The 115,343-nt window shown below is 44.4% G+C and carries 111 protein-coding genes, 1 other RNA gene and 7 pseudogenes (2 of these 119 running past the window's edge); 73 read left to right on the top strand and 46 right to left on the bottom strand.

The annotated features are described in order from the left end of the window. Nucleotides 1-40, bottom strand: the 5' portion of a protein-coding gene (locus tag ACT6PV_RS08835) for a M16 family metallopeptidase (RefSeq protein WP_445117077.1). The gene continues 1,298 nt to the left of window position 1, outside the view; the window shows 40 of its 1,338 coding nt (coding positions 1-40); its start codon is at nucleotides 38-40; the stop codon falls past the left edge of the window. A 246-nt stretch (nucleotides 41-286) separates the two neighbouring features. On the opposite strand from ACT6PV_RS08835, the gene ftsY reads away from it, so the two are divergent. The 3 genes from ftsY to ACT6PV_RS08820 all read left to right on the top strand — a co-directional run bounded on the left by ftsY (nucleotide 287) and on the right by ACT6PV_RS08820 (nucleotide 3,109). Next, nucleotides 287-1,384 carry a signal recognition particle-docking protein FtsY gene (gene ftsY, locus ACT6PV_RS08830; protein WP_445116015.1) on the top strand — a complete coding sequence of 366 codons (1,098 nt, stop codon included), beginning with the start codon at nucleotides 287-289 and terminating at the stop codon, nucleotides 1,382-1,384. Nucleotides 1,385-1,676: 292 nt separating this feature from the next. Next, nucleotides 1,677-2,270 (top strand): nitroreductase family protein, encoded by a 594-nt coding sequence (locus tag ACT6PV_RS08825; RefSeq protein ID WP_445116014.1) that lies wholly within the window; start codon nucleotides 1,677-1,679, stop codon nucleotides 2,268-2,270. A 152-nt stretch (nucleotides 2,271-2,422) separates the two neighbouring features. After that, a complete protein-coding gene (locus ACT6PV_RS08820) occupies nucleotides 2,423-3,109 on the top strand; it encodes a YccT family protein (protein ID WP_445116013.1) in 687 nt (228 codons plus the stop codon). A gap of 100 nt (nucleotides 3,110-3,209) precedes the next feature. On the opposite strand, the gene ACT6PV_RS08815 is transcribed toward ACT6PV_RS08820, so the two are convergent. From ACT6PV_RS08815 to ACT6PV_RS08805, 3 genes are read right to left on the bottom strand one after another with little or no spacing between them, the layout of a single operon-like run. Then, complete coding sequence (locus ACT6PV_RS08815; protein ID WP_445116012.1) at nucleotides 3,210-3,818, bottom strand: OB-fold-containig protein; 609 nt, start codon at nucleotides 3,816-3,818, stop codon at nucleotides 3,210-3,212. A 21-nt stretch (nucleotides 3,819-3,839) separates the two neighbouring features. Continuing rightward, nucleotides 3,840-4,148: a Rieske (2Fe-2S) protein gene (locus tag ACT6PV_RS08810; protein ID WP_445117076.1), complete on the bottom strand. Its 309-nt coding sequence runs from the start codon at nucleotides 4,146-4,148 to the stop codon at nucleotides 3,840-3,842. Nucleotides 4,149-4,163: 15 nt separating this feature from the next. Continuing rightward, the gene (locus ACT6PV_RS08805; protein WP_445116011.1) at nucleotides 4,164-5,168 is read right to left on the bottom strand and encodes an adenosine kinase; all 1,005 of its coding nucleotides are present in this window, start codon (nucleotides 5,166-5,168) and stop codon (nucleotides 4,164-4,166) included. A 267-nt stretch (nucleotides 5,169-5,435) separates the two neighbouring features. Here ACT6PV_RS08805 and ACT6PV_RS08800 point away from each other — a divergent pair, with 267 nt between their 5' ends. Together ACT6PV_RS08800 and ACT6PV_RS08795 are read left to right on the top strand one after the other, a co-directional pair. Then, complete coding sequence (locus tag ACT6PV_RS08800; RefSeq protein ID WP_445116010.1) at nucleotides 5,436-8,375, top strand: insulinase family protein; 2,940 nt, start codon at nucleotides 5,436-5,438, stop codon at nucleotides 8,373-8,375. A 23-nt stretch (nucleotides 8,376-8,398) separates the two neighbouring features. After that, nucleotides 8,399-9,538, top strand: coding sequence for a phospholipase A (locus ACT6PV_RS08795; RefSeq protein WP_445116009.1), 1,140 nt, complete (start codon nucleotides 8,399-8,401; stop codon nucleotides 9,536-9,538). 87 nt (nucleotides 9,539-9,625) lie between these two features. On the opposite strand, the gene ACT6PV_RS08790 is transcribed toward ACT6PV_RS08795, so the two are convergent. Together ACT6PV_RS08790 and ACT6PV_RS08785 are read right to left on the bottom strand one after the other, a co-directional pair. Beyond that, on the bottom strand, nucleotides 9,626-10,978 hold the full coding sequence (locus tag ACT6PV_RS08790) for a TrkH family potassium uptake protein (RefSeq protein ID WP_445116008.1): 1,353 nt from the start codon (nucleotides 10,976-10,978) through the stop codon (nucleotides 9,626-9,628). A 13-nt stretch (nucleotides 10,979-10,991) separates the two neighbouring features. After that, nucleotides 10,992-11,642, bottom strand: a complete 651-nt coding sequence (locus ACT6PV_RS08785; RefSeq protein WP_445116007.1) for a potassium channel family protein — start codon at nucleotides 11,640-11,642, stop codon at nucleotides 10,992-10,994. A 414-nt stretch (nucleotides 11,643-12,056) separates the two neighbouring features. On the opposite strand from ACT6PV_RS08785, the gene ACT6PV_RS08780 reads away from it, so the two are divergent. Next, on the top strand, nucleotides 12,057-12,602 hold the full coding sequence (locus ACT6PV_RS08780) for a hypothetical protein (RefSeq protein WP_445116006.1): 546 nt from the start codon (nucleotides 12,057-12,059) through the stop codon (nucleotides 12,600-12,602). A gap of 173 nt (nucleotides 12,603-12,775) precedes the next feature. Here ACT6PV_RS08780 and ilvA read toward each other — a convergent pair whose 3' ends face one another. Beyond that, the gene (ilvA, locus tag ACT6PV_RS08775; protein WP_445116005.1) at nucleotides 12,776-14,314 is read right to left on the bottom strand and encodes a threonine ammonia-lyase, biosynthetic; all 1,539 of its coding nucleotides are present in this window, start codon (nucleotides 14,312-14,314) and stop codon (nucleotides 12,776-12,778) included. Nucleotides 14,315-14,419: 105 nt separating this feature from the next. Here ilvA and rpiA point away from each other — a divergent pair, with 105 nt between their 5' ends. The 8 genes from rpiA to ACT6PV_RS08735 all read left to right on the top strand — a co-directional run bounded on the left by rpiA (nucleotide 14,420) and on the right by ACT6PV_RS08735 (nucleotide 21,230). Continuing rightward, on the top strand, nucleotides 14,420-15,091 hold the full coding sequence (rpiA, locus tag ACT6PV_RS08770) for a ribose-5-phosphate isomerase RpiA (protein WP_445116004.1): 672 nt from the start codon (nucleotides 14,420-14,422) through the stop codon (nucleotides 15,089-15,091). Nucleotides 15,092-15,112: 21 nt separating this feature from the next. Next, nucleotides 15,113-15,799, top strand: coding sequence for a M48 family metallopeptidase (locus ACT6PV_RS08765; protein ID WP_445116003.1), 687 nt, complete (start codon nucleotides 15,113-15,115; stop codon nucleotides 15,797-15,799). A gap of 34 nt (nucleotides 15,800-15,833) precedes the next feature. After that, complete coding sequence (locus ACT6PV_RS08760; RefSeq protein WP_445116002.1) at nucleotides 15,834-16,151, top strand: hypothetical protein; 318 nt, start codon at nucleotides 15,834-15,836, stop codon at nucleotides 16,149-16,151. Between the two features lie 24 nt (nucleotides 16,152-16,175). Further along, a complete protein-coding gene (gene argC / locus ACT6PV_RS08755; protein WP_445116001.1) occupies nucleotides 16,176-17,231 on the top strand; it encodes an N-acetyl-gamma-glutamyl-phosphate reductase in 1,056 nt (351 codons plus the stop codon). Between the two features lie 79 nt (nucleotides 17,232-17,310). After that, the gene (locus ACT6PV_RS08750; RefSeq protein ID WP_445116000.1) at nucleotides 17,311-18,060 is read left to right on the top strand and encodes a DUF6776 family protein; all 750 of its coding nucleotides are present in this window, start codon (nucleotides 17,311-17,313) and stop codon (nucleotides 18,058-18,060) included. Nucleotides 18,061-18,081: 21 nt separating this feature from the next. Then, a complete protein-coding gene (gene clpS / locus ACT6PV_RS08745; RefSeq protein ID WP_445115999.1) occupies nucleotides 18,082-18,507 on the top strand; it encodes an ATP-dependent Clp protease adapter ClpS in 426 nt (141 codons plus the stop codon). Nucleotides 18,508-18,516: 9 nt separating this feature from the next. Further along, a complete protein-coding gene (clpA, locus tag ACT6PV_RS08740; protein WP_445115998.1) occupies nucleotides 18,517-20,793 on the top strand; it encodes an ATP-dependent Clp protease ATP-binding subunit ClpA in 2,277 nt (758 codons plus the stop codon). Between the two features lie 83 nt (nucleotides 20,794-20,876). Then, nucleotides 20,877-21,230 (top strand): YnfA family protein, encoded by a 354-nt coding sequence (locus ACT6PV_RS08735; protein WP_445115997.1) that lies wholly within the window; start codon nucleotides 20,877-20,879, stop codon nucleotides 21,228-21,230. Between the two features lie 60 nt (nucleotides 21,231-21,290). On the opposite strand, the gene argF is transcribed toward ACT6PV_RS08735, so the two are convergent. Together argF and ACT6PV_RS08725 are read right to left on the bottom strand one after the other, a co-directional pair. Further along, nucleotides 21,291-22,211, bottom strand: a complete 921-nt coding sequence (argF, locus tag ACT6PV_RS08730) for an ornithine carbamoyltransferase (RefSeq protein ID WP_445115996.1) — start codon at nucleotides 22,209-22,211, stop codon at nucleotides 21,291-21,293. A gap of 117 nt (nucleotides 22,212-22,328) precedes the next feature. After that, nucleotides 22,329-22,982, bottom strand: coding sequence for a TetR/AcrR family transcriptional regulator (locus tag ACT6PV_RS08725; protein ID WP_445115995.1), 654 nt, complete (start codon nucleotides 22,980-22,982; stop codon nucleotides 22,329-22,331). A 309-nt stretch (nucleotides 22,983-23,291) separates the two neighbouring features. On the opposite strand from ACT6PV_RS08725, the gene prpB reads away from it, so the two are divergent. Both prpB and prpC read left to right on the top strand, forming a co-directional pair. Next, nucleotides 23,292-24,176: a methylisocitrate lyase gene (gene prpB / locus ACT6PV_RS08720; protein ID WP_445115994.1), complete on the top strand. Its 885-nt coding sequence runs from the start codon at nucleotides 23,292-23,294 to the stop codon at nucleotides 24,174-24,176. A gap of 2 nt (nucleotides 24,177-24,178) precedes the next feature. Next, the gene (gene prpC, locus ACT6PV_RS08715; RefSeq protein ID WP_445115993.1) at nucleotides 24,179-25,324 is read left to right on the top strand and encodes a bifunctional 2-methylcitrate synthase/citrate synthase; all 1,146 of its coding nucleotides are present in this window, start codon (nucleotides 24,179-24,181) and stop codon (nucleotides 25,322-25,324) included. A gap of 128 nt (nucleotides 25,325-25,452) precedes the next feature. Here prpC and glnG read toward each other — a convergent pair whose 3' ends face one another. Continuing rightward, on the bottom strand, nucleotides 25,453-26,940 hold the full coding sequence (gene glnG / locus ACT6PV_RS08710; protein ID WP_445115992.1) for a nitrogen regulation protein NR(I): 1,488 nt from the start codon (nucleotides 26,938-26,940) through the stop codon (nucleotides 25,453-25,455). Next, nucleotides 26,927-28,039, bottom strand: a complete 1,113-nt coding sequence (gene glnL, locus ACT6PV_RS08705; protein WP_445115991.1) for a nitrogen regulation protein NR(II) — start codon at nucleotides 28,037-28,039, stop codon at nucleotides 26,927-26,929. Before glnL ends, glnG begins: the two co-directional genes overlap by 14 nt. Nucleotides 28,040-28,400: 361 nt before the next feature. Between glnL and rimO the strand changes: the two genes are divergently transcribed. The 12 genes from rimO to lpxA all read left to right on the top strand — a co-directional run bounded on the left by rimO (nucleotide 28,401) and on the right by lpxA (nucleotide 40,727). Then, complete coding sequence (gene rimO / locus ACT6PV_RS08700; protein ID WP_445115990.1) at nucleotides 28,401-29,744, top strand: 30S ribosomal protein S12 methylthiotransferase RimO; 1,344 nt, start codon at nucleotides 28,401-28,403, stop codon at nucleotides 29,742-29,744. A 60-nt stretch (nucleotides 29,745-29,804) separates the two neighbouring features. Next, on the top strand, nucleotides 29,805-30,533 hold the full coding sequence (gene pyrH, locus ACT6PV_RS08695) for a UMP kinase (protein WP_445115989.1): 729 nt from the start codon (nucleotides 29,805-29,807) through the stop codon (nucleotides 30,531-30,533). Between the two features lie 77 nt (nucleotides 30,534-30,610). Beyond that, nucleotides 30,611-31,165: a ribosome recycling factor gene (gene frr / locus ACT6PV_RS08690; RefSeq protein WP_445115988.1), complete on the top strand. Its 555-nt coding sequence runs from the start codon at nucleotides 30,611-30,613 to the stop codon at nucleotides 31,163-31,165. A 6-nt stretch (nucleotides 31,166-31,171) separates the two neighbouring features. Next, nucleotides 31,172-31,924, top strand: coding sequence for a polyprenyl diphosphate synthase (uppS, locus tag ACT6PV_RS08685; protein ID WP_445115987.1), 753 nt, complete (start codon nucleotides 31,172-31,174; stop codon nucleotides 31,922-31,924). Then, entirely contained in the window at nucleotides 31,925-32,749 is an 825-nt protein-coding gene (locus tag ACT6PV_RS08680; RefSeq protein ID WP_445115986.1) for a phosphatidate cytidylyltransferase, read from the top strand. It abuts the gene before it with no gap. Beyond that, nucleotides 32,750-33,946: a 1-deoxy-D-xylulose-5-phosphate reductoisomerase gene (ispC, locus tag ACT6PV_RS08675; protein WP_445115985.1), complete on the top strand. Its 1,197-nt coding sequence runs from the start codon at nucleotides 32,750-32,752 to the stop codon at nucleotides 33,944-33,946. 1 nt (nucleotide 33,947) lies between these two features. Then, nucleotides 33,948-35,303 (top strand): RIP metalloprotease RseP, encoded by a 1,356-nt coding sequence (gene rseP / locus ACT6PV_RS08670; protein WP_445115984.1) that lies wholly within the window; start codon nucleotides 33,948-33,950, stop codon nucleotides 35,301-35,303. Nucleotides 35,304-35,343: 40 nt separating this feature from the next. Further along, nucleotides 35,344-37,848: an outer membrane protein assembly factor BamA gene (gene bamA / locus ACT6PV_RS08665; RefSeq protein WP_445115983.1), complete on the top strand. Its 2,505-nt coding sequence runs from the start codon at nucleotides 35,344-35,346 to the stop codon at nucleotides 37,846-37,848. A gap of 51 nt (nucleotides 37,849-37,899) precedes the next feature. Continuing rightward, on the top strand, nucleotides 37,900-38,379 hold the full coding sequence (locus ACT6PV_RS08660; protein WP_445115982.1) for an OmpH family outer membrane protein: 480 nt from the start codon (nucleotides 37,900-37,902) through the stop codon (nucleotides 38,377-38,379). Nucleotides 38,380-38,382: 3 nt separating this feature from the next. Continuing rightward, complete coding sequence (gene lpxD, locus ACT6PV_RS08655) at nucleotides 38,383-39,453, top strand: UDP-3-O-(3-hydroxymyristoyl)glucosamine N-acyltransferase (RefSeq protein WP_445115981.1); 1,071 nt, start codon at nucleotides 38,383-38,385, stop codon at nucleotides 39,451-39,453. Nucleotides 39,454-39,456: 3 nt separating this feature from the next. Further along, entirely contained in the window at nucleotides 39,457-39,942 is a 486-nt protein-coding gene (gene fabZ, locus ACT6PV_RS08650) for a 3-hydroxyacyl-ACP dehydratase FabZ (protein WP_445115980.1), read from the top strand. Next, complete coding sequence (lpxA, locus tag ACT6PV_RS08645; protein WP_445115979.1) at nucleotides 39,939-40,727, top strand: acyl-ACP--UDP-N-acetylglucosamine O-acyltransferase; 789 nt, start codon at nucleotides 39,939-39,941, stop codon at nucleotides 40,725-40,727. The genes fabZ and lpxA overlap by 4 nt, the downstream gene beginning before the upstream one ends. Before the next feature lie 115 nt (nucleotides 40,728-40,842). Here lpxA and ACT6PV_RS08640 read toward each other — a convergent pair whose 3' ends face one another. Next, complete coding sequence (locus ACT6PV_RS08640) at nucleotides 40,843-41,712, bottom strand: YbgF trimerization domain-containing protein (protein ID WP_445115978.1); 870 nt, start codon at nucleotides 41,710-41,712, stop codon at nucleotides 40,843-40,845. Between ACT6PV_RS08640 and ACT6PV_RS08635 the strand changes: the two genes are divergently transcribed. Together ACT6PV_RS08635 and ffs are read left to right on the top strand one after the other, a co-directional pair. Beyond that, nucleotides 41,682-41,951, top strand: coding sequence for a hypothetical protein (locus ACT6PV_RS08635; protein WP_445115977.1), 270 nt, complete (start codon nucleotides 41,682-41,684; stop codon nucleotides 41,949-41,951). The two genes, ACT6PV_RS08640 and ACT6PV_RS08635, sit on opposite strands and share 31 nt — an antisense overlap. An 81-nt stretch (nucleotides 41,952-42,032) precedes the next feature. After that, nucleotides 42,033-42,129, top strand: an RNA gene (ffs, locus tag ACT6PV_RS08630) — signal recognition particle sRNA small type. A gap of 78 nt (nucleotides 42,130-42,207) precedes the next feature. Here the strand turns inward: ffs and ACT6PV_RS08625 are convergent. From ACT6PV_RS08625 to ACT6PV_RS08610, 4 genes are all read right to left on the bottom strand, one after another. After that, nucleotides 42,208-42,834, bottom strand: a complete 627-nt coding sequence (locus tag ACT6PV_RS08625; RefSeq protein WP_445115976.1) for a regulatory protein RecX — start codon at nucleotides 42,832-42,834, stop codon at nucleotides 42,208-42,210. 203 nt (nucleotides 42,835-43,037) lie between these two features. Beyond that, nucleotides 43,038-44,087: a recombinase RecA gene (recA, locus tag ACT6PV_RS08620; protein ID WP_445115975.1), complete on the bottom strand. Its 1,050-nt coding sequence runs from the start codon at nucleotides 44,085-44,087 to the stop codon at nucleotides 43,038-43,040. 150 nt (nucleotides 44,088-44,237) lie between these two features. Further along, nucleotides 44,238-44,678 (bottom strand): RNA-binding S4 domain-containing protein, encoded by a 441-nt coding sequence (locus tag ACT6PV_RS08615; protein WP_445115974.1) that lies wholly within the window; start codon nucleotides 44,676-44,678, stop codon nucleotides 44,238-44,240. Continuing rightward, entirely contained in the window at nucleotides 44,662-45,363 is a 702-nt protein-coding gene (locus ACT6PV_RS08610; protein WP_445115973.1) for an HAD hydrolase-like protein, read from the bottom strand. Before ACT6PV_RS08610 ends, ACT6PV_RS08615 begins: the two co-directional genes overlap by 17 nt. A gap of 17 nt (nucleotides 45,364-45,380) precedes the next feature. Between ACT6PV_RS08610 and ACT6PV_RS08605 the strand changes: the two genes are divergently transcribed. The 9 genes from ACT6PV_RS08605 (at nucleotide 45,381) to ACT6PV_RS08565 (ending at nucleotide 53,684) form a co-directional block, all read left to right on the top strand. Beyond that, entirely contained in the window at nucleotides 45,381-46,238 is an 858-nt protein-coding gene (locus tag ACT6PV_RS08605; RefSeq protein ID WP_445115972.1) for a 3'(2'),5'-bisphosphate nucleotidase CysQ family protein, read from the top strand. Between the two features lie 57 nt (nucleotides 46,239-46,295). Then, nucleotides 46,296-47,039: a histidine phosphatase family protein gene (locus tag ACT6PV_RS08600; protein WP_445115971.1), complete on the top strand. Its 744-nt coding sequence runs from the start codon at nucleotides 46,296-46,298 to the stop codon at nucleotides 47,037-47,039. Nucleotides 47,040-47,137: 98 nt separating this feature from the next. Then, nucleotides 47,138-47,665, top strand: coding sequence for a PAAR domain-containing protein (locus ACT6PV_RS08595; protein ID WP_445115970.1), 528 nt, complete (start codon nucleotides 47,138-47,140; stop codon nucleotides 47,663-47,665). 21 nt (nucleotides 47,666-47,686) lie between these two features. Further along, a complete protein-coding gene (locus ACT6PV_RS08590) occupies nucleotides 47,687-48,700 on the top strand; it encodes a nuclease (protein WP_445115969.1) in 1,014 nt (337 codons plus the stop codon). 18 nt (nucleotides 48,701-48,718) lie between these two features. Next, on the top strand, nucleotides 48,719-50,020 hold the full coding sequence (locus tag ACT6PV_RS08585; RefSeq protein ID WP_445115968.1) for a type VI immunity family protein: 1,302 nt from the start codon (nucleotides 48,719-48,721) through the stop codon (nucleotides 50,018-50,020). Further along, nucleotides 50,020-51,339 carry a type VI immunity family protein gene (locus ACT6PV_RS08580; protein ID WP_445115967.1) on the top strand — a complete coding sequence of 440 codons (1,320 nt, stop codon included), beginning with the start codon at nucleotides 50,020-50,022 and terminating at the stop codon, nucleotides 51,337-51,339. The genes ACT6PV_RS08585 and ACT6PV_RS08580 overlap by 1 nt, the downstream gene beginning before the upstream one ends. Continuing rightward, nucleotides 51,339-52,196: a type VI immunity family protein gene (locus tag ACT6PV_RS08575; RefSeq protein ID WP_445115966.1), complete on the top strand. Its 858-nt coding sequence runs from the start codon at nucleotides 51,339-51,341 to the stop codon at nucleotides 52,194-52,196. Before ACT6PV_RS08580 ends, ACT6PV_RS08575 begins: the two co-directional genes overlap by 1 nt. A 53-nt stretch (nucleotides 52,197-52,249) precedes the next feature. Then, nucleotides 52,250-53,358 (top strand): IS3 family transposase gene (locus ACT6PV_RS08570; RefSeq protein ID WP_445115965.1). Its coding sequence is split into 2 segments (ribosomal slippage): nucleotides 52,250-52,502 and nucleotides 52,502-53,358, totalling 1,110 coding nucleotides; the frame shifts between segments, so codons are not numbered across the junction. A gap of 113 nt (nucleotides 53,359-53,471) precedes the next feature. Continuing rightward, a complete protein-coding gene (locus tag ACT6PV_RS08565; RefSeq protein WP_445115964.1) occupies nucleotides 53,472-53,684 on the top strand; it encodes a hypothetical protein in 213 nt (70 codons plus the stop codon). 109 nt (nucleotides 53,685-53,793) lie between these two features. On the opposite strand, the gene rpsT is transcribed toward ACT6PV_RS08565, so the two are convergent. Next, nucleotides 53,794-54,063, bottom strand: coding sequence for a 30S ribosomal protein S20 (gene rpsT / locus ACT6PV_RS08560; protein WP_445115963.1), 270 nt, complete (start codon nucleotides 54,061-54,063; stop codon nucleotides 53,794-53,796). 237 nt (nucleotides 54,064-54,300) lie between these two features. Here rpsT and ACT6PV_RS08555 point away from each other — a divergent pair, with 237 nt between their 5' ends. From ACT6PV_RS08555 to ACT6PV_RS08520, 8 genes are all read left to right on the top strand, one after another. Further along, nucleotides 54,301-54,966: an NAD-dependent epimerase/dehydratase family protein gene (locus tag ACT6PV_RS08555; RefSeq protein ID WP_445115962.1), complete on the top strand. Its 666-nt coding sequence runs from the start codon at nucleotides 54,301-54,303 to the stop codon at nucleotides 54,964-54,966. An 11-nt stretch (nucleotides 54,967-54,977) separates the two neighbouring features. Beyond that, entirely contained in the window at nucleotides 54,978-55,490 is a 513-nt protein-coding gene (gene rraA / locus ACT6PV_RS08550; protein WP_445115961.1) for a ribonuclease E activity regulator RraA, read from the top strand. A 33-nt stretch (nucleotides 55,491-55,523) separates the two neighbouring features. Beyond that, complete coding sequence (locus tag ACT6PV_RS08545) at nucleotides 55,524-56,309, top strand: glutathione S-transferase N-terminal domain-containing protein (RefSeq protein WP_445115960.1); 786 nt, start codon at nucleotides 55,524-55,526, stop codon at nucleotides 56,307-56,309. A gap of 342 nt (nucleotides 56,310-56,651) precedes the next feature. Beyond that, on the top strand, nucleotides 56,652-57,593 hold the full coding sequence (locus tag ACT6PV_RS08540) for a Dyp-type peroxidase (RefSeq protein ID WP_445115959.1): 942 nt from the start codon (nucleotides 56,652-56,654) through the stop codon (nucleotides 57,591-57,593). 132 nt (nucleotides 57,594-57,725) lie between these two features. After that, complete coding sequence (locus ACT6PV_RS08535; RefSeq protein ID WP_445117075.1) at nucleotides 57,726-58,079, top strand: hypothetical protein; 354 nt, start codon at nucleotides 57,726-57,728, stop codon at nucleotides 58,077-58,079. 213 nt (nucleotides 58,080-58,292) lie between these two features. Beyond that, nucleotides 58,293-61,751, top strand: coding sequence for a transcription-repair coupling factor (gene mfd / locus ACT6PV_RS08530; RefSeq protein ID WP_445115958.1), 3,459 nt, complete (start codon nucleotides 58,293-58,295; stop codon nucleotides 61,749-61,751). A gap of 267 nt (nucleotides 61,752-62,018) precedes the next feature. Further along, a complete protein-coding gene (locus ACT6PV_RS08525) occupies nucleotides 62,019-62,453 on the top strand; it encodes an HIT domain-containing protein (protein ID WP_445115957.1) in 435 nt (144 codons plus the stop codon). A gap of 49 nt (nucleotides 62,454-62,502) precedes the next feature. Further along, nucleotides 62,503-63,954 (top strand): adenylate/guanylate cyclase domain-containing protein, encoded by a 1,452-nt coding sequence (locus ACT6PV_RS08520; RefSeq protein ID WP_445115956.1) that lies wholly within the window; start codon nucleotides 62,503-62,505, stop codon nucleotides 63,952-63,954. Between the two features lie 140 nt (nucleotides 63,955-64,094). Here ACT6PV_RS08520 and fdx read toward each other — a convergent pair whose 3' ends face one another. The 8 genes from fdx to ACT6PV_RS08480 form a co-directional block, all read right to left on the bottom strand. Further along, on the bottom strand, nucleotides 64,095-64,433 hold the full coding sequence (gene fdx, locus ACT6PV_RS08515) for an ISC system 2Fe-2S type ferredoxin (protein WP_445115955.1): 339 nt from the start codon (nucleotides 64,431-64,433) through the stop codon (nucleotides 64,095-64,097). 16 nt (nucleotides 64,434-64,449) lie between these two features. After that, complete coding sequence (gene hscA, locus ACT6PV_RS08510) at nucleotides 64,450-66,309, bottom strand: Fe-S protein assembly chaperone HscA (protein WP_445115954.1); 1,860 nt, start codon at nucleotides 66,307-66,309, stop codon at nucleotides 64,450-64,452. 37 nt (nucleotides 66,310-66,346) lie between these two features. Then, nucleotides 66,347-66,862, bottom strand: coding sequence for a Fe-S protein assembly co-chaperone HscB (gene hscB / locus ACT6PV_RS08505; RefSeq protein ID WP_445115953.1), 516 nt, complete (start codon nucleotides 66,860-66,862; stop codon nucleotides 66,347-66,349). An 84-nt stretch (nucleotides 66,863-66,946) separates the two neighbouring features. Continuing rightward, complete coding sequence (gene iscA, locus ACT6PV_RS08500) at nucleotides 66,947-67,267, bottom strand: iron-sulfur cluster assembly protein IscA (protein ID WP_445115952.1); 321 nt, start codon at nucleotides 67,265-67,267, stop codon at nucleotides 66,947-66,949. Between the two features lie 35 nt (nucleotides 67,268-67,302). Then, nucleotides 67,303-67,689, bottom strand: a complete 387-nt coding sequence (gene iscU / locus ACT6PV_RS08495; protein WP_445115951.1) for a Fe-S cluster assembly scaffold IscU — start codon at nucleotides 67,687-67,689, stop codon at nucleotides 67,303-67,305. Between the two features lie 93 nt (nucleotides 67,690-67,782). Beyond that, entirely contained in the window at nucleotides 67,783-69,000 is a 1,218-nt protein-coding gene (locus tag ACT6PV_RS08490) for an IscS subfamily cysteine desulfurase (protein WP_445115950.1), read from the bottom strand. A 1-nt stretch (nucleotide 69,001) separates the two neighbouring features. Next, complete coding sequence (locus ACT6PV_RS08485) at nucleotides 69,002-69,475, bottom strand: Rrf2 family transcriptional regulator (RefSeq protein ID WP_445115949.1); 474 nt, start codon at nucleotides 69,473-69,475, stop codon at nucleotides 69,002-69,004. Nucleotides 69,476-69,612: 137 nt separating this feature from the next. Further along, complete coding sequence (locus ACT6PV_RS08480; protein ID WP_445115948.1) at nucleotides 69,613-70,266, bottom strand: hypothetical protein; 654 nt, start codon at nucleotides 70,264-70,266, stop codon at nucleotides 69,613-69,615. 200 nt (nucleotides 70,267-70,466) lie between these two features. Here ACT6PV_RS08480 and ACT6PV_RS08475 point away from each other — a divergent pair, with 200 nt between their 5' ends. The 3 genes from ACT6PV_RS08475 (at nucleotide 70,467) to ACT6PV_RS08465 (ending at nucleotide 73,374) form a co-directional block, all read left to right on the top strand. Next, nucleotides 70,467-70,934 (top strand): phasin family protein, encoded by a 468-nt coding sequence (locus ACT6PV_RS08475; RefSeq protein WP_445115947.1) that lies wholly within the window; start codon nucleotides 70,467-70,469, stop codon nucleotides 70,932-70,934. A gap of 168 nt (nucleotides 70,935-71,102) precedes the next feature. Next, entirely contained in the window at nucleotides 71,103-71,375 is a 273-nt protein-coding gene (locus ACT6PV_RS08470) for an HU family DNA-binding protein (protein WP_445115946.1), read from the top strand. Nucleotides 71,376-71,505: 130 nt separating this feature from the next. Next, the gene (locus ACT6PV_RS08465; RefSeq protein ID WP_445115945.1) at nucleotides 71,506-73,374 is read left to right on the top strand and encodes a SurA N-terminal domain-containing protein; all 1,869 of its coding nucleotides are present in this window, start codon (nucleotides 71,506-71,508) and stop codon (nucleotides 73,372-73,374) included. Nucleotides 73,375-73,898: 524 nt separating this feature from the next. Here the strand turns inward: ACT6PV_RS08465 and ACT6PV_RS08460 are convergent. The 4 genes and pseudogenes from ACT6PV_RS08460 to ACT6PV_RS08445 all read right to left on the bottom strand — a co-directional run. After that, a pseudogene (locus ACT6PV_RS08460) lies at nucleotides 73,899-74,669 on the bottom strand (acyl-CoA dehydrogenase family protein); the annotation flags it as partial. A 418-nt stretch (nucleotides 74,670-75,087) separates the two neighbouring features. Continuing rightward, entirely contained in the window at nucleotides 75,088-76,374 is a 1,287-nt protein-coding gene (locus ACT6PV_RS08455; protein WP_445117074.1) for an acyl-CoA dehydrogenase family protein, read from the bottom strand. 247 nt (nucleotides 76,375-76,621) lie between these two features. Next, nucleotides 76,622-77,995 (bottom strand): ABC1 kinase family protein, encoded by a 1,374-nt coding sequence (locus tag ACT6PV_RS08450; protein WP_445115944.1) that lies wholly within the window; start codon nucleotides 77,993-77,995, stop codon nucleotides 76,622-76,624. Between the two features lie 163 nt (nucleotides 77,996-78,158). Next, nucleotides 78,159-78,464: a hypothetical protein gene (locus ACT6PV_RS08445; RefSeq protein ID WP_445115943.1), complete on the bottom strand. Its 306-nt coding sequence runs from the start codon at nucleotides 78,462-78,464 to the stop codon at nucleotides 78,159-78,161. A gap of 412 nt (nucleotides 78,465-78,876) precedes the next feature. Here ACT6PV_RS08445 and prmB point away from each other — a divergent pair, with 412 nt between their 5' ends. Both prmB and aroC read left to right on the top strand, forming a co-directional pair. Then, nucleotides 78,877-79,887 (top strand): 50S ribosomal protein L3 N(5)-glutamine methyltransferase, encoded by a 1,011-nt coding sequence (prmB, locus tag ACT6PV_RS08440; protein ID WP_445115942.1) that lies wholly within the window; start codon nucleotides 78,877-78,879, stop codon nucleotides 79,885-79,887. Between the two features lie 12 nt (nucleotides 79,888-79,899). Next, nucleotides 79,900-80,994 (top strand): chorismate synthase, encoded by a 1,095-nt coding sequence (aroC, locus tag ACT6PV_RS08435; RefSeq protein ID WP_445115941.1) that lies wholly within the window; start codon nucleotides 79,900-79,902, stop codon nucleotides 80,992-80,994. Nucleotides 80,995-81,069: 75 nt separating this feature from the next. Here aroC and ACT6PV_RS08430 read toward each other — a convergent pair whose 3' ends face one another. Both ACT6PV_RS08430 and lpxO read right to left on the bottom strand, forming a co-directional pair. After that, a complete protein-coding gene (locus ACT6PV_RS08430) occupies nucleotides 81,070-81,549 on the bottom strand; it encodes a hypothetical protein (RefSeq protein WP_445115940.1) in 480 nt (159 codons plus the stop codon). Nucleotides 81,550-81,711: 162 nt separating this feature from the next. Next, entirely contained in the window at nucleotides 81,712-82,617 is a 906-nt protein-coding gene (gene lpxO / locus ACT6PV_RS08425; protein WP_445117073.1) for a lipid A hydroxylase LpxO, read from the bottom strand. A 582-nt stretch (nucleotides 82,618-83,199) separates the two neighbouring features. On the opposite strand from lpxO, the gene ACT6PV_RS08420 reads away from it, so the two are divergent. The 4 genes from ACT6PV_RS08420 (at nucleotide 83,200) to ACT6PV_RS08405 (ending at nucleotide 88,370) form a co-directional block, all read left to right on the top strand. After that, complete coding sequence (locus tag ACT6PV_RS08420) at nucleotides 83,200-83,433, top strand: hypothetical protein (RefSeq protein WP_445115939.1); 234 nt, start codon at nucleotides 83,200-83,202, stop codon at nucleotides 83,431-83,433. A 375-nt stretch (nucleotides 83,434-83,808) separates the two neighbouring features. Next, nucleotides 83,809-86,142 (top strand): TonB-dependent receptor domain-containing protein, encoded by a 2,334-nt coding sequence (locus ACT6PV_RS08415; RefSeq protein ID WP_445115938.1) that lies wholly within the window; start codon nucleotides 83,809-83,811, stop codon nucleotides 86,140-86,142. Between the two features lie 321 nt (nucleotides 86,143-86,463). Next, nucleotides 86,464-87,624 (top strand): MFS transporter, encoded by a 1,161-nt coding sequence (locus ACT6PV_RS08410; RefSeq protein ID WP_445117072.1) that lies wholly within the window; start codon nucleotides 86,464-86,466, stop codon nucleotides 87,622-87,624. A 239-nt stretch (nucleotides 87,625-87,863) separates the two neighbouring features. Beyond that, nucleotides 87,864-88,370: a hypothetical protein gene (locus ACT6PV_RS08405; RefSeq protein ID WP_445115937.1), complete on the top strand. Its 507-nt coding sequence runs from the start codon at nucleotides 87,864-87,866 to the stop codon at nucleotides 88,368-88,370. Nucleotides 88,371-88,442: 72 nt separating this feature from the next. Here ACT6PV_RS08405 and accC read toward each other — a convergent pair whose 3' ends face one another. The 3 genes from accC to aroQ are packed head-to-tail and all read right to left on the bottom strand — an operon-like array spanning nucleotide 88,443 to nucleotide 90,716. Next, nucleotides 88,443-89,807, bottom strand: coding sequence for an acetyl-CoA carboxylase biotin carboxylase subunit (gene accC, locus ACT6PV_RS08400; protein WP_445115936.1), 1,365 nt, complete (start codon nucleotides 89,805-89,807; stop codon nucleotides 88,443-88,445). 14 nt (nucleotides 89,808-89,821) lie between these two features. Next, a complete protein-coding gene (gene accB, locus ACT6PV_RS08395; RefSeq protein ID WP_445115935.1) occupies nucleotides 89,822-90,241 on the bottom strand; it encodes an acetyl-CoA carboxylase biotin carboxyl carrier protein in 420 nt (139 codons plus the stop codon). Between the two features lie 19 nt (nucleotides 90,242-90,260). Continuing rightward, complete coding sequence (gene aroQ / locus ACT6PV_RS08390; protein WP_445115934.1) at nucleotides 90,261-90,716, bottom strand: type II 3-dehydroquinate dehydratase; 456 nt, start codon at nucleotides 90,714-90,716, stop codon at nucleotides 90,261-90,263. 429 nt (nucleotides 90,717-91,145) lie between these two features. Here aroQ and ACT6PV_RS08385 point away from each other — a divergent pair, with 429 nt between their 5' ends. Both ACT6PV_RS08385 and ACT6PV_RS08380 read left to right on the top strand, forming a co-directional pair. Beyond that, a complete protein-coding gene (locus ACT6PV_RS08385; protein WP_445115933.1) occupies nucleotides 91,146-91,484 on the top strand; it encodes an immunity protein Imm33 domain-containing protein in 339 nt (112 codons plus the stop codon). Beyond that, nucleotides 91,485-91,880, top strand: a complete 396-nt coding sequence (locus ACT6PV_RS08380) for a hypothetical protein (protein WP_445115932.1) — start codon at nucleotides 91,485-91,487, stop codon at nucleotides 91,878-91,880. Between the two features lie 4 nt (nucleotides 91,881-91,884). On the opposite strand, the gene ACT6PV_RS08375 is transcribed toward ACT6PV_RS08380, so the two are convergent. Next, complete coding sequence (locus ACT6PV_RS08375; RefSeq protein WP_445115931.1) at nucleotides 91,885-92,379, bottom strand: lytic transglycosylase domain-containing protein; 495 nt, start codon at nucleotides 92,377-92,379, stop codon at nucleotides 91,885-91,887. Nucleotides 92,380-92,868: 489 nt separating this feature from the next. Here ACT6PV_RS08375 and ACT6PV_RS08370 point away from each other — a divergent pair. After that, nucleotides 92,869-93,833, top strand: a pseudogene (locus tag ACT6PV_RS08370) (IS110 family transposase). A 68-nt stretch (nucleotides 93,834-93,901) separates the two neighbouring features. Continuing rightward, nucleotides 93,902-94,213: pseudogene (locus tag ACT6PV_RS08365) on the top strand (helix-turn-helix domain-containing protein); the annotation flags it as partial. Between the two features lie 56 nt (nucleotides 94,214-94,269). On the opposite strand, the pseudogene ACT6PV_RS08360 reads toward ACT6PV_RS08365, so the two are convergent. Then, nucleotides 94,270-95,028, bottom strand: a pseudogene (locus tag ACT6PV_RS08360) (IS3 family transposase); the annotation flags it as partial. Between the two features lie 63 nt (nucleotides 95,029-95,091). Between ACT6PV_RS08360 and ACT6PV_RS08355 the strand changes: the two are divergent. Together ACT6PV_RS08355 and ACT6PV_RS08350 are read left to right on the top strand one after the other, a co-directional pair. Continuing rightward, nucleotides 95,092-95,469, top strand: a complete 378-nt coding sequence (locus ACT6PV_RS08355) for a helix-turn-helix domain-containing protein (protein WP_445115019.1) — start codon at nucleotides 95,092-95,094, stop codon at nucleotides 95,467-95,469. Continuing rightward, on the top strand, nucleotides 95,466-95,996 hold the full coding sequence (locus tag ACT6PV_RS08350; protein WP_445117034.1) for an IS630 family transposase: 531 nt from the start codon (nucleotides 95,466-95,468) through the stop codon (nucleotides 95,994-95,996). The genes ACT6PV_RS08355 and ACT6PV_RS08350 overlap by 4 nt, the downstream gene beginning before the upstream one ends. A 20-nt stretch (nucleotides 95,997-96,016) precedes the next feature. Here ACT6PV_RS08350 and ACT6PV_RS08345 read toward each other — a convergent pair. Then, a pseudogene (locus tag ACT6PV_RS08345) lies at nucleotides 96,017-96,330 on the bottom strand (transposase); the annotation flags it as partial. 87 nt (nucleotides 96,331-96,417) lie between these two features. Between ACT6PV_RS08345 and ACT6PV_RS08340 the strand changes: the two are divergent. After that, nucleotides 96,418-96,529: pseudogene (locus ACT6PV_RS08340) on the top strand (IS5/IS1182 family transposase); the annotation flags it as partial. A gap of 16 nt (nucleotides 96,530-96,545) precedes the next feature. On the opposite strand, the gene ACT6PV_RS08335 reads toward ACT6PV_RS08340, so the two are convergent. Further along, nucleotides 96,546-97,654, bottom strand: a protein-coding gene (locus ACT6PV_RS08335; protein WP_445115110.1) for an IS3 family transposase whose coding sequence is annotated in 2 segments (ribosomal slippage) — nucleotides 96,546-97,402 and nucleotides 97,402-97,654 — 1,110 coding nt in all. Because the reading frame shifts where the segments join, the coding sequence is not laid out codon by codon here. A 68-nt stretch (nucleotides 97,655-97,722) separates the two neighbouring features. On the opposite strand from ACT6PV_RS08335, the pseudogene ACT6PV_RS08330 reads away from it, so the two are divergent. The 5 genes and pseudogenes from ACT6PV_RS08330 to ACT6PV_RS08310 form a co-directional block, all read left to right on the top strand. Then, nucleotides 97,723-98,100: pseudogene (locus tag ACT6PV_RS08330) on the top strand (transposase family protein); the annotation flags it as partial. 222 nt (nucleotides 98,101-98,322) lie between these two features. Beyond that, nucleotides 98,323-99,318 carry a Gfo/Idh/MocA family protein gene (locus ACT6PV_RS08325; protein ID WP_445115930.1) on the top strand — a complete coding sequence of 332 codons (996 nt, stop codon included), beginning with the start codon at nucleotides 98,323-98,325 and terminating at the stop codon, nucleotides 99,316-99,318. 8 nt (nucleotides 99,319-99,326) lie between these two features. After that, on the top strand, nucleotides 99,327-100,613 hold the full coding sequence (locus ACT6PV_RS08320; protein ID WP_445115929.1) for a DegT/DnrJ/EryC1/StrS aminotransferase family protein: 1,287 nt from the start codon (nucleotides 99,327-99,329) through the stop codon (nucleotides 100,611-100,613). 50 nt (nucleotides 100,614-100,663) lie between these two features. Then, nucleotides 100,664-101,845, top strand: a complete 1,182-nt coding sequence (locus tag ACT6PV_RS08315) for an inositol monophosphatase family protein (protein WP_445115928.1) — start codon at nucleotides 100,664-100,666, stop codon at nucleotides 101,843-101,845. Continuing rightward, nucleotides 101,846-102,664 carry a hypothetical protein gene (locus tag ACT6PV_RS08310; RefSeq protein ID WP_445115927.1) on the top strand — a complete coding sequence of 273 codons (819 nt, stop codon included), beginning with the start codon at nucleotides 101,846-101,848 and terminating at the stop codon, nucleotides 102,662-102,664. It begins immediately after the preceding gene. A 583-nt stretch (nucleotides 102,665-103,247) separates the two neighbouring features. Here the strand turns inward: ACT6PV_RS08310 and ACT6PV_RS08305 are convergent. Both ACT6PV_RS08305 and ACT6PV_RS08300 read right to left on the bottom strand, forming a co-directional pair. Beyond that, nucleotides 103,248-103,580 carry a transposase gene (locus ACT6PV_RS08305; protein WP_445115926.1) on the bottom strand — a complete coding sequence of 111 codons (333 nt, stop codon included), beginning with the start codon at nucleotides 103,578-103,580 and terminating at the stop codon, nucleotides 103,248-103,250. Nucleotides 103,581-103,600: 20 nt separating this feature from the next. Beyond that, nucleotides 103,601-103,996, bottom strand: a complete 396-nt coding sequence (locus tag ACT6PV_RS08300) for a helix-turn-helix domain-containing protein (protein ID WP_445115925.1) — start codon at nucleotides 103,994-103,996, stop codon at nucleotides 103,601-103,603. A gap of 194 nt (nucleotides 103,997-104,190) precedes the next feature. Here ACT6PV_RS08300 and ACT6PV_RS08295 point away from each other — a divergent pair, with 194 nt between their 5' ends. Then, entirely contained in the window at nucleotides 104,191-105,780 is a 1,590-nt protein-coding gene (locus ACT6PV_RS08295; RefSeq protein WP_445117071.1) for a histidine-type phosphatase, read from the top strand. A gap of 82 nt (nucleotides 105,781-105,862) precedes the next feature. On the opposite strand, the gene ACT6PV_RS08290 is transcribed toward ACT6PV_RS08295, so the two are convergent. The 6 genes from ACT6PV_RS08290 to ACT6PV_RS08265 all read right to left on the bottom strand — a co-directional run bounded on the left by ACT6PV_RS08290 (nucleotide 105,863) and on the right by ACT6PV_RS08265 (nucleotide 112,426). Then, nucleotides 105,863-107,653, bottom strand: coding sequence for a pyridoxal phosphate-dependent decarboxylase family protein (locus ACT6PV_RS08290; protein WP_445115924.1), 1,791 nt, complete (start codon nucleotides 107,651-107,653; stop codon nucleotides 105,863-105,865). A gap of 1 nt (nucleotide 107,654) precedes the next feature. Next, the gene (locus ACT6PV_RS08285; RefSeq protein ID WP_445115923.1) at nucleotides 107,655-108,479 is read right to left on the bottom strand and encodes a methyltransferase domain-containing protein; all 825 of its coding nucleotides are present in this window, start codon (nucleotides 108,477-108,479) and stop codon (nucleotides 107,655-107,657) included. A 23-nt stretch (nucleotides 108,480-108,502) separates the two neighbouring features. Next, nucleotides 108,503-109,642: a cupin domain-containing protein gene (locus ACT6PV_RS08280; protein ID WP_445115922.1), complete on the bottom strand. Its 1,140-nt coding sequence runs from the start codon at nucleotides 109,640-109,642 to the stop codon at nucleotides 108,503-108,505. 88 nt (nucleotides 109,643-109,730) lie between these two features. Continuing rightward, a complete protein-coding gene (locus tag ACT6PV_RS08275; protein ID WP_445115921.1) occupies nucleotides 109,731-110,798 on the bottom strand; it encodes a pyridoxal phosphate-dependent aminotransferase in 1,068 nt (355 codons plus the stop codon). A gap of 483 nt (nucleotides 110,799-111,281) precedes the next feature. Beyond that, complete coding sequence (locus ACT6PV_RS08270; protein ID WP_445115920.1) at nucleotides 111,282-111,977, bottom strand: LrgB family protein; 696 nt, start codon at nucleotides 111,975-111,977, stop codon at nucleotides 111,282-111,284. Then, nucleotides 111,974-112,426: a CidA/LrgA family protein gene (locus ACT6PV_RS08265; protein ID WP_445117070.1), complete on the bottom strand. Its 453-nt coding sequence runs from the start codon at nucleotides 112,424-112,426 to the stop codon at nucleotides 111,974-111,976. Before ACT6PV_RS08265 ends, ACT6PV_RS08270 begins: the two co-directional genes overlap by 4 nt. Before the next feature lie 101 nt (nucleotides 112,427-112,527). On the opposite strand from ACT6PV_RS08265, the gene ACT6PV_RS08260 reads away from it, so the two are divergent. The 4 genes from ACT6PV_RS08260 to ACT6PV_RS08245 form a co-directional block, all read left to right on the top strand. Beyond that, the gene (locus tag ACT6PV_RS08260; RefSeq protein WP_445115919.1) at nucleotides 112,528-113,427 is read left to right on the top strand and encodes a LysR substrate-binding domain-containing protein; all 900 of its coding nucleotides are present in this window, start codon (nucleotides 112,528-112,530) and stop codon (nucleotides 113,425-113,427) included. 229 nt (nucleotides 113,428-113,656) lie between these two features. After that, nucleotides 113,657-113,914, top strand: coding sequence for a hypothetical protein (locus ACT6PV_RS08255; RefSeq protein WP_445115918.1), 258 nt, complete (start codon nucleotides 113,657-113,659; stop codon nucleotides 113,912-113,914). A 3-nt stretch (nucleotides 113,915-113,917) separates the two neighbouring features. Then, nucleotides 113,918-114,667, top strand: a complete 750-nt coding sequence (locus tag ACT6PV_RS08250; protein ID WP_445115917.1) for a zeta toxin — start codon at nucleotides 113,918-113,920, stop codon at nucleotides 114,665-114,667. A 593-nt stretch (nucleotides 114,668-115,260) separates the two neighbouring features. Beyond that, on the top strand, nucleotides 115,261-115,343 hold the 5' portion of the coding sequence (locus ACT6PV_RS08245) for an alpha/beta fold hydrolase (protein WP_445115916.1). The gene runs 928 nt beyond the window's last position; only the first 83 of its 1,011 coding nucleotides appear in the window; the start codon lies at nucleotides 115,261-115,263; the stop codon falls past the right edge of the window.

Genomic DNA, 115,343 nt, shown 5'->3' with positions numbered 1-115,343 from the left:
CAGAGCTGAGGCTGAGCAGGATCAGGCTGAGGGGGCGCAAATATTGCTGAAGTCGAACAGGTAAGTAACCATTGAATCTTAAATATTCGGAGCTGATCACACATCATCCTGGTCTAATTAAAGTGATTTATTCTATTCTTAAAAAAATAGGGAATGAACGCAATGTGTTTTAAATCATGATCCTGTTGCATTTTGGTTTGCAGGTCCAGATCTCGCTGCAGGCATGAAAAAGCGGTAATTTATGCTAAACTCCTGCTTTTAACGCTATGCTTTTCAAGGAATCGGCATGCAACAACAGCAGCAAAATAAATTTATGATTGACGCTGATATCGGGGATGACGATGTCACTTTACCTGGTTTACCTGCCGTTGATGTGCCCATTATTGAAAATAAATCCGTTGAACAGGCTGCAGCACAGACCGGTGATGTGACTGCAACAGCAGCTGAAACACAGGTGAAGGGCGGTTTTTTCAGCCGGATGAAGGAAGGCCTGACTAAAACCCGTAAGAGCCTGGCCGATGGCATGGTCAATATCCTGATTGGCGGTAAGGAAATTGATGATGAGTTGCTGGAAGAGGTTGAAGAGCAGTTGCTGGTGGCTGATATTGGTGTGGATGCCACCAGAACCATCATTACAAATCTGACAGAGCGTACCGCCCGTGGTGATTTGATCTATTCACATTCATTGTATAAGGCCCTGCAGGAAGAACTGGTGAATCTGCTGGCTCCCCGGGTCAGACCCATGCAGATTGATCCGAATAAAAATCCCTATGTCATTCTGGTGGTGGGCGTGAACGGGGTGGGTAAAACCACTACGATTGGTAAACTGGCGAAGCGATTACAGGGCGAAGGTAAAAAGGTCATGCTGGCCGCTGGAGATACCTTTCGTGCTGCAGCGACGGAACAATTGCAAATCTGGGGAGAACGCAATCAGATTGCCGTGGTTGCTCAGGGGCATGGTGCCGACAGTGCTTCAGTTATTTTTGATGCCTTTGAAAGTGCCCGTGCCAAAGGCGTGGATGTCTTAATTGCAGACACAGCCGGGCGTTTGCACAATAAAAGCAATCTGATGGAAGAGCTGAAAAAAGTAAAACGGGTCATGCAGAAAATTGATGCCACAGCACCGCATGAAATTATGCTGGTGGTGGATGCCGGTACGGGGCAGAATGCCATTAATCAGGTGGAAATGTTTGATGAAGCGGTTGGCCTGACTGGTCTGACCATCACCAAACTGGATGGAACGGCAAAGGGTGGTGTGTTATTTAACATTGCAAGTCGTAGCCATGTGCCCATTCGTTTTATTGGGGTGGGTGAAAAAATTGATGACTTGCGTCCATTCTCTGCAAAATCCTTTGTGGCAGCGTTGTTTGAAACCGAAAAATAACCGGGATAAGTGTTTCCACAGCAGTGACAGAGTAAAAAAATCGGCATGGTCCGATTTTTTTTATCTGTTTTGTTTGATTTGAATTGTCATTTAATTTTTTGACCCTGAAGATGCGATAAATCTGCGAATATTTATATTTGAATAACGGATGTTTAACGATCACCAATTACAGATGCTGTTCTAAAAATGCAACACATTGTTATTTTAATAAGGCTGACAGTCTGGAACGCAATTCATAAACTGAGATCATCTTAAATACAAGACCTGATCGGTCGCAGAAGGATTGAACGCCATGTCATTTTTAACTCAAATCAAAGAACGTCGCACAATTTATGCCATTGGCAGAAATGTCAGCCTGGATAAAACAAAAATTGAAGAAACCATCAAAGAGGCGGTGAAGCTAAGCCCTTCTGCATTTAACTCACAGTCTTCCCGCGCAGTGATTTTATTCGGTGACTCACATGTAAAATTCTGGACTATTGTACTGGAAGCTTTACGTAAAATGGTTCCTGCCGAAGCATTTGACGATACAAATGCAAAAATCAACAGTTTCATTGCAGGTTATGGCACCGTATTGTTTTATGAAGATCAGAATGTTGTGAAGGAATTACAGGAACAATTTGCGCTGTATGCAGATAACTTCCCGGTATGGTCTGAGCATTCAACTGGCATTGCACAGTTTGCTACCTGGACAGCGCTGGCTGAAGAAGGTCTGGGTGCATCGTTGCAACACTATAACCCGATTGTTGACGCTGAAGTAGCTGAAACATTCTATGTTCCTGAAGGCTGGAAACTGCGTGCTCAGCTGGTCTTCGGTTCAGTGGAAGCACCTGCCGGTGAAAAAACATTTATTGACAATGCTGCCCGTTTTAAAACGTTTAATTAAGGTTTTAAACAGAAGAAAGAACGCAGTGATGCGTTCTTTTTTTGCCTATAAAAAATAATTGATTTATGCGCAATATGATTGTCATAAAACTGTCATCATGGCGCTGCATAGTGCAGTAAATTTTACAGTTTTTTGACAGAAGAGTAGTAAATATGACATTCAAGCTTAGTATGGTCACATTGGGTTTACTGATGAGCAGCTCCGTTTTTGCAGCGGTAACCATTACAGTGCCGGAAGAAATTGTGATGCTTGCCGTGAATGATCAGGAAGTGAATGCAGGGCTGTTCCGCACTAAAAAAAATGATTATAAGGTGGATGCCGGAAATGTTGCCCTGAGTGTACGTTACCAGCAATATTTTGAACATATGAGTGGCGAACATGACATTCTGAAATCCGGGGTGGTTACCATTCAGGCACCTGCATTGCAGGATGGACAGAAATATACACTTGCCCTGGTCAATGCACCATCAGACTTTGATACCGCAAAAAAATATGCAGAACAACCAACCATTGCACTGTATGACAAAAATAATCAATTGGTGGTACAGCAGACCGGCGCAAATAATGAACCGAAACCGTGGTTAACCGGCGGTTTGTTTGGTCGGGTTTTTGATCTGACCAGTGACAAAAAAACACCGGCGAATCAGCCGGCACCGGTTTATGTCAAAGGGGCCGCTGCACAAAGTACAAGCACTGTTGCGGCAGCGCCTGCAGTGACAACAGCGACCGTACCGGTTGCAGTGGATGGCAATGCTGCGGACCAGCAATTGATTCAGATCTGGAAGAAAGCCTCTAAAGCAGAGCGTCAGCGATTCATGAGCTGGCTGGCAGAGCAGTAAGCAGATTTGACTCTTTGCCTGTTGCTGCCCCAGCGTCCGCAATAGGCTTAAGCTGTGACGGACTGCCGATAATTGTTTATCTTATTTTTAGCTGTTACAGCTACTTCAGATTAAACAGGTGGTTGGATCTGGAAATCTTTTTGGCAATATAGTGGGATTTATGGAACCGGATTAAAATAATTTGAGACTGAAATTCCAGTTCACCGAATTCAGGTTCAACCTGGACATAATGCAACTGACCAAATTCGTCGCGGACCTGGGCCTGTGCTGAGAAACCCGGGCGCGCATTGCCACTGGAAATGGTGGCGAGTCGTCCCAGCAGATTGACATATGTCACTGTATGCTGCGGCTTAATGACCTGATCCAGGCAATGGATCATGAACACAGTAAAAAAAATGGCAATAATGAATGCCGGTAAAATCACATAATACCAGGCGAGAAAATCCTGTTGACTGGCATAGACCACAAGCTGCAGGAAGTAGCCGGCAAAACTGAAATTGATCAACAGGAAAACAAAAATCAGTACCCTGGCAAATTTTACCTGAATTAAAGGGGAGTTGGTGAGCCAGGCAGGTGAGATGTGCATAAAAAAGGTGCTGGGTCTGGCACCGATATAATAGCCGATGGTTTCAGCCGTACTGAGTAGAATCAGTGCCAATACGCTTAAATGAAAGGGAATCAGATTCTGTTCCTGTAAAAAAAGCAGCATGACAGCCTCCTGTGACATGGGTCAGTCTTCCAGGTAGATCCCACCGTCCGAGTGGACTCTGATATTTACTTTTTCAAGCTTATCTCCCAGGCAGGGGCCTGAAATGCATTCGCCGGTTTCCACTTCAAATAATGCCCCGTGAGTCGAACACTGAATATATTCCTGATCCTGGTCCAGAAACTGGTTTTCCAGAAACTCGAGTTCAGTTTGTAAGTGCGGGCATAGATTCTGATAGGCGTAAAATGCTCCATCGCGCTGGGTAATGAAAATGATATCGCCATTTTCAGTATCATATGAACGCGCTTCCCGTTCTGGAATATCTTCCGTCATTGCGATTTTCACCATTTATGCACACTCTTGCTGGAAGTTCTGTAAAAGTCTGGCATAGTGGCTGATCTCCAGTCGTGGGCCATACTGGGACACCACTTCACTGGACACCAGGATGGCAAGCGCTGCAGCAGACTGTAAATGATGATCTGCATTTAAGGCATAGAGAAATGCCCCTGCAAATGCATCACCGGCACCCAATGCATCTACAGCGGTGACTTTGCGTCCCGCCACATGAAAGTGTTGCTGTGGGTCTGCAACTACTGCGCCTTTTTCACTCAGTGTAATGACAACTTCATTGCTCAGTAATCTCAATTTGGCCAGGGCATCATCAACAGATGTGGTTTCTGTATACATCATGGCTTCCTGTTGATTACAGAAAATCAGGTCTACGCCATCGGCAATCAGTTCATTCAATCCGGCGCGGGCATATTGCACCATGGCAGGATCCGACAGGCTCAGGGCAATTTTAACATTATTTTCCCGGGCAATCCGGCGCGCCTGACCAACCGCTTTACGGGCGGTTTCACTGGTGGACAGGTAGCCTTCGATATAAAGCCATCTGGCTGTTTTCAGGGGTTCAAAGTCAATCTGTGCTGTCGACAGTTCTGCCGTGGTGCCCAGGTACGTGTGCATGGTCCGTTCAGCATCATCACTGATCAGCACAATACAGGTGCCTGTCACGCCTTCACTGATGGATTTGCCGGTGGTCTGAATCTCAGCTTCGTTTAAACCCTGCAGATAAATGGTGCCCAATGCATCGTTACCGACCCGGCAGGCATAAAATGCAGAACCGCCAAGTGCACTGAACGCAACAGTGGTATTGGCTGCAGAGCCGCCGGAGGCCTGTCCTTTATACATTTGACTGCTTTGCAGCTGTTGAAAAAGCTGTGTCTGGGTTTCAGCATCTGTCAGTTGCATGGTGCCTTTTTGCAGATTCTGCTGGACCAGGAAGTCATCTGAAATTTTAAATTCCTGATCAATCAGTGCATTGCCAATTGAAAAAAGGTCAATCGTTGCCATCTTCCCAGCCACATTTATGAAAAACCCAAGTTTACACCAATGCCCGGTTTTACTGTAGATGGATGCGTAAAATTCATGACCATAAATCATGGACACTATTGTTGCCGGGCTGACTGAAACCTGCCTGAGCAAAATTCAGGCAGATTTAAAAAACTGGCTGGCTACAGTAAGATAAAATTGTCGCCACACTGTATTGTAAGTGATAAATTGATTTTAACTGATTGTATAATGCCGAATAATGATCAAGATTAAATGTGAGGAAGCCGCATGACCGTAGATGTCACTGAAACCTTAACCCAGACAGTCCATCCTGCGTTTCAGCTGGTACGTCAGCATCATGTGGAAGCCCTGGATATTCAGGTGTCTGAATATCGGCATAAAGCCACAGGTGCCATGCATTATCATCTGGCAGCTGATCATGACGAGAATGTCTTTCTTGTTGCATTTCGTACCCAACCGATGGATTCCCGGGGAGAGGCGCATATCCTTGAACATACGGCACTCTGTGGTTCTAAAAAGTTTCCGGTCCGGGATCCATTCTTTTTAATGACCCGGCGTTCGCTGAACACGTTCATGAATGCCTTTACCTCAGCTGACTGGACGGCTTATCCGTTTGCCACACAGAATAAAAAAGATTTTCAGAATTTACTTGAAGTGTATATGGATGCGGCATTTGCGGCAAATCTGAATCCGCTCGATTTTGCCCAGGAAGGGATCCGTATTGAATTTGAGGACAATCAGCCGGTTTATAAAGGGGTGGTGTTCAATGAAATGAAAGGTGCCATGAGTTCCCCCTCAGATCAGTTGTATCATCAATTGGCCCATCATTTATTTCCAGCCACCACCTATCATTATAATTCCGGTGGTGATCCAAAGGATATTCCCGATCTGACTTACCAGGAGTTAGTCAATTTCTATCAGTCACATTACCATCCGAGTAATGCGGTGTTTATGACGTTTGGCAATGAGTCTGCCGGGCACCTTCAGGAGCAGTTTGAAAAATTGGCCCTGTCAAAATTCAGTCAGGGAACCACACTCTATTCTCAGCCTGAACAGCGTTTAAAGGCGCCGCTGGAAGTGACTGAACGTTATGCAGTGGATGCAGAAGATTTAAGCAATAAAACCTATCATGTTATTGCCTGGTTATTGCCTGAGTCGAGTGATACCACGCTGCGGTTGGGCCTGCGTCTGCTGGAAGGCATTCTGCTTGAAAACTCAGCGTCACCGCTTCGTCATTATCTTGAAACATGTGGATATGCACAATCAACAGGTCCAATGATGGGTGTTGATGACTCTAATTTCGAAATGACCTTTTATTGTGGTGTGCAGGGTTCCAACCCGGAGCATGCAGAAGAATTTAAAAATGGCGTGCTGAATATCCTGAGAGAGGTGGCTTCCCGTCCGGTGGATGCTGAAATTGTGGATGCCATTCTGCATCAGATTGAGCTGCATCAGCGTGAAATCAGTGGGGATGGGATGCCTTATGGTTTGACCCTGATTCTGAATGGTCTGAGCAGTGCAATTCATCATCATGATCCGATTCATGTGTGGGATGTCGATAGCGCCATGAGTCAGGTCAGGGAAGAGCTGAAGGATCCAATGTGGTTGTCCGGTCTGATTCAGACTCATTTACTGGATAACCCGCACCGTGTACAGATGACATTGATCCCGGATGCGACAAAGTCTGAAAGGGAAGCTGAAGCAGAACAGGCGCGACTTGAAAAAATTGCTGAAACTTTAACAGCGGCCCAGAAAGCGGAAATTCTCCAGCAGACTGAAGACCTGAAGCTGCGCCAGCAAACACCGGATGATCTGAATTTATTGCCGAAAGTGGGACTGGAAGATATTTCGGCGGAGTTGAAGATTGTGCAGGGCCAGTTGCGTGAAATTATCTGCAATGGTGTGGATGTTCCATTGAATCTATATCAGGCAGGAACCAATGGAATTTACTATCAGCAGGTGCTGATCCGGTTGTCGGATGAGATTGTTAAATCGCCGTATTTCAGCTTGCTTACAATTTTAATGGGTGAAGTGGGTGCAGGTGAACATGATTATCTGCAGTTTCAGCAGCTGCAGACTGCTGTGAGTGGTGGATTGGGAATGGGTGTCTCACTGCGCGGACCTGTGGATGACCGGAATGGTATCAGTGCATGGGTGACGCTGACCACTAAATCACTGGTAGGTAAACTGGATGCAATTCAACTGTTGAAAGTGGCCTTTGAACGTTTACGTTTCGATGAAAAGGACCGGATTATTGAGCTGTTGCAACAACGTAAGGCACGATGGTCTGCCCGTATTTCAGATTCCGGACACAGTTATGCCATGCAGATTGCATCGCGGAATATGAGTGCACTGGCACAGCGGAATTATGCGAACACTGGCCTGGGCGCGATTAACTGGCTAGGAGAGCTGACTGAGAAAATTGAACAGGATGAAGCGGCATATGCAGAATTGATTGCCGAACTGAAGTCTATCCATCATGCTTTGTTGCAGGCACCAAAACAGTTCCTGCTGGTGTGTGAGGAGCAGCAGACGGAACGTCTGCTTGAGGAAGTTCAGCGTGTCTGGCATCAGCTGGATGTTGATTCGTCACCTGTGCAGCTGGCAAAGGTGTCAGGGGAAAACAGTCAGGCAGATCAGGCCTGGCTGATTCAGGCCAATGTGCAGTTCTGTGCAGCTGCGTATTCTGCGGTTGATATTTCGCATCCGGATGCCGCACCGCTCATGGTGCTGGCAAGTTATCTGCGTAATGGGTTCCTGCATGGCGCCATTCGTGAAAAAGGCGGGGCTTATGGTGGGGGGGCTAACTATGACAGCAATGCCTGTGCATTCCTGTTCTATAGTTACCGTGATCCGCGTTTAATGGAAACATTCCTGGATTTTGAAGCAAGTCTTCAATGGCTGCAACAGGCTGAACATCAGCCGTATCAGCTGGAAGAGGCGATATTGGGCCTGGTGTCCGGTATGGATAAACCGGGTTCACCGGCGGGTGAGGCGATCACCACCTGTTATGCATTATTGCATGGCCGTACGCCGGCGTTTAGAAAAATGTTACGTTCACAGTTGCTGGCAGTCACGCTGGCAGATCTGAAACGTGTAGCTGAAACCTATCTGACCGGACAAAAACCGGTGAAGGCCGTGGTTGCACCGGTTGCCAGGAAAGCAGTGCTGGAACAGGCAGGGTTTGAAATTAAACAATTATATTAAAACTGAATATTGGGGAGAAAAATATGCCGTTCAATTCTCTTGAACGCATGCCGGTAAAACTGAGTATTCCAATTGTACTCAGCTGGGGGCTGATGCCGCTGGCCTATGCTGATGATACACCAGCCCTTCATCCGGTCAGTGCCCAGGCCTGTACCGGTCTGGAGTCAAATGCAGACCGGCTGGCGTGTTATGACGGGCTGTTCAGAACAGCTGCGACTCCAGGCACAGTGGAGGTTCCGGCACAGGCCATGCCTGAGTCGGCTACTGAACCTGAAACACTTAAGGCAAAAATCAGTCAGAAAGTGGAAAACTTATTTTCATCGGAAAGTTCTAAAATTGATCCGAACACTTCCTTGTTGGACAGGCGCTGGGAATTGTCTGCAGACAGTAAACTGGGCACATGGAATGTCCGTGCTCATCAGCCGGTGTATTTTATGCCTGTTTTCTGGACCAACAGTAAAAACGAGCTACCTCATAGCCCGAATCCTGTAAATACCGTCCCCGAGGACGAAAAACAGAACCTGAAATCGACCGAGGCCAAGTTTCAGATTTCCCTGAAAGCCAAGGCACTGGAAAATCTGTTTGGTGATAATGGTGATCTGTGGGTGGGCTATACGCAGTCTTCACGCTGGCAGGTATATAACGAAGATGAGTCACGGCCGTTCCGGGAAACCAATTATGAGCCTGAAGCGAGTCTGATGTTCAGGACCAATTATCGATTGCTGGGACTGGATGGGCATTTACTGGGGCTGACGCTGAATCATCAGTCCAATGGCCGTTCAGATCCATTATCACGCAGCTGGAATCGGGTCATGCTGAACCTGGGGTTCGAGCGCGGTAATTTTGCCCTGATGCTGCGTCCGTGGTATCGATTGGATGAAGATGAGAAGGACAATAATCCGGACATTACAAACTATATTGGACGTGGTGATCTGACGGCATTTTATCGCTGGAAGCAACATGATTTCAGTTTAATGTTGCGTCATTCCCTGAAAGGTGGGGATGATTCACATGGTGCAGCCCAGTTTGACTGGACCTTTCCGATTCATGGTAAATTACGCGGTCATTTCCAGTTGTTTGACGGTTATGGCGAAAGTCTGATTGATTATAACCATCGTGCCACTTATGTCGGTCTGGGTATTTCCCTGATGAACTGGTACTGACAGCGCGTACATTTTTTATGTGGCCGGATGGTCTGAATCATCCATCCGGCCATAGCAAATATAGCGTGTTGTATGAAAGTGCTGAGATCAGCCAATCTGTATTTCAGCCGCCGGATGCTTGACCCGGCTTTTTTTAGGGGTGGCAATCAGATAGGCTAGTGTCAGTGGACCAAGACGCCCTGCAAACATCAGTAAAATGAGTACAAACAGGCTTGCCGGATGCAAATTTTCGGTAATGCCCCTGGACAGACCGACGGTACAGGCTGCGGAAATGGTCTCAAATAATAAGTCAATAAAGTGTTTATCCGGTTCCAGGATCAGCAGCGCAAAGAATCCCAGTAAAATCAGCATAAACGTAATGGAAATAACCGCCAGTGCTTTAATGGTAATATGGTGTGGTACCGCATGTCTGAAAATGGTGAGTTCGTCCGAACGCCTGAGAAAGGTAATGACACTGAGTACCATGATAATAAAGGTACCGACCTTGATTCCACCGGCGGTACTCAATGAACCGCCACCAATGAACATCAGTACCATGGTGAGTAGCGTTGAGGCATTGCTCATGTCGCCGACCTCAACACTGTTAAAACCGGAAGAGCGGGGAACCGTGGCATGGAACCAGGCATTCAGAGCCTGATCTCCAAAGGACATGGGGGCAAGGGTCAGGGGATTGCTGGCTTCCAGTATCCAGATCACAATAAATGCAAACAGATTCAGACCGGCAATGGTGGATAAAATCAGCTTGCTGTTGGGTGTCAGTTTTCCCCAGCGTCTGGAGCGCTTGATATCCATAAGCACCACAAAACCGATTCCGCCGATAATGTACAGTATACTGATGGTAAAGGTCACCATATATTGATCTGAAAAGCTCATTAAGCTATTGGGAAATAAGGAAAACCCACCATTATTGAATGCAGAGACACTGTAAAATACTGCATAGAAAAAAGCATGACTGAAGTCATAGTGCTGCATCCAGGCAATGGTGAGAATGATGGTCCCGATACTCTCAAAAAACAGTGAATACAGGAAGACCCCCTTGACGGTAAAACTGGCCCTGGACAGACTGGTCTGGCCAATGGTTTCCTGTGCCATGATCTGCTGTTTTAAACCCAGTCTGGGGGAAAGGCTGAGCGCTGCAAGAATGGCAAAGGTCATAAAGCCCAGTCCACCACACTGGATCAGCACCATAATGACGATTTTGCCGAACAGGGTAAACGAGTCTCCGACATTGACCGTGGATAGCCCGGTAATGGTCACAGCAGAGGTTGCGGTAAACATGGCCTTGATCCAGGGCAGCTCCCCATGATGTGCAAAAGGCAGTTTGAGTAACAATGTTCCAATGATAATAAAGCTTAAAAAACCTAAGGCCAGCAGGCTTGGCGGGCTCAGATTGATACTGTTCTGCTTTTTGTTGATCAGCCCGGTGGTATGGATTTTCATATCTGCCCTGGCTTTATGAGAAGCGCATGGAAAGCTGTCTTAACACATCCACAGGCCCTTCGATAATTAAGATATCTTTTTCCTGCAAAATGGTGCCTGGTGCTATTTCATAGAGGACATGCGAACCACGCTGTAATAGCAGGGTTTTAATATCGTGGGTTTCTTCCATTATGGTCTGGTACTGGGCGCCCTGCAAACCGGAACTGATTTCCACTTTGACAATATAGCGCTCATTGTTCAGTGCCATATAGCGCCGGACCATCGGATAACTCAAAGACTGCGCAACCCGAATGCCCATGTCTTCTTCGGGATGAATGATTTTGCTGATGCCCAGGTGTGACAGAATCATATGATGTGCTCGGGATTTGGCTTTGGCCATGATTTTTTCCATGCCCAGGTTTTTTAAATGCAACACGCAGAGGATACTGGCTTCAATATCTTCACCGATGGCCACGACCGCAGCATCACAATTTTTAATATTCAGTTCATCCAGCACATGCTCATCGGTTGCATCGGCAATGACGGCATGACTGATCTGGTCAGCAAGATTTTCGACATTTCTTTTCACAGAGTCGATGCCAATCACATCATGATTCAGGTTGGTCAGCTCAAGCGCAACAGTTCCACCGAAACTGCCCAGTCCAATGACAGCAAAAAGTGCCATAATTTAAAAAATCCTTAAATGTTGATGTGGGTTTATTTTATAATCAAATAGGTGCAATAATTATGCAGCAAGAATCCGATATGGATTGATCCATTGATGTATTTTATATTTAAAGATAAATGCCGCCAATGTGTAAAGACATTTAAACTGTAAATAGCGGACTCAAACTGTAAAGAGACTTAAAAGCGCGATCCATTTGCAGCAACTGAACATGATCATACGCGGAAAACCTGCAATCGACCATGCAATGCAAAGCGCTTATACAATGAATGTCTGATTGTTGTGCAGATAGTATGTGCCGGGCGATTCTGCACGGATGAAGTCATAAATAATTCATGATTGATCTGAATAATAAAACAGTATCCGCAGCATAAAAACAGGTTGTTTCTGAATACATGACATGGAAGAAATGACATGGATGACAAGAAAATCTATCAGCTTTTGCAGCACTGGTTTCCGGCCTTAAAAGCACGGAAAATCCCCAAAAAGAAACATCGTCGGGATTATGAGATGTTTCTGGAGTGGCTGTACAATGAAAAAATGGATGATCCGCACAGTGGTTATCTGATGCATATCGACCAGCAGCAATATGTGGCAAATGGCCTGAGAAGTTGCGCTGTCTTACAGCAGCATGCGGTCAATATCGAAAAAATCCAGCAGCACGTGGAGCAGAGGGTTACACCATTATTTTCACATTATGAAAAATATCAGCAGGTTATTGGAAAGTATTACAGTTTACAGTGTCAGGTTTATGATATTGTCATGGAAGAAATTTTCAATGCTGTCAAATCGGTGGGACATGAAATGTTGTTGATTCATGCCGCAGAGTATTACTGGATGGCGATTCCTGAGGATGATGTAAAAATAGAGAAATTCTGTCGCTTATTTGAAAAACAATTTAAGGACTATGGAATCCGGATTGAACACTATCAGCTGTATGAGTGTTCAAGATCGACCTGATTGATAAGTCGATGTCCACCCGGATTTAAAACGCTCAGACATTATATGGCAAGTATTACCGTTATTTCTGCCAGGGTAAAAGCACAGTGAAAATCAGCTGGATGCGGGCAACAGGATTTTAAAAACCAGACTGGCAGTTTTTAAAAATCAGTAACTTTCCATGAGTAGGCTTATTACTTCAGAAAACGCCTGTAGCCGACATTATCTGAAATTTCGACATAGGGATAACTGATGGCTTCCAGGGTTTTGATCAGGCTGTCCGGATCCTGTCTGACATCTGTTGTTTCCAGGCCGACCAGTACACGACCTTCTGCCGCACCGTGGTTCCGGTAGTGAAACAGGGTAATGTTGTGAGCAGGCCCCAATCGTTCCAGGAAGGTCAGTAAGGCACCGGGGCGTTCGGGGAATTCCACCCGGAACAAACGTTCATTTTCAATATGTGCATGTCCGCCAATCAGGTAACGGATGTGTAATTTGGCGACTTCATCATCTGATAAATCATCCACGTCAAATTCAGGTTTCAGCAAATCATAAATTTCGTGACGTTCTTTTTCACCGTCTTTCAGGCTGATGCCGACAAAGACCTGTGCAGAATGATCACCGCTGGCCCGATAGTTGAATTCGGTGATGTTGCGGCCCTGTAAACTGCGGCAGAAATTCAGGAAGGAACCTTTGACCTCGGGAATGGTTACAGCAAAAATGGCTTCCCGCTGCTCGCCCAGTTCGGTGCGTTCGGCAATATAACGCAGACGGTCAAAGTTCATATTGGCACCACAGACGATGGACACGATATTTTTATCCGTCAGTTGATGTTCTTCCACATATTTTTTAATTCCGGCCAGTGCCAGCGCACCGGAAGGTTCAACAATGCTGCGGCATTCGTCGTAGGTATCCTTAATGGCTGCACAGATTTCGTCGGTATTGACCAGTACAACATCCGGTTCAACAATGGGACCGGACTGATCAGATTTTTGTAACTGGATCACTTCAAAGGGTTTTTCACCAATCTGTGCAACGGCAGTTCCATCGGCAAATAAACCGACATGTGGCAGTACAACCCGCTCATGATGTTCAAAAGCAGCTTTTAAACAGGCAGATTCATCATATTCAACCGGAATGACTCTGACATGGGGCGCCACTTCACCCAGGTAGGCTGCAACGCCGGCAATCAGGCCACCGCCGCCCACGGCTACAAAAACATATTCGATATCACGCCATTGCCGTAAAATTTCGTTGGCAATGGTGCCCTGGCCGGCAATGACCAGCTCATCGTCATAAGGTGGAATAAAAGTCAGCCCTTCATCTGCGGCCCGCTGGATGGCATATTTGTTGGCAATATCAAAGGAATCACCATGCAGGACCACTTCGCCGCCCAGACGTCTGACTGCCTGAATTTTAATATCCGGCGTGGTTTCAGGCATGACAATAATCGCCCGGATGCCCAGCTTCTGACCAGAAAGTGCCACGCCCTGAGCATGGTTGCCGGCTGAGGCGGTAATTACGCCACGCTGTAACTGAGATGCAGGTAACTGGCTGATGCGGTTATAGGCACCCCGGAGTTTAAAGGAAAAAACCGGCTGTAAGTCTTCACGTTTAAAGCGAATGTTATTATTTAATTTTTCACTGATTCGTGGTGCTGCTTCGAGTGGCGTTTCAATTGCAACGTCATAGACCGTTGCCTGTAATATTTGTCGAACCAGACGGGACAGCATGTTAATTTTCCATTCAACAGTTTAAAATAAGCGCTCATTGTAACAAACCCCCGCACATTTGCGTTTTAAAATTGCGCAAAATACCAAAAATAGTTGAGTGATGTCATGAGCCTATATGCAACCCAGGACGAGAAAAAGCAGGCCGCCGCCCAGGCTGCCCTGAAATATTTGCCGAAAGGGGGGGTTTTAGGGGTGGGAACCGGCAGTACGGTCAATTTCCTGATCGAACTCTTGCCGGAACTTCAGCTGGAGGCCGCTGTTGCAAGTTCTGATGCCACAGCACAGCGTCTGAAAAAACTGGGCATTGAGGTGGTGGATATGAACCACGTGGGTGGACTGGATGCCTATGTGGATGGTGCAGACGAAATTGACCGTCATATGCACATGATTAAGGGGGGCGGCGCAGCATTAACCCGGGAAAAAATTGTGGCTTCAATTTCAGGAAAATTTATCTGTATTGTGGATGATTCCAAATGGGTGGAACAGCTTGGTCGTGAATTTCCCTTACCTGTGGAAGTGATTCCGGTGGCACGTTCTGCGGTGGCCCGCAAGCTGGTCACACTGGGAGGCGATCCGGTTTATCGCGAAGGCGTGACCACGGATAATGGCAATGTGATTCTTGACGTGCATAATTTAAATATTCTGAATGCGCTGGAACTGGAAAAAACCATCAATGATATTCCGGGCGTGGTGACCAACGGTATTTTTGCAATCAACCCTGCAGATATTGCCATTGTGGCCACCCAACAAGGTATTGAAGAACGACGTGCAGTTTAAGCACGGATATTGCAGCGCTTGATGAGTTCAGCAGATTTACCGGAAATCAGGATTGTCCGGCATGTCCGGGCAACCCGGTTGCGTTTGCGTGTCGGACCTGACAGCATTCGTTTGACGGCACCGCTTTTCTGTACAAAAAAACAAATTCAGCAATTCATTGACCAGTCTGAACCATGGTTGCTGGAAACATGGCATCAGCAACAACAGAAACGTGATGCTCAGGACCGGGTTTTACCCGATGAATTGCATTTGTTTAATGTCAGCCAGCCGGTCAGCATTATTTACCAGACCCAGAAACAATGCTTTATTTTTGATGATCAGAAGTTGCAGCTCCAGATCAGCGACCGACAACCCGAACAGTATTTAAAAGCATTTGTGGTGGCTTATGCAAAGCATGAATTGCCGCTTTATCTGCAACAGCTGAGTAGGCAGCTTGGTTTGAAATTCGGCAAATGTGCAGTCCGGCAACCCAGAACCCGATGGGGCAGTTGCAGTGCAAGACATGACATTATGCTGAATAGTGCGCTGGTGCTTTTCCCTGAGGAGATTGCCCGCTATGTCTGTGTGCATGAACTGGCGCATACCCGATATTTTGACCATAGTTCCTGCTTCTGGGCCGAGGTTGAAAAGCATGATGTACATTACCGGCAGCATCGTAAAACACTTAAAACCAGCCCGGTGCCGTATTGGTGGCATTCAGAAAAATAAGCGCCGGACAATGTGTTGTTTCACTGGATGATCAATGACCCCTCCTTGCCGGCAGATGGGGGTGTGTCTCAATGGGGGCGGCGGAATCACGGCCATTTATGTCAGTGATGCAGAGGGCTATATCGATTGGGTATACACGCCGTCGGAAGAAGGCATTTATTTGTATCTGGTGGATGAGTTAAGTCATGGCCAAACTACCAACAGCACAGGCGAGCCTTCGAACCTCAACCATGAGTCCCATCCGGGTGGTGGCCATGGACACCACAGCCCTGGAGCCGCAGGGCAAGGCTTTGAAATCCGGCCGGAACCGTTTGGAAAACCTCAGACTTCCTGTCATACTCTACAGCTGTAAAATGGGAATTTTAAGTTTGAGGTAATGCACGTGATTACAGTGGGGATTGTCGGCGGTACAGGTTATACAGGCGTTGAATTACTGCGTCTTTTACTGCGGCATCCTGATGTGCAGATTAGTTTATTGACTTCACGTACTGAAGCCGGCAGACGTGTGGACGATATGTTCCCCAGTTTACGTGGTCAGACTGACCTTGAGTTTTCAGACCTGAATATTGAGCTGCTGAAAGCATGTGATATGGTGTTTTTTGCGACGCCACATGGTGTAGCCATGCAACATGCCCAGGCGCTGGTGGCAGCGAATACAAAAGTGATTGACCTGGCTGCTGACTTTCGTTTGCAGAACCTGCAACAGTTTGAAAAATGGTATGGCATGCCGCATGCCTGTCCGGAATTGTTAAAAGAGTCGGTCTATGGTTTGTCCGAGCTGAACCGTGAAAAAATAAAACAGGCCCGTGTGGTGGGGAATCCCGGTTGTTATCCGACCACGGTGCAGCTGGGTCTGGCGCCATTATTTAAACAGACTGAGTCCCTGGTTAAAGCTGAAAGTATCATTATTGATGCGAAATCCGGAGTGTCCGGTGCGGGGCGTAAAGCCAGCCTGAGCATGATCTATACTGAAAATGCTGATAATTTTAAAGCCTACGGGGTTTCCGGGCATCGTCATCATCCTGAAATGGTGGAAGCACTTGAGTATATTGCGGGGCAGCAGGGAATATTTGACCGCATTATTTTCCTGCCGCACCTGGTCCCCATGATCCGTGGCATGCTCAGCAGCATGTATATGGATTTAACCGATGCCGGTGAGGCAATGGACTTACAGCATCTGTATGAACAGTTCTATGCAGATGAGCAATTTGTGGATGTCATGCCGTCGGGCAGCTCGCCTGAGACACGCAGTGTGCGGGGAGCCAATCAGCTGCGTATTGCACTGCATAAACCCCGGCCGAACAAGCTGATTGTGCTGTCGGCACAGGACAACCTGGTCAAGGGCGCAGCCGGTCAGGCGGTGCAGAACATGAATCTGATGTTCGGTTTTGCCGAAGATTCAGGCCTGCAGGGCATTGGATTATTACCATAAGAAACGCTTTATTACTTCACACTTATTTAACTTTCGAGTTAAATGTAGGTTTTAATTCCATTAGTAATTAGAGATGACGATGCAAAATACAGAAACAGAGACTCCGTCACAGCGTACCGGCCTGGCAGAAAATGCATTTTTGAAACAGAATATGCCATTGCTGCTGGGTGGCGTGGTGCTGTGTGCAGGCAGTGTGTTGCTGGGCTATACCGTGGGGCATCGTCAGGGTTTGACCGTAGTGGGATATGATGCAGATGCAGAGCAGCTGGTGGACGTGGTCAAACAGCAGAAAACCAGTCTGGATACACTCAATAAAAGTTTAAATTCGGCAGTGCAGGAGCGGGATGTTGCGGTCAGTAATGCCAATGATATGTTGCAGGCATTGAATCAGACCAAATCTGAAAAAAACCAGATGGATGGCATGAGCAGCATATATCGTGAAATTTTAAGACAGCGCGGTGGCCTGAGTCTGACGGTTCAGAATCTGGCGGTCAAGTCACTGCCGGGTAATGCATTTGAATATCAGATCGATCTGGTTCAGGTCAGTCCTGGCAAGCGGCGTGCTTCAGGCAGTGCTGAACTGCGTCTGATCAGGGGAACGGAAGTGCTTGTGGTGCCTATGGAAGACCGTAATTTTAATTTTGATAACTTTGAGCGCCTGACTGGTCGGTGGACCATGCCCAAAGGTTTCAGTCCGCAGTTTATTGAGGTCAGATTAAATGGGGCTGTGTCTGTCATTAAGCGTTTCAGCTGGCAGCAGGGTAAGGCCATTGAAAACTCAGCCGCATTTGCCGCTGAAATACCACAAGCTGAGGCAAATGCACAATAAGGGCCTATGAATCTGAAATATATGCGCAGTAATAAACGTCAATTGAAGCTGAATGAAATTAAATCATCATTTCAGGAAACCGGATATATTGACTGGCATTTGAGTCCACGTGCAGGCAGTTCAGATCCTCAGGAAGAAACAGAGGGTACAGAGGGTGATATTGCGGTTCAGACAGCACCCCCTGAATTTAAGCGTCCACCGTTATATGTGGTCGTTTTATTGAACGATGACTATACGCCAATGGACTTCGTTATTGAAATTTTACAACAATACTTCGCATTGAACCTTGACCAGGCCACTCAAGTAATGCTAACAGTACATTATGAAGGTAAAGGTGTTGCGGGGGTTTATCCGAGAGACATTGCGGAAACCAAGGCAAACCAGGTCAATAATTATGCTCGGTCTCAGGGTCATCCATTACTTTGTCAGATTGAGCCAAAGGAATAAGGGGGTCTTATGCTCAGTCGTCAATTAGAAGTATCCTTACGTCTGGCTGTCAGTATGGCTCGTCAGAAGAGACATGAATTTCTGACTGTTGAACACTTATTACTGGCTTTGCTCGATAATGATTCTGCGGTCAATGCCCTGAAGGCATGCGGTGCAGACATTGTCAGTCTTAGAAAAGAACTGGAAGAATACGTAGAACAGCATTCACCTAAACTGGGTGAAAACAGTGATCAGGCGCCTCATCCGACTGAAAGTTTTGACCGGATTCTGCAGCGGGCCATCTTCCATGTTCAGTCCAGCGGTGGTGACCGTATGGTTGAGGGTGCCGATGTATTGGTGGCCATGTATTCCGAGCGTGATTCCTTTGCTGTTTACCTGCTGAAACGTCATCAGATTAATCGTCTGACGCTGACTCAATATTTATCACATGGCGCACATAAAGAAGAAATTCAGGTTGAAGAAGAGGTGGAAGACCTCGACGGTGAATCTGCGGCGTCATCCAATGCCGGTCCACTTGAGCTGTATACGCTGAATCTGAATGCTGAAGCACAGAAAGGAAAAACAGATCCGTTAATTGGCCGTGAAAAGGAAATAGAGCGCGCAGCGCAGATTTTATGCCGTCGCCGTAAAAATAATCCCTTACTGGTGGGTGACCCCGGTGTAGGTAAAACCTCAATTGCCGAAGGTCTGGCTTGGTTAATTGTCAATGGCAAGGCGCCAGGACCATTGTCTCATGCTGAAATTTTCAGTCTGGATATTGGTGCACTGGTGGCAGGAACCAAATATCGCGGTGACTTTGAAAAGCGCTTAAAGCAATTGCTGAATGCTCTGAAAAAGAAACCAGAGGCTGTTTTATTCATTGATGAGATTCACATGATCATTGGGGCCGGTTCCAGTATGGGCAGTACTATGGACGCCTCCAATCTGATTAAACCGGCATTGGCCAATGGCACATTGCGCTGCATAGGTTCAACCACTTTCCAGGAATACCGACAGGTATTTGAAAAGGATCATGCCTTGTCCCGACGATTCCAGAAAATTGATATCAATGAACCATCCATACCGGAAACCATTGATATTCTGCGTGGACTGAAATCGAAATTTGAAGAATTCCACCACGTGGAATATGAAGATAAAGCGCTGGTGTCTGCGGTGGAGTTGTCTGCTAAATTTATCAATGACCGTTTTTTGCCGGATAAGGCGATTGATGTGATTGATGAAGCCGGCGCACAGCGTCGTCTGAAAGTCGAGCAGGATAATAAACTGATTACCGTGGAAAATATTGAGGATATTATTTCCAAAATTGCACGGATTCCTTCCAAGACCGTGTCCAAGGATGATAAATCCGTGCTGGAGTACCTGGAGCGTGATTTAAAACGGGTCGTGTTCGGGCAGGATGAAGCCATCACTGCGCTTGCTTCGGCAATCAAATTATCCCGGGCGGGTCTGAAATCACCGGACAAGCCTGTGGGAAGTTTTGTGTTTGCAGGGCCTACCGGTGTCGGTAAGACTGAAGTCACCAAACAGCTGGCCAGACTGCTTGGGGTTGAACTGGTGCGGTTTGACATGTCCGAGTACATGGAGCGCCATGCCGTTTCACGTTTAATTGGTGCGCCTCCGGGTTATGTCGGTTATGATCAGGGTGGACTGCTGACGGACGCCATTCATAAAAATCCGCATTGTGTTTTATTGCTGGATGAAATTGAGAAAGCGCATGTCGATGTATTCAATCTGCTGCTGCAGGTGATGGATCATGGTTCATTAACTGATAATAATGGCCGTAAGTCTGATTTCCGTAATGTGATTATTGTACTGACTACTAATATTGGTGCGGAAAGTATTTCCCGGAACAGTATAGGCTTTACAGAGCAGGACAACAGCAATGACAACCAGGAAGCCATGAAACGTGCATTCTCGCCTGAGTTCCGCAACCGTCTGGATGGTGTGATTCAGTTTAAGGCATTGCCGGCTACCGTGATTGAATCTGTGGTGGATAAATTCCTGACAGAGTTGCAGGCACAACTGGATGAGAAAAAAGTGGTGCTTGAGGTGGATCAGAGTGCCCGTGACTGGATGTCTGAAAATGGTTATGACCGTCTGATGGGTGCCCGTCCAATGCAGCGCCTGATTCAGGAGCATCTGAAAAAACCGCTTGCCGAGATGATTCTGTTTGGTGAGTTGGCCGATCATGGCGGTAATGTCGCTGTTTCTGTGAAGAAAGAGAATGGCAAGGCAGTTGGACTGAAACTGGAAGTATTTGAAGACCAGACCGCTGAACCGGCCTGAATGACAGATTGAACGATAAAAGCTGAACGATGAAATAACCCGTGACCGCACGGGTTATTTTTTGCAGTTTTTACTGGAGTTGTATGGATATTCACATTACAAAAATCATCACTACATCGGGTCTTTTTTTTGTCACGGCTGTTGCAGAAATTCTGGGCTGTTATTTCCCATATCTGATTCTGAATCAGGGGCGGAGTCATTGGTTATGGATTCCGACCGTGTTCAGTCTTGCTGTATTTGTATGGTTACTGACATTGCATCCTGCTGCGTCCGGGCGTATTTATGCGGCCTATGGCGGCGTTTATATTTTTACGGCTCTCATGTGGCTACGACTGGTTGATCAGGTTGTCTTAAGTCGCTGGGACCTGATTGGCGGAATTATTGTGCTGACCGGTGCAGCAGTGATTATGCTGCAGCCCCAGGGTTTGATGCGTTAGTTTTTTTACAGGCTCATAAAAATAAGCACGCTGCGGTGCTTATTCTGACGCTGACCCTGTTCAGTGCTGATTTAAATTTGTATTGATTAAAAATTCAATCAGTGCTTTTTGTGCATGTAAGCGATTTTCGGCTTCGTCCCAGACCACGGCATTTTTATGATCAAGCATGTGTTCTGAAACCTCTTCACCACGATGCGCCGGCAGACAATGCATAAACAGGCAATCCGGATGGGCAAGATCCATTAATCTTTCATTGACCTGATAGGCGGAAAAAGCCTGTTCACGGACTTTCTGCTCCTGCTCCTGACCCATACTGGCCCATACGTCCGTAACAATCAGGTCTGCCTGAGTGGCGGCATCTTCTGCTGAGGCCACCAGTTCTGCACAATGCTCAAAGCCATTTAAAAACTCAGGTTTTGGTTCATAACCCGCTGGGGAGGCAATTTTCAGTTTAAAATCCCATAAATCGGCGGCTTCAATATAGGAATTGCACATATTATTGCCGTCACCGATCCATGCCACGCTTTTGCCTTTAATTGGACCGCGGTGTTCAACAAATGTCTGGATGTCGGCCAGCAGCTGACAGGGGTGGTGGTCATCGGTCAGCGCATTAATGACCGGGACACGGGAGTGCTCGGCAAAACGGGTGACAATGTCATGTCCAAAGGTGCGGATCATGACAATATCCAGCATGCTTGAGATGACACGGGCTGAATCTTCAATTGGTTCGCCGCGGCCCAGCTGGGTATCACGTGAGGAAAGGAAAATGGCGCTGCCGCCCAGCTGACTCATTCCGGCTTCAAAGGAAACCCGGGTGCGTGTGCTCGATTTTTCGAAGATCATTCCCATTACTTTGCCTGCAAAGGGCTGAAAAACTTCATTGCGATGCTGCATTTGCCTGAGTTCCTGCGCACGCATAATGATGTGATTCAGTTCTGATGCAGATAAGTCCCGTAAAGTAAGAAAATGTCGCAGAGTCATAGCTACTCCACAATAATTGCATATAGAGGCGATTAAACCGACTTGCAATACATTGCTGGCTGATTAAAAACAAAAAAGGACCGTCTAATATACTATAAGCGAATAAAAATGCAAAAACTAAATTTGCCGATGCCCATCCAGGAAGCGTTCAACGCAATATTGAATATATTCAATTATTTCCTGTTCTGAGAACTGCTGCTGCAGGCCCATGATAATCTGCCATTCAAAATTGCGGAGTATGCCAAAATACATCATGGCGGAATACATCGGATCAGGGCAAACGATCTGACCCTGTTCAGCGGTGCGGGACAGTGCACTGGCAATGGCTTGCTGAATCCGTTTGGGGCCCTGTTCATGCAGGTACAGAGCCACTTCCGGGTTTTTCTGAGACTGCTCAATCACCAGTCGCATAAAGGCGATATGCTCAGGGTCGGTAATATGCCGGGAAAAAGTAATCAGGGTGCTGGTGAGATAGCCTTTCAGCTGGTCTTTTCCGGGTTTAAAGGGAACACAGATGCCTTCCAGGAAAATTTCACGGCGATAATCACAGATTGCAGTGAATAATCCGACTTTGTTGCCAAAGTATTTATAGATGGAGGCTTTGGAACCACCGGCATGGTGGACAATATCGTCCAGTGAAACTGCGTCAAAACCGCGTTCAAGAAATAATGCATTTGCACTTAACAGAAGCGCAAGACGTCGTTCATGCCCACGTCGGGTCTGAGGTAAATCACAGCCTGGGGCTTCCAGTCCGGCTAAATCTTTATGCATGGGCTAATAAAACAGCAGATATTTTTTAACGGGCTTTAGTATAGCAAAATGGCCGGTGAAATTCTGTTTAAATTGCCGGGGCTGCTCAGAGTTCTTCCGCCGGTTGCGGTCAGGCTGTTTTGTCGGCCGGACTGCAACGTTCAGCGTATTTTATTGCAGTTAAATATATGAAATAAAAGCTTTGTAATTATTGATGAAAAAAGCCTGTTGAACTGGTCATATATTTCAACAGAAAAACTATGGGCGTGGGGCCATCTGGCAGTATACTCGGAGATTCTGATGAATCCAGTAAAGACCGTGGAAGGGAATATGACAGAACAAAGATCTGCAGGTTTAAGATTTAGACAGGCATTGACCGAAGAGAAGCCATTACAGATTATGGGCACAGTCAATGCCTATGCTGCCATGATGGCAAAACAGGTGGGGTATAAAGCCATTTATGTGTCCGGCGCGGGTGTTGCAAATTATTCCTATGGTCTGCCGGACTTGGGAATGACCAGCCTGGACAATGTGCTGGAAGATGTCAGTCGGATTACGGAGCGGGTGGATACGCCGCTGCTGGTGGATATAGATACCGGATGGGGTGGTGCATTCAATATTGCCCGGACCATTAAACGGATGATTCATGCAGGCGCAGCAGCGGTGCATATTGAAGATCAGGTCGCTCAGAAACGCTGTGGTCACAGACCGAATAAGGAGATTGTTCCGCAGCAGGAAATGGTGGATCGGATCAAGGCAGCAGTGGATGCGAAAACTGACCCGGATTTTATAGTGATGGCACGTACCGATGCCTTGCAGAAAGAAGGTTTGCAGGCTGTCATTGACCGGGCATGTGCCTGTGTGGAAGCCGGTGCAGATGCCATTTTTGCAGAAGCAATGACCGACATTACCATGTATAAAACGGTCTGTGATGCCGTTGGTGTACCGGTACTTGCCAATATTACGGAATTTGGTGATACGCCTTATTATACAGTGGATGAGCTGGGTGAGCAGGGGGTCAGTATGGTGTTATATCCATTATCTGCAACCCGTGCCATGCAAAAGGCAGCACTGGAGGTCATGCATTCCATCCGGCAACAGGGGACCCAGGTCGATGTACTGGATCGTATGCAGCAGCGGAAGGAACTTTACGAATTTCTCGACTATCATACGTTTGAAAATACCCTCGATAAGCTGTTTAAACAGGAGAATTAAAAATGGCTGAAGGAAAAGTACTCACAGGCGCAGGGTTGCGCGGTCAGGTTGCAGGCAAGACGGCATTGTCCACTGTCGGCAAAAGCGGTGCAGGATTGACTTATCGGGGTTATGACGTACAGGATCTGGCTGAAAACTGCCAGTTTGAGGAAGTTGCCTATTTAATTTTTTATGGTGAATTGCCTACTGTTGCACAGCTGCAGGCTTATAAGGCCCGACTCAGATCGCTGCGTACCTTGCCTCAGGCGCTGAAGGAAGTGCTGGAACGCATTCCGGCAGATTCACATCCGATGGATGTCATGCGTACAGGGGTCTCCATGCTGGGGAATCTGGAAACAGAACAGTCCTTTGCTGAACAGCAGGATGTGGCGGATCGTATTCTGGCGACATTGCCGGCCATCATCTGTTACTGGTATCGTTACAGCCATGATGGAGTGCGTATTGAAGAACATACCGATGACGACAGTATCGGCGCTCAATTTCTGCATTTACTGCATGGGAAAAAACCGGATCAACTGCATGAACAGGTCATGAATGTCTCACTGATTTTATATGCAGAACATGAGTTTAATGCATCCACCTTTACGGCACGGGTTTGTGCATCCACGTTGTCGGATATGCATTCCTGCATTGCCGGGGCGATTGGTTCATTGCGTGGTCCATTGCATGGTGGGGCCAATGAAGCTGCCATGGAAATGATTGAACACTGGACCGGCCCGGAGGAAGCTGAGCGCGAAATGATGGCGAAGCTTGAGCGTAAGGAAAAAATTATGGGCTTTGGGCACGCCATCTATAAAGACAATGATCCAAGGAATGGCATCATCAAAATCTGGTCAGGCCGTCTGGCTGAGCATGTGGGCGACAGTGTGCTTTATCCAGTGTCTGTGCGCTGTGAAGAAGTGATGTGGCGTGAGAAAAAATTGTTCTGTAATGCAGATTTCTTCCATGCCTCGGCGTATCATTTTATGGGCATTGCCACCAAACTGTTTACCCCGATTTTTGTAATGAGCCGGGTAACCGGTTGGGCTGCACATGTCATGGAACAGCGGGCGGATAATCGTATTATCCGTCCGAGTGCCGATTATATCGGTGCTGAACTGCGTAAGGTTGTACCGATTGAACAACGCAGCGCTGCTGCTGCCGGATAAAACTGTTCATCAATAAAGCCTCTCAACGGAGAGGCTTTATATGAATGCCGGCTTGAGACACATGATATTGACTGATCGTGACATTGTAAGGTCATAAAACCGGCACGGATTCAGAAGCTGATATTCACTCAGTCAGTGGATGTTTTGCTTTCGTCATCTTCATCATCATCGGTGGAGTCCAGTCCCAGTTCCTTCAGTTTGCGTGTCAGGGTATTACGCCCCCAGCCGAGCAGTTCAGCTGCATGACGCTTGCGCCCCCGGGTTTGTTGCAGTGCTGCGTTAATGAGCGTTGTTTCAAACATGGGTGTTGCTACGTCAAGCAGTTTCATTTCACCATTTTTAAGTTTCTGAATCGCCCATTGTCCCAGCAGATCATCCCAGTGATGTGGGGCAACCCGATCCAGTCCGGCTGGATGCTGCGCTGCATCTCCGGCTTTATGAATGGGAATCTGTTTGAGCTCTGCCGGTAAATCTTCCGGATACACCTCACGGCCGGTAATCATTACCGTCAGCCAGCGACAGGTGTTTTCCAGCTGGCGGACGTTACCGGGCCAAGGCAGTTGTTGCATGTATTCCTGGGTTTCGGGCCGCAGGATTTTGGGACTGACTCCCAGCTCTTTACCGGCACGGGCCAGAAAGTGCTGCGCCAGCATGGGGATGTCTTCAGAACGATGCGCCAGTTTGGGAATATGAATCCGGATGACGTTCAGACGGTGGTATAAATCTTCACGGAAGCGGCCGTCCTGGACCAGTTTTTCCAGATCCTGATGCGTTGCAGCGACAATCCGTACATCTACACGTACAGGAATATGCCCACCCACCCGATAGAATTCACCATCTGCCAGTACACGCAACAGTCGGGTCTGGGTTTCAAAAGGCATATCACCGATTTCATCCAGGAATAAAGTCCCGCCGTTGGCCTGTTCAAAACGACCCTGTCGCTGGGTATTGGCCCCGGTAAATGCGCCTTTTTCATGTCCAAACAGTTCAGTTTCAATCAGGTCTTTGGGGATGGCTGCCATGTTCAGCGCAATAAAGGGTTTGTTACCCCGGGGTGAATGGCGGTGCAGGGCATGGGCCACCAGTTCCTTACCAGTGCCTGATTCACCATTAATCAGCACGGTAATGTGCGATTGTGATAAGCGGCCAATAGCCCGGAATACTTCCTGCATGGCCGGGGATTCACCAATGATTTCAGCTGACTGGATGGGCTGAATTGATTTGGCTGATTCCTGCTGCTGCAGTTTGTTGATATGCATGATGGCCCGGTTGACCAATGCCAGGGCTTCATCAATATCAAAAGGTTTAGGCAAATATTCAAAGGCACCGGTCTGGTAACTGGATACGGCGGATTCCAGGTCTGAGTGTGCTGTCATAATAATGACCGGCAAATCCGGATAGTTGCTTTTTACTTTCCCCAGAAAGGTCAAACCATCAATGCCGGGCATGCGGATATCGGTCAGAATGACGTCCGGTGCATTGACTGCCAGCTCATCCAGTGCAGATTGTGCTTCTTCAAAACTGGTGACATCAAAGCCTTCTTCCCTGAATGTTTTTTCCAGCACCCAGCGCATTGCACGATCATCATCAATGACCCAGATTTTATTGTGTGACATGGTTTGACTCCCAGGGTAAATATAAGCTGAATACGGTTTTTCCTGCGATGGACTGACATTCAATCATTCCGTTATGCTGATGCATAATATTCTGAGCAATACTCAGGCCAAGACCGGTGCCTTTGGCACGTCCTGTCACCAGCGGATAAAATATTGATTCCATGATTTCTTCGGGAACGCCCGGTCCATTGTCTTCAATATCAATTCGGATGGCTGATTTATTCAATATGCTGTTAATGGTGACCAGGCGCTGAATACGGGTCCGCAGAATCAGCTCAGGCTGATGTTCTGTAAAAAATTCCTTATTTTCGGTCATGGCCTGTACGGCATTGACACTGATGTTGAGGATGACCTGGATCAGCTGATCACGGTCAGCTTTCAGTACATCGGGCAATGACAGGTCATAGTCCCGGGTAATTTTAATTTTCTTTTTGGTCTGATTGATAATCAGCGAGCGCACACGCTCCAGTGGTTCATGCACATTGACAGGCTCATAGCTTGGCAATTGCCTGGAACCGAGCATGGTATCTGCAAGATTCCTTAAACGATCCACTTCGCTGATAATAATGTCAGTAAATTCTTCATATTGCGGATCGCTTAAACTGCGGGCAAGCAGCTGAGTTGCGCCCCGGATGCCGCCCAGTGGATTTTTAATTTCATGGGCAACCCCACGGATCAACTGACGGGTGACCTGATGCTGTTGCAGTAAATTTTCTTCCTTTGAAATTTTCAGCATCCGGTCAATTGGATTGAGCTCAATCATCAATAAGGGTGGTGTGGTTTTTCCGGTATTCAGCTGAGAGGCACTGTAGTCAACATGAATGTCCTTAAAGTTGACATTAATAGTGGCTTCACGGCGGGTATAGGCCTGACCGTTCTTTAAAGTGTTCAATAAGGCGTCATGGGTCTTAAAATGGTCAGTGGGGGCATGCAGAATATTCATTACGGGCTGGCCCGAAGCCCGAAGCAGACTGATGTCAAATAATGTTTCACAGGACGAGTTCAGATAAAAAATATTTAAATCACTGTCGACCAATAGAATGGCAGTGGTCAAATTATCCACTAACAATCGGTAGTCGACAGTCGGGTATTGATCCATTAGTCGGAAGTTCCTGTATTAAAATAGCGCAATAACCGCTGCGCTTTATTTTCATGCTCACCCTTTTGCAGGAGTGATGGATTTAAATTGTTCTCATACAAAGCAAAATGTAAGCCAACTTTTCATATTCGTGCATATTTAATCGCGGCAGTTCATAAAGTGTGCAGTAACGGCGCTTATCTGGCAGATCAGAGATCATCAGTCTTACACAATACAGTATTTTTGATCCAAAATAGTGCATTTTTGTGTTTTGTGTATCTGTAGGTTACTTTTTGGTGCATCACGCAAAGAGTGATCACTGCACCTGTTTTTATATTCGGAAAAGACATACAATACGCGGAATCCAGTGGAGTGCAGGTTCATGAAATCCCCCAAAGTCGGTTTTGTATCTTTAGGTTGTCCTAAGGCATTGGTAGATTCCGAAAGAATTTTAACTCAGTTGAAGACTGAAGGTTATGATGTTGCATCCGATTATGATGGTGCTGATCTGGTGGTTGTCAATACCTGCGGTTTTATTGAATCTGCGGTACAGGAATCTCTCGATGCGATTGGCGAAGCCATGAGCGCCAATGGTCGGGTCATTGTTACCGGCTGCCTGGGCAAGGATGAAGCAAAAATCCGTCAGATGCACCCCAGTGTGCTAAAGGTGACCGGTGCTGCGGCTTATCAGGATGTGATGGAAGCGGTACATGAATATGTTCCGGCACCGCCAAAGCACAATCCTTTTGTTGACCTGGTTCCTGAACAGGGCATCCGTCTGACTCCGAAACATTATGCCTATTTAAAAATATCCGAAGGCTGTAATCACCGTTGTACGTTCTGCATTATTCCGAGTATGCGTGGTGACCTGGTTTCACGTCCTGTCGGCTCTGTGCTCAGTGAAGCGATGGCATTGAAAAAAGCCGGTGTCAGGGAAGTGCTGGTGATTTCACAGGACACTTCCGCTTATGGGGTGGATACAAAATATAAGCTGGATTTCTGGAATGGTCAGCCGGTTAAGACAAAATTTTATGATATGTGTGAAGCGCTGGGGCAGTTGGGCATCTGGGTGCGTCTGCACTATGTCTATCCGTACCCGCATGTGGATGCAGTCATTGACCTGATGGCACAGGGTAGAATACTGCCTTACCTGGATATTCCTTTCCAGCACGCCAGTCCGCGCATTCTGAAACTGATGAAGCGACCAGCCCATAGTGAAAACACCCTCGAGCGTCTGAAATCATGGCGTGAAAAATGTCCTGACCTGGTGATTCGCTCCACGTTTGTGGTGGGTTTTCCTGGTGAAACCGAAGAAGATTTTGAATTATTACTGGACTGGCTGAAACAGGCACAGTTGGATCGTGTGGGTTGTTTTACCTATTCCCCGGTTGAAGGGGCAACTGCCAATGACTTGCCGGATCATGTGCCGGAAGAGATTAAACAGGATCGCTATGAGCGGTTTATGCAGGTTCAGCAGCAGATCTCATCGGCGAAGTTGCAGCAACGCATCGGGCAGAGCATGACTGTACTGGTGGATGATCTTGAAGACGAATATCCGGTTGCGGTGGCACGTTCCTATGCAGATGCCCCGGAAATTGACGGCAATGTCTTTGTTGAAGATATTGATAAAAACCTGATTAAAGCCGGTGATTTGCTGGAAGTGGAAATTATCGATGCGGATGAATATGATTTATTTGCCAGATTAATAAAAATCAAATCGGCATAATGGATCATCGGGTGAACAGCAATAAAATTTTAGTGATTGAACAGTATTGGAGCGCTTAAAATGTCAGATTCAAAAAATCCGCGTTATTCACGCATTTTGCTGAAACTTTCAGGTGAGGCACTGGCTGGCAATAAAGACATGGGTATTGATGCAACAGTACTGGACCAGATGTCACTGGCCATTGCGCATCTGGTTGGACTGGGCGTACAGGTCGGGATTGTGGTCGGTGGTGGTAATTTATACCGTGGCAGCCAGCTGCAGAAGGAAGGCCTGGTTGGACGTGTGACCGGTGACCAGATGGGCATGCTTGCAACCGTTATGAATGGCCTGGCCATGCGTGATGCCCTGGTGCGTCGTAACATCAAAACCCGTTTGATGTCTGCGCTGTCCATTGGCACCGTGGTGGAATCCTATTCCAGTCGTGATGCCATCCGGCATTTATCCCAGGGCGAAGTCTGCGTATTTGTAGCGGGAACCGGCAACCCATTTTTCACCACCGATACTGCGGCCTGTCTGCGGGGTATTGAAGTTGAAGCGGATCTGATTCTTAAGGCAACCAAAGTGGATGGCGTCTATAATAAGGATCCGGGTAAATATGATGATGCTGTCAAATATGATTATCTGACCTTTGACCAGATACTCGATGAAAAACTTGGTGTGATGGATCTGACGGCAATCTGTCTGTGCCGTGACCACAATGTACCGTTGCAGGTGTTCGATATGAATAAATCCGGTGCATTGCTTTCCGTGGTTATGGGCGAGAAAGAAGGCACACATGTGACAAACTGATATACCTCAGCCTGAAAGCTCTTTATACTACTAAACCTTAAGTTACACCCATTGAATAAATAAGTAAGGAAGATCATATGATTAACGATCTTAAGAAAGACAGTGAAGCGCGTATGCAGAAAAGTCTGGACTCCCTGGAACAGGGTTTTGCCAAGGTCCGTACAGGCCGTGCGCATCCATCCATTTTAAATGGTGTGATGGTTCCTTACTATGGTTCTGATGTTCCGCTGAATCAGGTGGCAAGTGTCGGTGTTGAAGATTCACGTACGCTGATTGTCCAGCCATTTGAACGGACAATGGTGTCCGCCATTGATAAGGCAATCCGTGAAAGTGATCTGGGACTGAATCCGATCAGCGCTGATGCCATTCGTGTACCGATGCCGGCATTAACAGAAGAAACCCGTCGTGACATGCAGAAAGTTGCGCGCAATGAAGCCGAAAACGCCAAAGTGGCAATCCGCAACATTCGTCGTGATGTATTGGGTGACGTCAAGTCTTTGTTGAAGGACAAGGAAATTTCTGAAGATGATGAGCGTCGTGCAAGTGATGACATTCAGAAAATCACTGACAAATATGTTGCTGAGGTGGACAAGCGACTTGCTGCAAAAGAAGCTGAATTGATGAAGGTCTGATATTCGATGCCCGGCACTGAAGAACATCTTCTTCCTCAACATGTTGCCATTATCATGGATGGCAACAATCGTTTTGCAAAAAAGAAACAGCTGCAAAAGGGTGCTGGACACCGTGAAGGCAAAAATGTACTGGATCCCATTGTGGAGCACTGCCGTAATGTCGGTGTCCGGGCACTCACTGTATTTGCATTTTCAAGTGAAAACTGGAGCCGGCCGCAAAGTGAAGTGGACCTGCTGATGGCATTGCTTGAAGAAGCCATTCATGAACAGATTCAGCGTATGGAGCAATATGAAATCTCACTGCGTTTTATTGGTGATCGCAGCCGGCTTTCTTCAGCACTCAGGGATTTGATGTTGCATGCAGAACAAAGGACTGCTAAGTTCAGTCAGATGACGCTGACCATTGCAATCAGTTATGGTGGTATGTGGGATATTGCGGATACCGCAAAAAAACTGGCACAACAGGTCAGGGATCAGCAGCTGGATCTGGAGCGGATTGATGCACAATTGTTTGGTCGTGAAATCAGTTTGGGGGATCTGCCACCAGTCGATCTTTTAATACGCACCGGGGGAGATTATCGTCTGTCTAATTTTTTATTGTGGCAGGCGGCGTATGCAGAATTATATTTCAGCCAGACTTTATGGCCTGAGTTTACCGTCCAGGAACTTGAACATGCCTTTAATGTTTTCTCGGGACGTGAGAGGCGCTTTGGTAAAACCTCAGAGCAAATTCAACAAGAGAATACAGAGAACGACTAAATGTTAGAGCGGATAATTACCGCATTGATTCTGGTGGCTGTGGTACTGAGCTGTATGTTTGCTACAACGTCACAATATCCAATGTTAGTTTTAATGATTATCGCAGCTGGGGTGGCAGGTTATGAGTGGTGTAAGCTCATGCCCCGTCATTCTGACAGCATCAATAAAATAAAAGCGATCGGTTTTGGTTTAATAACCGCCCTGTTTTCGGGAATGGCCCTTCATTTCAGTGACCTGGCACTGCTGTTGTGGAGTGCTTCCATATTGACCTGGCTGTTCAGTATTTACTGGGTCAGATCCTATCCTGAATACGACGGCTGGTATAATGTCACCTTAAATATGATTGGCCTGGTATTGATCAGTGCTTCAGTGACTGCCATTTTTGAAGTGTGGAACAGTTCACCGTGGTGGTTGATGTATTTGTTTTTGCTGGTCTGGGGGGCAGACAGCGGTGCTTATTTTGTGGGGCGAAAATTTGGGAAGCACAAACTGGCTCCGGATGTCAGCCCGAATAAATCGATAGAAGGCCTGATTGGCGGGGTAATCACGGTTGCTGTTATTATTGTGATTGTTCAATGTGTTTATTTGCATTTAACGCTTGCACAACATATTCTTTTTCTGATTTTGTCTATCGTGACGGTGTTCAGTTCAGTATTGGGTGATCTGTTTGAGTCAATGGTGAAACGCCGTGCCGGTATGAAGGATTCAGGTCGTATTTTGCCGGGACATGGCGGTGTGCTGGACAGAATTGACTCATTACTGGCAGCTGCGCCTATTTTTGCAGCGGGTATGTACGTCTTAAAACTTATTGGTGTAGATCTGTAAATGACGCAATCTGTCTGTATATTGGGTGTAACGGGTTCCATTGGTCGAAGTACGTTAAAAATTCTGGAACAACATCCTGAAAAATATTCAGTTTTTGCCATTGCGGCATATAGTCGTATCCAGGAACTGGTGGAAATATGCAAACAATATCATCCCCGCTATGTGGTGGTTCCTTCAGCCAGGGCGGATGAGCTGGCTCAGCTGCTGAAAGCACAAAATATTCAGGATATTGAAATTTTAACGGATCAGGCCGGATTGATTGCCGTGGCTGAACATCCGGATGTGGATGTAGTCATGGCCGCCATTGTTGGTGCAGCAGGGCTTTTGCCGACGCTGGCGGCTGTACGTGCCGGGAAGCGGGTGTTGCTGGCGAACAAGGAAGCACTGGTGATGTCCGGTGACATCATGATGCAGGCTGCAAAAGATCATGGGGCGTTATTGCTGCCGGTTGATTCTGAACACAATGCAATTTTTCAGTGTCTGCCTGAGGATTATCTGCAGATTGAAAAGAAGGGTGAGCCGGAATCCGGTGTGGCGCAGATTTTACTGACGGCATCCGGTGGTCCGTTTCTGAATTACTCCATGGAACAGTTGAAAACCGTCACGCCAGTTCAGGCATGCCAGCATCCCAATTGGTCGATGGGACAGAAAATTTCGGTTGATTCTGCCACTCTGATGAATAAAGGGCTGGAATTGATTGAAGCATGTCATTTATTTTCAATTAAAGAACATTTTGTTACAGTTGTGGTTCATCCACAAAGTATCATTCATTCCATGGTTCAGTATGTGGATGGTTCAACTTTGGCTCAAATGGGTAATCCAGACATGTGTACGCCAATTGCACATGCATTGGCGTGGCCTGAACGTATTCACACGCATGTGCCGCCGTTAAATCCATTCATTCATTCAAGACTGGATTTTCAGGAACCTGATCTGATCCGTTTTCCTGCATTGAAACTGGCTCGTCAGGCGATGCAGGCCGGTGGGTTGGCGCCGGCGATTCTCAATGCAGCCAATGAAATGGCTGTCGCTGCATTTTTACAGGATAAAGTCAGCTTTCTGGAAATCTCACAAATAGTTGAACATAGCCTGAATCAGGTTCAAAATGGTCCGGCGGAGTCCATCGAACTGATTCTGCAAACAGACCGGCTTGCACGGCAAGTTGCTTCACAGCGCATAATGCAATTGGAAAGCTGATATGAATGTCCTTTTTATCATTGCCGCAGCGATTTTTCTGCTCGGCCCATTAATTGCCATCCATGAGTTTGGCCATTACTGGGTGGCCCGGAAGCTGGGGGTGAAAGTGCTGGTCTATTCCATTGGATTTGGACCGACACTGTTAAAATGGATATCAAAAAAATCCGGAATTCAGTATCAGTTGTCTGCCTTGCCATTGGGTGGTTACGTCAAAATGCTGGATGAGCGTGAAGGCAATGTCAGCGCTGAGGACTTACCCTATGCCTTTAATCGGCAGCCGCCCTGGAAAAGGATTGCCATTGTGGCGGCCGGTCCGGTCATTAATCTGATTTTTGCAGTATTGTTGTTCTGGATTCTGTTTTTGCCGGCGCAGGAACAACTGAATACCCGGATTGGTAAAATATTGCCGAATACACCGGCCGCGAGCATGCACATGCAGAGCGGTGATAAAATTGTTGCTGTCGATGGTGCCCAGACCCAGACCTGGGAAAAGTTAAATTATGCATTGGTTGATCGTATCGGCGAAACAGGACAGATTCAGGTGCAGGTGGAACGGCAGGGACAGTTAAAGGCTTTTGAACTACCGATTCATGACTTTCTGAAAGACCAGAGTGAATCACCTTTTGATGTACTGGGGTTTGTACCGTATCGTCCTGAAATTCAGGCGGTGGTACATAAGCTGAGTGAAGATGGTGCAGCAATCCGTCAGGGCATGAAGGAAGGCGATAAAATTATTGCCATCAATGGTGTCCAGATGAAAGACTGGTTTGATGTGGTCGATGTAGTCAAAAAATCACCTGAAAAACTCCTGGCGATTGATGTATTGCGTCAGGGTCAGACAGTGCAGCTGCAGGTCATGCCGCAGGGCAAGCGTGATGGCATGGGGAATATGACCGGATTACTGGGGGTTGAAGCTCAGACCGGCAAGGTGGTGATTCCTGATGAATATAAACAGCAGATTCAATATAATCCTGCCGAAGCACTGGTGGTTGCGGTAGAGAAGACCGGACAGATTTCAGGCATGATTCTGAACTCGATTGTAAAAATGATTCGTGGTTTAATTGGGCTGGATAATTTATCAGGCCCGATTACCATTGCCAAGGTTGCAGGTCAGAGTGCTGAAATGGGCTGGCAAACCTTTATTTCATTTATGGCACTGATGAGTGTCAGTCTGGGGATTCTTAATTTGCTTCCCATTCCCATGCTGGATGGCGGACATCTGGTGTATTACATAATTGAAGCAATACGCGGTAAACCTGTATCTGAACAAATACAAATGTTTGGCTTAAAAATTGGTATGGTACTGTTGGGAAGTATGATGCTCCTTGCAATATTTAATGATTTTATGCGTTTATAACGTTATAGATGGAAAATTAACTTACTGGAAAACAATAGGCATGCAGCGCTCACATTTATTTATGCCACTGGCACTGGTCAGTGCCATGGCGGCAGTACAACACGTCTATGCAGCAGACGAATTTATCGCACGGGATATCCGTGTGGATGGTCTGGTACGTCTGACCCAGAGTAATGTGTTGGGCATGTTGCCCCTGAACAGTGGTGATCGGGTCAGTGATCCTGCAATTGCCGATGCAATACGCAAGTTGTATGCTTCTGATTTATTTGATGATATTCAGGCATCCAGGGAAAATGATGTGTTGGTGTTCACTGTTGTTGAACGTCCGGTAATTTCAAAGATCAATTTTAAGGGTAATAAGCTGATTCCAAAGGAAGCATTGGAAGATGGTCTGAAGAAGATGGGCCTGGCAGAAGGGGAAGTGCTGAAAAAATCTGCACTGCAAACGATGGAAACTGAACTGGAACAGCAGTACTCCCAACAGGGCCGTTACGATGCTGATGTTAAAGTGGAAACACTGGCAAGACCCAATAACCGGGTGGAGCTGAATGTTAATTTTAACGAAGGCAAAGCAGCAAAGGTTTTTGATATCAACGTCATTGGCAATACCGTGTTTAAGGATGATGAAATCAAACAGGCCTTTGCTGTCAAGGAAAGCGGCTGGATGTCGGTGATTTCCCGTAATGACCGTTATGCCCGTGAAAAAATGTCTGCAAGTCTTGAAGCACTGCGCGCACTGTATCTGAACAAGGGTTATATCAACTTTGATATTAACAGTTCGAACTTAAATATCAGTGAAGATAAACAGCATATCTTTATTGAAGTTTCCGTCCATGAAGGCGAACAATTTAAATTCGGTGAATCCAAATTCCTGGGCGATGCGCTGTACAAGCCTGAAGAACTGAAAGCTTTACAGATTTATGCCGATGGCACCACTTACTCACAGGAAAAAGTGAATGCGGTTAAGCAGTTGCTGCTGCGTAAATATGGTAATGCCGGCTATTACTACACTGAAGTGAATGTCGTACCGGAAATTAATAATGAAACACATGTGGTGGATCTAAACTACTATATTAATCCGGGACAGCAGGTGACTGTCCGTCGTATCAGCTTTTCAGGCAATACCAAAACTGCCGATGAAGTGTTGCGTCGTGAAATGCGTCAGATGGAAGGCGCACTGGCAAGCAATGAAAAAATTGATTTGTCGAAGGTTCGTCTGGAAAGAACCGGTTTCTTTAAAACCGTGGACATCAAACCGGTTCGTGTTCCCAGTGCGCCGGATCAGGTTGACTTAAATGTCAATGTCGAGGAGCAGCATTCGGGGACCAGTACCCTGGCCGTGGGTTTCTCTCAGAATGGTGGTGTGACCTTCCAGGCAGGTTTAAGTCAGACCAACTTTATGGGAACAGGGAACCGGGTGGCGATTGATCTGTCCCGTTCAGAAACCCAGGATTACTATAACCTGAGTGTAACGGACCCGTACTTTACCATTGATGGGGTCAGTCGTGGTTATAATATGTACTACCGTAAAACTAAACTGAATGATGACTATAACGTTAATAACTATGTGACAGACAGTATTGGTGGTGGTCTGAGCTTCGGTTACCCGATTGATGAAAACCAGAACATCAGTGCCGGTCTGAATATTGACCAGACCAAAGTGACCACAGGTCCGTTTGTTTCCACCTATGTCCGGGATTACTTACTGGCAAATGGTGGCCACTCTAAAGGCGCACAGCAACGGTATTGTCCGAGTGGCGTTGATGAGTCCACTGGACTGTGTGGTGCGAATGATGATGGCTGGGAATATTTTGACAGTGAATTTGAAGGAAAATTCCTGACCTATAACCTGAATCTGGGCTGGTCATATAATACGCTGAACCGTCCGATTTTCCCGACTACAGGGATGTCGCACCGAATTAATGCGGAAATTGCCCTGCCAGGCAGTGATGTTGAATATCAGAAACTTACCTATGATACTCAGGCATTTGTACCATTGGGTAAAGACTTTGTACTCAGAGGCTATGGTAAACTGGGCTATGGTAATGATCTGCCGTTCTATAAAAACTTTTATGCCGGTGGTTATGGTTCGGTACGTGGTTATGATAACAGTACCCTGGGGCCGCAATACCCGGGTGTCACCTATAATGGACAGCGTGTCCAGGACTATGACCCTGAAGAAGTCGGTGGTAATGCATTGGTTCAGTTTGGTACTGAACTGGTTTTACCGGTGCCGTTTAAGGGTGACTGGGCACGTCAGGTCCGCCCAGTCATTTTTGCAGAAGGCGGGCAGGTTTTTGACACCAAATGTGATATACCCAAGGGTAATTTATATCTGAATGGTTCAACCACCGCCGTGGATGCAAAACAATACTGTGATGACAATTACAAGTTTGATCTTGGAAATCTGCGTTATAGTGTTGGTGTTGGCTTTACTTGGATTACCATGATTGGGCCACTGTCATTAAGTTATGCATTCCCATTGAATGATAAGCCGGGTGATGAAACAAAATCCATCCAGTTTGAAATTGGTCGTACTTTCTAAAAGTACGACTGTTCCACTCCAGTGTTTTACAATGAAATTGAGGAAAATAATATGAAAAAAATGATGTATGCAGTTATGGGTCTGAGTCTGAGTGGGTTTGTACATGCTGCCGGTTATGGTGTGATTGATATCGAGAAAGTGGTTGAAGGCAGTACCTATCTGAAGCAGCAGAATGCAAGTCTGGAACAGTCGGTTAAGCCTCAGAGTGGCAGGCTCGAACAGATTACCAAAGATATTGATGCCCTGAAGCAAAAGGCACAGGCCAAAGGGGCTAATGTTGAGCAGATCAATACGCAATATCAGGCCAAAGTCAATGAGTTCCAGAGCGTTCAGCAGGGTGTTCAGAGCAAGGTTCAAACGGCGATTCAGAGCACCAACGCGACATTTGAAGCACGTGTGAAACAGGCAGCAGAACAGTTGCGTCAGGAAAACAACCTGGATTTTATTTTAAATAAAAATGCGGCACTGGCATTTGATGCAAAAAATGATTTAACTGCTAAAATGATTCAGAAAGTTAATGCCATCAAATAGTCAATGAACGTCCATCATTTTAAGCTTTATGAATTGGCTCAGCTTGTTCAGGGTGAGTCAATCGGTCAGTCAGATTTTGTTCTGCATGGTCTTGCCAGTCTGGAGCAGGCACAGCCACAGCAGCTTTCTTTTGTAAACGGCGATAAGCATCTTGTGGAAGCTCAGGCTTCCAGCGCCGGTGCACTGATTGTCACCCCGGCAATACAGCAGCAGCTGACCAGTCATCATAATTTTATTGTCGTGGATAATCCTTATCTCGCCTTTGCCATTCTGACGCATGTGTTCGAGAAAAAAACACATCAGAGGGGTATTGAAAAGACGGCACAGATCGCCGCGTCTGCTGTTATTTCCGATACGGCCTATATTGGACATTTTGTCGTTATAGGTGAAAACTGTGAGATTGGTGAGAACACGGTGATCCTTTCACAGACAACCCTGGGCGATGACGTGAAAATTGGTCGGGATTGTGTGATTGACTCACATGTCAGCATTGTGGGTGCTGCAAAAATTGCCGATCGTGTCCGTATTCATGCCAGTACTGTCATTGGCGGAGAAGGTTTCGGTTTTGCACCCTACCAGGGGAAATGGCATCGAATCGCTCAATTGGGTTCTGTCCGGATTGGCAATGATGTCCGAATTGGTTCGAATTGCAGTATAGATCGGGGCGCACTGGATGATACCATCATTGAAGATGGTGTCATTATTGATAACCTTGTGCAAATTGCACACAATGTTCATATTGGTCAGAATACAGCCATTGCGGCAAAATGCGGCATTGCCGGCAGTGCAGTGATTGGCAGAAATTGTGTGCTTGCCGGTGCTGTAGGGATGGTTGGCCATATTTCCATAGCAGATAACGTGACACTGACCGGAATGTCAATGGCCACAAAAAGTATTTCAGAGGCTGGTACATATTCTTCGGGAACAGGTATTTTTGAAAATTCTCAGTGGAAAAAAACGGTTGTACGCTTGCGACAATTAGCAGATGTGCCATTGACCCGACTGGTGAAACAACTGGATCATATGCAGGCTCAAATCGAATCCCTTGAATCAATTTTAAAATCGCGTAAATAAATTATGACTGAGTCTGAATCTCTGCCTTTTAAGGTGCCGGAGTTGCCCATGCAAGCCCGGGAAATTCGTGAATATCTGCCGCATCGCTATCCTTTTTTACTGGTTGACCGTGTGACGGAAGTGACGGAAAGCGGTATTACCGGATATAAAAACGTTTCAATTAATGAAGAATTCATGCAGGGCCATTTCCCGGATTATCCCATTATGCCGGGGGTGCTGATTGTTGAAGCAATGGCCCAGATTTCCGGAATTCTGGGCTTTATCATTAACGATGAAAAACCCAGCCCATCTTCATTGTTTCTGTTTGCCGGCGTGGAAAAGGTGCGCTTTAAAAAACAGGTCGTGGCAGGTGATCAACTCATGCTAAAATCTGAATTGGTGATGCAAAAACGTGGCATTTACAAATATTCATGTACAGCCAGTGTAGATGGTGTGGTGGCAGCAACAGCAGAAATTATCATTTCTCATCAGAAATTAGAGCAAGCATGAGCAATAAAGATTTAATTCATCCCACCGCTATTATTGATTCATCTGCAAAGATTGCTCAGGGGGTCGAGGTCGGTCCCTATTCAGTGATTGGTCCCAGCGTCACCATTGGTACAGGAACTAAAATCCATTCACATGTTGTGGTGGGGGGCTATACCCGGATTGGTGAACATAATGAAATATTTCAGTTTGCCAGTGTCGGTGAAATTTGTCAGGATTTAAAATATCAGGGCGAAGAAACCTGGCTGGAAATTGGTGATCACAATAAAATCCGTGAGCATTGTACGCTGCACAGAGGGACTGTACAGGACAATAGCCTGACCCGTATTGGCAGTCATAACCTGTTGATGGTAAATACCCATATTGCTCATGACTGTGTTGTCGGGGATCACAATATCTTTGCCAACAATGTAGGTGTGGCTGGGCATGTTCAGGTCGGAGATTTTGTAGTGGTGGGGGGGAACTCCGGGATCCACCAGTTCTGCAAAATTGACTCGTACAGTATGATTGGTGGAGCATCGCTGATTCTGAAGGATGTGCCTGCCTATGTCATGGTTTCAGGTAATCCTGCCCACGCCTTTGCAATGAATGTTGAAGGCATGCGCCGTAAGGGATGGTCGAAACAGGTGATTCAGGGTCTGCGGGATGCCTTTAAACTGATTTATAAAGCCAATTTAACCACTGAACAGGCGCTGGATAAAATTCGTGAAGAAATTTTGCCTTCCGTAGCTGAAGTACAGTTATTGATTGATTCACTGGTACAGTCGAAACGGGGCATTATCCGCTAGATTTTTGCTGCTGATATTTCATCAAAACAGTATGCAATAAAAAAGACATCCTGGCGATGTTTTTTTTATTGTTGTGTGTTGCCATTCTGAATCAGATATGAATGGATCGTATTGATCAGGCTTTTTTGAAATAACCGGCTTCTTCAGAGTGCGGGTAGCTATTGAGTAATTTGGTTTTATAAACATTTGCCGTGGCGGTATTTTTATTGACTTCCCGGGCAATATTATACAGCTGGAACAGTGCGCGTGGTGCCTTGGATGATTTTGGAAATTTTGAGGCAACCGTCTCATAGTGTTTTTTTGCCTCGTTATAATTGGGTGGATCTATGGCCAGATTAAATTCTGCCAGCCAAAAATATGCATTACCGGTATAAATGCTGTCTGGGTTATTTTTGATGAAATTCTGCATGGGTTGAATGGCCTGTTTTGCACCACCTTTTTTGTAGGCATCCAGTGCGACGGTATAGGCAGCTTTTTCCAGTTCCCGTGGGTTGCTGGTGTTGACGGCTGTATTGTTACCATTTACCGATGTGGTAGCTTCTTCAGTTTTTTGTGGTACAGCTGCCGGTTCAGGCGGAGCGGAAGATGCCGGTGTCCCGGCATCCGGTTGTGCTGTGTCAGCCGGCGCTTCCGTAGGTGTTGATCCGGTGGATCCTGCATCATCTGTCTGGCTGCTTTCCGGGTCCACTTTCTGATTCAACAGTTCCAGTCGTTGATCCAGGTCTGTATATCGATTGGTCAGTTCCTTATTCAACTGATCAATGGCATGATCCTGTTCTTCAATTTTGCCGCGTAATTCACGAAGCTGATTTTCCAGTTGCTGATTTTTCTGAATCAGATCCCAGTTCATATTACTGGCGGCAGGCGCTGAATTGTTGCCTGAAGTACCGGACTGACTCAGACCACGGGATTCAACAGGAATGGCGTACAGCATTGCCGAGCTGAGCAGGGCAATTGAAAAAACAGCATGCTTTTTTAGCATCATTTGAAATCCATCATATTCGGCAGATTGAGTATCTCAATCTTTTTAAAGATAAAGACAACCAAAATTCAATAATTTCGGATCATTTAAAACGGCTCAGCCATGAATTGCAAGATACTTTTACAATCTTCCAGTATTTCTTTATAAATAATGGAGAAGGGCGGCCATGTGAGCAGGAAGCGGTGGATGTACCATACTGTTTTTTAAATGGATCCGGTTTTGATGATGAAATAATCAAATGAATGAATCATTTGTGCAAATGACAAAGACAGGCTTGCAAGATGGTAAAAAATCTCTATACTCTGTCCTTGCAATGGTAGCCCTGTTGGTGGCTTCGCAATTGTACTCTGTGAACCCCGCCAGGACCGGAAGGTAGCAACGGTAATAGAACTATGATGTGCCGAAGTTTTGCTGACAGGGTTGCCACCAGTTGAGTTGTAGATAAAGTTGAATTAAAGAAAAATAAAAATCCCTGTATCCCGCTTTTCCTGTCGATATTTACTGACAGTCCTGCTCTACCTGTCTGGTAATCGCCTTCATAATCGCGTCCATGTCAAAGCCTCTGTATTGTAAAAAACGAATCTGCTTTGCTTTCAGGCGTGGATCCCGGGTAACCTCAGTTCCATATTTTCTGATTTTGAGCTGATAGGCCTGTTCATACCAGTCAATTTCACTCAGATCCTGCTGAATCAGTGTTTTATCAATCTGTTTGCTGCGTAAAGCCAGTTTGATGCGATTGGGCCCCTTGCCCCTGCGGACATGACTGGCCAGCATCATTTCTGCAACACGCCGATCACTCTGGTAGTTTTCCCGGGCCAGTTCATTCACCAGTGCAATCACTTCTTCCCGGGACGCTGCGTACATAGCCAGTTTTTCAGTCAGATCGGCTTTTGAATATTCCCGACGGGTCAGTACTGCAAAGGCATAGGAACGAAGGCGGCTGCCGGTCAGGCCGGAAGGTGGCTGTTGTTCTATAGCCTGTTCAGCATCGGGCGCTGAACAGGCTTCATCAGCAGTAGGGCACAGCGCTTTGTCTGTAACTGTTGATTCAGCTGAGCAGTCATCGCCAAACTGTTCCTTTAAAGCATGGTAGTCGAGTATTTTCGGAAATTTTGAATGGCTCATATGCGATCAGATCTGCACTTTAAAGTATCGGGGCTTGCCTGGGTTTTTCAGTAAGTCAGTGAAATGATTTTATCCCCATGAAGCTGAGGGTAGCATCATCTGTGCTGCAGGGGAACAGCGTATAGCAGAGTCGTAACAATCCGCAGTTTGTATGAAAAAAAACGCCCCGGAAGGCGTTTATTTACAGGAATAATTTAAAGTGTTCAGGCATCCAATAGGAAGCCTGGCTCTTCTTCGTCTTTTTCTTCTACAGGTGCAGCATTGGTCGTGGTCAGTAACTTTTCACGGATCATCCGATCAAGTTCCTGTGCCACCTGCGTGTTCTCTTCCAGATAGCGGATAACATTGTTTTTGCCCTGGCCGATTTTATTGCCCTGATAGGAATACCAGGCACCGGCTTTCTGAATCAGTTCCTGTTGCACGGCAAGATCAATCAGTTCACCCAGTTGATTGGTTCCCTTGCCATACATGATCTGGAAAATGGCTTCACGGAAAGGCGGCGCCATTTTATTTTTGACCACTTTCACTTTGGTCTCAGAGCCGACCACTTCATCGCCTTCCTTCACCTGACCGATACGTCGGATATCCAGTCGTACAGAAGCATAGAATTTCAGGGCATTACCCCCGGTAGTGGTTTCAGGGCTACCGAACATGACACCGATTTTCATACGGATCTGGTTAATGAAAATCACCATACAGTTGGAGCGTTTGGCATTACCGGTAATTTTACGCAGTGCCTGGCTCATCAGACGTGCCTGAAGGCCCATGTGGGAATCACCCATTTCACCCTCAATTTCAGCACGTGGCGTCAGTGCAGCGACAGAGTCGACCACAATCATATCAACGGCACCGGAGCGAACCAGCATATCTGCAATTTCAAGGGCCTGTTCACCATTGTCCGGTTGAGAGACCAGCAGGTTGTCAATATCCACACCCAGTTTGCGTGCATATTGAGGGTCCAGTGCATGCTCGGCATCAATAAAGGCACAGGTGCCACCGGCTTTCTGACACTGGGCAATTGCCTGCAGGGTCATGGTGGTTTTACCGGAGGATTCCGGGCCGTATATTTCCACAATCCGGCCTTTGGGCAAGCCGCCGATCCCCAACGCAATATCCAGTGTCAGGGAACCTGTGGAAACGGCTTCCACTGCCTGTACGGTATTATCACCCAGGCGCATCACCGTATTTTTACCAAATTGTTTTTCAATCTGGCTCAGGGCTGCGTTTAATGCTTTACTCTTGTTATCATCCATCTTCATAAACCTCAAAACGTGTCATATCACTCATAACTTCAGGTGGATGTCTTTCATTAAGTCCGTTGTCCACGGCAATTATAGTGACAGAAAAGTGGGCGCTGTACTATTGTTTATTTCAACCAATGCGACATGCATTGTCGTATTGGTTTAGTCATCATGATATGACCACTGCAGGTCCGCCTGCTGATCATTTTTTTGTTTAAACTTTTTCAGATCACGCCGATCTTTTTTACCTGGCCGATGTTCAGGCTGGACGGAATTATGCAATTTTTTCTGAGCTGAAATCAACTCCCTGCGGGTCATGCTTTCCTCGGTTTCCAGATACAGCTGCTGAGCAACAGGAGCGCCTCCACGGACCGTGGATAACGCTCTGACCACGACAGTCTTTTGCTCGAAACCCTGCCGGATGGTCAGTTCCATGCCAATGCGGACTTCTCTGGATACCTTGATCCGTTCACCCTGATGATGGACCTTACCGCCTTCTATGGCTTCCCTGGCGGTGGACCGGGTTTTAAAAAACCGTGCAGCCCATAGCCATTTGTCTATACGCATGCATTCCATATTTTGCGGCTCAGGCTGTTTTGACATTGCTTTCCTTCATTTCCATGCGCTGTAACAGACTCAGCAGTTCTGTCAGCTCCCCAATGGCGGGATATTCCAGTTCCAGTGCATTTCTTGCGGCTCTGCTGCTGGAAGGTTGTAAAATGGTGACCAGCTGTTTAATTCCAAATGCTTCAGCGCCATTTAATACCTGTAGCGTATCATCCACAAGTATGGACATTTCGGGTTCAAAAGCATATTTTTTATGGAGCATTTGCCAGAATTGTACAGACTCCTTGGCATAACCCATTTCCTCACTGCTGATGATGAGATCAAAATAAGGCTGCAGGTTCACCGTGGCAAGCTTCAGATTGAGTCCATCCAGGTCTGCATTGGTCAGCAGCCAGCAACGATAACCCTGCAATTTCAGACTGTTCAGTAATTTAAAGCAACCAGGGCGGGCACGAATTTTATGCCGGGCATCATATTGCAGTTTTAAAACATCCACCCCGGTTTTTGCGGTCCAGTGTTTGGATGAATACCAGGATAGTGTATGCTTATATTGCTGATGGAGTTCATATAGAACCGCATGACTCCGTTCAGGTGAGTACTGATGTGTGGAGGCATGATGCGCCGGCAGTTGATGATTCCATATGAAATCGTCAAAGGCCAGATCGAGCAGGGTACCATCCATATCGAACATGATGATGGGTTTTTTATCGGAACTGAACATAAAATAGGTTTAAATCAATGTTTATAACAACTCAGGTGCCTCAGGATTCACAAATTCTTCAATTGGTTCCGATCCTGGCGCATGCGGGTCAGATTCTCCTGGAAGAATATCAGCATTATTGTACAGGACGTGAGTTTAATATTGATGAAAAGGCAGATCGTTCTCCGGTGACTCAGGCAGATTTGCGGGTTAATCAGTATTTAATGCAGCAGCTGGCGGAAATAACGCCTGATATTCCGGTGCTGTCTGAAGAAAGTGACCATTCCCGGAGACATGAGTGGGATGTCTGCTGGATGCTTGATCCGCTCGATGGAACCCGGGAGTTTATTCACGAACGTGATGAATTTACCATTAATTTAAGTATGATTCAAAACCATCAGACCGTATTTGCAGTGATTGTTGTGCCGACTGAACAGGTGATGTATATGGGGTATTTAACTGAGTTGCCCTATAAATATTCGTTCAGTGAAAAAAGCTGGGAGCGTTATTGTAAATATAAGGATGCCGATAACGATGCAATTCAGGTCGGTTTAAGTCATAGCAGTAAAAATCTGCGCTATCAGCGTTATATTGAATATATTGAGCAGGAAAATCCGGTCATCCGCCGCGAAGCCGGCAGTGCTTATAAATTCTGTATGATGCTTGAAGGGGAAATCGATATTTATCCGCGTTTTCATCCGACCTCAGAGTGGGACACCAGTGCAGGACAGGGTCTATTGGAAAGTATCGGCGGCGGACTGGTCAGCCTGGATGGGTTGCCATTCACCTATAACCAGAGAGCCACCGTGTTGAATGATGGCTTTATTGCATTCAGGGATCAGGAGATCCAGCCGCTTGCACTGGATGCGTTGTCCAGTATTAATCTACAGGACTGAATGGCCTGTCACCTGCTATGATCATGGCAAATACAGCAACCTTTAAACTGAATACCCATGACACTTGAACGATTACCCCAGAGTATGCTGAGTGCACTTGACTTATTGCCGGATGTCAGTGTTCCCGTGACTTTGTTTACCCGTCATTCCATTCGTGAAGTGGTTGAGGGGCGGGGACTGGTTTCCGCAGATCTTCCGCTGACTGAACAGGGGCGTGAGCTGGCACTGGCATGGGGTGAATATCTGACGACCTATACGGATCGTGTGATTCAGCAGTGTATTTCCAGTCCCATACAGCGCTGTGTGGATACCGCAGCCCTGATGATTCAGGGTGCAGACCGAATATCTGCTGCCGGGCATCTCCATCAGATTGAGATTGTGCGGCAGGGCTTATTGGTTGAACCGGGCAGTTTTGTTGTTGACGCCACACAGGCGAGGCCCTATCTGAGACAACAGGGTGCAGTGGGGTTTATCAACAGTTTTATGCAGAATGCGCTGCCGGGAATGAAGCACCCGATCCGTGGTGTGATTGATGTACTGCAACTGATTTATGACAGACATCCGCAACAGCATCGTGGTCTGAGTCTGGCGGTCAGTCATGATACCATTCTGGCGGCAATTCTTAGCTTAATTTCCGGTCGCAGAGAACTGAGTCAGGACGACTGGCCTCAAATGATGGAAGGCTTTTTTGTATGGTTTGAAGGTGAAGATAGTTTTATGGAAAGCCGTCTGAAATGGATCTGGCGTGGGGAAGTGCACACGCTGCTCATTCGGGAATTTCAGCAGTTACAGGTGGGATAGTGTAATAAATATTAACAATTAAAAATAAACAATTGTTGCCTGTGGTTAATTTTTATACTATTTTCGTTGTTCGATCTTTATAAATACGTTGAAAAACAATGCTTCATTTTATTTGTATTGGTGACCGGACTTCCGGTGGTGGCGTGGTGCTGGAAGGCAATCTTTATCGCCTTGCGATGGGACGTCCTATGGCAACCCTGGGGATGAAGGCTCGCTGTTGTGGTGGAATCCAGCGGATTGTTCAGGGACTGGACTGGATGGTAGTGGATGGTCAGATCATCGCTTATCACGGTTGTCTGATCAGTTGTGGTTGCTCGCTGATTTCCAGCCAGAATCTGATCGGGTGGTCATATGGCAGTGATGATGAAACGGGCCTGCCCGAGCAGCTTATTTCCACGCCGCAGAAGCATCATGAATTCTTTACGCTGCTGGATGATGACGGCACTCCGATTGAAGATCAGAAATATCGGATGTCTGCGGGTGATGGCACAGTGATCGAGGGGTATACCAATGCGCAGGGGCAGACCCAGCACATCTGGACCCATGAAAAGCAGCCGGTCAGACTTGAGTTGCTGGACGATGATGAAGACCCTGAGTTTGATAAATACCACATTACTGACAAATAACAAATAATAAGGACGATTAGAATGGGAGGACGTAATACAGGTGGTTCCGGTTCCACCAGTCCAGATAAAACCAAACCATCAATAACAAAAACTAATCCGAAAGGCACAGAGATTAAGTTGGAAACGGGTATGAATAAGACCTATTTGTGCGCTCATATATGTGCAGCCAGTAAAGCACCTAAAATCGGGAAAAATGGACAAAGTTTGTATCAGCAAACGGTTACAGCAGCCATCCGAGCCGAAGCTGATTTAAATTTTGGCGTTTGGGCATATCTGGCCGAGGTCGGGTATGATATGACTGGTGAGTTTCCAAGACCATTGATGAGTAATAATCCTGAACGGATGCATCGTCCTTCTGAATTTCCACTTGGTGCAGCTCAAAAGCAAATTGAAGAAATGGCTAAAGGAGCTTTTCGTATTCCTGATCTCACCATCTTAACCATTAGAACTGCCGAAATTATTGCGATGCGGCAATCAGGCATGATTGATTGGAAACGATTTAAGCCTGATCAGCAAAATATAGAGCGTTTGGTTGAAATTAAATTTGGAAAAGATGATTGGGCGAAAGGTCAACTAGAAGCATATAAATTAATAGCTCCAAATCGAGTTCGTGAGGTTACCGATAAAGACTGTCGTTGTGATACTCGAAAGCCACCAGGTGGTGAGGTGAAAATTCCAGTCTATCCGCCTATTAAAAATCCAGCCCCGTATAAAAATGCCACATTTCGTCCTGCCAATACAGGTTTAACAGCTAAGAAAGGTATCCCCAGTATGTTGGGTGGTTTGGCTAAACTAATTGCACCCCCATCCCCCAAAGTTATTTTTTATCGCCAATTTGTACCGCTACAGGAATACCAAAGCATGATGATTCCAATTACTGCCAGTGTCGGCATTGCAGGTGCATTTATTTGTGGCACTGTGGTCCTGGCAGGAGCCGCGGGTGGCGCAGTTGCGAGCGTAGGAGCAATAGGTGCTACAGAAGCTGTCGGCGGTGGTTTACTGATTACAGGTTTTGCCACTTTGGCACACTCATAACATATGGACAACAACATTATGATCAACAGTTATGCAGATTTAGAGCCTTATTTAAAGGATTTTCAATGGCTGGAACATAAAAAAGATCAGCCTTCCTTATTTATTACAGGGGCAGAATTTCAGGCACATTTTTTGTATTTTGCAGGACATACTCCTGAAAAACGTCAAGCTTTAATTGAATGTGTAAATGAATACAATCAGCATTATGGAGAACATTTTACTTGGGGAATTGATTTTGATAAAGATGGAAAAGTTCATTATACAAATATTTCAGAAATGCCTGGTATTCATGAGGTTATTGCAAAAAATCAACATCCGGATGATCAGATTGAATGGTATTGTGCGTCAGGTAAACGTGATGAAGCACCTGAATACGCTATTACAGCCTTTACCAATCGTAGGTGGGAAGGGAAAAATTTATTTGGTTCAATATTAACTTTTCATGTGCCCAATCAATTGATTTTTGATCCTGAACAAAAGCAAGTTCTGATGTCTCTCATTCAAATGTGTATTGATAAATTAGGTGCGTATCATGCGGTGGCTGGTTTTCAGGGAGTACTTCCTTATAAGCCAATGGGTGTGGGAGATTATTCACTGGCACAAGGCGAACGCTTCTGGGGAATTTATCAAGGTGCTGATATTATGGAAAGAAGCCGTATTGCTGATGGGATTAAAAGCATAGATTGGCTGACCTATATCAGCAATACCCTGGTACAGCGCATTTGTGAAGTTAAAACATTTGCTAAATATTGTGAGCATTTTAATATTAAACCACAGCAACAAAAAGAAGGTTTCTTATTTCAATTGGAAGAGTTTCCTCAATTACTCCCCAGCAATCAACCTGTTTTAGACAGTTATTTTAATCTGAATAAAGCACTACGCCCTTTACGGAATGGTGCATATTGGTCAATCAGTTGGGATGTTGGAAATAATTATAAAGTTTTGGATGTTGATGAAAGTCGCAAATGGATTCGTCGTTTGGATGCGCCTGATATTTTTCCGGATCGTGGACATTACCAAGAGCGTAAACCTCAAAAAAATAATATTTACCTGGAATCCGGGCGACCTTGTGAAGTTGATGGTGTGTATCGTTATGAAGATCAACTAAACTTTAAAGGTGAACCTAGACACGCTGGCTATGATGATCGTGATGATTACCAACATAATTATGTTTATGATCTTCGCCAACAGGTTGTATTGCTTAAAGGTGATATTGCACCTCGATTTTTAGATTTTTATGAAAATGCCGTTTTGAAAGAAGCTAAAAAAATTAAATGGCGTTTGGTCAGTGAGATTGTGCGTATTCAGGATGATGCATAGTGATCAACAGTTATGCAGATTTAGAGCCTTATTTAAAGGATTTTCAATGGTCTGAACATCGAAAAGATCAACCCTCTTTATTTATTACTGGTGCTGAATTTCAGGCACATTTCTTATATTTTGCAGGGCATACGCTTGAAAAACGTCAGGCATTGGTTGAATGTATCGAAGCGTATAATCAACATTTTGGTGAACATTTGGTTTGGGGGGGATATTACGATGACCAGGGAGAAGGGCATTATGCTGATTTAGATGACCCTAAAATGCCTTCTATACGGCAGGTGATTACTCAAAAATCACATCCTGATGATGTAATAGAGTGGTACTGTGCATCAGGAGAACAAAAAGAAGCCCCTGAATATATGATTTCCGCCATGACTAATCGTGGTTGGCAAGGGCATAAATTATATAGTTCAGCATTAACTTTTCATGTGCCCAATCAATTGATTTTTGATCCTGAACAAAAGCAAATTCTGATGTCTCTTATTCAGATGTTTATTGAGGAACTTGGGGTTTATTATGCTGTAGCTGGATTCCAGAGTATTCTGCCTTATCGACCTATTGGAGTTGGTGACTATGCTCGCACACAAGGAGAACGCTTCTGGGGGATATATTTAGGAGCGGATGAGAGTGAAACTAATTTAATTTCAGATGGGATAAAAAGCATAGATTGGCTGACCTATATCAGTAATACCTTGGTACAACGGATTTGTGAAGTTAAAACATTCCCTCAATATTGTGAGTATTTTAACCTTAAACCACAGCAGCAAAAAGAAGGCTTCTTATTTCAACTCGAAGACTACCCTCAAATATTACCCAGTAATCAACCTGTTTTAGAGAGTTATTACAATCTCAATAAGGCACTACGACCTTTACGTAATGGTGCATATTGGGCAATTAGTGAGGATGTTGGTTATAATTATAAAGTTTTGGATGTTGAAGCCAGTCGTAAATGGATTCGTCGCCTGGATGCGCCTGATATTTTTCCTGATCGTGGACATTACCAGGAGCGCAAACCCCAAAAAAATAATATTTACCTGGAATCTGGACGACCCTGTGAAATTGATGGTGTTTATCGCTATGACGAACAGCTGGACTTAGATGGACAACCTGTTAGTATCGGAGTTCAACATAGAAAAGACCCGACCAATTTTTATGCTGAAAACTCGACTTCAGACTATCGTCAACATGTGGTTTTGCTTAAAGGTGATATTGCGCCTCGTTTTTTAGAGTGTTACGACCATATGGTTTTAAAACAAGCCAGGAAAATTAAATGGCACCTGGTCAGTGAGATTGTGCGTATTCAGGATGATGCATAGTGATCAATAGCTATGCAGATTTAGAGCCTTATTTAAAGGATTTTCAATGGTCTGAACATCGAAAAGATCAACCTTCCTTATTTATTACTGGCGCAGAGTTTCAGGCACATTTTTTATATTTTGCAGGACATAGCCCTGAAAAACGCCAGGCTTTGGCAGAGTGTATCGAAGCATATAATCAGTACTATGGTGAGCATTTCACTTGGGGTGCTTATGTAAACGAAAAAGGTAAAGGGCGATATTACAATATTGCAGAGATGCCAAATATTCAAGAAGCAATTTCTAAAAATTCTCATCCTGATGATCAAATCGAATGGTATTGTGCATCGGGTGAACGTGATGAGGCCCCAGAATATTCATTAATGGCTTTTACCAACCGTGGTTGGGAAGGGCATAAATTATATAGTTCAGCATTAACTTTTCATGTGCCCAATCAATTGATTTTTGATCCTGAACAAAAGCAAATTCTGATGTCTCTTATTCAAATGTGTATTGATAAACTCGGGGTGTATCATGCGGTGGCAGGTTTTCATAATATACGCCCATTCAAACCAATAGGGGTTGGTGACTATTCATTGGCACAGGGCGAACGCTTTTGGGGTATTTATCAAGGTGCGGATATTATGGAAAGAAGCCGTATTGCTGATGGGATTAAAAGCATAGATTGGCTGACCTATAACGGCAATACCCTGGTGCAACGAATTTGTGAAATCAAAACCTTTGCTAAATATTGTGAGCATTTTGGCCTTAAGCCACAGCAACAAAAAGAGGGTTTTTTATTTGTACTTGAAGAATTTCCTCAATTACTGCCCAGCAATCAACCTGTTTTAGAGAGTTATTATGTCGACTTCCCTTAAACTGAGACATCCATAACTGGAGTTTTCTGATTAAATAAGGTCAGGAGACAGTCATGAAGAAATCACGATTTACCGAGAGCCAAATCATCAGCATTTTGAAAGAAGCAGATGCTGGGATGAAAGTGGATGATATCTGCCGTAAGCATGGTATTGGCAATGCCACCTATTATGTCTGGAAAAGCAAATACGGCGGTATGGAAGCATCTGACGTTAAGCGCATGCGTGAGCTGGAAGAAGAAAATGCCAGACTCAAAAGGATGTTTGCGGAACTCAGTCTGGAGAACCATGCCATGAAGGAACTGTTTTCAAAAAAGGGTTGGTGACAGCAGATCAGCGAGATTGCGTTCGTATTCTGGCTTCACTTGGGTTAACTGTATTACAGGCCTGTCGCCTGAGTGGACTCAGTCGAGCCAGCTATTATCGGCAAAGCACGAGCTGGCGCAAACGGGATGCTGCTGTCATTGATGCATTAAATCAGGTGTTAAAACAATCTCCCCAGTCTGGCTTTTGGAAGTGTTTTGGTCGCATACGTCGGCAGGGTTATGACTGGAATCATAAACGTGTTTATCGGGTTTACTGCCAGATGGGATTGAACTTACCCCGTCGACAGAAACGAACGTTGCCCCAGCGTATTGCACGACCACTGCAAGTGGTTGCACAAGCCAACCATCAATGGGCGCTGGATTTTATGAGTGACAGTCTGTATTGCGGTAAACGATTCCGTACCTTGAATATAGTTGATGAGGGGACTCGCGAATGTCTGGATATAGAAGTAGACACCTCGTTACCGGCTGAGCGTGTTGTCAGAGTATTGGATCGACTGGCTCAACAACGTAGCTTGCCGAAGCAGCTTCGTGTTGATAATGGTCCCGAACTGATATCTGCGCGATTGCTGGACTGGTGTAAAGATCAAGGCATTGAAGTGGTGCATATACAACCTGGGAAGCCACAGCAGAATGCTTTTATTGAGCGATTTAATGGTTCGTTTAGGCGAGAGTTTCTCAATGCGTATTTGTTTGAGAATTTGACTCAGGTCAGAGAAATGGCGTGGTTATGGCGTTTGGATTATAACGAGCAAAGACCACATGAAAGTTTAGGCAATTTACCCCCTGCGGTGTACAGGGCAAAACTGGAAAACTCCAGTTTAGAAGTGTCTCAATAAATGGGAAGTGGACACATGGACATTATCAGGAGCGTAAACCATCTAATAAAAAGATTTACTTAGAATCTGGACGACCCTGTGAAATAGATGGTGTTTATCGTTATGATGAACAAGTGGATTTAGATGGGCAGCCTGTGTATGCTGGCTATGATGATCGTAATGATTATGAGCAAAATGATGTTTACGATTACCGTCAGCAAGTGGTTTTACTCAAAGGCGATATTGCGCCTCGTTTTTTAGAATGTTACGACCATATGGTCTTAAAACAAGCCAGGAAAATTAAATGGCATCTGGTGAGTGAAATCGTCAAAATCAAAAAAGAATAAATTGGCAATAAAATAAAAAGCGACCAAGAAGGGTCGCTTTTATATATTTAATTTTATATGTATAAAATTAAATATAGCTTTCGGTTTTTTTTAAATACATGGATCAGCCTTAGCTGGAAGCCAGTGCTTTGATCTGTGCATTTAAACGGCTCTTATGACGAGCAGCTTTGTTTTTATGGATGATGCCTTTATCCGCCATACGGTCGATTACAGGTACAGCTTTTTTATATGCTTCAGCAGCAGCTGCATGTTCACCGGTAGCAATAGCTGCTACTGTGCGTTTGATATAGGTACGAACCATAGAACGTAAGCTCGCGTTGTGTTTGCGTGCTTTAACGTTTTGACGAGCACGTTTTTTTGCTTGAGCAGAGTTTGCCACTCGTGCACTCCTTGGATTAGATTGGTCTGGGCGGGCTGACATGCATCTGAGTGCTGAATCATGATCAGCAGATTTCAGAAGAATGATCACCAGCCCGTAAACAAGTGGCATATTGTGCTGAATCAGACTGCCAAAGTCAAGTCCCAACAGGTTCTGACAACATTTCAGATGCAGATTAAATTTATTTAAAGCGTTACATTATATGACAGAACAGAGACTGGCAGACAGGAATAAAAAATGATTCATACCATTGAACGTGCAATCGTAATAGGGGCAACCGGTCTGGTAGGGCAGATGTTGGTCAGACAGCTGAATCAGCTGGGCAGTTGTGAGAAAATTACTGCAGTGGTACGCCACCGCAATGCAGCATTGAATCAGCTGAATAAAGTGGAGCAATTGCAACTGGATGATTTCCTGCTGCTGAATGATCAGGATGTCAATGGACACAGTCACGCATTCAGCTGTCTGGGAAGCACCATTAAAAAAGCCGGTTCAAAAGCCGCCTTTTATCATATTGACTTTGAGATGAATGCCCATTTTTGTAATTTATTGCAGGGCACTCAGACCCAGTATCTGCTGGTCAGTGCCATGGGGGCCAATGCCCAGTCCCAGTTCTTTTACAACAGGGTGAAAGGTGAACTGGAACAATATGTTCAGCAACTGGATTTATACCGTGCTTCGGTGTTTCGCCCGTCACTGTTACTTGGGGAACGGCAGGAAAAACGGGTACTTGAGGGCATGACGCAAAAGTTGTATGAAAAATTTTCACAGTTGGTTCCAGACACGTTTAAATACAAACCGGTCACCGCTGCACAGGTGGCTCAGGGCATGCTTGAGGCTGCACAGAATCAGACCGAAAAATTTAAAATTTATGATAATTTATACATACAACATGGCAAATAAAGGAGAAAAACGTGGCGACAACGGCTTTTGTAACATGTGATTTACTGGATGATCATCCTGATCTGAAAATACAGGTGCTGATTCCTTCAATGGATGGAAAATTTTTTAGCAGTTATGGCGCACGTAAAAGCTTCGGTGGTCAGATAGTGACCGTGAAGTGCTTTGAGGATAATTCACGTGTCAAGGAATTACTGGCAACTGATGGCACCGGTAAAGTATTGGTGGTGGATGGTGGGGCTTCCATGCGCTGTGCACTGATGGGCGATATGATTGCAGAGTCTGCTGTTAAAAATCACTGGAATGGTGTGGTTATTTACGGTTGTGTCCGTGATGTGGATGCGATTGCGGAACTGGATCTGGGTGTACACGCATTGGCCTCAATTCCACAAAAAAGTCATCGTAAAGGCATAGGCGAGGTGGATGTTACATTATATTTTGGTGGGGTTACATTTAACTCCGGCAATTATATCTATGCAGATAATAATGGGATTGTGGTTGCTCAGGAGAAACTGGTCGATTTATAAATCAATGGTCATACAAAGCTGAAGGGTAAAAAAATGGTGCATCATCAAATTAAGGTTGTTCAGGCACTTGCATCATCTGTCACAGCAGGAGGGCGCGGTACAACCGGTACGGCTTTTCCCCGTCAGCCTGAAAAGGCGCTGAAGCTGTATGAGTTTGAGGGCTCACCATTTTGTCGCCGGGTTCGTGAAGTAATGACACTGTTGAATCTGGATTATGAAGTCTATCCGTGTCCGAAAGGTGGAACAAAGTACCGCCAGATGGTTAAACAAACCGGCGGGAAAAAACAGTTTCCATTTCTGGTGGATGAAAATACCGGTGCAGCAATGTATGAGTCACAGGACATCATCCATTATCTGTTTAAACATTATGGCAAGAGTGGCAAAACGCCTGAACGGTATGCAAACTATCCCCGCTACCCGGTGGTTGCCTTTGCCGGGACCTTGATCAATGGTGCACGTGGCGTATGGATCAACAGGAAAATTATTGATCGTCCGGCACCTCGGCAATTGCTGGCGCTATGGGGATTTGAAGCGAGTCCGTATACCCGGGTGGTGCGTGGTGTACTTACCGAACTGGAGCTCCCGTTTATTTTTCATAATGTTGCCAAGGAGCGCTGGCAGGATCTCGGTCCGGCATCACTGCGTTTAAAACCGGGAAAATATGAACCACTGCAGGGTGGAAAGCGCGAAAAAATTGTTCAGCTGATGTCACGATTTAAAAAAGATATTCAGGTTCCTTATCTGGAAGATCCGAATACCGGTGCGAAGTTATTTGAATCTGCGGATATCGTTCAGTATTTAAATCGGCAATACGGCTAAATGTAAGTTATTGCTAAATTTAAGTTATTTAAGTAATGGAAGGTGGCGTGTCTTTCCTGAAGGATATGAGGGCACGTAGCCTTTGATGGATGTATTCGCCATATTATTTTGATGGCTGTAATTGTTTTTCGGGCGCTGGGGCATATTTTACTGATGGATCACAGTCATCTGATAGATATTGAGTTGAATTTTGCACCAGATGGCTTCTTTGCCACTTAAAAATCCCTGATAGAAATGGATTGATCCATATAAAACAATAAAAATAACAGCCTGAATTAGAATGAACTGCGTTGACGTGTTAAATTAACTGCATTCATCCACCTGTTAAAAGGCAGAAAATATATGCAACTTAAAAGAATTCAGCCAGTTATGAGCCGTCCAGGCGAAAATGCCCTATTTATTGTACTGGGGCTGGAACAGGGTGATCTGGCTGTGGATACCGTAATCGATTTTGCTGCAAATTTTTCAGCTTTAACACGCAGTCTGACCAACCGTTACCCGGACAGTGGTTTTAATGCAACCATGGGATTTGGTTCAGATGCATGGGACCGTTTGTTTCCGGATCAGCCAAAACCTGCAGAATTAAGCCCATTTAAGGAAATTGCCGGACCAAAATATACAGCTGTTTCAACGCCCGGCGATTTATTTTTTCATATTCGGGCCGATCGTCAGGCATTGTGTTATGAATTGGCCAGTATTATCCAGCAGCAGTTGCATGAGGTGACGTCTCCGATTGATGAAGTCCACGGTTTCCGTTATTTCGATGGTCGGGCCATTATCGGCTTTGTGGATGGTACAGAAAATCCAGAGCCTGAAATTGCCGCGGAATATGCATTGGTGGGTGCGGAAGATAAGGCATTTACAGGCGGAAGCTATGCCTTTATACAGAAATATACGCATGACATGGAACAGTGGCGGGCATTGAGTGATGAAGAACAGGAAAAGGTGATCGGGCGGAAAAAGTTCAATGATGTTGAACTGGGCGATGATGTGAAACCGGGGACAGCGCACAATGTGGTCAGTAAGGCACATGACGAACAGGGCAATGAACTGAAAATCATGCGGGCCAATATGCCATTTTCAAATCCTTCCAGAAATGAGTATGGCACTTTCTTCATTGGCTATGCCGGTAAATTCAGCACCACTCGCCAGATGCTGGAACATATGTTCCAGGGGGATGCCGAGGGCAATCTGGACCGGTTGCTGGACTTCAGTACCGCCCAGACAGGCACGTTATTTTTTGTTCCGACTGTGGATTTTCTGGATGATCTTGGGGACGAATAAGTTTCCACATTGATGATAAAGACTTAAAAAAAGGCAGTGAATTGATTAGCTGCCTTTTTTATGCTGCGTGACAACATAAAAGCAGTTATTTGTTATGATGCTACTGACAATATCTGAAAGTGACTGATGATTATGCTGACCAGATTGGGTGGGTTGTTCAAGGGACAAAAGCATAAAGCGGAACAGGCTTTTCTGCTTGAACATAATATTCAGCGGGATGATGAACAGGGTTTTATTGTGGATGGGATAGTGGTCAATAGCCTGTCTGCACGGTTGCAATATTTTTCCAGTCGGAAGTTATCCAGTTTTGATGATTTAAGGCAATTGTTTTATACAGCGATTCTGATCAATGAAAAAATTGACCTGGAAATTGCATCAGGGCGTTATAACCATGCACTGGGTAATACTGAAGAAAACTTACAGCAATTAAAAACCATTATTCAGAAATTAAACGCATATTATCGTCAATTTTTACGTGACCAATAACATTCTGCATCAGATGATCTGAATAAATGTGATGTGGCGTGCTGCTGAGGTTGAATAAGTCATCATTCGGCATTTCAATGTGCAGATTGATCACGTCTGACATCATCCCTTGTACCATTGATTCCCGATGTTTGCTGATAGATAAAATCAGTCAGTCTGAGCAGGCATCATGATAAGATATGCTGTATGCCTCATAGACTAGAAAGCCCTTACATGTTTCAAAAAGAAATCTCTGAACTGAATTTAAAACAACTGAAAGCCGGTGAAAAAAGATGGATCGGCGGCATGCTCGGTTCATCGGCTGCATTATTAATCAAGGAAATATCAGCACAGTCTGAACAGCTTTTGGTATTGGTTGCACAGAATAATCAGCATCTGGGGCAGCTGGAAAGTGAGCTTGAATTTTACGGCATTAAACCGGTTGTTTTCCCGGATTGGGAAATTCTGCCGTATGACCGGCTGTCACCCCATCAGGACATTGTTTCTGAGCGTTTGTCCATTCTTTCCAGCATGCCAGGCAAGGGTGTGCTGCTGATCTCGGCCATGACCCTGGCCCAGCGTGTGGCCCCGGTATCGTGGGTGCTCGGGGAGCATTTTGATATTCGGGTGGGGCAGAAATTTGATCTGGAACAGCAGAAATTAAGGTTGATTCAGGCCGGTTATTACCTGGTGGACACTGTTTATGATCATGGTGAATTTGCCGTTCGGGGCAGTATTATGGACATCTATGCTTCGGGTCAGGAAGCGCCGATACGCATAGACCTGTTTGATGATGAAATTGACAGCCTGAAGTTTTTTGATACAGAAACGCAGCGGACCACCACGAAACTGGAGCAATTTACGGTATTGCCGGCCAGGGAGTTTCCACTGAAGGAGGCACGTTCCATCTTCCGTGACCGTTATGCTGAAAGTTTTCCGACAGCAAACCCAAAGAAAAATCCGATTTATCAGGATGTGCTGGAAGGAATTGCCTCGCCCGGTCTGGACTTTTATTTCCCTTTGTTTTTCAGTAAGGAAGCGATGCGAACGCAGAGTAGTATCACATCGTACTTCCCTGGCAATGCAATTGTCATTACAGATAAGCAGATTGATGGTCATCTGACCAGTTTCTGGACGGATGTCATGCGCCGTTATGAAGAGCGACGTCATAATATTGATCAGCCTTTATTACCGCCGGAAGAAATTTTTATACAACCGAATCAGGTCTTTGAATTTCTGAATTCCTTTTCCCGACTGATTGCCGCAGATGATGCATTTGACGCCAGGGCGGGAGTCATCAATCTACCTACGGAGCTTCCACCCAGGCTGCCGGTGGATCCGAAACGGGAAAAACCTTTCAGTGCGGTTCAGCATTATATCGATACAGCCAGTCATCCGGTGTTGTTGGTGGCTGAAAGTGCAGGGCGCCGTGAAACGCTGAAGGATGCATTGCGGCCAGGGCTGGGCGATATTCCGGTGGTGGAGGATTTTCATGCCTTCATGGACTCTCAGTTTTCTATTGCAATTACTCATGCGCCGCTGGATCGTGGTCTGGTGATTCGCGGCCAGTTATCGGTTATTTCAGAAAATCAGCTGTATGAACACCGTGTCGTGCAACGCCGCAGGAAACGTCAGCAGGAGGTTTCAGAAGAGTTTCTGATCCGGAGTCTCACTGAACTGAATATAGGCGCTCCGGTGGTTCATATTGATCATGGTGTGGGGCGTTATGCCGGTCTGGTCACTCTGAATATTGATGATCAGGATTATGAATTCTTGCAACTGAATTATGCCGATGACGCCAAAGTCTATGTGCCGGTCACCAGTTTACATTTGATCAGCCGCTACAGCGGTGGTGATCCTGATCTGGCGCCGCTGCATAAACTGGGAACGGATGCCTGGAATAAAGCCAAACGTAAGGCACTGGAACAGATTCATGACGTTGCTGCAGAACTGTTGCACATTCAGGCACGCCGTGAGGCGAAACCCGGAATCAGTTTTGAGTTGGAGCAGAGTGCTTATATGCAGTTTGCCAGTGGTTTTGCTTATGAAGAAACACTGGATCAGGCCAATGCCATTGAAGCCACATTGCATGATATGCAGCGTGCCAGGCCGATGGATCGGCTGGTGTGTGGTGATGTGGGTTTCGGTAAGACGGAAGTAGCCATGCGTGCGGCATTTGTGGCCGTACAGAACAATAAACAGGTTGCGGTGCTGGTGCCGACGACTTTACTGGCGCAGCAGCATTATGAGTCGTTTAAGGACCGTTTTGCCGACTGGCCGATCCGCATAGAGGTGTTGTCCCGTTTTGGTTCCAGCAAAGCCCATACCAGAACCATTGAGGGGCTGGTGGATGGCAGGGTGGACATTGTCATTGGAACGCATAAAATTCTGCAGGAAAATGTACAGTTTAAACAGCTGGGCTTAATGATTGTCGATGAAGAACATCGCTTTGGTGTGCGCGATAAGGAGCGCATCAAGGCCATGCGCGCAGATGTGGATATGCTGACCCTGACCGCTACTCCCATTCCACGTACGCTGAATATGGCATTTTCGGGAATGCGTGATTTATCCATTATTGCGACACCACCGGCACGCCGACTGGCGGTTAAAACCTTTGTACATGAACAGACCAGTGAAACCATAAAGGAGGCAATTCTGCGGGAATTGCTGCGTGGAGGTCAGGTGTATATTCTGCACAATGAAGTAGAGAGCATTGAGCGTGAGGCGGAAAATATCCGTCAGCTGGTCCCGGAAGCACGTGTTGCCGTCGCACATGGCCAGATGCGTGAGCGGGAACTGGAACAGGTGATGCAGCAGTTCTATCACAGGGAATATAATGTATTGGTCTGTTCAACCATCATTGAAACCGGAATTGATGTGCCCAATGCCAACACCATCATTATTGAACGGGCAGATAAACTGGGACTGGCACAATTGCATCAGCTGCGGGGACGGGTGGGGCGTTCTCATCATCAGGCCTATGCTTACCTGATGGTGCCTTCAATCAAGGGGCTGAAGGGTGATGCCGAAAAACGACTGGATGCGATTCAGCGGGCATCCAATCTGGGGGCCGGATTTATGCTGGCAACGGAGGATCTGGAGATTCGTGGGGCCGGTGAGTTACTGGGTGAGCAGCAGAGTGGTTCCATGCAGGCCATTGGTTATAGTCTGTATATGGAAATGCTTGAAAAAGCCACCAAAGCCATTCAGCACGGTAAAACGCCGAATTTTGATGCGCCCTTATCACTGACAGCTGAAATCAGCCTGCATATGCCAGCCCTGATCCCGAATGATTACCTGGGGGATGTGCATCAGCGTCTGCTGTTTTATAAACGCATCAGTAATACGGATACCCGGGAAAAACTGGACAATATCCGTATGGAGCTGATTGATCGCTTTGGGGTGCCGCCACAACCGGTCAGACAGTTGTTCAGTGTGCATCAGATCCGTATTCTGGCGGAGCAGCTTGGTATTACAAGAATTGATATCGGCAGTCATGGCGGGGCCATTGAATTTTCTCCGGATACCCCGGTACAGGCCATCAGCATTATTCAGCTGATGCAAAAACAACCGACCTATTATCGTATGGAAGGCGGGCAGCGTTTGAAAGTCATGGTCATGCTTGAAGATCAGGAAAAACGGATCCAGTTTGTGAATGATTTGCTGAATAAGTTGTTTAATGAAATTAATTAGTTAAAAAAAACTGGCCGATGATTCCGATCTGAATGAGTCGCACTGTTGTTGCCATTCGGTCGGAATCAGCCGGACACGACCGACACCGCTGGATTCCCATGTTTTGTTAACGTATTTTCTCAGTGTGTTTGTTTAAAAAGTAGTGTGCTGATCACGATCAGGACAAACTGTATTTATTTGTACTAAAACACAATACTAACAATATTCACACTAAAACTGATGTGGTAGTATTAGCCATCATTCTAATTTTGCGTCATTTATAAAGATATGTTCAGTCTGCATCCTCAACTAGCTCAAGATACATTTTTTGTCGGCGATTTTCCGCTTTCAACATGTCGTTTAATGAATGATATGCAGTTCCCGTGGCTGGTGCTGATTCCACGGGTGCCAGGCATTACTGAATTATATGAATTGAATCAGGCCGATCAGGAACAGTTTTTAAGAGAATCCAGTTGGTTGTCCAGCCAGCTGTCCCGTGCATTCCGTGCAGATAAAATGAATGTTGCTGCATTGGGTAATATGGTGCCGCAATTGCATTTTCATCATGTGGTGCGTTATCAGAACGACATTGCATGGCCAAAGCCAGTCTGGGGTACAACAGCAGTACCTTATACCAGTGATGCAATTGCACATATGCGCCAGACACTGATGCTTGCCCTGCGTGGCCAGGGAGATATGCCTTTCGACTGGCGTATGGATTAAAAAAAGATCAGGATGACGTGTGCGGGCTGAACCTGGAGTAATATAATTAGTGCCATTTGATCGTATGCTGGACAAGGAGCCAAGGCAGTTTGAAGTATTCCACCGCTTAATGGGATACATGATGCTTGCTTTATTGGTGATGGTTTATTACTTCACCTCACCGATTGCAGACTATCAGATTTATTTTCCTCTTTTTCTGTTGGTAATTGTACTGATCAGCCCAAGGTTATTCCGGTGGGTGCAATATAAATACGATAAGAAAATCCGTGAAAATGTATGCTTTATCATTGACGTGGTTGTGGTTGCATCGGCGATGGCTGCGGTACATCTGAGTCTGATTATTACATTTGTCCTGTTGTTTGCCCTGATTTATATCGCCATTAACAATAAAATTTCATTCATAGTGGGTTCACTGGCCTGTCTGGTGGCCATTTTTATTTTTTATCTGAATATTATTTTTATTTTTGGCTTTGACAAGTATTTTCAGCAGACCAGCCCTGAGCTTTCGGTATTGTCTTTTGTCGGAATCATTATTTTCATTAATACCGGAAATTATTATCAGCATCGAAGAATGCAGCGTGTGGAGCAGCAGAAGCAAAATTATTTCCATGAAATGAACCGTTATATTGAATTGTCCAATCAGCTCAGCCGTTATGCACCACTACAGTTGTGGCAATCAATCATGCGCGGTGAGACGGAAGCTAAACTCGAATATAAACGTAAAAAGATTACGGTTTTTTTCTCAGATATTCAGGGTTTTACTGAATTATCGGAAATCCTGATTCCAGATGATCTGGCGTTTTTGCTGAATGACTACCTGAGTCATATGACTGAAATTGCCAAACAATATGGGGCAACCATTGATAAATTCATGGGCGATGCAATCCTGATTTTCTTTGGCGACCCGGATTCCCAGGGCGTGGAGCAGGATGCAAAAAACTGTATAGACATGGCGCTTGCCATGCGTCAGCAAATGACCTTCCTGCGGGAAAGATGGGTGAAAATGGGCTATGCGGCGTTGCATATCCGTATGGGCGTCAGTACCGGCTATTGCCACGTGGGTAATTATGGTGCGGTGCATCGCATGGCCTATACCATTGTCGGGCGTGATGCCAATCTGGCAGCCCGTTTACAGAACGCCGCAGAGATTGATGAAATTCTGATTTCTGATGAAACCTATAAAGTGGTGAAAAACTTTTATCTGTGTGCACCAAAATCTCCAGTTGAGCTAAAGGGCATTCAGGGGCAGGTCAAAAGCTGGCAGGTAATGGAAAGATATGACCAGAGCCGCAATGAAAATCAGCAATGGTTCGATTTTGAATATAAGGGCTTCCATCTGGTCCTGAATCTTGAAGAAGTCCAGAATTTTGAATATCCTGAACTGATTGATATTCTCGAGAAAATGGTGGAGCGGATGCAGGTTCAGCAGCAATTGACCAATGAACAGGGTATTGCACGACTGAATCCCGAAGATGAAGTGAGACCACCGAATAGCCTTTAATCAGAATCAACGCATTGGTAATGACGGTCGATATAACTGTAACGTTGGATTTTAGACATCCATAAAAAACCGATCAGGCTCATATGCTTTGAACTGACCGGTACTGTTTGATCTACGTTGGTCAATGACCTGATGAAGAATCAGTGATTCTCAGAAGCATGGTTAATGGTGTATTTCGGAATTTCCACTTCCAGGTCTTCATTTACAATTTTCACCTGGCAGGACAGACGGGAGTCCGGTTCCAGTCCCCAGGCCCGATCCAGCAAGTCAGCTTCAACGTCATCCATTTCTTCCAGACTGTTAAAACCCTTACGCACTACCACATGACAGGTGGTACAGGCGCAGGACATATCACAGGCGTGTTCAATTTTAATGCCGTGGCTCAGTAAGCTTTCACAGAGATTCGCATTTTTTTCAACTTCAAACTCCGCACCATCCGGACAAATCTGGGCATGGGGTAGAACTTTAATACGTGGCATAGTCTTTACCTGTAAATTAATTTGAGTTTGACCAGTCATCAAGCTTGGTGCCTTTTAAAGCATGATCGATATGCTGATTCATTCGCAGCGCAGCAAATGCATCGCTGTGTATTTTAAGCTGTTCAATGGCTACTTCAAGCGATGCAATGTCTGCCTGTTCCAGTATTTGTTCAAGTCGGGATTTTGCCTGATTCAATGCTTCAAACTGGGTTGTTGACAGCAGCGCGGCATCGGCTTTTAAGGCCTGATTCAGGGCTTCAAGTTCACGACTCGCTTCAACCCGGGTTTCCTGCAAATGCCGAAGGTTTTTATCCTCCTCGGCAAACTGGTAGCCTTCCAGCAGCAGGCGCTGTGTATCGTCATCCGACAAACCATAAGACGGTTTAATATCGATCTGCGCATGAACACCGGATGTGGTTTCCCGGGCGGCTACACTCAGCAGCCCATCTGCATCCACCTGGAAGGTGACTTCAATTCTGGCCTGACCGGCAGTCATTGGCGGAATACCCTTTAAGACAAAGCGGCCCAGGCTGCGGCAATGTTCCACCAGGTCACGCTCTCCCTGAACCACATGAATCAGCATGGCGCTCTGGCCATCCTGATAGGTGGTGAACTCCTGACGACGGGCGACGGGAATGGCAGTATTGCGTGAAATTAACCGTTCCACCAGGCCGCCCATTGTCTCCAGTCCCAGGGACAGTGGCGTGACATCAAGCAGCAGGGAACCATCCTGACCGTTGCCGATTAACTGATTTGCGGTAATGGAAGCACCAATGGCCACAACTTCATCCGGGTTAATGGTACACAGAGGCAGCTGATTAAAAACCTCCTGGACAGCCTGTTGAACGGCATAGGAGCGGGTGGAACCACCCACCAGTACTACATTCTGAATATCATCCAGCTGGAGTTTTGCATCACGCAGTACCCGTTTACAGATACTGATGGTTTTATCAAGAGCAACCTTGATGATCTCTTCAAAAACTGCACGGCTTAAGCTCAGGTGATGATTCAGAACCTTCAGCTCAACGGTTTCATGATCTGACAGGGCTTCTTTGGCCTTGCGGGCTGAAATCATGAAGTGAGCATATTCGGCGTCATCCAGTGTTTTAAGCTTTAATTGCTTCTTTGCCCATTTTACAATCAACCGGTCCAGGTCATCGCCGCCCAACGCCGTGTGACCACCGGTAGCCAGTACTTCAAAAACACCCTGTGACAGCCGTAAAATTGAAACGTCAAAAGTACCGCCGCCCAGATCATAAATCACATAATTACGATCTGAAGCCAGGCTGGTGTCCTGGTCCAGTCCGTAGGCCACTGCTGCCGCAGTCGGTTCATTCAGCAGGCGCAATACATTCAGACCAGCCAATTGGGCTGCATCACGGGTTGCCTGGCGCTGCGCTTCGTCAAAATAGGCGGGAACCGTAATGACGGCACCATTCACAGGATTTTTCAGGCTGTTTTCAGCGCGCTCTTTTAACTGTTTCAGGAGGTCAGCAGAAATCTCAACCGGTGTTTTTCGACCCTGAGCTGTTTCAAAGGCCGGCATCTGGTGATCATCTCCCACAAGCGTGTAGGGATGCTGAAATTTAATGTCCGTTCTGGAACGCCCCATGAAGCGTTTGACTGAAACAATGGTGTTTTTGGGATCAGTGGTAATAAATGGCTTGGCTGCATCGCCATACTCGGTACCACGACTGGAATAGTGAACGATGGAAGGCAGTAACACACGATCCTGCTCATCATGCAGCACCCTTGCCTTGCCGGAAAGTACCGTGGCCACCAATGAATGTGTGGTGCCTAAATCGATACCGATGGCAATACGGTGTTCATGTGGTGTACTGGATTGTCCAGGTTCTGCAATTTGCAAAAGTGCCATGTATTAAATCCCCTGGAAATAGCGCATCAGTCTTAACTTAAAAATCATCATCTAAATCGAAATCTTCATCATCAAGTAACTGGTCTTCAGCCTTACCGATGTCATGCATGACTTTCTGAAAAAAGCGTAATTTACGCACGGTGTCACGAGCCTCAGACCAGTCTTCCTGCGTATAATCGAGCTTGAACTCACGCACCAGGCCATCGATCCACTGATTCACTTCTTTTTTTAATGCCTGCAGTTGATCTGTATCTGTTGCTTCATCCAGCTGTTCACGTATTTCCAGGGCAGACTGAAGAAACTCAAAATCATGGATGGATTGATCCAGCTGATGATCCTGCTGTTTGAGTGCCAGTAAATAGGCAGCACGGCTGTCGACACTGAGCAGCGTCTTATAGGCCTGATTAATCTCACTTGATTTAATCAGTGCCTGGTCCTTATCTTCCGTTTTGTCGGGGTGATATTGTTGCTGCAATTTTAAAAAACTGGTTTTTAATGCTGCTAAATCAATATCGAGTGCGATCGGGAGACTGAACAGCTCAAAATGATTCATCGGGAGTGAATTCCAGGATTAATTAGCCACTTAAACAGTGAGGTCCACTTGGTTTGAATGACAAAGGGAAGGCCCGCATGCAGACTAGACAGTGAATGATTCACCGCAGCCGCATTCACCTTTTTTATTGGGATTGTTAAACTCAAAGCCTTCATTCAAGCCATTTTTGACATAGTCCATTTCCATACCATCGAGATAGACCAGGCTTTTAGGATCAACAAAAACCTTAACCCCGAATTGTTCAAAGATCTGGTCATGTGTGTCAATGTCATCGACAAACTCAAGTACATAGGCCAAACCGGAACAACCGGAAGTTTTCACGCCAACGCGAATACCTTCACCCTTACCGCGATTCTTTAAGTAATTGCTGATATGAGTGGCAGCATTTTCAGTTAAGTTGATCATGAAAACTCCATCCCTTCATCAATGAAGGAAACACATTAAGCTTTGGCTTTTTTGTTACGATAATCTTCCACAGCGGCTTTAATTGCATCTTCGGCCAGTACTGAGCAGTGGACTTTCACCGGAGGAAGCGCCAGTTCAGTGGCGATATCAATATTTTTAATCGCCTGCGCCTGATCCAGTGATTTACCTTTCAGCCACTCAGTAACCAATGAGCTGGAGGCAATTGCAGAACCACAGCCATAGGTTTTAAAACGGGCTTCTTCAATAATGCCGTCATCATTGACCTGAATCTGAAGACGCATAACGTCACCACACGCAGGTGCACCCACCATGCCGGTACCGACATTGTCAGCGTTTTTATCCAGGACACCCACATTACGCGGGTTTTCGTAATGATCAATTACTTTTTCACTATAAGCCATGATGCGTCTCCAAACCTCGGGGTCAGCGTTGATAATATTTAATATTGGGGCATTCTGCAGAGGTTCAACACAATGCTGCCAATGTGGAATTACTCAGTGTTCCGCCCACTCAACAGAGTTGAGGTCGATGCCTTCCTTGTACATATCCCAGAGTGGAGAAAGTTCACGTAACTTTTCTACAGCGACCCGGGTAATTTCAAGCACATGATCGATATCTGCTTCAGTGGTGTATTTACCAAAACTGAAACGGATGGAACTGTGTGCCAGTTCATCGGATAAGCCCAATGCGCGCAGCACATAAGAAGGTTCAAGTGTTGCTGAGGTACAGGCGGAACCTGAAGAAACAGCAACATCTTTCAATGCCATCATCAGTGATTCACCTTCAACAAAATTGAAACTGACATTCAGATAGTTGGCAACGTTATATTCAGGGTGGCCATTCAGGAAGATCTGTTCAAGATCCTGTAAGCCATTCCACAGTTTGTCACGAAGAATGCGTAAGCGGGTCTGTTCAGCTTCCAGGTTTTTACCTGCAAGCTCGAATGCTTCACCCATGCCGACAATCTGGTGTGTCGCCAGGGTACCTGAGCGCATGCCACGCTCATGCCCGCCACCATGCATCTGTGCTTTCAGACGAACCCGTGGACTGCGGCGGACATATAATGCGCCAATGCCTTTCGGACCATAAATTTTATGCCCGGAAAAGCTCATCAGGTCGACTTTCATGGTGGAAAGATCGATTTCAACCTTGCCGGCAGCCTGTGCTGCATCGACATGGAAATAGGTTTTGTTGGCACGGGTCAGCTCGCCAATGGCAGCCACATCCGTGACGGTACCGATTTCATTGTTGACCATCATCAGGGACACCAGGATCGTATCCGGGCGCAGTGCAGCCTGAACCATTTCAGGGGTAATCAGACCGGTTTTCGGTTCCGGTTCAAGATAGGTAATTTCAAAACCTTCTTCTTCCAACTCACGGCAGGTATCCAGAATTGCCTTATGTTCAATTTTACTGGTAATGATATGTTTGCCTCTGGCGGCATAAAACTGTGCCACACCCTTCAGGGCAAGGTTATCAGATTCAGTCGCACCGGAAGTCCAGACAATTTCACGTGGGTCAGCCTTGATCAGATTTGCAACCTGTTCACGGGCATATTCAACTTTTTCTTCTGCCTGCCATCCGTAGGCATGGGAACGGGACGCTGCATTACCGAAAGTGCCGTCAAAAGTTAAACACGCCATCATGCGTTCTGCTACCTGAGCATCGACAGGCGTTGTTGCTGCATAATCGAGATAAATTGGACGTTTCATGTCAAATACCTGTAACCGATAACAGTGCTGTATCAAAACCTGCTGAACTCTGGCGTAAGGCAACGGTTTGTACGTTGTCACGGGCTACAAGATCAGCAAGTGAGATTCTGGCTAAGTAATCGGCAATGTGGAGAGAAAGTTCCTGCCATAAATCATGAGTCAGGCACATTGCGCCATTCTGGCAATTTCCTTTATGATCACAACGTGTTGCGTCAACGGTTTCGTTGACCGCTTCAATAATTTCCAGCACAGTAATTTGATCAGCATCACGCGCAAGATGATAGCCACCATTGGCACCACGGACACTGGACACCAGGCCATGACGCTTGAGCTTGGCAAATAACTGCTCAAGATAGGCGACAGAAATGGTCTGACGTGCTGCAATTTCTGCAAGTGTGATCGTCTGGTCAGCAGGTTGTAAGGCTAAATCCAGAAGAGCAGTGACTGCATAACGACCGCGTGTGGTTAAGCGCATGATCTGATACACATGTTGAGACTGGATGTATGAATTCTATGAATCCTGACTAAAATAGTCAAGTTTTTTTAGTGAATTCCGACTAATTTTGTCGGGATTTTAAAATTTAAATGTAACAAGTAATTTATGCGGTGCTTTTATGAAAGTAATTGCCATAAATTATAAAGGATTAATGCCAGAAAAAGAACTGCGGTGGTACCGAAGGCAATATTGATGCGTTGCTGGTTCACCTGCATTCTTTTAATTCGATTTTGATACTGCTTTACCTCAACCTGTAAGGCATTGAGTTTTGAGCGCTGCAGATCAATTTTTTCCAGTAAGGGTGCAATCCGGTTTTTTGATGCCGTGATCTGCTGGTCATCCACAGGGCTGACAAACCATTTTTTCCAGTCAGACAGCAGGCTGGGAACTGTCAGGTGAACCACCAGATCACGGAGTTCATCCTTAATGGCTGAATCACCGGTGATGCGCATTTTTCTGATACTGCGTTTATTGCCAAAGACAAAAATCTGAATCATGTCCAGCAAGGTGCTGCTTATGGTCAGACTGGCCGGTTGTTCGGGTTCCTTTAAGTCAAACAGCATGCCTTTGTCGGTAAACTGGATATAGAAGTCAAACAGGGGAATATAGCTGTTTATTTTTATGGTGATCTGCTGTTCGACAAATTTCCGTGCCTGCAGGTCAATGACATGATCACGCTTTAATACAAAAGAATAAAAAGTCTCCAGTGCAATCATGACAGCGTTCAGCAACAAATGGGTCTGTCCTTGTTTTTGTTGCGATTCATTCATAAAAAATCCTGTAACCTGAAATCTGGAAATCAATATACAGGCACTGCTGGCCGTAAATTGACTCATGATAAGTGTAAAATAATAACTGTGCTTTGTAGAACAGTTTTGCAAAACGTTCAAGTACTTTGTTTGTTATTATAACCACCATTTATACATCATTCAGCAGTTTTGGCCTATGCGATATTCAGGAGTTTAAGTGGATGGAACAGGATAGTAAAGACAGTAATATGGAGCAGGCAGGGCTGTGTGGCCGGGAATCCGGGCATGCAAAGGCAAAAGCCTCACGTAAGGCTACACTGGATTTCAGAAAATATACAAAACAGATCTGGCTGGCTGGCCTGGGCGCTTTTTCCCGGGCAGAAGAAGAAGGTAATAAGCTGTTTGACTCCCTGGTCGAGGCTGGTGCAGAGCTGGAATCCACAACGGCAGAAATTACTGACCAGGCCGTAAATAAGGTGGCGGGAAAGACCCGGGAATCCGTGATTGATGTCAAGGATAAGATTGAAAAAACCCTGGATCAGCGGGTGAATCATTCCCTGAATCGAATCGGACTGGTGACGGTCAAAGATATTCAGCATCTGGAAGGGCTGATTTTGCAGTTGCATTCGCGGATGGATGAGCTGGTTGAGGACAATAAGAACCTCCGGGCGCAATTGTCAAAAAAATGATTTAAAAAAGTGAGAAATGCTGGTTTTAACGGTTTTTGGTGGTTATTTTTGTGAAAAAGCGTCTTTGTAGTCTTGCGTTTCCCCCCAAAGCATTGCTATAAAGTCGTCATGGCCTTTGAAACTACAGCCTTGGATTTTAAACAAACGATATAAGAGGACGTAATCTTCATGAATAAATCAGAATTAATTGACGCAATTGCAGAGAAAGGGGGATTGTCAAAATCTGATGCCGGTAAAGCATTGGATGCGACTGTTGCTTCAATTGGTGAGGCGTTGAAAAAGGGTGATACTGTAACTTTAGTTGGTTTCGGTACATTCAGTGTAAAGGACCGTGCAGCACGTACGGGCCGCAACCCTAAAACCGGTGAAGAACTGCAGATCAAAGCAAGCAAAGTACCAAGCTTTAAAGCAGGTAAAGGCTTGAAAGATTCTGTGGCTTAATCTCTGTTTGCCGAAAACGCGCCTGTAGGCGCGTTTTTTATTCGGGATTCCACATGAAAACAGATATTCTGCATTCATTCATTTTTGAATATCAGTTAGAATCCCTGTGAAATAAAATATTGGAATACTTATGGAATCGTTTCGTAAAGTCATCAGGGGCTGGCTTGGTAAACTCCTGCTCGTATTATTTTTATTGCCGTTAGCGCTGGTTGGAATAGAGGGATATTTCAGCAGTGGGCAAAAAGCAGATGTTGCCAGTACGGTAAATGGTCAGGAAATTTCCAGTAAGGAACTGGAAGCCCAGACCAACAGCTTTAAGGAGCAATATCTGAGAATGGTCAATGGTGATGAATCACTCTTGAATCAGTCGGTTATTCAGAATGCTGCACGGGATAGTCTGATTTCCCGTTCCCTGCTGACTCAACAGGCTGAGAAACTGGGGATTTCATTAAGTAATGCACAAATTGAACAGATGCTGGCACAACAGCCGGGTTTTCAGGAAAATGGAAAATTTTCCAGTACTTTATATGAAAACTATCTTCGTTCTGAAGGTATGACCAGTCAGTCGCTGATTGCCAGTCTGCGTCAGGACCATGCCTTACAGACGCTGATGAATACGATTACTGACAATACGCTGGTCAGTAAAACAGATGTGCAGCAAATTGCGGCTTTACAGCATGAAAAGCGCAATCTGTTTTTGTCCAGTGTCAAACTGGATGACTATAAGAAAAATATTCAGGTGTCCAGTCAGCAAATTGCAGATTATTACAATAAACATCAGGATCAGTTCAGACAGCCTGCTACGGTGGATGTGGACTATGTATTACTGACGCCGGCAATGCTGACAAATCCGAATATGTCAGCCACTGATGCTGAATTGCAACAGGCCTATGCTGCATTTGTGGAAAAACATAATAAGGACGCGAAACGGGAAGTTCATCATATCCTGTTGACCACGGACTCACGTTCACCGGAAGAGGCACAGAAACTGGCCAGTGACGTCTATGCTAGAATCCAGGCGGGTCTGTCATTTGCTCAGGCGGCTGCACAGTATTCTGAAGATCCGGGCTCGAAGTCACAGGGTGGACTGATCGGTTCCTATATGGCAGGCAACTTTGGTAACGAATTTGATGCAGCGGTAAATGCTGCAAAAAATAATGAAGTTTCAAAACCGGTAAAAACCCAGTTTGGTTATCATCTCATTGAAGTGAAAACCACATCAGATCCAGTGCCTTCCTTTGAATCAAAAAAAGCAGAGTTGATGGCTGATGTGTTGAAGTCGAAATCTGCAAACCTTTATACAGATACAGTTAATCATCTGAATGAGCAGATTGTCAGCAATGATGCGCTGGATGTCGTTGCTCAGGAGGTGAAGCAGACCCGGGTTGAATCTGTAAATGGTGTTGCCCTGTCTACCCGTGATCCTGTTTTGTCTGATCCGAATGTAAAAATCAAATTATTTAATGATGATGTGAAAAATGGTGAGCGTATTGCCTCCAGTAATATTCAGCTGGCGAATGGCGATACTGTATGGGTCAAAGTACGTAATTATCATGCAGCAGGGGCTCAGCCACTGGCGCAGGCGACAGCAAAGGTTAAGGCGAAGCTGATTGAGCAGAAAGCTTATGAAGCAGCTAAGGCAAAAATTGCTGAAATGCTGGCCGAATTTAAGATTCAGCCGGCAGAGCAGGTATTGGCAAAACATAAGTTCTCATTTGAACATACCGGTGTTTTTACCCGTTCCCAGGGCTTGAAGCGTGAAATTGAACGTGCTGCATTCAGTGTTCCTGCACCGAAGGCCGGGATGTGGTCGGTCACCACAACCACCTTACCGGATGAAATGCTTGTGGTTGCGGTCAGTGAAGTGACGATTCCTTCTGTAAATGAGCTGCCCCCTGAACAGCTCCAGGAACTGACTAAACTGTATCAGCAATTGCGTGGTCAGCAGACGCTGGATGATTATTCGCAGTATTTAAAATCTCAGGCAAAAATTAAATAATTTCCCTGTTTCCAGTACAGTAATAAAAAAGCGCTTCGGCGCTTTTTTATTACTGTGATTGATGTCTTTGTAATTTATGGAGATGATTTTAATGACTGAAACAGAAAGCAAAAATAGAAAACTAAAAATATAGTCAAACAACTCATTTCCCCATACTATTGATTTAATTAAAAATATTTATCAAGAGAAATTATATTCATGTGTATGAGTTTTTTGACGGGTTGATTATAGAAAAATAAGAATCGGCACAAAAAAATTAGCCCAGAAAAATCAGAATGCGGAAGTGGTGTGGTACGGTTTTGGATATGCGGTGTCTTTTTAACAGATGAACAGATCAGCCGGGTCAGGGCATTAATGCGGTAGCCGGCAATGTCCGTGCAACAAGTCTGAGGTCCGGAAGATGGAGGTCTGCTGATCATCATTGAATCATTGATTGAATGACTGGATCACGGAATGAATGTTCAGCAGACCTGTAATCCGGTTTATTTCAGCTCACTGGAGGATTTACCCAACTCACGTCGGGCAATAATCAATTGCTGAATCTGTTGGGTACCTTCAAAAATATCCAGAATTTTTGAATCCCGCGCCCATTTTTCCAGTAGTTCATCTTCGTTGTACCCGATACTGGCGGCCAGTTCGACACATTTCAGGGTGATTTCATTACCAATCCGGCCTGCTTTGGCCTTGGCAATTGAGGCTTCCCGTGAGTTGGGTTTGCGATTATCAGCCATCCAGGTGGCTTTCATGGTCAGCAGACGCGCCGCTTCCCATTCGGCTTCCATACGATAAATCTGTGCAGCAATATTAGAGCTTTGCAGATAAGGTGTTGCATAGTCCGCATCCAGTTCAGCACTGAAAATTTCCCTGATGCGCTCCAGTGAGGCCCTGGCACAACCGACGGCCATGGCAGCGACCAGTGGACGGGTATTGTCAAAGGTTTCCATGACACCGGCAAAGCCCCTGGCCACATCAATTTCAGCATCCCCCAGTAGATTTGCCGCAGGGACACGACAGTCAATGAAACTGATGGCCGCTGTATCTGATGCTTTGATGCCCAGTTTGTGCTCCAGTCGTTCCACAGTCATTCCCGCTGTGCCTTTGGGCACCACGAATGATTTAATGGCAGCGCGTCCCAGTTTTTTATCCAGCGTGGCCCAGACCACGACAGAGTCGGCACGTTCACCGGAGGTTACAAAGATTTTTTCACCATTTAAAATATAGTCATCGCCATCTTTACGGGCTGTGGTACGGATCGCAGCAGAGTCAGAGCCACAACCAGGCTCAGTAATTGCCATGGCAGCCCAGCTGTTCTTAAAGCGTTGCAGCTGCTCATCATTTGCCACAGCAGCAATGGCTGAATTGCCCAGTCCCTGACGTGGCATGCTCAGTAATAATCCGGTGTCGCCGTAGCACATTTCAATAACGCTCAGTGCAGTCGACATATTCACCCCATTTTTATTGCCGGTGTCAGTGTCTCCCCGTTTATTGACAGCTGCACCTGCATTCAGGCCATCTCCGCCTTCGTTCATGCCATCCACCAATGAGGCGAGCATATCAAGTTCTTTAGGATAGCAATGCTCCGCCTTGTCATATTTTCTGGAAATAGGACGCAGTACATTTAATGCTGTTTCATGTGCCTGATCCAGCAGCATCTGGAATTTTTTTGGATTCTGTAGGTTCATACTCAATATTCCTTATTCTGGTATAGATGGATCAGGCATGCAGGCCTGAGTGCAGAATGGCAGTGGCACGCAGATCACGGTACCAGCGTTCCACCGGGTGTTCTTTGGTAAAGCCATGTCCACCCAGGATCTGTACGCCATCGGTGCCGATTTTCATGGATTTTTCTGCACATAACAGTCGGGCCAGATAGGCCTCGCGATGAAATGGCTGACCGGCTTCCGCCAGGCTTGCCGCATTGAGTATCAGCATGCGCATGGATTCAATTTCTATAGCCATATCGGCAATCATGAAGGCCACACTCTGACGATGAGAAATCGGTTCACCAAATGCGGTACGGTCATTGGCATACTGAATACAGTAGGCTTTGACTGCTTCACAGGTCCCCACGGCGATGGCACACCACATCAGGTTGCCCAGATCGAGAAAGGCCGTGTAGTTGAAATCATCATCACCCAGTCGTTCCGCAGGGGTCTGATTAAATTTCAGTGTGACTGTTTCGGCAGCTTTTAAGCCCATGGCCGGGGTTTTGCGTACCAGAATGCTGTCATCACGTTTTACGATAAATATGTCGGGCTGACCATTTACAGCAGCGCTGACCAATAGCAGGTCGGCGGTTTCACCTAAAATCACCAGGGTTTTTTCACCGGAGATGAAATATTGTCCATTGCTCTGAACAGCCTGTGTGGTCAGCCTGAATGGATTGAAGGCCGGCGTGGCTTCCTGCACTGCAAATGTTGCCTGAATTTCTGTATCTTCGGCAAAACCAGCCAGATAACTTGATTGGATCTGCTCAGACCCCCATTGAGTGATTGCATTAATAACGCTGAAAGTCGACAGTAAGCCTGCGGTCAGGGTGAAATCACCTCTGGCCAGGTGCTCTGCAATCAGAATATTGCTCAGCACATTTTTTTCCGTTGCAACACCACCCAGCGCTTCTGGCAATGCATAGTAGTTCAGTCCCAGCTCAGAACTGCGCTGCCATAGTTCTGCCGGGAATTTTTCATGCTGGTCAGCCTGATGAGCAAGCGGATAGAGGATTTCGGCAGCAAACTGGTCCATTGCATCACAGGTCATCTGCTGTTCTTCGGTCAGATTTAAATCAAACAGGGATTTATTCTGACCGGGCAGGCGCTGCTTGCTCAGGTCCGGGCTGGATTTAAATATTTTTTGTGTTTTGCTCAGGGTTTTAAATCCGGCTTTTGATCCCTGATACAGCGATTTTTCTACAAATTTGCGGAGTTTCAGCTGATCAAGCAGATTACTTCCTGCCAGCCGGGTGATGAGTGCCAGGCCTAGTCCCTGAGCTTTATTTGCAATATTGGTCATTTTTATACCTTCATCATTCTGTGAGAATATGCGGTTATCCTGACATGTAATGGCATAAAAAAATATGTCGGCGCTGACAGGCTGATTGATGATATGTGAGTGGATCGGGTAGTATGCTTTTATTAATTAAGTCACTTATTTATATGAATTAATCTTGATTTAAAATTTTTATGTAAAATGTGAAATTGACCAGAGTGACAAAAAGACTCTTACCCTGGTCAGCGCCGGCAGCCTGAATTTAAAGAAAAGGCTGCAGCATTTTCCGGACATTGGTTTTTGCTTCAATGACAGTCATAAAGGTATAGGCGCCAATAAATTTCCGGCTGATGAACATGAATTCCTTGGGCGGTATACTGAAATAACGTGATGCCATCGATTTTGAAGCACGTTGTATCACCCGGCTATGTAGTTGACTCTTTTTCCAGTCATAGCGGTTCTGATCGTCCATGACGCCCGGTGGCAGTTCCGGGTTATTTTCAGGGGTGCTGAAGGATTCTGTTGCCAGCAGGAATACTTTGGCCATATCCGGTTTAATGCTTAACGGCATGTGATCAAAAAATTCATAACCTGTCATGGCATGGACCATTTTCTCAGCATTATGCTCATAGCCTGCAATCATCAGATTACAGGCGACAGTCAGCAGGGAAGCATCAAACTGACGGATTGCCCCGAAATCAAGCAATACAATTTTATCCTGAATATTTTCCCCATTTCCCAGCCGAACCAGGTAATTCCCGAAATTCGGATCAGTCTGCATTTCGCCCCATTCAAAAATTTCACGTATTGCAATTTCAATGGAGGCTTCACCCAGCAGGTTGCGGCGTTCCTGTGGCAGTGACAGCATCACCGGACTGTTGATGGGAACACCACGCTCAAAGGTCATGCACAACACCTGACCGGTACAGTATTCATCAATTATCTGCGGGACGATGTAGCGGGCATCTCCTTTGAGGCGTTCAGCAAAGCGGCGGGTAGTTTCAGCTTCAATACGATAATTGACTTCGCGGTGCATCATGTCCCGGACTTCATCGAACCATTGGTCAAACTCACGGGTCTGCGGCACCATGCGGGTCAGTTTGAGCATGTTTTTAAATAAGCTCATATCTGAATCAATCGCATCTGCCACACCGGGATACTGGATTTTCAGCACCAGTTCCAGCCCATCTGACTTTCTTATTGCACGGTGTACCTGTGCAAGTGAAGCGGTACCAATCGGTTCCCGGTCAATGGTCAGATCATTGAGTTTTGAGCCCAGCTGACTGACCAGTTGTTCCTTAATTGCCGGCCAGGCCAATGCGACTGTCTGATTATTCAGGGTATTCAGTGCCTGGGTAATTTCTTCGGGTAGAAAGTGTTCACCATAAAGCGCCATCATCTGGCCAATTTTTACAATGGAACCCTTGAGTTTGCCAATTTCAGATACCAGATATTCTGCCTGTTCCTTCATGGCTTTCTTACGTTTTTTTTCTTTTTCTGCATCACTTGAAAAAATTGAGCTTGCACTTGAGGCCGCCCAACGGGTACCGGCCAGTAATGATGCCCTGGCAATCGATAAGCGTCGATCCATAGAGGAAGTTTTTAATTGTTTCAGCTTATCGTTCTGATCTGACATGAAGATGAAGTCCTTGAAGCAATACCGGCAGATGAATGATTGTAACGAATATTACATGTTCTGAGCGTATTAAAACAGTTCAACTTGATGGAATTACAGAAAAGTGCAGGGAGTGGGATGGAGTGAAAAGCGCTTAATGGGCGGTGATGCTATTGGTCAGTAATCAGAATCGGTACTGGATTTTCAGATTTTCACGTTTCATCAGTTGTAATTTATTGGCCTGAATATAGCTTGTGATCATATTCTGAACATTCTGGTCAAGAAATCCTGAAGCATAACCTTTGACAATGATGCTGCTGGGCAGGCAGAAAAAGAAATATTTTGCATCCTCCAGTGACGCTGTCTGGAAGACACCGTGTTCGATTAACAACTGTTGAAAAAATCGTTTTTCCGTTTCAACAACAGCAGATGTTTCATCGTTCCAGTAGTTGTGGCGCATGGCCATGAGGTTATTGTGTTTGTAACTCATCAGAATATAAAAATCAGAATTTGATCTTATATATAGTCGGGCTGCTGAAAAAAATCAAGCCGGGAAAAATTTCTTAACAATGCTGCCTGGACCGGACTGATCAGAAAATACTATTTAAGGCTGCCTGCACGGCACTACACCGGATGATCAAAGCATAAAACGATGATGGAACAAAGCATTATATGATATGCAAAAAACACAAATTCCCTGGTTTTTGGTTCGCTTATAACATATTGATTTTTAAAGGAAGTAAAAGAATCTATAAAATATTGGGGTAAAAAAGACCGGCGATTTATCTGATCGGCAGGTCGTGTTGAAAAGGCAATGGCCCAAATCCGCTTAAATATTATAAAAACAGTGAAAACAGGGTATCATAAGCCGTTTAAAAGAACTGACCCTGGAGAAGCCTTAAGTGGATCAACTGACCATTCGTCCTGAGTATTTACAGGAAGCTGCTGAACACCTGGTAACCATCCGCGATTTTATTCGTTTCGGCGTTTCAGCTTTACGTCAATATGATGCACATCTGGGTCAGGGAACCGAAGATTTTTTTGCGGAAAGTGCGGCACTGGTTTTACAAAGTCTGTCACTGGACTGGAATGCCAGCCCGGAAATTCTGGATGCAAAACTGCTTCCGAGTGAAAAGGCGGAATTTATCAGCCTGCTGGAGCGGCGGATTAATGAAAGAATACCGACCTCCTATTTGCTGAATCTGGCTTATTTCTGTGACAGACCCTATTATGTCGATGAGCGGGTACTGATTCCGCGTTCACCGATTGCTGAATTAATTCAGAATCGTTTTGCACCTTATTTCCTGGATGAAACGGGCCAGTCACGTGAAGGGCTGAACAATCTGCCTGAAAATCATCATCCGCATAGTCCGCGCCGGATTCTGGATCTGTGTACCGGTTCCGGCTGTATTGCCATTGCATTGGCCTATGCATTTCCGGAATCTGAGGTGGATGCCACGGATATTTCCAGGGAAGCACTGGAAGTTGCATCCATCAATACAGAACACCACAATATGCAATATCAGGTTGCACTGATGGAATCTGATCTGTTTACAAAACTTCCTGCTGAACATCAATATGATCTGATTGTTTCCAATCCACCTTATGTCGATGCAGAAGATATGGCAGATTTACCGGCTGAGTTCCTGCATGAGCCGGAACTGGCATTGGCAGCCGGACAGGATGGCCTGGATCTGGTACGTAAAATGCTGGCACAGGCCGCGGACTATCTGACCGAAGATGGTCTGATTGTGATTGAAGTGGGGAATTCAGAATGGGCCATGAAACAGAATTTTTACCAGGTGGATTTTCATTGGCTGCAGTTTCAGAAGGGTGGTACAGGCATCTTTGCATTGACTGCAGCACAGTGTCGTCAGTATCGTGATCTATTCATTCAGTCTGTTCAGGGATAAGGAGTTGTAAAAATGGCAGGTAACAGCATTGGACAACTCTTTCGTGTCACCACCTGTGGTGAATCGCATGGACCTGGCCTGATGGCAATTGTCGATGGCGTTCCACCAGGTCTGGAACTCTCTGAGGCAGATCTGCAGAAAGAGCTGGACCGTCGTAAACCCGGAACGTCAAAATTTGCAACCCAACGCAAAGAACCGGATCAGGTGGAAATTATTTCCGGGGTTTTTGAAGGCAAAACCACAGGAACACCCATTGGTTTATTGATCCGCAATACAGATCAGAAATCCCGGGACTACGGCAATATCGCTCAGACGTTCCGGCCAGGGCATGCAGATTATAGCTATACCCAGAAATATGGTTTTCGTGATTATCGGGGCGGTGGCCGTTCAAGTGCCCGTGAAACGGCCATGCGTGTTGCGGCAGGTGCGATTGCTAAAAAATATCTGTCAGAAAAGTTTGGTATCCTGATTCGTGGTCATGTCACCCAGATTGGTACTGAAAAGGCTGAAAAACTGGACTGGAATGAAGTTTCTGCAAATCCATTTTTCTGTGGAGATACTGATGCGGTACCTCGTTTTGAGGCGCTGGTCACTTCACTGCGGGAACAGGGTACCAGCTGTGGTGCAAAACTTGAAATTCTTGCTGAGCGGGTTCCGGTCGGTTGGGGTGAGCCGGTATTTGACCGTCTGGATGCTGATATTGCCCATGCCATGATGAGCATCAACGCAGTGAAAGGCGTTGAAATTGGGGATGGTTTTGCAGTGGCAGAACAGTTTGGACATGCAACACGGGATGAACTGAGCACAGATGGCTTCCTGGCCAATCATGCCGGCGGTATTCTCGGTGGAATTTCCAGTGGTCAGACCGTTCGTGTTGCCATTGCCTTAAAGCCGACGGCCAGTATTACCACGCCGGGTAAAACCATTAACATCCACCGTGAAAATACGGATGTGCTGACCAAGGGGCGTCATGATCCCTGTGTTGGTGTGCGGGCAACGCCGATTGCAGAAGCGATGCTTGCCATTGTACTGATGGATCATTTCATGCGGCATCGTGCTCAGAATACTGATGTCGTGACGCCCTTTGCACCCATTGAGCCAAAATAACGGCAGTTTCTGAAATTATGGTTTCTGAGCATAAAAAAACCAGACATCAGTCTGGTTTTTTTATGCATGAATTATTTATTGTGCCGGCTGACTGACGTAACCTTTCATAAAGGTCAGGTAAGCAGAGGATTTCTGACCATCTGCCTTGACAATTGGACGCACAATATCGCCTTTATCAGTCACCAGTTTCAATTCAATAGCTCGGGCATCCCTGAATGAGTTCAGAAAGCTGACCGGAACGCGGATGGAGTTACTTGAAACAGTGGACTCTGACTGTTTAAGGTACTGCGTCGACTGGATGGTTGAATAAATATAAGGCTGCTGCTGGTCCACCAGAAAAACAAACTGTTTAATCTCATAGGGTTCGCTGTTGCTGATTTCCGCGGTAATTTTAAAGCCATCGCGGGTTTCATCATTCCAGCGCATGGCAAGCTCAGGACAGACTTCGTTTGCTTCACAAATCAGAGGCCCTTTAGCCACTATTTTTTCGGGATATGAGCCTGCACAACCGGTCAGTATGATCATGGCGCCAGCAAGAGCAAATTTGAGTTTCATGTGTATACCTGTGTTTTAGGAATTTTAGTTAACAATTGATAATGCAGTAAATCTACCGTTTTATACTGGAAAAGGAAATACCATCCCCAGGTGCGTATGCTAAAATACTGTATTTACTGAAAATTTAATCTACATCACACTTCATCCATTCTGTGCCAGAGCTCAGAGAAAGGCTGGTAACAATAAGGCAGTAATGATGCTGCAAAATAATAACCACTTATAAACATAGTATTTCCTGTAGTTCTTCGCCTTAATTTCCCGGCCTTTGGCATGAATGGCATACAGATATTTGAACATTCGGTTAATCAGGCCGGTCCGGTCATCCTCATTGTTGGGAGAGGATGCTGCGGCCATGACCTTACGGCCAAACCATTGATTGAAATGCTGTGCCCAGCCCCATTTCATTGGGCGTTCAATATCACAAAACAGAATGATCCGGGTCTGTTCTGATTTATTTTTCGCCCAATGGACATAGGTTTCATCAAACAGGGTGGCCTGGCCATCACGCCAGCTATAACGCTGCTGATCAACTTCAATAAAACAGTCGTCGCTATTGGGGGTTGTCAGTCCCAGGTGATAACGAATGGAGCCGGCATAAGGGTCTCTGTGCTTACCCAGATAACTGCCGGAAGGTAGTTCAGCAAACATGGCTGCCTTTACCGATGGAATCTGTTCAAGCAGCGCAACCGTTCTGGGGCAAAGTTCCCGGGCGGAAGGATGGCTGTCCTGGTACCATTTCAGATAAAAACGTTTCCAGCCTCTTTTGAAAAACGTATTAAAACCGGCGTCATTATTACTGTCTGCGGCTTTAATTTTATTTTGCAGTTGTACGGCTTCGTCACGAATAGTTTCCCAGTGATCCTGTAAGGGCTTGAGCTCCGGAAATTGCTGTACGTCAAAAAAGGGCGTATTCGGCAGGCGTGAAAATCCTGTCATGAACATATTCACCGGGCCAAGAAAAGTCGAATGATCAAAAAACTGGCGGGACAATTTCAGCCGTTCTTTACCACGTAAATGTGTGTATAAAAGACTGATAAAAAAAATGGATACAATGACGGCTGCATACATGGCTAAACAGAAATGGTGTAATTTAAACATCACTATTATAACAATAATGATTTTTGGAAACGAGTCTTAAGGTGTAAAAATATTGATATATGATAATTGATTGACGTTTTATGTAGGCATATGGAAATTTGTCTGTGTTGATGTAAAATGGTGATGTAAAGCGATCTGAATACCGTGATTCTTAAAGATTACTGCATATTGTTATCCTGAAGAAAATTGAATAAATTTATATATTAATGCAATATTATTGTCATAATTTATGGGCATACTGTACCTACTAAAAGTACAACTGTAACAAGAACAACAAGAATCTCAGCGCTAAAGAGGCTGTGAATTTACGGTCTACCCACTTAATTTATTAAGTGGGTATTTTATTTGCCCCCTATAATTTATCCTGAAGTTTTATGATGGAATATTCATATATCAGAGCGGTTGGCATTTATGCCCAGTCATATCTGCAAGCTGAGTTATGACAACAGACCGCATTGATCCGACTCAGATTGAGTCACTGTCTTTAAAATTTACTGAAATCATTGATGAAAGAGGTTATAAAGTAGAGGTGCCAATAAAGGAGGATGAAGAATGAAGACAACAGTGAAATATGTTGTACTGAAAAGTAAGGAATATCAGTTGGGTACCCCTTTATTTGAAGAAAACATGGATGCCGATAGCCATTATTTCGATACAATTCCAGAAGTCATTCATTATCAGAAGCATGATTTCCGGGTCAAGTCCAAGGAACTGATCCGTAAACAGATTTTTGATGATTTTGAGGAATTTCAGACGATTCTGGTCAAAGTGATTGCCCTGAACTGATCCATATCAGTTTCTGTCAGAGATAGATCCTGGCTTAAATAGGATTCCTGGCGTGCAATGCAATCCTGAACAGGGGACAGGGCAATAGCTGGAATGGATTGCTGTACATCATTTTCTATATGATTTGACTCATGCGGCCTGTTTATATTTTTGTGGCAGAAATTCCCGCTATATTGTAAATAAAAGCAATGCTTTGTTTTTACTCAGGACTATAGTTGCCCTGCAACATCTGCCTGATGGATTGTTCTGATCCATTTGATAAAACCGGTATAAGGTATGGCAAATCGGTGATTGCAAAACATCGGTGCTGAAGCTGTATTTATTTAACGTAATGTTATAACATTGCGAAAAATATTGCAGGGGAACACCAATATCATGCGTTATACAACATTAATGTTGTTTATTTTAGTGGCTATGCAGAACGCCCAGGCAGAGGATAAGTCTGATATTCCCGTACTGAAAGCTTTGAAATATCAGGCTGAAAGCAACACAGACCCGGATGTCGTGGTGGTTTCAAAAGACCGTATAGAGGAAGCCAAAACACTGGGTGATGCCGTTCAGCATATATCGGGTGTTCAGAATAGTGCTTTTGGTCCTAATGCAGGGGCGCCGGTAATTCGCGGCTTAAGTGGTAACAGGGTCAGTATTCTTGAAAACGGCCAGGCTGTGAATGGGATGAACTCCATCAGTGGCGATATCAATATTCCATTTGATCCATTATTTACCAGATCAATTACATTAAATAAGTCGAGTGATGCGGTCCGTTATGGTGGGCATGCAGTTGGTGGGAGTGTGGATATTGATACCGGATTGATTTCCCGGACGATGGAGGAAAAAAATCGTAGCCTGGATGTGGTGTTTAAAAAAGGATTTAATAACTTTGATGCCAGGGGAATAAAACTGAATATTAATAACCAGAAGAATCTGTCGACCAATATTCAGTTTTCAACTCAGGAGATATCATCCTATAAAATTCCCGGTTATAGTAAAGCCAGCATTTGCGATACTGATGTCTTTCCGCCAGGGGGTGGGGTAAATAGTTCACTGTCTGCTGTTTGCCAGCGCGATACCAGGATTCAGAGGAATTATAATACAGCCTCACAACCCTATATCAATCAGTTTATGAGAGAGAATCCGGACTATGCTGATGATCAGTCTTCCTATTATACGGATCAGCCAGTATCAAACTGGTTTGGCGGAAATTATACTAACCCAGTTAATCCTGACTATGTCCCCAATACACCACAATATACTGAACGAAAAATCAATGCGGATGTAACACCTAATTATCATAAAAAACTCGGGAACAGTTATGCAAAAAATGAAAATATTGCCATGGGGACCACTTATTTTTTGAATAATGGTTATATTGGTGTCAGTGTCGATCATAAAAAAAGTAGTTATGGGGTGCCAGGGTTTTCCATGGAAAATAAATCTTTTCAGGAATCCTATGATGATGGCCGGCCGGTTGGAGTTCAAATTGAGCAGAATCGCTTCGCAGTTGAGGCATTGCTGAATAATCCGGTTATTTTTCTGGATTCACTGCAGTTGAATGTATCCAGGGTCAACAGTACAACAGGGGAATATATTGGTTCTTCCAAATCAAATAATTATAAATTTGATACCAGTTTTGCTGAGTTGTTATTGAAGCATAAACCTGTGGGCAATCTTTCAGGCGAACTGGGGTTAAGTTTTGCTTCGCGGGATGTCAATGGTTCCGGGCCTGATCGTTATTTACCCAACGTTAAAACAGATACTCAGGCGGCTTTTATTACCGAAAAACTGAATTTTAATAAATTTTATGTGGATGCAGGTTACCGTATTGAAAAAGTTGATCATCAGATCAAGGACCTCACTTTCAAACAGTCGTCCAATTCATCCAATGGTCGCCTGCAAGGACGGGATTTTGACCTGGGCAGTTATTTTGCTGGAGCGGGGTTAAAACTTACCGATTATCTCGGTTTTAGAGTCAAATATAGTGAATCAGAGAGAGCGCCAGAGCTGAATGAACTATATTCTTCAGGTCCGCATTACTCTCATATGACCCAGGAAGAGGGTAACCAGAATCTGAATGAGGAAAAAGTAAAGACACTTGAATTTACCACCACGCTTGATTTTAGGGATACTCAGCTGAAGGCAACGCTGTATCGGACCAATTATGACAATTATCTTTATTTATTGAACTCCGGTATGGAGACGTCTGGAAACCGCCTACCCCTGAAATACTGGAGACAGACAGATACAGATATAAATGGTTTTGAAATTGATCTGAGTCAGAGTTTTGATTTGGCAAATTATGGACAGCTTACAGTTTCGGGCTTTGCTGATCTGGTAAAGAACAAAGTTGCTGGTGAACTGCAGGGAACAATGACGAACACTGGTGCTTATATGTCAAATATACCCACTAATCGCTATGGAGCAACTGTTGAATGGAGTATGGAGAGTCTGTCAGCACGTTTATCCAGTATTTATTATGATAAAGCACAATATCTGACTAAAAATGTCAATATGGAACCTGCTTTACCGGCATATAACATGGTTGACCTTTCCATTAGTAAGAAAGTCAGCCTGAAAAATGCCGATTTTGATTTTTTTATTAATGGACAGAATTTACTCGATGAAGATGCCAGACCGTATAACTCTCCATTGAGATATATTGCACCATTGCCTGGCAGGTCATTTCAGTTGGGCATCACGATGCATATCTAAGACTGGCGCTTGATAAACAATAGGACCGTTGTTAATTATTGCAGTAAAAGCACTTTCGGGTGCTTTTTTGCTCTTTAGAACACTGTAATACTGGTGTAATGAGGGTTTATTATGGCTTGTCGGGATGTTCAGTTCAGTATTCCATATTATTTCCTTCATATTACTCTTTTTAGGATTTCAGGTATCAGTGATATAAACTATGTCGAATATGCATTTACGCTATTGAACCGGACATGATGAACAGGAGTTCAAGTTCAGAGCAACCCTGAATGCCTATTTTCCTTAATTGCTGACTGCAGATGGAAAACCGCTCTTATGCTTATGTTTGCCTTACCCATTCAGTACCGCCTGGCAGGCTTTTATTTTTTCTATTACAGCATTGTCGGAACTTTCATGCCGTACTGGAGTCTGTATTTGCAGGATCAGGGATTCAGCTATCAGGAAATTGGCATTTTATCTTCCATTGCTATCTTAACCCGATTTTTTGCACCCTTGATCTGGGGATGGATTGCTGATAAATCGGGCAGGCGCATGCTGCTGGTGCGTATTGCTACCTGTATGGAAGCCACAATCTGGTTTCTGATTTTTATGATTCCCGGAGATTTTCAGTCTATTGCCTTGCTGATGCTGGTGTTCAGCTTTTTTCAGAATGCGATTCTGGCACAATTTGAAGGGGTGACGCTGTTCTGGCTTGGAGAAAAACGGGCAGAAACCTACGGAAAAGTCAGAAAGTGGGGATCCATCGGTTTTATTGTTGGTGTATTTGCAATTGGTGCATTACTGGACGTTGTTGATATCTCCCTGCTGCCGATCATGTTGTTATGTATTGCATTTACTGCATTTATCTGGTCATTCAGTGTAAGGGAACCGGGTTCAGCCCCTGCCTCACAAAAGCAACTGGAACCGTTATTGCCCATTTTAAAGCGTCCGGTCATTCTTGCATTTTTCAGCATTGAATTTATCATGCTGCTGGCACAGGCACCTTTTTATAGTTTTTACAGTAATTATCTGAAACAGGCCGGGTTCAGTACCACAGCAACCGGGTTCTTGTGGTCTGTCGGTGTGATTTCGGAAATTCTGATGTTTGCCGGTGCCAATTTCTTTCTGGGACGTTTCAGCTGGCGAACCCTGGTGGCGGCATGTCTGTGCATAACCTGTCTGCGTTTTTTACTGACTGGACTGTTCCCTGAATATTTTGTCATGCAGTTGCTGGCTCAATGTATGCATGCTTTCAGTTTTGGATTATTTCATATGATTGCAATGCGCATGATTTTTCAGCATTTTACTGCCGGTCAGCAAGGCAGGGGGCAGGCGCTGTATAGTACCATGTGGGGACTTGGGGTTGCATTGGGCAGTGTGCTGGCAGGGCACTACTGGCAGATTATTTCAGGGGAGATGGTATTTATTATTGCGGGCTTATCTGCATTGTCCGGATTATTATTGATTTACTGGTTACCGGCGACAATCGAAAAAAATGCCTGAATTCAGCTGCGGGTCAGGATTGCCTTCATGACCCGGTCGGTTGAGTGCTGATCAGGGGTAAATAGGAAGATTTTATGCAGGAAAATCAGGTATGTCCATCTGCCGGCCGGTTGCCGGTATCGGTTCATGATCAGCTGATGGATGAGTCAATGCATGATTGTTCGTATATGGTTATTTTTGCATGTTTTATTGCATATTTATGCTAAGTTATGATCAAGTAATTTTGATATTGATCCGGTATGAAAAGAACAGCTTTATTCATTTCTTTATTGACTTGTGTTTCAGGTTTTACTATTGCTGCGGATAGGCTGGATGTCGATGCAGTTGATGCGGCAGAAGAACAATCTGTTCCTGTTGCAATCACGCAGTCTGCCAATACAATCCGAATCAGTACCCGCCCTGAAATTCTGGGATTATGGGGAATGGTAATACCGAAGAATAAAAAATGTACTGAATATTATAATTTCCGTGGCGATAATCAGGTGGTCGTGCACAGTGCGAAAGAATGGTCTACCGGAATCTATGATTATCAGCCTTCTCCGGATAATACGGCGACAAAACCGCCGGCTCTGATTCTGCAGATGAAATATGAAAATAATCAGGTGGATTGTTCCGGCAATCGGGAAGATCAGTCCGGTGAAATTTCGCAGTATTATGTGCGCTGGAAGGACAATAACACCATAAACTTCTGTGCTTCAGAAGAAGCAGACAAATGTTTTGCAACACTGCATCGGGTATTGCCTTAAGGCTCAGATGTAATGCAGAACAGCCGGTATTGATTGCCCGGCTGGTCTGAGTGAGTTCAGGGCTTAACCGGGTTAAGCCTTATTTTCCTGTCCCTGAATCTGTTTCAGCAGATATTTTTCCAGATAATGAATATCCATAGCCTGTCTGCAGAAGTTTTTATCTTCCAGAATCAGGTCCTTGTGTAAGGGGATATTGGTTTTGATTCCGGTCAGAATGATTTCATCCAATGCCTGTTTCATGCGGGAAATGGCCGTTTCGCGGTCTTTGCCATGGGCAATCAGCTTGGCAATCATGGAGTCATAATACGGTGGAATGCTGTACCCCGGGTAAATATGTGAATCCATGCGGATACCGGCGCCCCCTGGGGCATAAAATTGTTCAACCGTTCCGGGTGAAGGCATAAAAGTGGATGGATCTTCTGCATTGATCCGGCATTCAATAGCATGTCCCCGCACCTGAATATCTTCCTGTTGCAGCTCCAGTCCCAGTCCTGCGGCAATACGCAGCTGCTGTTCAATAATGTCAATGCCGGTGACTAGTTCTGAAACCGGATGTTCAACCTGTACCCGGGTGTTCATTTCAATAAAGAAGAACTCACCCTCTTCGAACAGAAATTCAAACGTGCCGGCCCCGCGGTATTGCATCAGTTTACAGGCATTGACGCAGGCCTCCAGAATATCGGCACGGGCCTGCTCAGGTAAACCCGGAGCAGGAGCTTCTTCAAGTACTTTCTGATGGCGGCGCTGAAGGGAACAGTCGCGGTCAAATAAATGTACGGCATGGCCATTGCCATCCCCCAGGATCTGAACTTCCACATGCCGTGGTTTTTGCAGGAAACGCTCCATATAAACAGTGTCATCACTGAACCACATTTCTGCATCACGCTGCGCTGCCTGCACAGATTCCAGTAAGGTATCCACACGTTCCACAATCCGCATGCCACGACCACCACCGCCTGCCGCAGCTTTTACAATCAGGGGAAAACCAATTTCCCGGGCTTCGGCAAGGGCATTCTGCGGCGTCACTGCATGCGCAGAACCCGGCACCGTAGGGACTCCGGTCTTACGCATGACAGTAATGGCAGAAACTTTATTGCCCATCAGGCGGATATGTTCAGGACGCGGCCCGATAAAAATAAAGCCCGAGCTTTCGACAATCTCTGCAAACTCTGCATTTTCAGATAAAAAGCCATAACCGGGATGAATGGCATCTGCACCGGTAATTTCCGCTGCAGTAATAATGGCTGGAATATTCAGATAGCTTTCACTGCTGGCACCGGGACCAATGCAGACGGCTTCATCCACAAAGCGCAGGTGCATCAGATCCCTGTCTGCATCTGAGTAAATGCCGACTGTCTTAATGCCCAGGGTTTTACAGGCACGTGTGATGCGCAGGGCAATTTCGCCCCGGTTTGCAATCAGTACTTTTTGTAGCATGGCAACCCCCGGTATTACGCGCGATAGCGGAACAATGGCTGACCAAACTGGATAATATCGCCATTTTTCACCAGGATTTCTTCAATCACACCACTTTGCGTGGCTTCAATGGGATTCATGATTTTCATGGCTTCAATAATGCCCAGTGTTTCGCCGGCAGAAATGGTCTGGCCGACATTGACAAAAGGCGCTTCACCAGGACTGGGAGCCGCATAGAATACGCCGACCATGGGAGAGGCTTCCACAGCACCGCGGGAAGCTGCCTTAACCACCGGTGCTTCAGTAACAACCGGCGCAGGTATTGCTGCAACACTGCCAACCACAGGATTACGACGTGTTAACGCAATTGATTGATCTCCTTCCTTCACTTCAATGGCCTGAAGGTCAGATTCAATCATCAAATCGATGAGCTTTTTGATTTTGCGGATATCCATGATTTTCGTTGTCCTGGCATTATGATTGGGTGGAAGATTGAAGTTTTTCGATGGCATAATCCAGGGCAAGGCTATAGCCTTTAATACCCAGACCACAGATGATGCCAACGGCTTTATCCGATAAATAGGAGTGATGCCTGAATGTTTCCCGGGCATGTACATTGGACAGATGCACTTCTATAAAGGGAATGGCAACACCAAGCAGGGCATCCCTGAGCGCAACAGAGGTATGGGTGAGGGCTGCCGGGTTGATAATAATCAGCTGCACATTCTGTTGTTGCGCCTGATGAATCCGGTCTACAATGGCGCCTTCCCAGTTGCTCTGAAAAGTTTCCAGCACATTGCCGGATTGTTGTGCCTGTGCGATAAGCTGCTGGTTGATATCATCCAGGCTGAGATGACCATAGATTTCCGGTTCCCGTTTTCCCAGTAAATTCAGATTTGGTCCATGAATAACCAGAATGGTCGAACTCATTAAGTCTGCTCCGGTTCAGATGTTGCAGGGAGTTTGTGCAAGATGTCTGCAAAGTTTGCATATTATGGCATATTTTCCACAAATATCTGATCATTTGTTTCTAACTGTCCAGAAAGCATCCTGCTTTTAATGTTCTATATATTGCGAACTTTGTGAGGAATTGGCAATGTTAAAATATGCCATTTTTGATGAATATTCCGCTTTGTGCATTTTAAACTGAATTGGCTGAAACTGTTCATTTGTTTTATGTAACCACCATGACAGCATCAATTTGCATTGATTAATGCGGTTGATGCTCAGATTTTCTGCATGAAGATACTGTTACCGCAGGGCGAAATACCTGAAACTGTTTCTTTTAAGGAATTTATTGTTTCCGTCATGTCATACGCATAGAATCAGATTTAATTTTTAATGATGATGGAATCGCTCATGTTGCAGGATTTTATAGAAGAACAAAAACTGGTCTGTGAAGAGTTTGATTCAGCTTATATCAAAGTCAGTGAAGAGGATGTGATTGCACTGGCTACTCAGACACTGACGCGGGAGCCGATTGTCGGGCTGCGAAAAAAACCGGCTGATGATGGGGTGGCCTGGTTTATTTATGGGGGTGAGCTTGAAGAGGGAGAAGACTTTTTTGAGACCATGACCGTTCGGGAGCTGGAAAAAATTCTGCCGGAAGTCGTGCCGTATCTGGCGCTGGAAGAAGGTTTCCGCTTTATGATTGATCGGGATGATTACGAAGATATATGGAAAGCTGAGCAAATCTGAATGAAATTGAAATATGTTTTACTCGGCTGTGGGCTGGTCTTTTTCCCGATGGCATATGCTGAAAAACTGACTCAGCAGCAATATGATGACATAATGGAAACCTATACTGATCAGGTCAATCGCAGTAAAAAAATACTGGATCATCCGGCTGGACAGGCAGATGCTGTACGTAAGGATGCTGTGCATACAGACAGTGAAACGCAGAAACAGGCATTTTGTTCAAGGATGCAGGCGTATCATCAGATTGCTGCAATTTCGCAGCAGAATGCTGAACTGGACACAGCACAGATGATGCTGATGATCGCTCAGAATTACCTGGAAAAGCAAAATCAGCGTTTAAATGATTCCGGAATGACTGAGCAGGTATTCTGTGCTGGCTTAAAACCGGAATCCTGAATTTTTACAGCGCGCTTTTCAGGCTTTTTCTCAGTTGTCTGACCTGTTTTGAATATTTTTTGCCCTGGCGCTTCATTCTCCAGCCGGAAGAATAGCCGGCAGGACCGACATTGTAATAGGCCAGTGCTTTTTTCCAGCTGCCGGCTGAACGGTTATAGCTGGCCAGAACATAGGTACCGCAATTGATATTGGTGAATTCTTCAAAGAGGTCGCCTGGGCAGGTCTGCTGCCAGTAGCTCGGAATAACCTGAGTCAGTCCAACCGCACCGGCAGGTGAAACAGCATAATTTCTATAACTGGATTCCTGCCGGATCAGTGCTGCAATTAAGAGTGGATCTACAGCATAGCGGTCAGCACTTTGTACAATCATGGGAGCAACCCGGTTGGCAGTGGTGGCTTCCACCGCATAGGCCCGCTGAATCCCTGCGGATAATTTTCCTGCGCGTTTTATGACGGAACCACCTCCCAGTGATGAACAGCCTGTAAAGGCCAGCACCATGACAGTGACCATGACTGATTTGAAAATACTGAATTTATGGGAGAATTCTGGCTGGGATAAATAAGATGGCGTGATCAAAATAAAAGACCGGATTTTATAAGCCTGAGAAAAATAATGGTAATTTGAGGGGAGAGACGAGTCAAGCATTGGTCACGTTTATATACAACTTGTTTTATCTTTTGATTTTATTGAACTATTTTTTAATCTAATTTTAGGTCTGGTTCAGAGTCCAGGCTATTTCATTGCATGTTCTTGTATTAATAGACCTTGTATCTTAAACCTTGTAGTGATTAGCTACCACTATATGCAAATTGTAGAGTTTGTAATAGACCTAAGGCTTTTAGTCTGTGCAAGAGATAAAACCTGCAATTTGCCCTTATCCCTCACACAACTCTGGACGGTAACAAAGCACTCTGATGCTGCATTTACAAGGTGAGATGATGGTTAATGGGATGGAGCAGGTCATGTTTCAATACAAGGAAAATAGCCATGATAATATTAGGTATTGATGTCAGTAAAGCCAAAATGGATTGTTGTATTTTCCCTCAGGGTTTAACTGGCAAGAGAAAAAATAAAGTCTTTGCTAACAGCCAGACAGGCTTTGCAGAATTGACTGCATGGTTAAGAAAACTACAGGTTCAACTTGAGCAAACCACCACGGTGATGGAAGCGACATCAGTCTATCATGAGAACCTGGCTTATTATTTACATGGTATCGGTATCAGGGCCTGTGTAGCTAATCCTGCACGAGTCAGAGCCTTTGCCAAAGGTATGTCTATGCTGAATAAAACAGACAAGGCAGACAGTGAAGCATTGATACGTTATGGCTATTCGGCAGAATTGGTGATATGGCAGCCAGAGCCTGAAAATATCAGATTATTAAAAGCATTACTTGATAGACGAGAAGTTTATTGCAGGAAAATAATCGACTTGAAAAGGCGAATTCCACTCGTACTTCTGCTGTTGTGAAGAAATTTCCTGAAGAGAATATTACGCATTTACAGCAACAAATTAAAGCGATAGATAAACTGATACATGACCATATCGACCAGGATCCAAAATTAAAGCAAGACTTGAAACTACTGCAAACCATTCCATCCATCGGTGAGCGGTCAGGTTTACTCATGTTAAGTTTATTTCATTCACATCAATTTGAGAAAGCCAGTCAAGCTATTGGCTTAGTTCCAGTACATCATCAGTCAGGCAGTTCTGTCAATAAGCAAAGTCGTTTATCTAAAGCGGGCGATAGCAGAATACGTTCAATCCTGTATATGCCAGCCTTAACAGCGATTAAATATAACCCACATATTGAAACTCTATATCACCGACTTTTAAGTCGTGGCAAAAGTAAAATGTGTGCTATAGGCGCAGCAATGCGTAAACTTGTACATCTGTGTTTTGGTGTTTTAAAACATCAGACTGCCTATCAAAAAGATTATTTATCAACCAAATAATCTCAGATTTTAATTGACAGTCAAGACGGTATCTCTTGCGTAAGTATAAAATGGTTTATAATTTGAGCATGAGATATGAAAATTTAAAACGATTTGATGATCTGGAATTTAAACGTTTAGTTGGAGTTCCACGCCCTTTATTTTCTGAAATGTTGAGTATTTTAGAAGAGGCAGAAAGTGCAAAGAAGAAATCCGGCCGCCCTCATACCCTGACTTTGGAAGATCAATGACTATTAACTTTGAACTACTTACGCTCATATCGAACTCAGATTGAATTATCTGCTGATTATGGCTTGGCTGAGAGTAATGTGAATCGAACGATTCAGAAAATAGAAAATACACTTGTTCAATCTCGCCATTTTGCTTTACCCAAGAGAAATCAGGGTAATACCCCCATTTTTAATTGAATTAATGGGTAGAAAATCCAAAGCCCCTGTTATTGTTTAAAAATAGGTGGACAGCCATTTACTGACATATGAGGTCGTTCATGATTATAAAAGTACTGCCAGCCAGTTGTATAGTCCTCAACTTCGCTCAGATCTCGAAATAAATACTGATTTAGACACTCATAACGTACTGTACGGTTAAATCGCTCAACATAGGCATTTTGCTGTGGATTGCCTGGCTGAGTAAATACATGCTCAATACCATGCTGATCACACCACGTTTCCATTAGCTCACTGATATATTCCGGACCATTGTCGCTTCCAATACGTTTAGGTTTACCTCGCCATTCAATCAATTGATTAAGCCCTCTCAGCACACGTTCTGCGGGTAATGAAAAATCAATCAATATATCCAATGACTCGCGATTATAGTCATCAATCACGTTGTGTACTCGATAGCTACGCCCATCACTGAGTTGATCATGCATAAAGTCCATGGACCATGATTCATTCTTAGCTGTCGGTACTGCAAGGGATTCAGGCTGTTCCCGTTTAATGCGCCTCTTTGGCTTGATACGTAGATTAAGTTCTAATTCCTTATAAATACGATAGATACGTTTATGATTCCAACCATATCCCCTGACATTGCGAAGATACAAAAAGCAAAGTTTAAAGCCCCAGGTCTGATGGTCGCCAGTAAGCTTTATTAGCCAGTCTGCGATCACCACGTTCTGCTGCTTTAATTGAGCTGCATAGCGATAGCACGTTTGACTGACATCAAAGATCAGGCAGGCCTTACTCACAGAGACTTGATATAGCAAAATGCATTTTTTGAGCTACAATGGGTAAAGTCCTTTAAATTGTTTATCCAGATGCCCAAAATATATTCAGAAGATTTACGCCGGAAAGTCATGGAATTCTACCGAAAGAGTGGTCATAAATCGAATACCTGCACAACTTTCAATATCGCCCGGACAACACTGGATGACTGGATTCTGCTTGAACAGCAGACAGGACAGCTGGCTCAGCCTAAACTTGTCAATGTGGGCAGACCTTCAACCATTAGGGATCTTCCTGCTTTCAAAATATTTGTTGAAAATACAAAATTCTCACAGGCAAAAGATCTGGTTCCACTCTTTAAAAACCAGTTCGGATATGCAGTTTCCTATGATGTCATACTGGCAACACTTCATAAGCTGGGATGGACGCATAAAAAAAGAGTTTCCTCTACAGACAGGCCTGTCAAATAAGCAGAACCGTATTTCAGTGGATTCTTCCTCAGTGGGAACAGGAATATGGCAGGGAAAATATTCTGTATATCGATGAATCAGGAATCAATACAACTGACACGGCAGAATATGGATGGTCCATTAAAGGAAAACGCTGTCAGGATTTAAAGTCAGGCGGTCATGGAAAAAGAATGAGCATGATCAGTGCGGTCAGATCAAGTGCTCCCTACAGTTTTCTGTCACCGCTGGTTTTCCAGGGTTCATGTGACAGACATTTATTTACAGGGTGGCTTGATTATTTATTTCGGAATTTACCCGGGTCAGGGTATCTTTTGATCCTGGACAATGCATCCATTCATAAAGGCCGGGAAATAGAACAGCTTGCTGAAACGTACAATGTACGAATCGCCTACCTTCCGGCATATAGCCCTGATTTGAATCCAATTGAACAGGCATGGTCTGTACTGAAAAGGAAAGTCAGAAATATTGTGAGTCAGCAGAATATTTCCATCTGTGAGGCTCTGGATATCGGATTTAAAGAAATGTAGCTCTTAATTTGCATGTGGCTATATTGTTCAACAGCTTGTTGAGCAAGTAGTTTACGTTGAGCTGGCCTCACAACTTTTTTGAAAGTGCATCCTGAAGGATATCTGTTTTAAGGCGCTCATCAGCATACATGCGTTTAAGGCGGCCATTCTCGGCTTCAAGCTCTTTCAGTCGGGTTATCATGGAATGATCCATACCGCCATATTTGCTCTTCCACTTGTAGAACGTAGCAGAGCTCATACCGTGTTCTCGGCACAAATTCGGTACCGGGGTACCTGCTTCTGCTTGTTTCAAAATACTCATGATTAAGCTGTCTGAATATTTAGATGTTTTCATGGAAAATCTCCTTAAATCAAGGGTATTCGATTTTCTACTTTTAAGTTCAATTATTTTTGGGGAGTATTACCTCAGGAAGTTGAAAATGATGACTTTGTGCTGATTGATGTCACCGAATCACAAATAGCACGCCCTAAAAAAACAGAAAATTTACTATAGTGGGAAAAAGAAGAAACATACGCTTAAAACACAGGTTATTTTTGTCCACTTCCCATTTATTGAGACACTTCTAAACTGGAGTTTTCCAGTTTTGCCCTGTACACCGCAGGGGGTAAATTGCCTAAACTTTCATGTGGTCTTTGCTCGTTATAATCCAAACGCCATAACCACGCCATTTCTCTGACCTGAGTCAAATTCTCAAACAAATACGCATTGAGAAACTCCCGCCTAAACGAACCATTAAATCGCTCAATAAAAGCATTCTGCTGTGGCTTCCCAGGTTGTATATGCACCACTTCAATGCCTTGATCTTTACACCAGTCCAGCAATCGCGCAGATATCAGTTCGGGACCATTATCAACACGAAGCTGCTTCGGCAAGCTACGTTGTTGAGCCAGTCGATCCAATACTCTGACAACACGCTCAGCCGGTAACGAGGTGTCTACTTCTATATCCAGACATTCGCGAGTCCCCTCATCAACTATATTCAAGGTACGGAATCGTTTACCGCAATACAGACTGTCACTCATAAAATCCAGCGCCCATTGATGGTTGGCTTGTGCAACCACTTGCAGTGGTCGTGCAATACGCTGGGGCAACGTTCGTTTCTGTCGACGGGGTAAGTTCAATCCCATCTGGCAGTAAACCCGATAAACACGTTTATGATTCCAGTCATAACCCTGCCGACGTATGCGACCAAAACACTTCCAAAAGCCAGACTGGGGAGATTGTTTTAACACCTGATTTAATGCATCAATGACAGCAGCATCCCGTTTGCGCCAGCTCGTGCTTTGCCGATAATAGCTGGCTCGACTTAGTCCACTCAGGCGACAGGCCTGTAATACAGTTAACCCAAGTGAAGCCAGAATACGAACGCATTCTCGCTGATCTGCTGTCACCAACCCTTTTTTGAAAACAGTTCCTTCATGGCATGGTTCTCCAGACTGAGTTCCGCAAACATCCTTTTGAGTCTGGCATTTTCTTCTTCCAGCTCACGCATGCGCTTAACGTCAGATGCTTCCATACCGCCGTATTTGCTTTTCCAGACATAATAGGTGGCATTGCCAATACCATGCTTACGGCAGATATCATCCACTTTCATCCCAGCATCTGCTTCTTTCAAAATGCTGATGATTTGGCTCTCGGTAAATCGTGATTTCTTCATGACTGTCTCCTGACCTTATTTAATCAGAAAACTCCAGTTATGGATGTCTCAGTTTAAGGGAAGTCGACATTTTCAGTACGAAATTGAATCAAATTATCAGTATCCGGATCGATCCAGGAACAACCCATGACCTTACAATAGCTCGTAAACATGTAAAGGAATTAGCGAATTTTTCGTTTGTCATAGGTGATCTGGCTTATAAAGGTTTTAAAGAAATAAGCAGTAAGCTATTAATTCCAATAAAGAAGTTAAAGAAAAAGGAGCTCTCTCCAGAAGCGAAACTGATCAATAGGGAAATAAGCCGGCGCCGAATTCCAATTGAACATTTAAATAGAAGAATAAAAGTATTTCGTATTCTCAGTGAAAGATATAGAAACAGGCGCAAAAGATTTGGTTTAAGAATGAATTTAATTGCAGGGCTTATCAACTGGATGATTAAAATATGACTTACGCAAGAAGTATAATTAAATAATAGATATTCAACAGTAAAAAACCACAGTCTACAGCAATCAATCCGCAATAACACAATTGACAAAAAATAATAAAATAAATATTTGTTTTTAGAGTAAAAAAGATTTTGAAATAATTTAAAAAAATGTAATAAATAATACTTTCATTAAAAAAAATTATTATGCCAATTAGTTAGTACAAATAAAAGATTAATGATTATGAAAAATAGCATTGTTATAATTGGATTTGGAAAACAAGGGCAAGAATACTTTGAAAGTATAGAGAAACTTTCAAATATTACTATCAAAGCAATAGTTGACAGTAGCTTCAACCAGAAAATATATCTTGAAAAAGTAAGTATAAAAGTTGGAGAAGATATAATTCTTTTAGAAAATATTGAAGATTTAGAGGAGTATGATAATTGCACAGCAATAATTTGTGTTCCACATAAATATCATTTTGAGATCACAAAAAATTGTATTAAAAAAGGTTTTAATATTATCAAAGAAAAGCCTTTAGACTATAGTTATTTAAATGCAAAAAAATTGGAGGAAATATCAATACAATATAACAAGAAAATTTTTACATTATGTCAAAGGATCTACGACCCTATATTTTCAGAATTTATAAAAAAAATTAATCTAATAGGGAAACCATATGCATTACAATATGATTACTTTTTAAGCCATAACAAAACTACAGGTTGGAGATCTAAAAAAGATCTAGCGCGCGGTGGAGTACTTTTGGATATGGGTTATCATATTATAGATACTATTAATAATTTTTTTGGTGAAATTATAGAAACCAATTCCTATAGTGCATTTTCAAATGAAGAAACTAAAAAAGAAATTCTAGAGGATTACACTACAATTTCTTTTAAAAACAGAAGAGAAGTTATAGGAACTATTAATATTGGTAGAAATTATCATAAGAAAAAAGAATATATTACGGTATTTTGTGATCAAGGCATTGCAGAAATTTCTCCAAAAAAAGGATTTTCCATATACAACAATAATGGGCAAGAAATATACAAAGTCGAAGTGCATGTGAAAAATGAGGAGGTTACTATAAATCAAATACAAGATTTTTTAAATATAATTAACTTCAATGATGAATTTAGTTATAAAAAACATTTTAACAGGCATCTATTAAATGTTGAAACAATTGATCATATCTATAGTAAGCAACAGATAAATTTTCTAAACTCTATATAGGTAATAATATGAACACTCTACAAAAAGATTATTCAAGTAGCATCATTGATGATTATAAGTCACTCTATAAAACTCCAACAGTATCATTTGAACTTCCTCACGAAATCTGGCCTCCAAATGGCAGTGAGAATGAATTATTAGATATTGGTAATCAACGTAATCTTGATATACGAATAGCTGGAAAGTCAGGACCAATAAAAGTTTTTGAAGATAACTTTCTTTCATTTCTAGAAAACAAAGTGAAATATGGCATTACATTCAATTCAGGAACGTCAGCATTGTTAGCCTCGTATTTTTCACTGGGCTTAGCTGAAGGAGATGAAGTTATTGGACCTGTTTTAACTTATCATGCAGCTTTGAGTCCTCTATTTTTATTGAGATTAAAACCTGTATTAGCTGATATACAGCAAACAACACGTTGTATTGATCCTATTGATATAGAGAGAAAAATAACAGATAAAACTAAAGCTATAACAGTAGTACATCAATGGGGGCATCCTGCTGATTTAGATGCCATAATGAAGTTGTGTGAGAAATACGATCTAAAATTAGTTGAAGACTGTTCACATGCACATGGTAGCAAATATAAAGGAAAACTGTGTGGAACATTTGGTGATGTTGCTGCATTTTCATTACAAGCTAATAAAATGATATACGCTGGCGAAGGTGGAATTTTAGTAACAAATAACGAAGATATCCATGATAAAGCAACACTACTTGGACACTATAGGGATCGTAGTAAAAAAGAAATTAAGAACCCTGAATTACAGAAATATTGGGTTACTGGTTTTGGTCAAAAACTAAGAATGTCACCATTTAATGCAATAGTAGCGACGTACTCTTTAAATAATTTTGAAAAAAATATGTCAGGAAGGTATGCATGTTTAAACTACTTCAATAAAAAACTTTCAGTATTTGATTTTATTGAACCTCACTTCGTCGGTAATTCAGTGGATATGGGAGCTTGGTATGGCTTTAAACCATTGTATCATTCAAATAAGTTAAACAACATTGATAAAAGTGTTTTTATTAACCTTTTACAGATGGAAGGCCTTGAAATATCAGATCCATCTGCCCCATTGCTTTCTACTACACCTCTATATAATGATGAATCCAACCCATTATTTAATATTCCACAAGACTCAACTAATTATAGTGGTTTTATAAATGCTGATTACATTTCTAAATCAGCGTTATCTTTACCAACATTCTATGAACCTGATATTCATATCCTGCTCATAGATAAATACATTGAAGCTATTGAAAAGGTTGGTAATTTTTTAAAAAGTTATTAAATATTGAGGATAAAATGAGGACTATGTTCCTCATTTTAAGGAGACAAAAAATGAAAATTATTGATTTTATTATTTTTAATGAAGCAAATAATACTTTATATATACAAAAAAGATCAAAAGATAGACGGATTTTTCCTAATCAATGGGAAGCTCCTGGTGGACATCTTGAAAAAGATGAAACAATAATTGAATGTTTATTTCGTGAACTCAAGGAAGAAACAAATTTATCATTAACTTGTATTTATGGAAAAATAAATGAATTTATTTGGGATGATAAGGAAACTGTAAATTCTGTTTATTTAATTTCAGCTGAAGGCAACCTCAAGGTGGAAAGAGATAAAATATCTGAATACTTATGGATTAACAAATATCAACTTGAAGAAATTTTTCCAGATAATAAAAATGATATCTACCAAAGTTTCTTAAATGCTTTTGAGCTTATAGAATCAAAAGATCAGATCAAGCAAAAAGTTTTAGACAACATATTCTTTTGGTTAGATGGTATTAAAGATATAACAGGAAAATATTTTAAGAATATTGACTTGGAAAAAAGTAATAAACCTGATGGTTCCCCTGTATCCATTGCAGATAAAGAAATAGAAGAATTCTTGTATGTGGAAATAAAAAAAACTTTCCCATCTCATAACTATATTGGTGAAGAAAATGAATATAATTATGATTCTTCCATTTCTTTTAAATGGGTTATTGATCCTATAGATGGAACTAGATCTTTTATAGTTGGCCGACCAACGTTTGGAATATTAATTTCATTGGTTTACAAAAACATACCTATTTTTGGTTGCATTTACCAACCAGTTACAAATGAAAAATGGATTGCTTTTTTAGGTGGAAATTTATATTACAATTCAAATATAATTAACTATTCAGCTATTAATACTAATAAAGATATTGAATCATTTGTTCCTGCACCAGAAATATTTAAAAATGAGAAAGAGATTAAAATTTTTGAAAACTTAAAAAAAATATCACGAAGAATATCCTACAATGGTGATTGTTATGCATATGGTTTATTAAGCATGGGTTTTGTTGATATAATAATTGAACAAAAACTTTATGAACATGACTATTCAGCATTATTGCCTATTTTAAATGCAAGTAAAACCATATACTTTTCTTTAGATGGCGTACCTATAGATATATCTAATAGCTCAACCTCTTTAATAGCTTTCAAAGCTCATAATTTTTATCGGTTTGTTAAATTGGTGAAGTAAATGTATATACAGTTAAATTCAACACAAAAAAAATTTGCAGGCCCTGAAATCATTAAAAGTAAATTTTCAAAAAATAATATTGGTGTTTGTTTTGAGGTTATAAAAAAATTAGATTATGAGGATTTAAAATTAAGATTAAATAAAATATTAATGAAAAATCCCATTTTAAAATCAAAATATAGTATAAACAAAAAATGTTTTCAATACAGCTCTAAAAACAAATTACACAATTTATCATACTTGGAAAATATAGAAATCTCATTATTTTTAAAAAAAATGAACAAAATATCCTTTAAAATAGATAGGCATTATCATTTTAGAATATTTTTTGTTAACAATAAAAATAAAGCTGAAAATTACATTGCTATTTGCATCAATCACAATATTTGTGATGGATTATCTTTAAACTACTTTTTCAAGTCCCTTTTAGATGATGAAAATAATATAAAAATCATTAAAAAACCAAAAATAATGGGCTTGTTACAGAAAAATGAAATAAATTTAAAAAATTTTAATGAGAATGAGGGTGGTGTTGTGGATAAACATGAAGTTGTCGCGAAAAATATATTTCATAATTCTTATATAAATTATAACATTAGCAAATTTTTAGATACTTCAATCTTAGCACTTTTTAATGCATCAAGAAAATATTTAAACAATTTCATTGTAAAAGAGTTGTTTAAATTCCAAGGTGATCATGGGATTAATAATGAGCTAGATTTTTATTTATATAGTTTGGAAGAAGAAAGTTTAAATGAAAAATTAATATCAGAAAAACGTCAATATGCAAAAAAAATCACACTCCATTCTGGGATTTAGTCAAAACAATAAACCCAATAGCTTATGGCGGCTATTATGGTATCGCCAACATTGAGATAAACTATAGAGCTAGAGCTAAAGGAGTTAATATTTTTCAGAATATTCCCTATATTATTTACTTTAACGAAGAAACACTAAATTTTGCTGAAGCAGATATTTCATTAATAATTGATCAAATGAGTGAGGGAGAATTATATCACAAATTTTTATTTAATAGGAAAATTATACCTCAAAAAATTCAAATCTTAATATTGGAAAATTTTTCCAATTACATTAGCAAAATAAAAATTGAAGAAACTAAATTTAGAAAAGAAGTTAACACCTGTTGTGTAATTTAGCATTTATATGACTTTGTTGCACAAACCTATCTCTCAGGGCTTATTCATCAATATAATTTCTAGATGAATAAGCCTACTTCCAAATTATATCGTACAAAGAATTGGTCTTCAGTAAATTTGCTTCTCTTCATCTTTGCATGCCTCTTATAGATAAACTCCATTTAACAACTACAGGTTAATTCCAGGGCCTTCATCAATTCAATACCCTGCGACATGAGCAACCTTAGCTTATGTTTGAGTACGGATCAACAGCGCTTAATTGGATTCAGCTCTGGAGAATAAGGGGGCAGATACATGAGAATATTTCCGTAATGCTTCTCACCTTCCGGAAGACTCTGACAAAGCTTCTCCAACCATTGTTTAATCCATGTACGTGCACAATGGCCTGTAAATACATAAGGTTCAATCAATTGATAGGGTGAGTTTCCCCGTACTGCACTGATCAGACTCAGGCGTCTGCCTCCACCACCTGAGCATTCAGCATACTGACGCGTGCCTTTTGCAGACCATCCATAACTATATTGATCACGTTCATCAATGCCTGTTTCATCAATATGGATCAGATGATCCAGGCCCACTTCTTCAGCTCTGATTCTACTTAACCATCCAAAGATACATTGCCTGATGTGACTGGATTCCCGATAGGTGAAACTCTTTTTTTATGGGTCCATCCCACTTTATGTACTGCTCTGCGCAGACGTTCATACAGAATAGGCTGACCAAAACGTTGCTCATATAAAGGGATCAATTCTTTTAGGGTATTAAAGGAAGTCTGCTCCAGAAACAATCTGAATTCATCCAGGTCTTTGATACCTGGAGTTTTACCACGCACCCAGCTTTTCTGTTCAAGTGAACCTGTTTCAGATTTTAATTTGATCCAGTCATCCAGTGTCGTTCTGGCGATGTTGAAGGTACGACAAACCTGAGATTTGTTGCCATTGCGTTCGTAGGCTTTAACAGCCCGAACTCTCAAATCGGAAGATAAAACAGCCATTGTGCTCAACGAAAGTAAGTATTTAATTCATTGTAGCCTAAAACAAGAGTTTAGCTATAACATGAGTTAAATATACGGCATATCTCCAATTTTAAGTGAACCTGTTTTCAGGGGGGAGGTCAGTTTTAATATTTCAGTCATGACAATCGGCTAAATTCAAGCCACTTCTGAATATTGTAGCCAGCCTTATGAAAATCAATCATATTTTAAAATTCTCCCTGGTGATGATCAGTCTGAGTCTTGCGGCCTGTAATAATGATCATACTGATGCGCCTGCCGGGATGGCCAGACCACCAATTGTTGATGCTTCATTGTATTTTCAGACCAAAACACCGTATCAGCCTCAGCAGCAGCTGGACAGCTATGAGGTGGCACCGACAGGCTTTCATCCGGTATTTATGCAACTGGTAGCCCGGCATGGTTCACGGGGTTTGTCCAGTATGAAATATGATCTGGCGCTTTATAATCTGTGGTTGCAGGCAAAACAGGAGAATGCCTTAACTCCGCTGGGTGAACAACTGGGGGCGGACCTGGAAGCCATGATGAAAGCCAATATATTACTGGGCGATGGCGTTGAAGGTATTCGCCAGCGTGGTTATGGTAATGAAACCTCAGTGGGGATTAAGGAACATCGGGGCATTGCTGACCGTCTGTTACAGCGTTTGCCACAATTGTTCAGCAATAATTCACTGACAGGGAAATCCATTCAGGTTGTGAGTTCAGGTGTGGATCGGGCTGTGGACAGTGCCAGATTCTTTAGTAATGAATTGTTGACGCAACGGCCGGATTTAAAAACCATGATCAGCCCCGCCAGTTATCAGCAGCTGGATGCTTCATCTGTCCCGACGATTGCAGATGGGGGCGTAAATCGATTCAATTTATATTTTCACAGTCTGAATCAGGCTGAAGATCAGCCGAATATCATCACAGCAATGGATCAGTCGGTTTACGAGGCCAGTCTTGCCTATCAGGATTTTGAGGAAAACAACACAGACCTGGCAGACAAACTGCAGCAACTTAACAATGACAGTCGTGCGCAGCAGGTGGCCACTGAAATATTAACCCCACTTTTTCAGCCTGCATTTCTTCAGAAAATCGGGCAGCCGGATTATCGTTTCAGTAACCGGGGGAGCTATACAGTAACCGCAGCCAATGGTGAAAAAATAACTGAAACCGGGAAGGGCAAAAATACCATTGCCAGTATGGTTGATGCCGCGGCTTATTTATATGAACTGTATTCCATCACTGGGGGGATGCAGGATGAACTTGGTGCAACCGATTTTAAAAAGTATATGCCTGCGGACGCTGCAGAATTTTATGCACAGTTTAATGACGCCAGTGATTTTTACAGCAAGGGACCGGGTTTTGATACAGCCCGTCAGATCACTACTGCGATTGCACAGGGATTGAAACAGGATTTATTCAGTCAGGTGGATGATGTGATGGACCACAGGCAGCCCCATATTGCCGTACTCCGATTTGCTCATGCAGAAATTATGATTCCACTTGCGACAAGCCTTGATTTAAACGATAAGATGCAGTCGTTGCCATTGAGTCAGACATTTAACTATGAAAACAGTCAATGGCGTGGAGAAGAAGTGTCGCCGATGGCCGCCAATCTACAGTGGGATATTTATCAGAATGATCAGGGACGGACCCTGGTTAAAATGTTGTATAACGAAAAAGAAACCGGGTTTAAAAAAGCATGTGATGCTGCCCGATATCAGCCTGGCAGTTTTTACTATGATTACTTAAAGCTGAAACAATGTTATGACGTGCAATGACTCAGGAGTATAAAAAGTTGTTGCTGCAATGTGGAGCTGATGCCTGACCATGATTAGTGGATTATAAAAGGTAAAAGATCAGTCAGGCAATTTCAGACAGTGTTGCATCCGGTTCCAGGTCATGAATAATCTGTCTGAGACAGTCCTGCCAGAACAGAGCGAAATGTTCAGCAGGAATTGATTTCATGACACAACAGCGCAGAACCGTGATTTTCTGATCTTTATAAGCGGGATTCTGTAAGACAACATCGGCAGCAAGCTGATTTCTCGAGAACCATGGCCCTGTACTGACAGGCTTACGGGAACCTGAATTTGAAAGCAGATCTTCACTCATCTGATTAATCACCTGGACTATGTCCGTATGTTTGTCCGTGGGACAGATATAGAAGTTCAGCATGTTCAGATCAGGTTCGTAAGCACTGTGGAAGCGATATTTTTCGCCCTGAATCAGTAGCGGAGGTGTTTGTTCCAGCGCATGCTGCAGCTGTTGTGCTACCCGCAGGTTCTGGGCGAGCAGCAAACCATAGCCTTGCTGGTCCAGGCTTAATAAACGATGTGCAATCCATACAGCTGCTGTGGCGGCCCCCGGCCTGGCGCCTTCAAGGGTATAGGGGCCAAAATCCATATGTTCTCCCCGGCTCTGGCCGAAATATTTACTGTGACTGATGACAACCTGCGAATAACGGCGATCACGAATGGCCAGGCATCCTGCCGGATAGGGGATGTGACCGTTCTTATGTGGATCAACAGTAATCGTGTCGGCATGTTCAAGTGCCTGTAATGCAGCAGCAATTTCAGGTTTAAGCCAATCGGGTGCATGTGCTGGGATGTGTTGCCGGGATGTCACAGACTGTGAGGGCAGTTCATCAGCATTTGATGGTCGGATCATGCTGCGATAGTAACCGCCCTGGGCAGCATCAACATGTAAAAAGAACGATGACTGAAACTGTAATTCACAGGCCTGACGGATGCCGAGTATCTGGTCTATGGCGTCCACACTGCCTTCGCCACTGCTGCCCACTGTTGCAACAACTGCAATAATCGGGCGCTGCTGGTGCAGATGAGAAAATATCCGTTCGCGCAGCCTGTCAATATCGATGCGAAAATGTTCATCAAGTTCAACCAGCTCAAGCTGATGACGGCCAATGCCGAGCAGATTAGCACATTTATCCCAGGCATAATGACGGCCACTGGCCACCAGCAGCACACCCTGACGCAGTGTGGGGTCCTGATGAAACTGTTGTGCGGTATCCAGCAGTTCGATCAGTTGCTGCTGACTTTCTGCCTGATCAAGCAACTGAGCAATACGGCGAGGTGCCAGGTTGAAAGGATGATCAACTTCTGATGCTGTTAACAGATGACGCAGTGCAGGGGTTTCTCTGATGGCCAGTGGAATGCTTTTTAGATTTCTGGCAATCCAGATGGCCTCATAATTGGCAGCATGTCCACCGGATGTGAGGTGTGCCCAGCCCAGGCGTGGGTCAAAGCCAAATAAAGCACAGAAATCATCACTGAGTTCGTACTCCAGTTGTGTGGTGACCGGAGATGCCTCAGGGGTGACATTATTGGGGTTGTACAGCATGGCCGTGAAATAGGCCAGACTGGCGGGAAGAAACACATCGGTATTCATGTGTGCCAGATAATTGGGCGCTGGCCAGGGAATGGATGCTTCACCTAATTGTGTAGACAGGGTTGTTAACAACTCAATTGCCCGCTGTAACATCACAGGAGAAGATGGTGGACTGACCGGCAGTGATTGTAATGAGGCATGCCATTGATAATAATCATCCATGATGGTTGTCAGTAACTGATTGATCTCATGATGATTATCGGAATCTGGCCACAAATGCTGCCAGGATGAAGGAATATCCATATCAGTTCACTGTGGCCACAATAAAGCGGCGGCGAAAAGGGAACAGGGTCCGTCCATCAGCTTCCGGAGGATAAAATTCCGGAAGTCGGGCACGGTAGGCACGAATAAACAGTTTGCCCTCATCTGAGGTTAAACTGGCGAGAATGGGGCGCAAGCCGGCACCATTGACCCATTCAAATACAGGTTCAGGGCCGTCCAGCACTTGCAGGTATTCACTGTCCCAAATGTCAATTTCATTACAGTACGGGCGTAATGCATTGTAGTAATAGGTTTTGGTCATGACTACACGTTGTCTGATTTCCCCACGGAACCGGGCTGATCCCAACGGAGCACCATTTACTCCGCCATGATGCAGAACTTCAGAAATCAGGTTGTACCAGGCCTCGTCCATACAGTCGGGCATCTGAAGTGCCAGTTGCCCGCCTGGTTTAATGGTTGAGATGAGTTCCGGCAGTAATGCCTGATGTGGCAATAAATGCAGTAATGAGTTGGCAAATAATAAATCAACGGGCTGAGCAGGTCGCCAGTTGATGACGTTGGCCTGAATCCAGTGAAGTTTATCATGTTGTTCCAGTGCTGCCGCTGCAAACATCTGGGCAGAAGAGTCGACTCCCCAGATGTCAGCCATTGGCCAGCGTTGTGCCATCAGCTGTGCAATATGCCCGGGTCCGCAGCCCAGATCACAGATGGACTGCGGATTTTCCAGTTGCACCCTGGCCAGTAATTCGGTTGCCGGGCGCAGACGATGAGCTGGGAATTTCAGATACGATGTTGCATCCCATTGCGCAGGCAGCTGAGTACTGACTTTGGTGGTGACCTGGTTCATCAGGCATAGCTCCTTATGAATTATTAATGTATTGCCTGAAGGGTCAGTGCTGCAATTCGTTCATGAATGATATCCATTTGATCCCAGGCCTGCCGGCATGTTTCCATGAGTTTGGGAAATTGGCTGGCCGATAGCTTTTGTAAATAAGGACGGCCCAGCGCATTATGGCCTTCATCTGCTTCAGCATGTATCTCAAAATATGAAGGGTCACTCTCGTTATGGTCATGGGTCAGAATATTCTCGGTTGCCTTGCCAAACGAATCTCCGCTTGTTTCAACCACCATGTGGACAATCACAATTTTTTCTGCTTCATCACTGCTCATCATTTTATTGATGAACCATAGACTGGCTGCTTCCAGGGCCGGGTCATAAATTTTATTGGTGAGGTTGTTCTGGACCCGTAAGATTTCATCATGCCCAAACTCATCATGCAAATGCTCGCTGTATATGGCATATAACTCATCATTGGTACAAAAGGCCTGGCGGGCATAGAGCATTTTCTGGAAATAAACGGACCATACATACAGTGCTTCTAAAAAGCGTTGTTTCATGGCAGGCCGGGTCTGTAACTGGCCGGATTCAAACAGGCGGAACAGTGCATTTTTTTCATGGCGTAAGCCCAGCTGGTTATTCAGATGGTCTAAATCCTGATAGGAAACTTGCTTTTCCCCGGCCAGAAATTCAACACGTGGGGTGATTTCATTTTCATATAATCCTTCACCTTCAAATTGAATGGATAATCCATGAAAGGTCTGGCCTTCTTCACTACGGAAACCGTGCAGCTGGCCTGGAGGCACACAGACTGCATCACCTTCCTGCAAAAGCTTCTGCTGACTTCCGGTGAGGTACACTGAACCCTGAGTGACGATAATCAGTGATTTGGTGCTGTGCTGGTGATTATCCAGGATTTCTCCATTTTTAAGACGGACCCAGCTGAATGAGTAACGTCCATTTTCTGGAATAAACGCAGCCAGGGCGCTATTGCGACGAAAATCACGATGTTCGCCCAGCTGATGGATCTGACCATCGACTTCTACTTCGGTAATGGCACGAATGTCTGTACGACTGATAACCTGCACTGAGGCAGATGGATCAGTGGGTGTTTCAATATGGGAAGTGGATTCTGGCTGAGTTCTGAGGAGTTGCTGAGATGAGTTTGTCATGGCGCGTATCTTCCTTTTATGGGTAAATGGGCAAGAAATGAAGCGATGAAACTGAACTGCAATACAGGTGGGTGGATGGGATTCTGATTTATCTGATTGATTGAAAAGCTTTAATTACACGATTATTCTGCCGGGGAGACCCCAGTGAAATACGGATGTATCCATGTAACCCCTCAGGGTTAAACACAGGCTGTATTTTGTGTTGATGCAGGATGGCTGTAACCTGATCTGGATCATTGGTTGCAAGGGTGATAAAGCCACCATCTTCGCCCCATGCCCCTGTGATGGATGTACTCTCTTTTAATGCAGCAAAAACCCGGTCACGTTCCTGCTGAAAATCCTGAATCCTCTGGAGAAGTATCTGGCGCTTATCCAGATGCCGGCTGGCAATGGTTGCAGTTGCAGAGGAAATCATAAAGGGCAGTTGTACATGGCGCAGTGGCTGAATGATGTCGGCATGCGCAATGACGGCGCCAATGCGTAAACCTGCCAGCGCCAGTGCTTTGGACATGGTACGAATAATGACCACATTGGGGTTGGTCTGGAGATGACGCAGGTTGGAACAATATCGGCTATATTCAACATAGGCTTCATCAATAATGATTAAACCGGGAAAGCTTTTGACTAAAAGCTCAATATCGGCCGGGTTGATGCGACTACCCACCGGGTTGTTGGGATCACACAGAACAACCCCTTTGGCATCACTATTACAGATGGCTGTAACATCCAGTCGGTCAAAGGCGGTTCCCTGAAGTGGCACAGTTCTGGTTCCAATGCCATGTATGCGTGCAATGCGATGAAACAAGCCAAAATTGGGTGGGGTCATCAGCAGATGATCAACACGTGGTTCAAAAAAAGTTTTAAATACGGTTTCCAGTGCACCTGATGCACCGAGTGTTAACAGGATGTGGTGATCGTTCAATTGCTGCGGTGATGCACCACGGCTCCGGTCAATATGCAGAATAAGATCAAGATATTTTCTGGCTAAACCGTCCAGGCCATCCTGACGATAACCCGGATAGCGTTTATATAGGTCGCCATAAGGGTTTTCATTGTTTTGCAGATATAATGTGCCTTTGCTTTCAGTATTTTCTGTGAAAGGTCGAATGGGTTTTAAATCCAATGCAACATCACGTAACAGGGATGAAATAGGCATATTTTTCACGCAATTATAGCAGTTGTGGGAAATGCTGTTTGTTAATTACACGTTTAAAATAATAGTGCGGTATTTTTTAAATTGCATATCAATTTTTATTGGCATTATGTATTGTGCGTAACTTTAACACTTACTTTGTCAACCATCATGTAACAGTGAGTAAAGTAATATTTAATAGACTTCTTGCAAAAATATCATTTTTAATGATTCTGGATGTTAAAATTCCTGAAAAATCATAGTTCATAGTTGTACAAATTTTGATTTTTGCAAGAGCTCTAATGAATTGCTTTTTTACGTAAATAATGGGGTGGCACATCGCAACTGACATACCCTTTTATCAGGATTCAGTCATCCTGATTAAGCCCCCGAATTGAATCATCTGAATTGAATGGTCAGATTCTATCGGCTGAAGCGGGTTGTATTCGACCCTGCACTTAAACCGAATAAATTTGCATATATGATTTTCATTGATTGACTGAATTTTTAGCCAAGCAGAGAGACAATGAAGGGGATCAGATAGGGACCGGCCATCACCATGAAAATTCCTGCCAGGACCATGGTCACACTTGCAACGACCCCTTCTTCCTGATGACGCATATAGGCCTTGGCCGTCCCAAAACTATGCGCTGAATTTCCCAGTGCGGCACCCATGGCAAAGTGTGATTTTAAATGCAGTGCGCCCAGCACTAAATCACCAATGAGGATACCGGTCACGCCGGTCATCATGGTAAACAGGATCGCCAGTTCCACAGATCCGCCAATACGACTGGCTAATTCAATTGAAAAGGGTGTGGAAATGGTCCGTGCCATCAGGCTGAAGCTGGTCGCCTGATCAAAATGAAATAATTTTGACAAATACAGAGCACTGATAATGCCTGCCAGCATGCCAATCACTACCCCCATGCTGATTGATAGCAGATGTTTACTGATAATCTGGCGGTACTCATAAATAGGAATGGCAAAGGCAATGGTTGCAGGCCCCAGCATCCATACAATCCAGTGACCACCCTGTATATAGGTTTCATAGGGAATATGCAGGATCAGGACCAGTAAAATGAGTATGGATGGGGTCAGAATCGCCGGAGAAAAAAGCAGTACGGGATATTTGCTGTACAGTTTTTTATTGCAGGCATAAACAACAAGCGTTGCGATCAGACATAAAATGGAAATAAGACTCATGGTTGTTCTCCGTCATTTTCTGCCGCAGGGGGAACACTTTTCAGTGAGCGCTGTTTCAGTTTTTCTTCAAGTTTAAAGCCCAGGAATACGCTGTATGCAGTAAAGGCCATGACGCAGATGGTGCCGGTAACGACCGTAATCAGCAGTTGCCATCCTTCCTTGATAAATAGTTGTTGATAGTTGATCAGCCCAACAAAGGGAGGCAGAAAGAACAGGACCAGGTGACTCAGCATAAAACTGGAGCCGGATTTGATCCATTGCAGTTTGACCACGCCAGTCATCAGCCCGGTCAGCATCATCAACAGTCCGATAAATGCTGCTGAAACAGGTAAATGAAAAATCGACTGGACCATTGAACCCAGCCACCAGAACACGATCAGTACACCGATCTGCATGACAATGTTTGCTGAATTTTTTTGTTTGGCGGATAAATTAGAATATTTAAACATGGCTGCAACAGCATAGCTGGAATAATGAATCATTTTAACGCCTTCATTTATGCTAAATTATGAATAATTTAGTGAGAATTATTCTTTAGGGGAATAATTATATGGATTTAAAAAGTCTGAGAATCTTTGCTGAAATAGTACAAAGCCAGAGTTTCAGCCGGGCTGCCGATCATTTATTCATGACTCAGCCCACCATCAGCAAGGCGATTCGTGGTCTGGAAGATGAGTTGGGCGTTAGCTTATTTAAAAGAGGTGAGGCCGGTCGTAAGCGTGAAGTTACCCTGACTTATACTGGTGAGTTGATTTATCAGCATGCATTGGTTTTACTGGCAGAACAAAAACGGATTTATGAAACCGTTGCCCAGGTCCATTCCTTAAAAAAAGGTAAACTCAGGCTGGGCTTACCCCCATTGGGATCAGTATTACTCAGTCCTTTAATTGCCTTATTTTATAAGCAATATCCGGATATTCAGCTGAACTTCCTGGAAATTGGTTCTAATGGCATTGAACAGGCCATTGCAGATAAAAGGGTGGATGTAGGCGTTCTGCTGGGCAATCTGCGTCCGACTTTTGCATCCATACGGGTGATGGATTCTCCCATGTGTTTACTCTCCAGAAAGGAATCCCCCTGGAAAAATGAGCGGGCAGTTTCCCTGATTGAACTCAGGGAGGAATCCTTTTTGCTTTATGCTGACTCTTTTACGCTGAATAACATGATTATTCAGGCGGCAAACTCTGTGGGATTTGAACCCCGGGTGGTCTGTAAAAGTGGACAGTGGGATTTTATTACCCGAATGGTTGAATTCAATATGGGGATTGCCATTCTGCCCAGAATTCATTGTGAACAGGTGGACGCCGGAAAGTTTAATATTTCACCGTTAATCAATCCTGATTTGCGCTGGACTTTAAACATGGCCTGGGATACCACAGTGTCCATGAGTCCTGCCACACGGGCCTGGCTGAATATTATTGAAAAGAATCAGGACCTGATTCATTTTTAGGCTTTTAGTCTGTCCCGCAAAGGGCAGTGGCTGTCAGTGTTACCGGGTCTTGCAGGATGATTCAGCCCGGCATTGAAATCTGTCATGCCTGGGATCCATGACTGGAGTAAAGCTGTTGTATGGCCGGATTTACGTACCCTGATGACAAATAAGCTGAACGATGAATAAATAGACAAATTCAGGGTATATGTTAAGATAAATGACAGCATTTTATGATGCGAGGTGAAGCATGACAGCATACACAGTAATGAAAACCACATTGCGGGAGGAAGCACAAATTCCTGAACTCGCTGTGCAGGCTTTTAGCCATGCTTTTGTGCAGGCAACATCGAGCGCCGAAAAAGTGGTTTATGTAAAGGATCAACAACTGATTCAGCAACACAACGGTAAGCATGTTGTATTGAAGGATGTCTCCGATGCTTATGTCGTACCGGAACTGAAGCGAAATGTACTGAAACGCAGGAAAAAAATCAGGGTTACGGCTTAAAGGATGCCTCAACCCAGAATACGTATGTTTGCCGGACCCAATGGTTCCGGTAAAAGCACCATTAAGGATTATCTTGCGCCCCACCAGGTTGGGGCGTATTTAAATGCAGATGAACTGGAAAAGGTTTTACATACGACACAACTATTGGTTCCTGCGGATTATCATGCATCTTTATCCGGTCAAAAACTCATTGACTTTCTGAAACTAAAAAAAAGAAAAAAAGGCGCTGCCATTGTCCCACTCCTGTCTGCTGAACCTGTGATTCAGCATGATGGTTCAGTCATTTTTGAAAAACAGGAAATTGATTCTTACCTGGCGGCACGGATCATTGATTTTATCCGCACGGAATTTTTAAGACTGAAAATCAGCTTCACCTATGAAACGGTCATGTCGCATATCAGTAAAGTGGAGTTTTTATGGGAAGCAAAGCAGCGGGGCTTTAAAACCTATCTGTACTATGTTGCTACGGTGGATCCGTTAATTAATATTGCGCGTGTGCAATATCGCGTGTCTATTGGTGGGCATCCGGTGGCTGAACAGAAAATCCGTGAACGTTATCACCGCAGTCTGAATTTGCTGATGCAGGCCATTGAAGCTTCAGATCGGGCCTATATTTTTGATAACTCTTCCGAAGGACAGCAGGCATCATTTATTGCAGAAATTGAGAATGCCCGGACTTTAAAATTGAATCCGGATCTTGAGCGTTTTCCCGTCTGGTTTACAGAGAGGGTTTTGAGTGAATTTTCTGCGTAAATGGCTGATGTGGATGGGATTTAATTTTAAAATATATAAATGAATTTTTAATGAGTTTGTGTGTTTTATGGGGTGGTATGCGGTTGTGATGGATGCGAAAAGTCAGGTTACACAGTTTACTCGTTCCTTGATTTTCTTACTTCAGAACTTTCTACGTTTGGAACAATAGCAAAGCAGAGCTGCTGTTACATCGATTTGTGCAGTGTCTCCTGCTGATGGTCAGGAGGATTTTAAAGTTTATTGGATGATAAAGGAGCAAGGGTGCATACGATGAGGATGGAACAACATATTAAAACACTGGTTTGTGTATTAAATGCATTTGGTTTTTTGGTATTTTATTTTTATCATTTTAATCCCTGTTCTTAACTCTGGTTATTTATGGAGGGATGATCATTGCATTTGGTCGTCCATTTATTGCCCATCATTGGTTATGGAACCCAACTACACTTTATGGAGGAGTAGATGAAGGATATACAGATTATCCACGATTTAAGAGCCTAACTACAGAATCAACAGGCTTAAACGTTTAAACTTAATTAGCTTTACCTGGCACGTACTTTAAAATTTTACATATTTTTCCACTGGAGAACCTAATGCTAACCCGCCAACTTTCCTGTCTTACGTTATTTATGGTGCTGACTTCATCTGTGATGGCTACCGATACTCCAGCATATGG

This window comes from Acinetobacter sp. WZC-1 (assembly GCF_052544965.1).
Note: the sequence above shows the minus strand (reverse complement) of the source record. Positions and strands in the feature narration are given on the sequence as shown.

Bases quoted from the DNA above. Each gene is read 5' to 3' on its own strand.
- ftsY (WP_445116015.1), top strand. From the start codon at position 287: ATGCAACAACAGCAGCAAAATAAATTTATGATTGACGCTGATATCGGG.
- ACT6PV_RS08825 (WP_445116014.1), top strand. From the start codon at position 1,677: ATGTCATTTTTAACTCAAATCAAAGAACGTCGCACAATTTATGCCATT.
- ACT6PV_RS08820 (WP_445116013.1), top strand. From the start codon at position 2,423: ATGACATTCAAGCTTAGTATGGTCACATTGGGTTTACTGATGAGCAGC.
- ACT6PV_RS08815 (WP_445116012.1), bottom strand. From the start codon at position 3,818: ATGCTGCTTTTTTTACAGGAACAGAATCTGATTCCCTTTCATTTAAGC.
- ACT6PV_RS08810 (WP_445117076.1), bottom strand. From the start codon at position 4,148: ATGACGGAAGATATTCCAGAACGGGAAGCGCGTTCATATGATACTGAA.
- ACT6PV_RS08805 (WP_445116011.1), bottom strand. From the start codon at position 5,168: ATGGCAACGATTGACCTTTTTTCAATTGGCAATGCACTGATTGATCAG.
- ACT6PV_RS08800 (WP_445116010.1), top strand. From the start codon at position 5,436: ATGACCGTAGATGTCACTGAAACCTTAACCCAGACAGTCCATCCTGCG.
- ACT6PV_RS08795 (WP_445116009.1), top strand. From the start codon at position 8,399: ATGCCGTTCAATTCTCTTGAACGCATGCCGGTAAAACTGAGTATTCCA.
- ACT6PV_RS08790 (WP_445116008.1), bottom strand. From the start codon at position 10,978: ATGAAAATCCATACCACCGGGCTGATCAACAAAAAGCAGAACAGTATC.
- ACT6PV_RS08785 (WP_445116007.1), bottom strand. From the start codon at position 11,642: ATGGCACTTTTTGCTGTCATTGGACTGGGCAGTTTCGGTGGAACTGTT.
- ACT6PV_RS08780 (WP_445116006.1), top strand. From the start codon at position 12,057: ATGGATGACAAGAAAATCTATCAGCTTTTGCAGCACTGGTTTCCGGCC.
- ilvA (WP_445116005.1), bottom strand. From the start codon at position 14,314: ATGCTGTCCCGTCTGGTTCGACAAATATTACAGGCAACGGTCTATGAC.
- rpiA (WP_445116004.1), top strand. From the start codon at position 14,420: ATGAGCCTATATGCAACCCAGGACGAGAAAAAGCAGGCCGCCGCCCAG.
- ACT6PV_RS08765 (WP_445116003.1), top strand. From the start codon at position 15,113: ATGAGTTCAGCAGATTTACCGGAAATCAGGATTGTCCGGCATGTCCGG.
- ACT6PV_RS08760 (WP_445116002.1), top strand. From the start codon at position 15,834: ATGACCCCTCCTTGCCGGCAGATGGGGGTGTGTCTCAATGGGGGCGGC.
- argC (WP_445116001.1), top strand. From the start codon at position 16,176: ATGCACGTGATTACAGTGGGGATTGTCGGCGGTACAGGTTATACAGGC.
- ACT6PV_RS08750 (WP_445116000.1), top strand. From the start codon at position 17,311: ATGCAAAATACAGAAACAGAGACTCCGTCACAGCGTACCGGCCTGGCA.
- clpS (WP_445115999.1), top strand. From the start codon at position 18,082: ATGCGCAGTAATAAACGTCAATTGAAGCTGAATGAAATTAAATCATCA.
- clpA (WP_445115998.1), top strand. From the start codon at position 18,517: ATGCTCAGTCGTCAATTAGAAGTATCCTTACGTCTGGCTGTCAGTATG.
- ACT6PV_RS08735 (WP_445115997.1), top strand. From the start codon at position 20,877: ATGGATATTCACATTACAAAAATCATCACTACATCGGGTCTTTTTTTT.
- argF (WP_445115996.1), bottom strand. From the start codon at position 22,211: ATGACTCTGCGACATTTTCTTACTTTACGGGACTTATCTGCATCAGAA.
- ACT6PV_RS08725 (WP_445115995.1), bottom strand. From the start codon at position 22,982: ATGCATAAAGATTTAGCCGGACTGGAAGCCCCAGGCTGTGATTTACCT.
- prpB (WP_445115994.1), top strand. From the start codon at position 23,292: ATGACAGAACAAAGATCTGCAGGTTTAAGATTTAGACAGGCATTGACC.
- prpC (WP_445115993.1), top strand. From the start codon at position 24,179: ATGGCTGAAGGAAAAGTACTCACAGGCGCAGGGTTGCGCGGTCAGGTT.
- glnG (WP_445115992.1), bottom strand. From the start codon at position 26,940: ATGTCACACAATAAAATCTGGGTCATTGATGATGATCGTGCAATGCGC.
- glnL (WP_445115991.1), bottom strand. From the start codon at position 28,039: ATGGATCAATACCCGACTGTCGACTACCGATTGTTAGTGGATAATTTG.
- rimO (WP_445115990.1), top strand. From the start codon at position 28,401: ATGAAATCCCCCAAAGTCGGTTTTGTATCTTTAGGTTGTCCTAAGGCA.
- pyrH (WP_445115989.1), top strand. From the start codon at position 29,805: ATGTCAGATTCAAAAAATCCGCGTTATTCACGCATTTTGCTGAAACTT.
- frr (WP_445115988.1), top strand. From the start codon at position 30,611: ATGATTAACGATCTTAAGAAAGACAGTGAAGCGCGTATGCAGAAAAGT.
- uppS (WP_445115987.1), top strand. From the start codon at position 31,172: ATGCCCGGCACTGAAGAACATCTTCTTCCTCAACATGTTGCCATTATC.
- ACT6PV_RS08680 (WP_445115986.1), top strand. From the start codon at position 31,925: ATGTTAGAGCGGATAATTACCGCATTGATTCTGGTGGCTGTGGTACTG.
- ispC (WP_445115985.1), top strand. From the start codon at position 32,750: ATGACGCAATCTGTCTGTATATTGGGTGTAACGGGTTCCATTGGTCGA.
- rseP (WP_445115984.1), top strand. From the start codon at position 33,948: ATGAATGTCCTTTTTATCATTGCCGCAGCGATTTTTCTGCTCGGCCCA.
- bamA (WP_445115983.1), top strand. From the start codon at position 35,344: ATGCAGCGCTCACATTTATTTATGCCACTGGCACTGGTCAGTGCCATG.
- ACT6PV_RS08660 (WP_445115982.1), top strand. From the start codon at position 37,900: ATGAAAAAAATGATGTATGCAGTTATGGGTCTGAGTCTGAGTGGGTTT.
- lpxD (WP_445115981.1), top strand. From the start codon at position 38,383: ATGAACGTCCATCATTTTAAGCTTTATGAATTGGCTCAGCTTGTTCAG.
- fabZ (WP_445115980.1), top strand. From the start codon at position 39,457: ATGACTGAGTCTGAATCTCTGCCTTTTAAGGTGCCGGAGTTGCCCATG.
- lpxA (WP_445115979.1), top strand. From the start codon at position 39,939: ATGAGCAATAAAGATTTAATTCATCCCACCGCTATTATTGATTCATCT.
- ACT6PV_RS08640 (WP_445115978.1), bottom strand. From the start codon at position 41,712: ATGATGCTAAAAAAGCATGCTGTTTTTTCAATTGCCCTGCTCAGCTCG.
- ACT6PV_RS08625 (WP_445115976.1), bottom strand. From the start codon at position 42,834: ATGAGCCATTCAAAATTTCCGAAAATACTCGACTACCATGCTTTAAAG.
- recA (WP_445115975.1), bottom strand. From the start codon at position 44,087: ATGGATGATAACAAGAGTAAAGCATTAAACGCAGCCCTGAGCCAGATT.
- ACT6PV_RS08615 (WP_445115974.1), bottom strand. From the start codon at position 44,678: ATGTCAAAACAGCCTGAGCCGCAAAATATGGAATGCATGCGTATAGAC.
- ACT6PV_RS08610 (WP_445115973.1), bottom strand. From the start codon at position 45,363: ATGTTCAGTTCCGATAAAAAACCCATCATCATGTTCGATATGGATGGT.
- ACT6PV_RS08605 (WP_445115972.1), top strand. From the start codon at position 45,381: ATGTTTATAACAACTCAGGTGCCTCAGGATTCACAAATTCTTCAATTG.
- ACT6PV_RS08600 (WP_445115971.1), top strand. From the start codon at position 46,296: ATGACACTTGAACGATTACCCCAGAGTATGCTGAGTGCACTTGACTTA.
- ACT6PV_RS08595 (WP_445115970.1), top strand. From the start codon at position 47,138: ATGCTTCATTTTATTTGTATTGGTGACCGGACTTCCGGTGGTGGCGTG.
- ACT6PV_RS08590 (WP_445115969.1), top strand. From the start codon at position 47,687: ATGGGAGGACGTAATACAGGTGGTTCCGGTTCCACCAGTCCAGATAAA.
- ACT6PV_RS08585 (WP_445115968.1), top strand. From the start codon at position 48,719: ATGATCAACAGTTATGCAGATTTAGAGCCTTATTTAAAGGATTTTCAA.
- ACT6PV_RS08555 (WP_445115962.1), top strand. From the start codon at position 54,301: ATGATTCATACCATTGAACGTGCAATCGTAATAGGGGCAACCGGTCTG.
- ACT6PV_RS08545 (WP_445115960.1), top strand. From the start codon at position 55,524: ATGGTGCATCATCAAATTAAGGTTGTTCAGGCACTTGCATCATCTGTC.
- ACT6PV_RS08540 (WP_445115959.1), top strand. From the start codon at position 56,652: ATGCAACTTAAAAGAATTCAGCCAGTTATGAGCCGTCCAGGCGAAAAT.
- ACT6PV_RS08535 (WP_445117075.1), top strand. From the start codon at position 57,726: ATGCTGACCAGATTGGGTGGGTTGTTCAAGGGACAAAAGCATAAAGCG.
- mfd (WP_445115958.1), top strand. From the start codon at position 58,293: ATGTTTCAAAAAGAAATCTCTGAACTGAATTTAAAACAACTGAAAGCC.
- ACT6PV_RS08525 (WP_445115957.1), top strand. From the start codon at position 62,019: ATGTTCAGTCTGCATCCTCAACTAGCTCAAGATACATTTTTTGTCGGC.
- fdx (WP_445115955.1), bottom strand. From the start codon at position 64,433: ATGCCACGTATTAAAGTTCTACCCCATGCCCAGATTTGTCCGGATGGT.
- hscA (WP_445115954.1), bottom strand. From the start codon at position 66,309: ATGGCACTTTTGCAAATTGCAGAACCTGGACAATCCAGTACACCACAT.
- hscB (WP_445115953.1), bottom strand. From the start codon at position 66,862: ATGAATCATTTTGAGCTGTTCAGTCTCCCGATCGCACTCGATATTGAT.
- iscA (WP_445115952.1), bottom strand. From the start codon at position 67,267: ATGATCAACTTAACTGAAAATGCTGCCACTCATATCAGCAATTACTTA.
- iscU (WP_445115951.1), bottom strand. From the start codon at position 67,689: ATGGCTTATAGTGAAAAAGTAATTGATCATTACGAAAACCCGCGTAAT.
- ACT6PV_RS08490 (WP_445115950.1), bottom strand. From the start codon at position 69,000: ATGAAACGTCCAATTTATCTCGATTATGCAGCAACAACGCCTGTCGAT.
- ACT6PV_RS08485 (WP_445115949.1), bottom strand. From the start codon at position 69,475: ATGCGCTTAACCACACGCGGTCGTTATGCAGTCACTGCTCTTCTGGAT.
- ACT6PV_RS08480 (WP_445115948.1), bottom strand. From the start codon at position 70,266: ATGAATGAATCGCAACAAAAACAAGGACAGACCCATTTGTTGCTGAAC.
- ACT6PV_RS08475 (WP_445115947.1), top strand. From the start codon at position 70,467: ATGGAACAGGATAGTAAAGACAGTAATATGGAGCAGGCAGGGCTGTGT.
- ACT6PV_RS08470 (WP_445115946.1), top strand. From the start codon at position 71,103: ATGAATAAATCAGAATTAATTGACGCAATTGCAGAGAAAGGGGGATTG.
- ACT6PV_RS08465 (WP_445115945.1), top strand. From the start codon at position 71,506: ATGGAATCGTTTCGTAAAGTCATCAGGGGCTGGCTTGGTAAACTCCTG.
- ACT6PV_RS08450 (WP_445115944.1), bottom strand. From the start codon at position 77,995: ATGTCAGATCAGAACGATAAGCTGAAACAATTAAAAACTTCCTCTATG.
- ACT6PV_RS08445 (WP_445115943.1), bottom strand. From the start codon at position 78,464: ATGAGTTACAAACACAATAACCTCATGGCCATGCGCCACAACTACTGG.
- aroC (WP_445115941.1), top strand. From the start codon at position 79,900: ATGGCAGGTAACAGCATTGGACAACTCTTTCGTGTCACCACCTGTGGT.
- ACT6PV_RS08430 (WP_445115940.1), bottom strand. From the start codon at position 81,549: ATGAAACTCAAATTTGCTCTTGCTGGCGCCATGATCATACTGACCGGT.
- lpxO (WP_445117073.1), bottom strand. From the start codon at position 82,617: ATGTATGCAGCCGTCATTGTATCCATTTTTTTTATCAGTCTTTTATAC.
- ACT6PV_RS08420 (WP_445115939.1), top strand. From the start codon at position 83,200: ATGAAGACAACAGTGAAATATGTTGTACTGAAAAGTAAGGAATATCAG.
- ACT6PV_RS08415 (WP_445115938.1), top strand. From the start codon at position 83,809: ATGCGTTATACAACATTAATGTTGTTTATTTTAGTGGCTATGCAGAAC.
- ACT6PV_RS08410 (WP_445117072.1), top strand. From the start codon at position 86,464: ATGTTTGCCTTACCCATTCAGTACCGCCTGGCAGGCTTTTATTTTTTC.
- ACT6PV_RS08405 (WP_445115937.1), top strand. From the start codon at position 87,864: ATGAAAAGAACAGCTTTATTCATTTCTTTATTGACTTGTGTTTCAGGT.
- accC (WP_445115936.1), bottom strand. From the start codon at position 89,807: ATGCTACAAAAAGTACTGATTGCAAACCGGGGCGAAATTGCCCTGCGC.
- accB (WP_445115935.1), bottom strand. From the start codon at position 90,241: ATGGATATCCGCAAAATCAAAAAGCTCATCGATTTGATGATTGAATCT.
- aroQ (WP_445115934.1), bottom strand. From the start codon at position 90,716: ATGAGTTCGACCATTCTGGTTATTCATGGACCAAATCTGAATTTACTG.
- ACT6PV_RS08385 (WP_445115933.1), top strand. From the start codon at position 91,146: ATGTTGCAGGATTTTATAGAAGAACAAAAACTGGTCTGTGAAGAGTTT.
- ACT6PV_RS08380 (WP_445115932.1), top strand. From the start codon at position 91,485: ATGAAATTGAAATATGTTTTACTCGGCTGTGGGCTGGTCTTTTTCCCG.
- ACT6PV_RS08375 (WP_445115931.1), bottom strand. From the start codon at position 92,379: ATGGTGCTGGCCTTTACAGGCTGTTCATCACTGGGAGGTGGTTCCGTC.
- ACT6PV_RS08355 (WP_445115019.1), top strand. From the start codon at position 95,092: ATGCCCAAAATATATTCAGAAGATTTACGCCGGAAAGTCATGGAATTC.
- ACT6PV_RS08325 (WP_445115930.1), top strand. From the start codon at position 98,323: ATGAAAAATAGCATTGTTATAATTGGATTTGGAAAACAAGGGCAAGAA.
- ACT6PV_RS08320 (WP_445115929.1), top strand. From the start codon at position 99,327: ATGAACACTCTACAAAAAGATTATTCAAGTAGCATCATTGATGATTAT.
- ACT6PV_RS08315 (WP_445115928.1), top strand. From the start codon at position 100,664: ATGAAAATTATTGATTTTATTATTTTTAATGAAGCAAATAATACTTTA.
- ACT6PV_RS08310 (WP_445115927.1), top strand. From the start codon at position 101,846: ATGTATATACAGTTAAATTCAACACAAAAAAAATTTGCAGGCCCTGAA.
- ACT6PV_RS08300 (WP_445115925.1), bottom strand. From the start codon at position 103,996: ATGGCTGTTTTATCTTCCGATTTGAGAGTTCGGGCTGTTAAAGCCTAC.
- ACT6PV_RS08290 (WP_445115924.1), bottom strand. From the start codon at position 107,653: ATGGATATTCCTTCATCCTGGCAGCATTTGTGGCCAGATTCCGATAAT.
- ACT6PV_RS08285 (WP_445115923.1), bottom strand. From the start codon at position 108,479: ATGAACCAGGTCACCACCAAAGTCAGTACTCAGCTGCCTGCGCAATGG.
- ACT6PV_RS08280 (WP_445115922.1), bottom strand. From the start codon at position 109,642: ATGACAAACTCATCTCAGCAACTCCTCAGAACTCAGCCAGAATCCACT.
- ACT6PV_RS08275 (WP_445115921.1), bottom strand. From the start codon at position 110,798: ATGCCTATTTCATCCCTGTTACGTGATGTTGCATTGGATTTAAAACCC.
- ACT6PV_RS08270 (WP_445115920.1), bottom strand. From the start codon at position 111,977: ATGAGTCTTATTTCCATTTTATGTCTGATCGCAACGCTTGTTGTTTAT.
- ACT6PV_RS08265 (WP_445117070.1), bottom strand. From the start codon at position 112,426: ATGTTTAAATATTCTAATTTATCCGCCAAACAAAAAAATTCAGCAAAC.
- ACT6PV_RS08260 (WP_445115919.1), top strand. From the start codon at position 112,528: ATGGATTTAAAAAGTCTGAGAATCTTTGCTGAAATAGTACAAAGCCAG.
- ACT6PV_RS08255 (WP_445115918.1), top strand. From the start codon at position 113,657: ATGACAGCATACACAGTAATGAAAACCACATTGCGGGAGGAAGCACAA.
- ACT6PV_RS08250 (WP_445115917.1), top strand. From the start codon at position 113,918: ATGCCTCAACCCAGAATACGTATGTTTGCCGGACCCAATGGTTCCGGT.